This is a genomic window from Epilithonimonas arachidiradicis (genome assembly GCF_003610695.1).
GTDB lineage: Bacteria > Bacteroidota > Bacteroidia > Flavobacteriales > Weeksellaceae > Epilithonimonas > Epilithonimonas arachidiradicis.
On record NZ_RAQH01000003.1, the window covers coordinates 1 to 115,343 of the forward strand.

The 115,343-nt window shown below is 35.4% G+C and carries 113 protein-coding genes and 3 tRNA genes (1 of these 116 running past the window's edge); 58 read left to right on the plus strand and 58 right to left on the minus strand.

Going from position 1 to position 115,343, the window contains the following annotated elements; translation table 11 throughout:
- The first annotated feature begins 149 nt into the window (after positions 1–149).
- The 5 genes from BXY58_RS05820 to BXY58_RS05840 all read left to right on the plus strand — a co-directional run bounded on the left by BXY58_RS05820 (position 150) and on the right by BXY58_RS05840 (position 6,771).
- The gene (locus BXY58_RS05820; protein ID WP_120212890.1) at positions 150–950 is read left to right on the plus strand and encodes a T9SS-dependent choice-of-anchor J family protein; all 801 of its coding nucleotides are present in this window, start codon (positions 150–152) and stop codon (positions 948–950) included.
- A gap of 154 nt (positions 951–1,104) precedes the next feature.
- Positions 1,105–2,985 (plus strand): DNA topoisomerase IV subunit B, encoded by a 1,881-nt coding sequence (locus tag BXY58_RS05825; RefSeq protein ID WP_120212891.1) that lies wholly within the window; start codon positions 1,105–1,107, stop codon positions 2,983–2,985.
- A 35-nt stretch (positions 2,986–3,020) separates the two neighbouring features.
- On the plus strand, positions 3,021–3,527 hold the full coding sequence (locus BXY58_RS05830; protein ID WP_120212892.1) for a hypothetical protein: 507 nt from the start codon (positions 3,021–3,023) through the stop codon (positions 3,525–3,527).
- Positions 3,527–6,103 (plus strand): DNA gyrase/topoisomerase IV subunit A, encoded by a 2,577-nt coding sequence (locus BXY58_RS05835; RefSeq protein ID WP_120212893.1) that lies wholly within the window; start codon positions 3,527–3,529, stop codon positions 6,101–6,103. The genes BXY58_RS05830 and BXY58_RS05835 overlap by 1 nt, the downstream gene beginning before the upstream one ends.
- 26 nt (positions 6,104–6,129) lie before the next feature.
- Positions 6,130–6,771, plus strand: a complete 642-nt coding sequence (locus tag BXY58_RS05840) for a rhomboid family intramembrane serine protease (protein ID WP_120212894.1) — start codon at positions 6,130–6,132, stop codon at positions 6,769–6,771.
- A gap of 186 nt (positions 6,772–6,957) precedes the next feature.
- Here BXY58_RS05840 and BXY58_RS05845 read toward each other — a convergent pair whose 3' ends face one another.
- The 7 genes from BXY58_RS05845 to BXY58_RS05875 form a co-directional block, all read right to left on the minus strand.
- Positions 6,958–7,317, minus strand: coding sequence for a DUF4180 domain-containing protein (locus BXY58_RS05845; protein WP_120212895.1), 360 nt, complete (start codon positions 7,315–7,317; stop codon positions 6,958–6,960).
- Between the two features lie 2 nt (positions 7,318–7,319).
- Entirely contained in the window at positions 7,320–8,168 is an 849-nt protein-coding gene (gene prmC, locus BXY58_RS05850; RefSeq protein WP_120212896.1) for a peptide chain release factor N(5)-glutamine methyltransferase, read from the minus strand.
- A gap of 51 nt (positions 8,169–8,219) precedes the next feature.
- Positions 8,220–8,981, minus strand: a complete 762-nt coding sequence (yaaA, locus tag BXY58_RS05855) for a peroxide stress protein YaaA (protein WP_120212897.1) — start codon at positions 8,979–8,981, stop codon at positions 8,220–8,222.
- 78 nt (positions 8,982–9,059) lie between these two features.
- Entirely contained in the window at positions 9,060–9,671 is a 612-nt protein-coding gene (locus BXY58_RS05860; RefSeq protein WP_120212898.1) for an L-threonylcarbamoyladenylate synthase, read from the minus strand.
- 114 nt (positions 9,672–9,785) lie between these two features.
- Positions 9,786–9,861: transfer RNA gene (locus tag BXY58_RS05865), tRNA-Met, on the minus strand.
- A gap of 269 nt (positions 9,862–10,130) precedes the next feature.
- The gene (locus BXY58_RS17170; protein ID WP_229728391.1) at positions 10,131–10,277 is read right to left on the minus strand and encodes a GIY-YIG nuclease family protein; all 147 of its coding nucleotides are present in this window, start codon (positions 10,275–10,277) and stop codon (positions 10,131–10,133) included.
- A 40-nt stretch (positions 10,278–10,317) separates the two neighbouring features.
- Positions 10,318–10,390, minus strand: a tRNA-Met gene (locus BXY58_RS05875).
- 216 nt (positions 10,391–10,606) lie between these two features.
- Here BXY58_RS05875 and BXY58_RS05880 point away from each other — a divergent pair.
- From BXY58_RS05880 to BXY58_RS05890, 3 genes are read left to right on the plus strand one after another with little or no spacing between them, the layout of a single operon-like run.
- Positions 10,607–10,972, plus strand: coding sequence for a BlaI/MecI/CopY family transcriptional regulator (locus BXY58_RS05880; protein WP_120212899.1), 366 nt, complete (start codon positions 10,607–10,609; stop codon positions 10,970–10,972).
- Positions 10,972–13,047, plus strand: a complete 2,076-nt coding sequence (locus BXY58_RS05885; RefSeq protein WP_120212900.1) for a M56 family metallopeptidase — start codon at positions 10,972–10,974, stop codon at positions 13,045–13,047. The genes BXY58_RS05880 and BXY58_RS05885 overlap by 1 nt, the downstream gene beginning before the upstream one ends.
- Before the next feature lie 56 nt (positions 13,048–13,103).
- Complete coding sequence (locus tag BXY58_RS05890; RefSeq protein ID WP_120212901.1) at positions 13,104–13,943, plus strand: GLPGLI family protein; 840 nt, start codon at positions 13,104–13,106, stop codon at positions 13,941–13,943.
- Between the two features lie 41 nt (positions 13,944–13,984).
- On the opposite strand, the gene mscL is transcribed toward BXY58_RS05890, so the two are convergent.
- Positions 13,985–14,368 (minus strand): large conductance mechanosensitive channel protein MscL, encoded by a 384-nt coding sequence (gene mscL / locus BXY58_RS05895; protein ID WP_120212902.1) that lies wholly within the window; start codon positions 14,366–14,368, stop codon positions 13,985–13,987.
- Positions 14,369–14,487: 119 nt separating this feature from the next.
- Between mscL and BXY58_RS05900 the strand changes: the two genes are divergently transcribed.
- Entirely contained in the window at positions 14,488–15,975 is a 1,488-nt protein-coding gene (locus BXY58_RS05900; protein WP_120212903.1) for an NAD(P)H-hydrate dehydratase, read from the plus strand.
- On the opposite strand, the gene BXY58_RS05905 is transcribed toward BXY58_RS05900, so the two are convergent.
- Positions 15,972–16,958, minus strand: coding sequence for a DNA topoisomerase IB (locus BXY58_RS05905; protein WP_120212904.1), 987 nt, complete (start codon positions 16,956–16,958; stop codon positions 15,972–15,974). The two genes, BXY58_RS05900 and BXY58_RS05905, sit on opposite strands and share 4 nt — an antisense overlap.
- Positions 16,959–17,129: 171 nt before the next feature.
- Between BXY58_RS05905 and BXY58_RS05910 the strand changes: the two genes are divergently transcribed.
- The 7 genes from BXY58_RS05910 (at position 17,130) to BXY58_RS05940 (ending at position 22,778) form a co-directional block, all read left to right on the plus strand.
- Positions 17,130–18,029 carry a cell division protein FtsX gene (locus BXY58_RS05910; RefSeq protein ID WP_120212905.1) on the plus strand — a complete coding sequence of 300 codons (900 nt, stop codon included), beginning with the start codon at positions 17,130–17,132 and terminating at the stop codon, positions 18,027–18,029.
- Positions 18,030–18,031: 2 nt separating this feature from the next.
- Positions 18,032–18,340, plus strand: coding sequence for a DUF3098 domain-containing protein (locus BXY58_RS05915; protein ID WP_120212906.1), 309 nt, complete (start codon positions 18,032–18,034; stop codon positions 18,338–18,340).
- 74 nt (positions 18,341–18,414) lie between these two features.
- Positions 18,415–19,233: an undecaprenyl-diphosphate phosphatase gene (locus BXY58_RS05920; protein ID WP_120212907.1), complete on the plus strand. Its 819-nt coding sequence runs from the start codon at positions 18,415–18,417 to the stop codon at positions 19,231–19,233.
- Between the two features lie 157 nt (positions 19,234–19,390).
- Positions 19,391–20,089: a tRNA pseudouridine(55) synthase TruB gene (truB, locus tag BXY58_RS05925; RefSeq protein WP_120212908.1), complete on the plus strand. Its 699-nt coding sequence runs from the start codon at positions 19,391–19,393 to the stop codon at positions 20,087–20,089.
- 203 nt (positions 20,090–20,292) lie between these two features.
- On the plus strand, positions 20,293–21,186 hold the full coding sequence (locus BXY58_RS05930) for a T9SS type A sorting domain-containing protein (RefSeq protein WP_120212909.1): 894 nt from the start codon (positions 20,293–20,295) through the stop codon (positions 21,184–21,186).
- Between the two features lie 144 nt (positions 21,187–21,330).
- Entirely contained in the window at positions 21,331–22,053 is a 723-nt protein-coding gene (rluF, locus tag BXY58_RS05935; protein ID WP_120212910.1) for a 23S rRNA pseudouridine(2604) synthase RluF, read from the plus strand.
- Between the two features lie 86 nt (positions 22,054–22,139).
- The gene (locus BXY58_RS05940) at positions 22,140–22,778 is read left to right on the plus strand and encodes an outer membrane beta-barrel protein (protein ID WP_120212911.1); all 639 of its coding nucleotides are present in this window, start codon (positions 22,140–22,142) and stop codon (positions 22,776–22,778) included.
- A 106-nt stretch (positions 22,779–22,884) separates the two neighbouring features.
- Here BXY58_RS05940 and BXY58_RS05945 read toward each other — a convergent pair whose 3' ends face one another.
- The 3 genes from BXY58_RS05945 to BXY58_RS05955 form a co-directional block, all read right to left on the minus strand.
- Positions 22,885–23,391, minus strand: a complete 507-nt coding sequence (locus BXY58_RS05945) for a hypothetical protein (RefSeq protein ID WP_120212912.1) — start codon at positions 23,389–23,391, stop codon at positions 22,885–22,887.
- Between the two features lie 115 nt (positions 23,392–23,506).
- The gene (locus tag BXY58_RS05950) at positions 23,507–24,835 is read right to left on the minus strand and encodes a ComEA family DNA-binding protein (RefSeq protein WP_120212913.1); all 1,329 of its coding nucleotides are present in this window, start codon (positions 24,833–24,835) and stop codon (positions 23,507–23,509) included.
- A 212-nt stretch (positions 24,836–25,047) separates the two neighbouring features.
- On the minus strand, positions 25,048–25,380 hold the full coding sequence (locus BXY58_RS05955) for a MerR family transcriptional regulator (RefSeq protein WP_120212914.1): 333 nt from the start codon (positions 25,378–25,380) through the stop codon (positions 25,048–25,050).
- A gap of 127 nt (positions 25,381–25,507) precedes the next feature.
- On the opposite strand from BXY58_RS05955, the gene BXY58_RS05960 reads away from it, so the two are divergent.
- A complete protein-coding gene (locus tag BXY58_RS05960) occupies positions 25,508–26,350 on the plus strand; it encodes an SMP-30/gluconolactonase/LRE family protein (protein ID WP_229728390.1) in 843 nt (280 codons plus the stop codon).
- Positions 26,351–26,362: 12 nt separating this feature from the next.
- On the opposite strand, the gene BXY58_RS05965 is transcribed toward BXY58_RS05960, so the two are convergent.
- Positions 26,363–27,670 (minus strand): DEAD/DEAH box helicase, encoded by a 1,308-nt coding sequence (locus BXY58_RS05965; RefSeq protein WP_120212916.1) that lies wholly within the window; start codon positions 27,668–27,670, stop codon positions 26,363–26,365.
- Positions 27,671–28,083: 413 nt separating this feature from the next.
- Here BXY58_RS05965 and rpsA point away from each other — a divergent pair, with 413 nt between their 5' ends.
- The 3 genes from rpsA to BXY58_RS05980 all read left to right on the plus strand — a co-directional run bounded on the left by rpsA (position 28,084) and on the right by BXY58_RS05980 (position 31,823).
- Positions 28,084–29,874 (plus strand): 30S ribosomal protein S1, encoded by a 1,791-nt coding sequence (rpsA, locus tag BXY58_RS05970; RefSeq protein WP_120212917.1) that lies wholly within the window; start codon positions 28,084–28,086, stop codon positions 29,872–29,874.
- A gap of 85 nt (positions 29,875–29,959) precedes the next feature.
- Positions 29,960–30,718 (plus strand): T9SS type A sorting domain-containing protein, encoded by a 759-nt coding sequence (locus BXY58_RS05975; RefSeq protein ID WP_120212918.1) that lies wholly within the window; start codon positions 29,960–29,962, stop codon positions 30,716–30,718.
- Between the two features lie 121 nt (positions 30,719–30,839).
- The gene (locus tag BXY58_RS05980; RefSeq protein ID WP_120212919.1) at positions 30,840–31,823 is read left to right on the plus strand and encodes an EamA family transporter; all 984 of its coding nucleotides are present in this window, start codon (positions 30,840–30,842) and stop codon (positions 31,821–31,823) included.
- 41 nt (positions 31,824–31,864) lie between these two features.
- Here the strand turns inward: BXY58_RS05980 and BXY58_RS05985 are convergent, their stop codons facing one another.
- Both BXY58_RS05985 and BXY58_RS05990 read right to left on the minus strand, forming a co-directional pair.
- A complete protein-coding gene (locus tag BXY58_RS05985) occupies positions 31,865–32,101 on the minus strand; it encodes a YtxH domain-containing protein (RefSeq protein ID WP_120212920.1) in 237 nt (78 codons plus the stop codon).
- Positions 32,102–32,331: 230 nt separating this feature from the next.
- Positions 32,332–33,678 (minus strand): glycosyltransferase family protein, encoded by a 1,347-nt coding sequence (locus BXY58_RS05990; RefSeq protein ID WP_120212921.1) that lies wholly within the window; start codon positions 33,676–33,678, stop codon positions 32,332–32,334.
- Positions 33,679–33,838: 160 nt separating this feature from the next.
- Here BXY58_RS05990 and BXY58_RS05995 point away from each other — a divergent pair, with 160 nt between their 5' ends.
- From BXY58_RS05995 to ggt, 3 genes are all read left to right on the plus strand, one after another.
- Entirely contained in the window at positions 33,839–34,393 is a 555-nt protein-coding gene (locus BXY58_RS05995; RefSeq protein WP_147366811.1) for a hypothetical protein, read from the plus strand.
- A gap of 132 nt (positions 34,394–34,525) precedes the next feature.
- Positions 34,526–35,092, plus strand: a complete 567-nt coding sequence (locus BXY58_RS06000) for a pentapeptide repeat-containing protein (RefSeq protein WP_120212923.1) — start codon at positions 34,526–34,528, stop codon at positions 35,090–35,092.
- A gap of 95 nt (positions 35,093–35,187) precedes the next feature.
- Positions 35,188–36,873, plus strand: coding sequence for a gamma-glutamyltransferase (ggt, locus tag BXY58_RS06005; RefSeq protein WP_120212924.1), 1,686 nt, complete (start codon positions 35,188–35,190; stop codon positions 36,871–36,873).
- A gap of 60 nt (positions 36,874–36,933) precedes the next feature.
- Here the strand turns inward: ggt and BXY58_RS06010 are convergent, their stop codons facing one another.
- The 12 genes from BXY58_RS06010 to BXY58_RS06065 form a co-directional block, all read right to left on the minus strand.
- The gene (locus tag BXY58_RS06010; RefSeq protein ID WP_120212925.1) at positions 36,934–37,389 is read right to left on the minus strand and encodes an Hsp20/alpha crystallin family protein; all 456 of its coding nucleotides are present in this window, start codon (positions 37,387–37,389) and stop codon (positions 36,934–36,936) included.
- Between the two features lie 167 nt (positions 37,390–37,556).
- Complete coding sequence (gene rny / locus BXY58_RS06015) at positions 37,557–39,128, minus strand: ribonuclease Y (RefSeq protein ID WP_120213250.1); 1,572 nt, start codon at positions 39,126–39,128, stop codon at positions 37,557–37,559.
- A 314-nt stretch (positions 39,129–39,442) separates the two neighbouring features.
- Entirely contained in the window at positions 39,443–39,730 is a 288-nt protein-coding gene (locus tag BXY58_RS06020; protein ID WP_120212926.1) for a cell division protein ZapA, read from the minus strand.
- 2 nt (positions 39,731–39,732) lie between these two features.
- Positions 39,733–40,035, minus strand: a complete 303-nt coding sequence (locus BXY58_RS06025; protein ID WP_120212927.1) for a hypothetical protein — start codon at positions 40,033–40,035, stop codon at positions 39,733–39,735.
- Positions 40,036–40,348: 313 nt separating this feature from the next.
- Complete coding sequence (gene porT, locus BXY58_RS06030) at positions 40,349–41,161, minus strand: type IX secretion/gliding motility protein PorT/SprT (RefSeq protein WP_120212928.1); 813 nt, start codon at positions 41,159–41,161, stop codon at positions 40,349–40,351.
- 1 nt (position 41,162) lies between these two features.
- A complete protein-coding gene (ubiE, locus tag BXY58_RS06035) occupies positions 41,163–41,888 on the minus strand; it encodes a bifunctional demethylmenaquinone methyltransferase/2-methoxy-6-polyprenyl-1,4-benzoquinol methylase UbiE (RefSeq protein WP_120212929.1) in 726 nt (241 codons plus the stop codon).
- Between the two features lie 49 nt (positions 41,889–41,937).
- The gene (locus BXY58_RS06040) at positions 41,938–42,510 is read right to left on the minus strand and encodes a hypothetical protein (protein WP_120212930.1); all 573 of its coding nucleotides are present in this window, start codon (positions 42,508–42,510) and stop codon (positions 41,938–41,940) included.
- A 53-nt stretch (positions 42,511–42,563) separates the two neighbouring features.
- On the minus strand, positions 42,564–43,616 hold the full coding sequence (gene ribD, locus BXY58_RS06045) for a bifunctional diaminohydroxyphosphoribosylaminopyrimidine deaminase/5-amino-6-(5-phosphoribosylamino)uracil reductase RibD (RefSeq protein WP_120212931.1): 1,053 nt from the start codon (positions 43,614–43,616) through the stop codon (positions 42,564–42,566).
- 24 nt (positions 43,617–43,640) lie between these two features.
- Complete coding sequence (locus BXY58_RS06050; RefSeq protein ID WP_120212932.1) at positions 43,641–44,294, minus strand: hypothetical protein; 654 nt, start codon at positions 44,292–44,294, stop codon at positions 43,641–43,643.
- Positions 44,295–44,334: 40 nt separating this feature from the next.
- Positions 44,335–45,024 (minus strand): hypothetical protein, encoded by a 690-nt coding sequence (locus BXY58_RS06055; RefSeq protein ID WP_120212933.1) that lies wholly within the window; start codon positions 45,022–45,024, stop codon positions 44,335–44,337.
- Between the two features lie 36 nt (positions 45,025–45,060).
- Complete coding sequence (gene nadE, locus BXY58_RS06060; RefSeq protein WP_120212934.1) at positions 45,061–45,852, minus strand: NAD(+) synthase; 792 nt, start codon at positions 45,850–45,852, stop codon at positions 45,061–45,063.
- A 5-nt stretch (positions 45,853–45,857) separates the two neighbouring features.
- Positions 45,858–46,388: a GNAT family N-acetyltransferase gene (locus tag BXY58_RS06065; RefSeq protein WP_120212935.1), complete on the minus strand. Its 531-nt coding sequence runs from the start codon at positions 46,386–46,388 to the stop codon at positions 45,858–45,860.
- Between the two features lie 47 nt (positions 46,389–46,435).
- Here BXY58_RS06065 and gldB point away from each other — a divergent pair, with 47 nt between their 5' ends.
- The 8 genes from gldB to pheA all read left to right on the plus strand — a co-directional run bounded on the left by gldB (position 46,436) and on the right by pheA (position 53,279).
- Positions 46,436–47,419 (plus strand): gliding motility lipoprotein GldB, encoded by a 984-nt coding sequence (gene gldB, locus BXY58_RS06070; protein WP_120212936.1) that lies wholly within the window; start codon positions 46,436–46,438, stop codon positions 47,417–47,419.
- An 86-nt stretch (positions 47,420–47,505) separates the two neighbouring features.
- Positions 47,506–47,832 (plus strand): gliding motility protein GldC, encoded by a 327-nt coding sequence (gldC, locus tag BXY58_RS06075; RefSeq protein WP_120212937.1) that lies wholly within the window; start codon positions 47,506–47,508, stop codon positions 47,830–47,832.
- Positions 47,833–47,908: 76 nt separating this feature from the next.
- On the plus strand, positions 47,909–49,063 hold the full coding sequence (locus tag BXY58_RS06080; RefSeq protein ID WP_120212938.1) for a cystathionine gamma-synthase: 1,155 nt from the start codon (positions 47,909–47,911) through the stop codon (positions 49,061–49,063).
- A 72-nt stretch (positions 49,064–49,135) separates the two neighbouring features.
- Complete coding sequence (locus BXY58_RS06085) at positions 49,136–49,633, plus strand: GNAT family N-acetyltransferase (RefSeq protein ID WP_120212939.1); 498 nt, start codon at positions 49,136–49,138, stop codon at positions 49,631–49,633.
- A 5-nt stretch (positions 49,634–49,638) separates the two neighbouring features.
- A complete protein-coding gene (locus BXY58_RS06090; protein ID WP_120212940.1) occupies positions 49,639–50,709 on the plus strand; it encodes an endonuclease/exonuclease/phosphatase family protein in 1,071 nt (356 codons plus the stop codon).
- A gap of 129 nt (positions 50,710–50,838) precedes the next feature.
- The gene (locus tag BXY58_RS06095; RefSeq protein ID WP_120212941.1) at positions 50,839–51,282 is read left to right on the plus strand and encodes a SusC/RagA family TonB-linked outer membrane protein; all 444 of its coding nucleotides are present in this window, start codon (positions 50,839–50,841) and stop codon (positions 51,280–51,282) included.
- Between the two features lie 149 nt (positions 51,283–51,431).
- Complete coding sequence (locus BXY58_RS06100; protein WP_120212942.1) at positions 51,432–52,223, plus strand: DUF2490 domain-containing protein; 792 nt, start codon at positions 51,432–51,434, stop codon at positions 52,221–52,223.
- Positions 52,224–52,430: 207 nt separating this feature from the next.
- Positions 52,431–53,279: a prephenate dehydratase gene (gene pheA, locus BXY58_RS06105; protein WP_120212943.1), complete on the plus strand. Its 849-nt coding sequence runs from the start codon at positions 52,431–52,433 to the stop codon at positions 53,277–53,279.
- 61 nt (positions 53,280–53,340) lie between these two features.
- On the opposite strand, the gene BXY58_RS06110 is transcribed toward pheA, so the two are convergent.
- The 3 genes from BXY58_RS06110 to BXY58_RS06120 are packed head-to-tail and all read right to left on the minus strand — an operon-like array spanning position 53,341 to position 56,072.
- Positions 53,341–54,261, minus strand: a complete 921-nt coding sequence (locus tag BXY58_RS06110) for a hypothetical protein (protein WP_147366812.1) — start codon at positions 54,259–54,261, stop codon at positions 53,341–53,343.
- Complete coding sequence (locus BXY58_RS06115) at positions 54,251–54,649, minus strand: hypothetical protein (RefSeq protein ID WP_120212945.1); 399 nt, start codon at positions 54,647–54,649, stop codon at positions 54,251–54,253. Before BXY58_RS06115 ends, BXY58_RS06110 begins: the two co-directional genes overlap by 11 nt.
- A 37-nt stretch (positions 54,650–54,686) precedes the next feature.
- On the minus strand, positions 54,687–56,072 hold the full coding sequence (locus tag BXY58_RS06120) for an APC family permease (RefSeq protein WP_120212946.1): 1,386 nt from the start codon (positions 56,070–56,072) through the stop codon (positions 54,687–54,689).
- A gap of 78 nt (positions 56,073–56,150) precedes the next feature.
- Here BXY58_RS06120 and BXY58_RS06125 point away from each other — a divergent pair, with 78 nt between their 5' ends.
- From BXY58_RS06125 to BXY58_RS06160, 8 genes are all read left to right on the plus strand, one after another.
- Positions 56,151–57,230: a glycosyltransferase family 2 protein gene (locus BXY58_RS06125; RefSeq protein ID WP_120212947.1), complete on the plus strand. Its 1,080-nt coding sequence runs from the start codon at positions 56,151–56,153 to the stop codon at positions 57,228–57,230.
- Between the two features lie 413 nt (positions 57,231–57,643).
- On the plus strand, positions 57,644–59,026 hold the full coding sequence (locus BXY58_RS17125; protein ID WP_147366813.1) for a collagen-like domain-containing protein: 1,383 nt from the start codon (positions 57,644–57,646) through the stop codon (positions 59,024–59,026).
- A 54-nt stretch (positions 59,027–59,080) separates the two neighbouring features.
- Positions 59,081–59,560: a T9SS type A sorting domain-containing protein gene (locus BXY58_RS06135; protein WP_120212948.1), complete on the plus strand. Its 480-nt coding sequence runs from the start codon at positions 59,081–59,083 to the stop codon at positions 59,558–59,560.
- Between the two features lie 26 nt (positions 59,561–59,586).
- On the plus strand, positions 59,587–60,975 hold the full coding sequence (locus tag BXY58_RS17130; protein ID WP_147366814.1) for a collagen-like domain-containing protein: 1,389 nt from the start codon (positions 59,587–59,589) through the stop codon (positions 60,973–60,975).
- Between the two features lie 270 nt (positions 60,976–61,245).
- Positions 61,246–61,647 carry an LNS2 domain-containing protein gene (locus BXY58_RS06145; protein ID WP_120212949.1) on the plus strand — a complete coding sequence of 134 codons (402 nt, stop codon included), beginning with the start codon at positions 61,246–61,248 and terminating at the stop codon, positions 61,645–61,647.
- Positions 61,648–61,852: 205 nt separating this feature from the next.
- A complete protein-coding gene (locus BXY58_RS06150; protein WP_185140463.1) occupies positions 61,853–62,809 on the plus strand; it encodes a D-2-hydroxyacid dehydrogenase in 957 nt (318 codons plus the stop codon).
- Between the two features lie 258 nt (positions 62,810–63,067).
- Positions 63,068–64,087, plus strand: a complete 1,020-nt coding sequence (locus tag BXY58_RS06155) for an asparaginase (protein WP_120212951.1) — start codon at positions 63,068–63,070, stop codon at positions 64,085–64,087.
- 45 nt (positions 64,088–64,132) lie between these two features.
- A tRNA-Ser gene (locus BXY58_RS06160) sits at positions 64,133–64,219 on the plus strand.
- A gap of 71 nt (positions 64,220–64,290) precedes the next feature.
- Here BXY58_RS06160 and BXY58_RS06165 read toward each other — a convergent pair.
- Positions 64,291–64,836, minus strand: coding sequence for a hypothetical protein (locus BXY58_RS06165; protein ID WP_120212952.1), 546 nt, complete (start codon positions 64,834–64,836; stop codon positions 64,291–64,293).
- Between the two features lie 350 nt (positions 64,837–65,186).
- Between BXY58_RS06165 and BXY58_RS06170 the strand changes: the two genes are divergently transcribed.
- The 3 genes from BXY58_RS06170 to BXY58_RS06180 all read left to right on the plus strand — a co-directional run bounded on the left by BXY58_RS06170 (position 65,187) and on the right by BXY58_RS06180 (position 66,450).
- The gene (locus BXY58_RS06170) at positions 65,187–65,309 is read left to right on the plus strand and encodes a helix-turn-helix domain-containing protein (RefSeq protein WP_262891347.1); all 123 of its coding nucleotides are present in this window, start codon (positions 65,187–65,189) and stop codon (positions 65,307–65,309) included.
- 256 nt (positions 65,310–65,565) lie between these two features.
- Positions 65,566–65,865 (plus strand): hypothetical protein, encoded by a 300-nt coding sequence (locus BXY58_RS06175; RefSeq protein WP_120212954.1) that lies wholly within the window; start codon positions 65,566–65,568, stop codon positions 65,863–65,865.
- Between the two features lie 72 nt (positions 65,866–65,937).
- Positions 65,938–66,450 carry a CinA family protein gene (locus BXY58_RS06180; RefSeq protein ID WP_120212955.1) on the plus strand — a complete coding sequence of 171 codons (513 nt, stop codon included), beginning with the start codon at positions 65,938–65,940 and terminating at the stop codon, positions 66,448–66,450.
- Positions 66,451–66,509: 59 nt separating this feature from the next.
- Here BXY58_RS06180 and BXY58_RS06185 read toward each other — a convergent pair whose 3' ends face one another.
- The 5 genes from BXY58_RS06185 to BXY58_RS06205 all read right to left on the minus strand — a co-directional run bounded on the left by BXY58_RS06185 (position 66,510) and on the right by BXY58_RS06205 (position 72,530).
- Positions 66,510–67,961, minus strand: coding sequence for an LptF/LptG family permease (locus BXY58_RS06185; protein ID WP_120212956.1), 1,452 nt, complete (start codon positions 67,959–67,961; stop codon positions 66,510–66,512).
- 348 nt (positions 67,962–68,309) lie between these two features.
- Positions 68,310–69,935, minus strand: coding sequence for an NADP-dependent glyceraldehyde-3-phosphate dehydrogenase (locus BXY58_RS06190; RefSeq protein ID WP_120212957.1), 1,626 nt, complete (start codon positions 69,933–69,935; stop codon positions 68,310–68,312).
- 239 nt (positions 69,936–70,174) lie between these two features.
- Positions 70,175–70,564: a DoxX family protein gene (locus BXY58_RS06195; protein WP_120213251.1), complete on the minus strand. Its 390-nt coding sequence runs from the start codon at positions 70,562–70,564 to the stop codon at positions 70,175–70,177.
- Between the two features lie 139 nt (positions 70,565–70,703).
- Entirely contained in the window at positions 70,704–71,462 is a 759-nt protein-coding gene (locus BXY58_RS06200) for a Rossmann-fold NAD(P)-binding domain-containing protein (RefSeq protein WP_120212958.1), read from the minus strand.
- Positions 71,463–71,831: 369 nt separating this feature from the next.
- Positions 71,832–72,530 carry a DUF6261 family protein gene (locus tag BXY58_RS06205; protein WP_120212959.1) on the minus strand — a complete coding sequence of 233 codons (699 nt, stop codon included), beginning with the start codon at positions 72,528–72,530 and terminating at the stop codon, positions 71,832–71,834.
- A gap of 299 nt (positions 72,531–72,829) precedes the next feature.
- Between BXY58_RS06205 and BXY58_RS06210 the strand changes: the two genes are divergently transcribed.
- Positions 72,830–73,981 carry an AAA family ATPase gene (locus BXY58_RS06210; protein ID WP_120212960.1) on the plus strand — a complete coding sequence of 384 codons (1,152 nt, stop codon included), beginning with the start codon at positions 72,830–72,832 and terminating at the stop codon, positions 73,979–73,981.
- Position 73,982: 1 nt separating this feature from the next.
- Entirely contained in the window at positions 73,983–74,597 is a 615-nt protein-coding gene (locus tag BXY58_RS06215) for an HNH endonuclease (protein ID WP_120212961.1), read from the plus strand.
- A gap of 60 nt (positions 74,598–74,657) precedes the next feature.
- Here BXY58_RS06215 and BXY58_RS06220 read toward each other — a convergent pair whose 3' ends face one another.
- The gene (locus tag BXY58_RS06220; RefSeq protein ID WP_120212962.1) at positions 74,658–76,643 is read right to left on the minus strand and encodes a urocanate hydratase; all 1,986 of its coding nucleotides are present in this window, start codon (positions 76,641–76,643) and stop codon (positions 74,658–74,660) included.
- Positions 76,644–76,917: 274 nt separating this feature from the next.
- Here BXY58_RS06220 and BXY58_RS06225 point away from each other — a divergent pair, with 274 nt between their 5' ends.
- Positions 76,918–77,307: an acyl-CoA thioesterase gene (locus BXY58_RS06225; RefSeq protein ID WP_120213252.1), complete on the plus strand. Its 390-nt coding sequence runs from the start codon at positions 76,918–76,920 to the stop codon at positions 77,305–77,307.
- A gap of 38 nt (positions 77,308–77,345) precedes the next feature.
- On the opposite strand, the gene BXY58_RS06230 is transcribed toward BXY58_RS06225, so the two are convergent.
- From BXY58_RS06230 to BXY58_RS06245, 4 genes are all read right to left on the minus strand, one after another.
- The gene (locus tag BXY58_RS06230) at positions 77,346–77,645 is read right to left on the minus strand and encodes a hypothetical protein (protein WP_120212963.1); all 300 of its coding nucleotides are present in this window, start codon (positions 77,643–77,645) and stop codon (positions 77,346–77,348) included.
- A 63-nt stretch (positions 77,646–77,708) separates the two neighbouring features.
- The gene (locus BXY58_RS06235) at positions 77,709–78,686 is read right to left on the minus strand and encodes a 2-hydroxyacid dehydrogenase (RefSeq protein WP_120212964.1); all 978 of its coding nucleotides are present in this window, start codon (positions 78,684–78,686) and stop codon (positions 77,709–77,711) included.
- Positions 78,687–78,996: 310 nt separating this feature from the next.
- Positions 78,997–79,677, minus strand: a complete 681-nt coding sequence (locus BXY58_RS06240; protein ID WP_074233728.1) for a DedA family protein — start codon at positions 79,675–79,677, stop codon at positions 78,997–78,999.
- Positions 79,678–79,768: 91 nt separating this feature from the next.
- Positions 79,769–81,046, minus strand: coding sequence for a replication-associated recombination protein A (locus tag BXY58_RS06245; RefSeq protein WP_120212965.1), 1,278 nt, complete (start codon positions 81,044–81,046; stop codon positions 79,769–79,771).
- A gap of 138 nt (positions 81,047–81,184) precedes the next feature.
- Between BXY58_RS06245 and BXY58_RS06250 the strand changes: the two genes are divergently transcribed.
- Positions 81,185–81,721, plus strand: a complete 537-nt coding sequence (locus BXY58_RS06250; RefSeq protein ID WP_120212966.1) for a DUF2975 domain-containing protein — start codon at positions 81,185–81,187, stop codon at positions 81,719–81,721.
- A 3-nt stretch (positions 81,722–81,724) separates the two neighbouring features.
- Entirely contained in the window at positions 81,725–81,931 is a 207-nt protein-coding gene (locus BXY58_RS06255; protein ID WP_120212967.1) for a helix-turn-helix domain-containing protein, read from the plus strand.
- A gap of 2 nt (positions 81,932–81,933) precedes the next feature.
- Here the strand turns inward: BXY58_RS06255 and BXY58_RS06260 are convergent, their stop codons facing one another.
- The 5 genes from BXY58_RS06260 to rlmN all read right to left on the minus strand — a co-directional run bounded on the left by BXY58_RS06260 (position 81,934) and on the right by rlmN (position 86,272).
- On the minus strand, positions 81,934–82,911 hold the full coding sequence (locus BXY58_RS06260) for a polyprenyl synthetase family protein (protein WP_120212968.1): 978 nt from the start codon (positions 82,909–82,911) through the stop codon (positions 81,934–81,936).
- Between the two features lie 298 nt (positions 82,912–83,209).
- Complete coding sequence (locus tag BXY58_RS06265; protein WP_120212969.1) at positions 83,210–83,791, minus strand: LOG family protein; 582 nt, start codon at positions 83,789–83,791, stop codon at positions 83,210–83,212.
- Positions 83,792–83,830: 39 nt separating this feature from the next.
- Positions 83,831–84,709 carry a hypothetical protein gene (locus tag BXY58_RS06270; protein WP_120212970.1) on the minus strand — a complete coding sequence of 293 codons (879 nt, stop codon included), beginning with the start codon at positions 84,707–84,709 and terminating at the stop codon, positions 83,831–83,833.
- Positions 84,710–84,776: 67 nt separating this feature from the next.
- The gene (locus tag BXY58_RS06275) at positions 84,777–85,238 is read right to left on the minus strand and encodes a hypothetical protein (RefSeq protein WP_120212971.1); all 462 of its coding nucleotides are present in this window, start codon (positions 85,236–85,238) and stop codon (positions 84,777–84,779) included.
- Positions 85,238–86,272 carry a dual-specificity RNA methyltransferase RlmN gene (rlmN, locus tag BXY58_RS06280; RefSeq protein WP_120212972.1) on the minus strand — a complete coding sequence of 345 codons (1,035 nt, stop codon included), beginning with the start codon at positions 86,270–86,272 and terminating at the stop codon, positions 85,238–85,240. Before rlmN ends, BXY58_RS06275 begins: the two co-directional genes overlap by 1 nt.
- A gap of 320 nt (positions 86,273–86,592) precedes the next feature.
- Between rlmN and BXY58_RS06285 the strand changes: the two genes are divergently transcribed.
- Entirely contained in the window at positions 86,593–88,848 is a 2,256-nt protein-coding gene (locus BXY58_RS06285) for a GAF domain-containing protein (RefSeq protein WP_120212973.1), read from the plus strand.
- A 2-nt stretch (positions 88,849–88,850) separates the two neighbouring features.
- Here BXY58_RS06285 and BXY58_RS06290 read toward each other — a convergent pair whose 3' ends face one another.
- Positions 88,851–89,552, minus strand: coding sequence for a hypothetical protein (locus tag BXY58_RS06290; RefSeq protein WP_120212974.1), 702 nt, complete (start codon positions 89,550–89,552; stop codon positions 88,851–88,853).
- Between the two features lie 28 nt (positions 89,553–89,580).
- On the minus strand, positions 89,581–90,783 hold the full coding sequence (locus BXY58_RS06295) for a Pycsar system effector family protein (RefSeq protein ID WP_120212975.1): 1,203 nt from the start codon (positions 90,781–90,783) through the stop codon (positions 89,581–89,583).
- 333 nt (positions 90,784–91,116) lie between these two features.
- Between BXY58_RS06295 and BXY58_RS06300 the strand changes: the two genes are divergently transcribed.
- Both BXY58_RS06300 and BXY58_RS06305 read left to right on the plus strand, forming a co-directional pair.
- Positions 91,117–94,794: a metallophosphoesterase gene (locus BXY58_RS06300; protein ID WP_120212976.1), complete on the plus strand. Its 3,678-nt coding sequence runs from the start codon at positions 91,117–91,119 to the stop codon at positions 94,792–94,794.
- Between the two features lie 9 nt (positions 94,795–94,803).
- Complete coding sequence (locus tag BXY58_RS06305; RefSeq protein ID WP_120212977.1) at positions 94,804–95,340, plus strand: GNAT family N-acetyltransferase; 537 nt, start codon at positions 94,804–94,806, stop codon at positions 95,338–95,340.
- On the opposite strand, the gene BXY58_RS06310 is transcribed toward BXY58_RS06305, so the two are convergent.
- Complete coding sequence (locus tag BXY58_RS06310; protein WP_120212978.1) at positions 95,324–96,442, minus strand: acyltransferase family protein; 1,119 nt, start codon at positions 96,440–96,442, stop codon at positions 95,324–95,326. The two genes, BXY58_RS06305 and BXY58_RS06310, sit on opposite strands and share 17 nt — an antisense overlap.
- 187 nt (positions 96,443–96,629) lie before the next feature.
- Here BXY58_RS06310 and BXY58_RS06315 point away from each other — a divergent pair, with 187 nt between their 5' ends.
- On the plus strand, positions 96,630–97,685 hold the full coding sequence (locus tag BXY58_RS06315) for a sensor histidine kinase (protein WP_120213253.1): 1,056 nt from the start codon (positions 96,630–96,632) through the stop codon (positions 97,683–97,685).
- Positions 97,682–98,383 carry a LytR/AlgR family response regulator transcription factor gene (locus BXY58_RS06320; protein ID WP_120212979.1) on the plus strand — a complete coding sequence of 234 codons (702 nt, stop codon included), beginning with the start codon at positions 97,682–97,684 and terminating at the stop codon, positions 98,381–98,383. Before BXY58_RS06315 ends, BXY58_RS06320 begins: the two co-directional genes overlap by 4 nt.
- A 5-nt stretch (positions 98,384–98,388) precedes the next feature.
- Here BXY58_RS06320 and BXY58_RS06325 read toward each other — a convergent pair whose 3' ends face one another.
- Both BXY58_RS06325 and queA read right to left on the minus strand, forming a co-directional pair.
- Positions 98,389–99,249, minus strand: a complete 861-nt coding sequence (locus BXY58_RS06325; protein ID WP_120212980.1) for an NHL repeat-containing protein — start codon at positions 99,247–99,249, stop codon at positions 98,389–98,391.
- 160 nt (positions 99,250–99,409) lie between these two features.
- A complete protein-coding gene (queA, locus tag BXY58_RS06330; protein WP_120212981.1) occupies positions 99,410–100,459 on the minus strand; it encodes a tRNA preQ1(34) S-adenosylmethionine ribosyltransferase-isomerase QueA in 1,050 nt (349 codons plus the stop codon).
- Between the two features lie 243 nt (positions 100,460–100,702).
- Here queA and BXY58_RS06335 point away from each other — a divergent pair, with 243 nt between their 5' ends.
- Together BXY58_RS06335 and BXY58_RS06340 are read left to right on the plus strand one after the other, a co-directional pair.
- Positions 100,703–102,517, plus strand: coding sequence for a DUF349 domain-containing protein (locus tag BXY58_RS06335; protein WP_120212982.1), 1,815 nt, complete (start codon positions 100,703–100,705; stop codon positions 102,515–102,517).
- Between the two features lie 154 nt (positions 102,518–102,671).
- On the plus strand, positions 102,672–104,531 hold the full coding sequence (locus tag BXY58_RS06340; RefSeq protein ID WP_120212983.1) for an endonuclease: 1,860 nt from the start codon (positions 102,672–102,674) through the stop codon (positions 104,529–104,531).
- Between the two features lie 49 nt (positions 104,532–104,580).
- Here BXY58_RS06340 and BXY58_RS06345 read toward each other — a convergent pair whose 3' ends face one another.
- Positions 104,581–105,279 carry an SMUG2 DNA glycosylase family protein gene (locus tag BXY58_RS06345; protein ID WP_120212984.1) on the minus strand — a complete coding sequence of 233 codons (699 nt, stop codon included), beginning with the start codon at positions 105,277–105,279 and terminating at the stop codon, positions 104,581–104,583.
- Positions 105,280–105,472: 193 nt separating this feature from the next.
- On the opposite strand from BXY58_RS06345, the gene purC reads away from it, so the two are divergent.
- The 3 genes from purC (at position 105,473) to BXY58_RS06365 (ending at position 108,576) form a co-directional block, all read left to right on the plus strand.
- Positions 105,473–106,195, plus strand: coding sequence for a phosphoribosylaminoimidazolesuccinocarboxamide synthase (gene purC, locus BXY58_RS06350; RefSeq protein ID WP_120213254.1), 723 nt, complete (start codon positions 105,473–105,475; stop codon positions 106,193–106,195).
- A 21-nt stretch (positions 106,196–106,216) separates the two neighbouring features.
- Positions 106,217–107,737 carry an amidophosphoribosyltransferase gene (gene purF / locus BXY58_RS06355; protein ID WP_120212985.1) on the plus strand — a complete coding sequence of 507 codons (1,521 nt, stop codon included), beginning with the start codon at positions 106,217–106,219 and terminating at the stop codon, positions 107,735–107,737.
- A gap of 419 nt (positions 107,738–108,156) precedes the next feature.
- Complete coding sequence (locus BXY58_RS06365; RefSeq protein WP_076783823.1) at positions 108,157–108,576, plus strand: nucleoside-diphosphate kinase; 420 nt, start codon at positions 108,157–108,159, stop codon at positions 108,574–108,576.
- Positions 108,577–108,761: 185 nt separating this feature from the next.
- Here the strand turns inward: BXY58_RS06365 and rpe are convergent, their stop codons facing one another.
- The 3 genes from rpe to chrP are packed head-to-tail and all read right to left on the minus strand — an operon-like array spanning position 108,762 to position 110,958.
- Positions 108,762–109,412, minus strand: coding sequence for a ribulose-phosphate 3-epimerase (rpe, locus tag BXY58_RS06370; protein ID WP_120213255.1), 651 nt, complete (start codon positions 109,410–109,412; stop codon positions 108,762–108,764).
- Between the two features lie 10 nt (positions 109,413–109,422).
- Entirely contained in the window at positions 109,423–109,878 is a 456-nt protein-coding gene (locus tag BXY58_RS06375; protein ID WP_120212987.1) for a nuclear transport factor 2 family protein, read from the minus strand.
- Between the two features lie 3 nt (positions 109,879–109,881).
- Positions 109,882–110,958: a chryseobasin maturation metalloprotease ChrP gene (gene chrP, locus BXY58_RS06380; RefSeq protein WP_120212988.1), complete on the minus strand. Its 1,077-nt coding sequence runs from the start codon at positions 110,956–110,958 to the stop codon at positions 109,882–109,884.
- Between the two features lie 44 nt (positions 110,959–111,002).
- Between chrP and BXY58_RS06385 the strand changes: the two genes are divergently transcribed.
- The gene (locus tag BXY58_RS06385; RefSeq protein WP_371868397.1) at positions 111,003–111,722 is read left to right on the plus strand and encodes a DUF4294 domain-containing protein; all 720 of its coding nucleotides are present in this window, start codon (positions 111,003–111,005) and stop codon (positions 111,720–111,722) included.
- Between the two features lie 48 nt (positions 111,723–111,770).
- Here the strand turns inward: BXY58_RS06385 and lolA1 are convergent, their stop codons facing one another.
- The 3 genes from lolA1 to BXY58_RS06400 all read right to left on the minus strand — a co-directional run.
- Positions 111,771–112,412 carry an outer membrane lipoprotein periplasmic chaperone LolA1 gene (gene lolA1, locus BXY58_RS06390; protein WP_120212989.1) on the minus strand — a complete coding sequence of 214 codons (642 nt, stop codon included), beginning with the start codon at positions 112,410–112,412 and terminating at the stop codon, positions 111,771–111,773.
- Between the two features lie 142 nt (positions 112,413–112,554).
- A complete protein-coding gene (locus BXY58_RS06395; protein ID WP_120212990.1) occupies positions 112,555–115,143 on the minus strand; it encodes a T9SS-dependent M36 family metallopeptidase in 2,589 nt (862 codons plus the stop codon).
- Between the two features lie 138 nt (positions 115,144–115,281).
- Positions 115,282–115,343: the end of a putative quinol monooxygenase gene (locus BXY58_RS06400; protein ID WP_120212991.1), read on the minus strand. It continues 229 nt past the right edge of the window; the window shows 62 of its 291 coding nt (coding positions 230–291); its start codon lies off the right edge, out of view — the gene reads right to left on this strand; it ends in the stop codon at positions 115,282–115,284.

Here is a 115,343-nt window from a genome sequence, read left to right on the forward strand (position 1 = left end):
ACGATTAAATCTAAATGGAAAGAGCCCGGTACAGTACCGAACTCTTTTCTTTAATAATTTTGTCTAATTTTGTCTAAACTTTTGGGTGCAGTCTAATTTGTCGGGAGTTTTTTATTTGTACTTTAGCAAAAATTAAAGGATAAAAAGATATGATTAAAAAATTACTATTTGCTTCATTTGCATTATCTGGTTTGATGGGTTTTTCACAAACGTCGGTATTTAAAGAGGATTTTGAAGATGAAACGTCTGTTGCATTGTGGAAAGTTTATGATCGTGATGGCGATGAGCAAACTTGGGAAATTCTAAATGCTGAACTTAATGAACTTCCTAATTTTACAGGAAATTTAGCTGTTTCATTTTCGTGGTATCTGGAAGCATTCACTCCCGATAATCTTTTGGAAAGTCCCGCAATTACACTTCCTAATTCTAATTCGCTCTCATTGTCATTCAAAGCTGCAGCAGGAGATGGAGAGCTTTTTGAAGAGCATTATGCAGTTTATGTTATTCCGGCAAACTCTGCTTTTAGTGGGAGTGAAACTCCGGTTTTTGAAGAAACTTTTGATCAAGGATATACCGAGACTGCAAAAATAATCAACATTGATATTTCATCTTATGCTGGTCAGGAGGTTAAACTTGTTTTCAGGCACTATGATTGCGAAGATATTTTCTATATGGGAATTGATGATATCGAGATTAAAGATAATACAGGATTGGCGGTTTCTGAATCATCAGCTTTATCAATCAAAATTTTTCCGAACCCAACATCAGATTTTGTAAAAATCAATGGTGTGGAAAATATTCAAAAAATCAGAATTTTTGACATGAACGGAAAAATGGTTTTGGAGAGTCAATCTTCCGAAGCTGATGTTAGAAAGTTCCCGGTTGGACAATATATCCTGAATGTTCACACAAAATCAGAAATTATTTCTAGAAAAATTATTAAAAAATAGATCTTAAAGCCTTCAATCCGAGGGCTTTTTTTATGTTATGTTTTGAAAAAATGAACTAAAAAATTATCTAAAAACTTTCAAATTAAAATCCATTTCGTTAAATTTGTGAGTTACCGATTCTTTACCGATCCAAACTTTTTTAGAATTCAATTATATGAGTGAAATTAATCCTGTAAATTATTCCGAAGATAATATCCGTACGCTCGATTGGCAAGAGCACATTCGTCTGCGTCCGGGGATGTATATTGGGAAATTGGGTGATGGTTCTTCTGCAGATGACGGGATTTATATTCTCCTCAAGGAGATTATTGATAACTCGATTGATGAGTTTGTAATGAAAGCCGGAAAACGCATCGAAATCAAAATGGACGAAGGTAAAGTGACCATTCGGGATTACGGTCGTGGTATTCCTTTGGGAAAAGTGGTTGACGCTGTTTCTAAAATGAATACCGGAGGTAAATACGATAGTAAGGCTTTCAAAAAATCGGTGGGATTAAATGGTGTTGGTACCAAAGCTGTAAATGCCCTTTCCGGATTTTTCCGTGTCAAATCGGTAAGAGAAAATCGTGTGAAAATGGCAGAGTTTTCCAGAGGTGTTATCAAAACCGATTACCCTGAAGCTGATTCTTCTGATAGAAACGGAACAGAAATCAGTTTCATTCCGGACGAAGATATTTTCCTGAATTTCAAATTCCGAAAAGAATATGTGGAGCGCATGCTTCGTAATTATGCTTATCTTAATCCTGGTTTAACAATCATTTTCAATGGAGAAAAATTCTATTCTGAGAATGGGTTAAGAGATCTTCTGGAAGAAGAACTGGAAAGTGAAATTCTTTATCCGATTATTCATTTGAAAGATGATGATATTGAGGTTGCCATTACACATTCTGACAAATCACAGACCGAAACTTATTTTTCATTTGTGAACGGACAAAATACAACGCAGGGTGGAACGCATCTTAATGCCTTTCGGGAAGCTTTTGTAAAAACTGTGAGAGAGTTTTATAATAAGAATTTTGAAGCAGCAGATATCAGAAAATCGATTATTGCGGCAGTTTCCGTAAAAGTCATCGAGCCGGTTTTCGAATCTCAGACCAAAACGAAATTAGGGTCGAACGAGATTGAGCCGGGCGGCGTTACAGTGAGAACTTTCGTGATTGATTTTCTCAAAAATAAACTGGACAATTTCCTGCATAAAAATCCTGAGGTTGCGGAAGCGCTTCTGAGGAAAATTATGATTTCGGAACGAGAAAGAAAAGAGTTGTCCGGAATCCAAAAATTGGCTAGAGAACGTGCTAAAAAAGTATCGCTTCACAATAAAAAACTGAGAGATTGTCGCCACCATTATAATGATCAAAAGGCTGCAAGAAAATCAGAAACCATGATTTTTATTACCGAGGGAGATTCGGCTTCCGGTTCTATCACAAAATCCAGGGATGTAGAAACGCAGGCTGTTTTTTCTTTGAAAGGTAAACCTCTGAATTGTTATGGATTGACAAAAAAAGTGGTGTATGAGAATGAGGAATTCAACCTTTTGCAAGCAGCGCTCAACATCGAGGAAAGTTTGGAGGATCTGCGTTACAATCACGTAGTGATCGCTACCGACGCCGATGTAGATGGGATGCACATCAGATTATTGATGATCACATTCTTTCTTCAGTTTTTCCCGGATCTTATCAAAAACGGGCATTTGTATATTTTGCAGACACCACTTTTCCGGGTTAGAAATAAAAAGGAAACAAGATATTGTTATTCGGATGCCGAAAGATTGAAAGCTCTGGACGAGCTGGGGAAAAATCCTGAGATTACCAGATTCAAAGGTTTGGGTGAGATTTCTCCTGATGAGTTCAAGCATTTCATAGGGAAAGATATCAGATTGGAGCCTGTTGTTGTGGGTAAAGACCAGACAATTGACCAGCTTTTGGAATTTTATATGGGAAAAAATACACCGGACAGGCAATTATTTATCCTGGACAATCTGGTGGTAGAAGATGATACAAATATTGATAAGAAGAAAACAATGATGGAGGCTTAAAAAGGAAAAAACATAACCAAACAAAACACAAACAAATGAGATTAAGTAACAGAAATAATAAACCGCTTTTCAGCTTTATATATTCGCTGGTAGGCATTATTTTTATTTTGGGCGTCATTGCTTATGTTTTAGAAATCAGCAAGTTTGATGTTTTTGGAAAGAAAGCCTGGATTTTATTAGCAATTCCGTCTTTGTTATTTTTGTTGCTTTATATCCTGGGAAGACCTGTTTTTGAATATGATAGTGATGGCGAAGCGCTTAATTTCCGGAATAATCATATTTTGTACATATTGGCAAGAAAAGATGCGAAAGATGAATTTCCCAAGTATAAATTGTTAAAGTTTAATATTATTAATGTATTTGTTTTTAAAAGATTATATGTTTATATACTCAGTAAAAAAAATCACATTGTAATCCTAAAATATGATATTAACTATCTCAGTAAAAAACAAATAAAAGATTTGAAATTTTCTTTAAATAAAGTAGTAAAAGCCAATAAAGAAATTCGACACGAACACGAAGATAATACAGTTGCAGTTTAATGGAAGAAAGTACACATCACGAAGAAAGCCTGAAAAAAGTATCGGGGCTGTATAAAGATTGGTTTTTAGATTATGCGTCTTATGTAATTCTGGACAGAGCAATTCCTTCTATTTTTGATGGTTTCAAACCGGTGCAGCGTAGAATTATGCACTCTATGCGCGAGTTGGAGGATGGGCGTTATAACAAAGTCGCAAATATCGTCGGCAATACGATGAAATACCATCCGCATGGTGATGCTTCTATTACGGATGCGATGGTGCAGATTGGCCAAAAGGAATTATTGATTGATACCCAAGGGAACTGGGGAAATATCTATACAGGTGATTCAGCGGCTGCAGCTAGATATATCGAAGCCAGATTAACGCCGTTTGCGCTGGATGTGGTCTTCAATCCCAAAACCACCCATTGGACTAAATCTTACGATGGTAGAAATAATGAACCGGTTGACCTGCCAGTAAAATTTCCTTTGCTTCTGGCGCAAGGTGTTGAAGGAATTGGTGTTGGACTTTCTACGAAAATAATGCCTCATAACTTCAATGAGTTAATTAATGCTTCTGTTCTTTACCTGAAAGGAAAAAAATTCGAATTATTTCCCGATTTCCTCACTGCCGGGATGTTGGATGTTTCCAATTATAACGATGGACACAGAGGCGGAAAAATAAGAGCAAGAGCAAGAATCTCCCAAAAAGATAAACATACATTAACGATTACGGAGCTTCCTTTTTCAAAAACTACAAGTGATCTTATCGACAGTATTTTAAAGGCCAACGAAAGAGGAAAGATCAAAATCAAAAAAATCGAGGATAATACATCGGATACTGTGGAGATCAACATCCATCTTCATCCCGATGTTTCACCGGACAAAACAATTGATGCGCTGTATGCATTCACAGATTGTGAAGTTCCAATTTCACCGAATGCCTGTGTGATTGTTGGGGATAAACCGATGTTTTTGTCGGTTTCTGATATTCTGAAGCATAACACGGATCACACGGTTTCTCTTCTTAAAAAAGAATTGGAAATCGAACTTCACGAGTTGCAGGAAAGTTGGCATTTTTCATCGTTAGAAAGAATTTTTATAGAGAACAGAATCTATCACGATATTGAAGAAGTTAAATCTTGGGAAGATGTCATCAAGACGATTGATGAAGGCTTAAAACCTCATACAAAGCATCTTCTGAGAGCCGTTACAGAGGAAGATATTGTAAAACTGACAGAGATCCGAATCAAAAGGATTTCCCGTTTTGACCTGGATAAATTCAAAGAAAATATCCTGGCATTAGAAGGTAAGATAGAACAAGTAAAGCATCACCTGGAAAATCTGATCACCTATGCCATTGATTATTATACCAATATCCAGAAAAAGTACGGAAAAGGAAAAGAGAGAAAGACCGAGCTTAGGATTTTCGATACAATCGATGCAAGCAAAGTGGCAGTCGCTAACGAAAAATTCTATGTCAATAAAGAAGAAGGCTTCATTGGTACATCGCTCAAAAAAGACGAATATCTCTTCGATTGTTCCGATATAGACGATATTATTACGTTCCAAAAAGATGGAACCATGAAGGTTGTCAAAGTAGAAAGCAAAACCTTTATTGGTAAAAATATTGAACACGTTGCAGTCTGGAAAAAGAACGACAAACGTACGGTTTATAATATGATCTATCGCGAAGGGCGGGAAGGTCCTTATTATATGAAGCGTTTCTCCGTAACCGGCGTTACCAGAAATACGGATTATAAATTGGCTTCGGATAAAAAAGGATCAGAAATGCTGTATTTTTCAGCTAATCCGAATGGAGAAGCTGAGGTGGTTTCTGTTATTTTGAAGCCCAATGCGAGAGTCAGAAAGAACAAAATCGATATTGATTTTTCTGAACTGGCTATCAAAGGTCGGGACTCCAAAGGAAATTTGGTTACCAAATATGCCGTGAAAAAAGTGGATATGAAAGAAGAAGGCGTATCGACTTTGGCGCCGAGGAAAATTTGGTTTGATGATTCTGTACGTCGTCTTAATGCGGATGGAAGAGGAACTTTGTTGGGAAGTTTCAAAGGAGATGATAAGATTTTGACGATTACTTCCCAAGGCGAAGCCAAACTGGTTTCTTTCGATCTGATGAATCGATTCGATGATGATTATCTGATTTTGGAGAAGTGGAAACCGGAACAGCCAATTACTTGTATCTATTTTGATGGCGAAAAGGACAAATATTTTGTAAAACGTTTCCTTTTGGAGACTACGCCTAATGTTCAATCTTTCTTCGCCAACGAAAACCCAAAATCTTTTATCGAGTTTGTGACGACAGAAGTTGGAGCCATTGCAGAGATCGTATTCCCGAAAATCAAAGACAAGCAAAAAGAGCCTGAAACGGTTGATCTGGATGAATTCATTACAGTTAAAGGAATCAAAGCCATTGGTAATCAACTAACAAAAGATAAAGTCAAATCCATCAATATCACAATTCCTGAACCACCGGAAGTGATAGAAGAAGAACCGGAAATTGAAGAAAGGCCGGAAGCAGATCTGGATGACGAAGGCGGAACTATCGGAAGTCTTTTTGACGAAGAAGAAAATTAAGAACACAATTTAATTCAGCAAAAAAAATGAACATCGTTTTATTAATCATAATTGTAATAACCTGCATCACAAGTTATATTGGATTTCAAAAACCGGAGTTATTTCAGAAGTATAAATTTGAGGTAGGTGCCATTCAAAGACGTAAAGAATACATCAGATTATTTTCTGCGGGTTTTCTCCACGCGGATTTTATGCATTTGTTTTTCAATATGTTGACGCTGTATTTCTTTGCACCGATTGCTTTAGAAGGATTCGGTGTTAGCGGATTTTTGATTATTTATTTAGGCTCTATTATTCTAGGAAATCTATTCTGTTTGTATCATTACAGAAACGTTCCGTTTTATTCAGCCATTGGTGCGAGTGGGGGAGTTTCCGGTATTTTGTTTGCTGCTGTGGCATTAGCACCAAAAGAGATCGAAGTCAATTTTCTTCCGGGATATTTGTTTGGCGCTTTATACTTTGGATATTCTGTCTATATGATGCTGAATCCAAGAATGAACGATAACATTGGTCATGCGGCACATCTCGGTGGTGCATTTTTCGGATTGGTTTATGCTGTTGCTATTTATCCTGAGTTTGCAATGCAAAATGCAGTGTATTTGGGTGTTATGGCCTTGCCGTTGATTTATTTGGCTTATCAGATTTTTATTAATAAAAGAATTGGATAATTTTTAGGAGCAACAACATTCGGCATAGTTTCAGATATTTCTCACCCGCTGTTCGCTATATCTTTTTGTTTTGGCGCTCGGTCGGCTACGCTTCGCTCCGCCGCCTCACACCAAAACAAAAAAGGATGCCGCTGCCATCGGGGCTATGTTCGGCGTTTGTCATTCTATCACCAGTGAAAGTTTTTATTATAATGCCAATTTTTCCAATGCTTCAGAAAGAGTTTCTACAAAGTTGATATGTCTTGACTTGTTGCTTTCTAAGACAAAATCTCTCAAACTTTTACTATTGTATTTCTCAAAATGCCCAACGATAACTAACCGAATTCTGTAATTTGAAAATTTTTGTAAAATTTCTCCGGCAATTTTAGTTTTTAAATCAAAAAAATCAGAACTTATATTTTGTTCGTATAAAATTACATTTCCCAAATCTTGATAATACAAATTCCCAACTAAATTGGTTCCGTCATCAATGGATTTGATAATAATTTTGTCGGATATTACTTCAGCAATTTTCGTATTGTTAATATTGTGAATCTTTATTTCCATAATTATTTTCTCGCAAAAATCATCCTGTCGTTTCCGGAAATATCTTTTAAGAGAATAGACTCGGAGAAATTCTGAAACAATTCCAAAGTTTCTCTTCCCAGTTTCTGATTGATTTCAAGAAAAATCATTCCGTTTTCGGAAAGATGATTTTCAGAATCTTTTGCAATTTTTCTATAAAAAATCAAATCATCGGAAGTAGGAGAGAACAGTGCAATATTAGGCTCAAAACCTTTTACTGATTCTTCAATTTCAATATTTTCTTCAATTCCGATGTAAGGTGGATTGCTGATGATAATGTCATAGACTTCATTCAATCTTTCGTTTAAATAGTCTTTTTGAATAAAATTGATTTTTGTTTTATGAAACTCTGAGTTTTTCTTAGCAATTTTCAAAGCATCTTCAGAAATATCAATGGCTGAAACTTGAGTTTCCGGAAAATATTTCTTCAAAACAATTGGAATTATTCCGCTTCCGGTTCCAATATCCATTATTTTTAAACCTTCAACCTTCAACCTTAAATCTTTAATCGTTTCAATCACCAATTCCAGCAATTCCTCCGTTTCTGGTCTCGGAATCAAAACGTGCTCATTGACAAAGAATTTCATTCCATAAAACTCAGTTTCACCAAGAATCTGTTGAAAAGGCTTTCCTGTTTTCAATTCAGAAATCGCTTCTAAAAATTGCTTTGAGATAATTTCAGATAAATCTTTATCAAGATTAATTCTTAATTCAACTCTATTCAATTTCAGATAATTCTCACAAAAAACAGAGAACAATTCCTCTATTTCTGATTTTGAATAGAGTTCGGAAAGTTCGTTTTGAAAAAGGAATTTAAGATCAGAAATTGTCATATTTTAAATTTGCCTAATCAGCTAAATCCGCGAGATTTATAATTCAATAATTTACCTTGTAAAAACCAAATTAGTTTCAGTCGACAGCTTTTCATCAATCAAATAATTCTCATAATTGAAAGCTTTCAATTCCTCCAAAGTCTGAACGTTATTTTCAGCACAGAAACGAAGCATTAGTCCGCGTGCGTGTTTGGTATAAACCACAATCGTTTTCAACTTCCCGTCAGGTTGAATTTGCCTGAATTCGAAATCAATGACCTTGGATTTCAATCGTTTTCTGTCAATGACCTTAAAATATTCTGTACTCGCAAGGTTAATCAAAGGTTCGCCTTTTTTTAATTCAGAATTGATTTGCGCTGTTATTTTATCAGTCCAGAATTCATACAGGTTTTTATAAGAATCGAATTGGAAAGGTCTTCCCATTTCCAAACGATACAACATCACTTTGTCAGAAGGCTTTAAAAGTCCGTAAAGTCCGGATAAGATTCTGTAATTCTTTTCAAGATATTTTACCGCTTTTTCATCCAAAGTTTTAGCGTCCAAACCACGATAAACTTCCCCTGTAAAAGCAAACATTGCCGGCGCTGAGTTTTTAGCTGTCGGCTTTGATGACCACTTTTGGTTGCGTTCCCAATTTTCGTCTGCCAATTTTGGAGAGATTTCCATTAATTCTGCTAAGAATTTTGGAGATTTTTCTTTTAAGAAAGATTGGATAAATTCTGAATCCTTGATGAATTTTGGCGTTGTGTTTTTTAAAAATTCGGTCGAATTCTCAACGTTCATCAATTTCGCAGGCGATGTTATGAATTTCATTTTTTGTTATAAGTTGAAAGTTGTTGGTTGTCAATCTGAGGTTATGGCAGACTTTCTTTTCACTTGATTCTTGAAGTTTTACAGAATTCCTTTCCCTTGTCTGATAATTTCCGGTTCGCCGGAAGTCAAATCCACAATAGTGGAAGCGACATTGTCTCCGTAACCAGAATCAATGACCAAGTCTACCAATTTATCGTACTTCTCGGCAATCAGTTCCGGGTCTGTAGAATATTCCAAAATCTCATCATCATCGTGGATGGAAGTGGAGACGATCGGGTGTCCCAATTTCTCTACAATCATTTGGGGGATGATATGATCCGGAACTCTTATACCAACAGTTTTGTGGCCTTTGTAAGCTGTCGGAAGATTCCTGTTAGCTTCTAAAATAAATGTAAATGCACCAGGGAGATGCGTTTTCAAAAATCGGAAAGTTGAAGTTTCTATCGGCTTTGTGAATTCTGAAAGGTGACTCAGGTCATTACAAATGATTGAAAATTTTTGCTTGTCAAGTTTAATTCCTTTGATTTGAGCGAGTCTTTCCATTGCTTTGTGATTATAGATGTCACAGCCAATCGTGTAAATCGTATCCGAAGGATAAATGATAACGCCACCGTTTTGAAGCACTTTTACGGCTTCGTCTATAAAATTTTCTTGCGGATTTTGCGGATATATTTTTAAGATTTTTGCCATAACTACAAGCTTAATAAGGTTAATCCAAAAAACCCTTTCAGAGTTTCAAACTCTGAAAGGGTTAAAGTTTTTTATAATCAAAAAAAGAATTACAGATAGTAATTCTTTTCTATTTGGTTGCGAGGACACGACTCGAACGTGCGACCTCCGGGTTATGAGCCCGACGAGCTACCTACTGCTCTACCTCGCGATATTGTTCTGCAAATATACGACTTTTTTGATACAAGTCAAATTAATTTTGAATTTACTGATGAAATTATTGAAAATAAAAAGAGAACCACAATTGTGATTCTCTTGATTTGGTTGCGAGGACACGACTCGAACGTGCGTCCGCCTATGGCGGATATGAACCCTCCATTTATTTGATCAAAGATTTAATGAATAATCTTCCTTGTCCAGTTTTTAAAAATTTTTCTCTTTTTATTGCATCTTTCTTTTCGTTGAAAAATTCTACGTGAATTACACTCCAAGGTCTAAAGTTAATTGTAACCTTTTGTTTCCTAATTCGTTATGTGATTTGAATCTTTCCACAAGATTTGATGTAAAACCGGTATAAGTTTTGTCAAATTTCTCTGAATATAAAATGTAAACAACAAATTCTTCCATAAATAAAAAGAGAATCACAATTGTGATTCTCTTACTTAGGTTGCGAGGACACGACTCGAACGTGCGACCTCCGGGTTATGAGCCCGACGAGCTACCTACTGCTCTACCTCGCGATATTGGATTGCAAATATACAGCTTATTCGTCTCAAATCAAGTATTATTTTAATAAATTTTGAAATCAGTACTTTTGTTAAATTTATAATTTGAAAATCAATTAGTTATGCTTTTTAACTTCTTTTAACTAAAAAAATAGTTGTATGAATAAAAATTAATCATACATTTGTATTACTAAGTTTTTAGTGATATAAGATTGATTGTTTTTAAAGTAAATGAATATGAATAAGTTAACCAAAGCAGAAGAACAGGTGATGCAGTACCTTTGGCAGATAGAGAAAGGATTCTTGAAAGACGTTTTAGAATTGTTTCCTGAACCAAAACCGCATACCAATACGATTTCCACGATTCTTAAAATATTGATGGAGAAAGGATTTGTGAATTATAAAACCTTTGGAAGACAGCACGAATATTTTCCTTTGATAAGTAAAGAAAATTACAGTGGGAAGTCTATCAGAAGTCTGGTTAAGAATTATTTTGAAGGTTCATACACCAATGCTGTTTCATTTTTGGTAGAAGAAAACGAAATCAGTGTGAAAGATCTGGAACTTTTATTAAACGAACTTAAAAACAAGGAATAATGGAACCAATATTACTTTATTTTGGCAAGATGATTCTCTGCTCAGCAGTGATGTTTGCTTATTATCTTTTGTTTTTAAAGGACAAGACCTTTCATCATTATAACAGATTTTATCTTTTATTTTTGGTCATCATCAGTCTGGTCCTGCCTCTGGTAAAAGTTTCTTATTTTACGATAGAAACAAACAAAAATTTGTATCTGCTGTTGAGTGGATTCAATCAAAACCAACCTCAAACTACAAACTATGATATCACTATTTATTCAGTTCTTTATACAATTATTGGAGTGGTTTCAATCGCTCTTTTAATTCGATTAATACAAGGAATTTTAAAAATCAATTCGATAAAAAATCAGTTCCCGAATGAAACCATCGAAGGAATCAAATTTTATCAGACTAATTTGAATAATGCACCATTTTCATTCTTCAGAAATCTGTTCTGGAAAAAATCAATAGAGATTAATTCTCCCGTTGGTCAGCAGATACTGAAGCACGAGATGGTCCATATAGAACAAAAACACAGCTGGGATAAACTCCTGATGCAATTGGTGAAATCCATTTTCTGGTTCAATCCTGTGTTTTACTTTATCAACAAAGAAATCAATCTTATTCACGAATACTTGGCGGACAAAAAAGCGGTCAAAAAATCGGACACAAAAGCATTTGCGCAGATGCTGTTGGAGAGTCATTTCTCGGGTTCTGTTTTGCCTGTCACAAGTCCTTTTTTATCATCTAACCTCAAAAAAAGACTTACAATGATTACAAAAAATCAAACCAAGTACAGCTATGCACGCAAGTTATTTGCATTACCAATCTTATTTTTTATGGTGTTTGCCTATATGGTCAATGCTAAAAACAAAGAAATCAAAGAAACGAACAAGGCGATAGAAATCGCTGTTGAACAAATCAAGATGGATACAATCCAGCCGAAAAAATCAGAATTTGATAGTTTGGCAGACAATCACCAGAGACAGACAAAAGCTTATTCTGATGCGTTGCAGGAAGACCATTTGAAAATGTCGGCAATCAGCAAAAAAATGGCTGAAAAAAGCAAAGCATTATCAGCTTTGAAAAAAGCTAAAAAGGAAGAAACTCCAGAATACAAAGCTTTGGAAGATGAAATGCAATCGCTTGCAAACCAAATGGAGGATGTTGTAAATTCGGATAACTATAAGAGAAATATCAAAGGTTTAGAAGAGCATTCGGAAGCAATTGCGAAAATGTATGACTCACCAGAGTTCAAGAAAAGAATCGCGGATGCTGAGAAAGTTGCGAAAAAGGCTGAAGCTATGGTCAATTCTCCGGAATTCAAAAAGAGAATTGCTACCGCAGAGAAGCAGGCAAAAATTGCAGAGCGAATGATGAATTCTCCTAAGTTCCAGAAAGATTTGAAGAATGCTCAGGAACAGGCTGAAAAAATGCAAATTAAAGTCAATTCGCCTGAATTTCAGAAAATGATTCAGGATGCTCAGAAAAGAGCTCAGGAAGCGTCCGAAAAATATGGTAAACTTTCTGAAGAAGAGTTTCAGAAAATAATAAAAGACCAATATGGAAAAGATGCTTTTACCGATGGAACTGTAGCTTTTGGATTTGATGCAAGTGACTTTCCGGAGTTCAAGGATTTGACAACTAATTTTAATTTCAAGTTTTCTGATGATAAATTCTATAATGAAGCTAAATCCAAATTGTCTCCAAAAGAATTGAGAAAAATGGAGAAAAAGAGAAAACAACTTCAGGAAAAACAAAGTGAATTATTAGAAGAGCAGAAAAAGCTTCAGAAAAAGCAGCAGGAGTTAAACAAAGAGATGCGTCAGAATAATCCTTGGAGAATAAGTTTTAATTCTACTTTGGATTCTCCTAAAGCCTTGGTTTACAACAAAAATGTTACACCACCACTTAGAGTTAATAAAGAAAGCCAACTACTTGTTCTTGATAAATCGATGGATAATATAAGGGTTTATGTCAATGGGAAAGAGGTAGATAAAACTGAGCTTCAGAAGCTTGAACCAAGCACAATTTCATCAATGAATGTTTTCAAAACAAACGGAACTGGAAAAATTGAAGTTGTCACAAAATAAAACTTTATTTTCATACACTTTAGCCGGTTCGCCGGCTTTTTTAATATTTGATAACTATGAAAAAACTATTAATTAATTTATTTCTGATTTTAGGAATTTTAACAATTGCCCAGAATAAACGATTTATTTACGAATACAAGTTTATCCCGGATTCAACCAATGTTGAAGATGTCAAAACTGAAATGATGTTTCTGGACACTACAAAAGATGGTTCCAAGTATTATAGCTACACGGTTTTTAATTCAGATTCATTAATGAAAGCTGATTTGGAAAGACAGTTGAAAGCGACAGGTTCTATTAATGTCAAATCAGATATGAGAAAAGGAAATGTCAGATATTCTGTAACGAAAACCTATCCCGATTATAAAATTAATCTTCATCGCAGATTATCTATGGATGCTTATAATATTTCTGATGAACGAAAAATCAACTGGAAAATATCATCAGAAAAAGAAAAAGTAGGAGAGTGGAATGCTCAGAAAGCGGAAGCTGATTTTGCAGGAAGACATTGGACGGCTTGGTTTTCTACTGAGATTCCGATTCAGGACGGACCATATAAATTTCACGGTTTGCCGGGATTAATTGTAAAGATTGAAGACAAAACCGGTTCTCACAAGTTGGAACTAAAAGGGATAAAAAATATAACCGGAGAGCTTGATATCAATGTTTTTGAGGCTAAAGAAATTGCCGTTAATTCCAAACAATTCCAGAAGGTTGTCAAAGAGTATGAAAATGATCCGACTAAAGGAATCAAACAATTGCAGATGGGAGGAGCAACCGTTATACTGACAGGAAAAGACGGCAACTCTGCAAAAGTTGCGAAGGAACAGGAAGAGCGACTAAGAAATCAAATCAAAAAAGATAATAATAGAATTGAGCTTGATATTGTAAATTAAAAAAACTCCACTTGAAAAAGTGGAGTTTTGTATTTGATACTTTATTTTTTCTTCAATTCATCACGAATTTCCATAAGCAATTGATCTGTAGAAGAAGGCCCTGCTGGAGCAGCTTCTTTTGGTTCGTCTCTTTTTAATTTATTCGCTCCTTTAATTAATATAAAAAGGCAAAATGCAATTACGATAAAAGAAATTGCTGAAGAAAGGAAATTTCCATATTTAATAGCAGTTCCGGGAATTACAAGTTGAGAAAGGTTTTCTGCGTTTATTGCTTTTAAAGCAGGATTTAGAATTGCGGGGGTTATAATGTCATCAACCATTGATGTTACTATTTTACCAAAAGCACCACCAATGATAACACCGACTGCTAAATCAAGTACGTTTCCTTTTACAGCAAATTCTTTAAATTCTTTTACAAAGCCCATAGTTGTATTTTTATAGTTAATATAAACAAAAATATAGTTTTTTTATTTATAATGCTTTATTAATTAAAGCTTTTTAAAAGAAATTATTGCCTAATTTTGATATTTATGTAATTCTAATAATGAAAATTCTTACCGCTGATCAAATCAAAAAATGTGATTCTGCTACAATAGAAAACGGGATCTCGTCTATCAATCTGATGGAAAAAGCTGCTAATGCCTGTGTAGATTGGATTCAGGTTAATTTTAAGCAGGCTAAAAGATTTTTGATCTTCTGTGGCCAGGGAAATAATGGGGGAGATGGGTTGGCAATTGCCAGATTGCTGTATGAAAAAGGCTTTGATGTGGAGGTTTTCATTGAAAAAAATCAGATGAAATTTTCGGCTGATGCAGAAATTAATTTTAAAAGATTGAAACTCATAAAAGGAATTGATATCAATAATTTTTCAGATGTTTTAATTGTTAATAATGAAAAATCTGTCATTGTAGATGCCTTGTTTGGGTATGGATTGAATCGGGAATTGTCTAATGACTTTAAAAATTTAATTGAAAAATTAAATCAAATTCCAGTTCCAAAAATTTCTATTGATATTCCAACCGGACTTTATGCGGATAAGATTAATGAAGAAGAATCTGCAATTTTCAAGGCAGATTTTACATTGACGTTTCAGTTTTATAAAAGAAGTTTTCTTCATCCGGAAACGGGTAAATTCTGTGGAAAAATAGAGGTTTTGGATATCGATTTAAATTCAAAATTCATTGATGAGGTTAAAACAGATTATTTTGTTATCGATGGTAGTTTAATCAGGAAAATTTATAAACCAAGAGAAGATTTCAGCAACAAAGGTAGTTTCGGAAAAAGCATTTTGATTGGTGGTAGTTATGGAAAGATTGGAGCTGTTCTGATGTCGACTTTATCTGCGTTGCGGACTGGAAGCGGATTGACTTTTACGATGGCACCGGAATGTGGAAATTTGATTTTACAATCCCAGGTTCCGGAAGCGATGTTCATTGGTGTAGGAGAAAAATATGTAGATGACATTGAGGTTCAGGAAAAAGCTGTTTATGGAATTGGTCCTGGTTTGGGAAAAGAAAAGCAAACACAAAAAGCTTTATTCGATTTTTTGAAATCATATCAAAATCCTATGATTCTGGATGCCGATGCACTGAATATTTTAGCTGAAAGTCAAAATTTAAATTTAATTCCAAAAAATTCTGTGATTACGCCACATCCTTTAGAGTTCGAAAGATTATTTGGCAAAACTCAAAACTCTTTTGATCGAATTGAGTTAGCAAAGGAAAAAGCGGAAGAATTGCAAATTTTTATTGTTCTGAAAGATCACCATACAGCGGTGATCACACCTGAAAGAAAGGTCTATTACAATATCACAGGCAATTCCGGAATGGCAAAAGGTGGAAGCGGCGATGTGCTGACAGGCATTTTAACCTCATTGATTTCTCAAAAATATGACATCGAAAAAGCTTGTCTCTTCGGCGTTTGGCTTCACGGGAAAGCTGGCGATCTCGCTGCAGCAGAATTCTCTGAGGAATCAATGTTACCAACGGATCTCATCAATAAAATTGGTGAAGTTTTTCAAAATCTAAGTTAACTTAATTTTGATTTCAACATATATAGAACGCCAACTTCAGTCTCGGATAAGTTCTCATTCTTTCTTAATAGCTTTTTAATTTCTTTCTTGAAATATTGGATGGTGTGTCCGTTTTTATAATGTTCAAAAATTCTGGGATCAATGTAAGAATCTCTTGCAACAGAAGGTGTATTGCCTAGTTTTTCAGAAACGGCAACAATGGCATTCCGGATTCTTTTCTTCAATTCTTTTTGTTGTTTTTCTTCACAGATTCCCAATTCGTCCAGTATTCCGGCGGCAATCATCGTTCCTGCCCAAGTTCTGAAATCCTTGGCGGAAAATTCTTCGCCCATAATCTCTTTGATGTATTGGTTGAGATCTTGGCTTTCAACCGTAATTAGATTATTATCTTTGTCATAATATTTGAAAAGTCTGTAGCCAGGCAAATCTTCCAGATCAGCAATAACCTTTGTCAATTTAGCATTGATAATATGTTTTTCTTGAAATTTTCCTGATTTTCCTTTGTAAGAAAAAATCATTTCATCACCTTCGATAGTGAGGTGTTTTTTTCTAATGGTTGTCAATCCGTAACTTTGGTTTTGCTGGGTGTACTTTGGGCTTCCGGGACGGAAGTAAGCTGAATCTAAAAGTCTTACCATTGCTGCCAAAACTTTTTCGCGGGTCATTTTTTTCTTTCGGAGATGCTGTCCGGTCACGCGTCTCATATGTTCAAGATTCTCAGCAAAATGAAGTATCCTGTCAAATTTATCGGCATCTTTTTTCGCACGGAATTTTGGATTGTAGATGTATTGCTTTCTGCCTTTTTGATCTCGGCCGATGGCTAGAATCTTTGCCCGTTTGTTGGTTGTGATCTCCACATTGGTCCAAGCTGGGGGAATGACGAGCGATTTGATGTATTCAATTTTCTCTGGATCTTTGAGTTTTTCTTTATTTTTATCAATATAGACAAAATTTTTTCCGGACGCTTGGCGGGTAAGTTTCATAAACTGATATTTGATATTGTCCTTTACAATAAAAATGCCGATTTTGAATTTTGAGAATTGTGTTTTAAACTCACCAGAAAAGAAAAAGTTGCTCCGTGTTTTATGATTTTATTAACAGTGGCAAACAAGGCTTTTTAAGCGAAATTTTCTATTTTAGCAAAAATTTTTTTGATGCCAAAGACCGTTGACGATTTTAATAAAAGCAGATTGAGATCCAGTAATATTACTGTAGTCATCAGTATTTCACTGGTTTTATTCCTAGTAGGATTATTTGGATTAATATTAATTAATGCTCAAAAGTATTCGGATTATATCAAGGAGCAGCTTGTTGTTGAAGCTTATTTTGATGAGTATCTTGATCCAAGAGATTCCGCAAAAACGCTGAAGTTTCAGGAGGAAACGTTTGCGAAAATCAAACAGCAGAATTATGTTAAACAAGCCAAGTATATTTCGAAGCAACAGGCAAGCGTTTTAGCAAAAAAACAGTTGGGAATTGATGCGAATGCCTTATTTGAAGAAGATATTTTTCCGGCTTCTGTAGAAGTTACTTTGAAGCCTGAATTCGTAGATCCTGCAAAAATCGACGGTGTTGTAGGGCAATTAAAAGCCATCGAGGGTGTGAAAGATGTTGCCAACGATAATCAATTAACCATTGATGTTTACAATAATTTGAACAGGATATTAACCTGGATTCTGGCATTTTCGGTTTTATTCCTGATTGTTGCTATGGTGTTGATTAACAATTCTATAAGGTTGAAAATTTTCTCAAAAAGATTTATTATCAAAACCATGCAGCTGGTGGGAGCAAAAAGGAGATTCATTCTAATGCCTTTTATCAAAGAAGCTTTGGTTTTGGGATTAATTGGAGCATTCATAGGGATCTTAGCCTTGGGCGGTGTTTGGTATTATTTTACAAGCCAGATTGGGACACCTTTTGTTCAGGATACTAATCAATATGTATTTTTGGTAATAATAATTTTACTTGTCGGTATTTTAATAACCGTAGCAAGTACTATCTTTGCAACCTGGAGATTCCTACGCAGCAATGTGGATGATCTATATTACTCATAACAATGGCAAAAAAAACAAAAAATAAATATTCTGCAGATCAGTTTGGAAAATCTGAAGGAACTGTTGAAAAAAAATCGTTCTACTTTGGGAGCAAAAATTTCAAATTGATGCTGATCGGTATTGGATTGATTCTTTTGGGATTTGTATTGATGATGGGCGCTGACGCTAACACAACACCAGAGGGAAAATTCGATCCAAATTATTGGAACGAGGATATTTTCTCTTTCCGCAGAATCCGATTAGCGCCGCTTTTAGTGATTGCGGGGTTTGCAGTTCAGGTTTTTGCAATACTGAAAAGAAACAAAGATTAAACTCTAAAAAGAAATACAATAACAACTTTGTCTTGGTCAAACTGAGACAAAGTTTTTTTTAATAACAAAGCACTATGGATTTAGTAAAAGCGATTATCATCGCCATAATAGAAGGCCTTACAGAATATTTACCAATATCTTCAACGGCTCATATGGGCTTCGCAGCAAGTCTGATGGGACTGGAGGAAACTGAGTTTCTGAAGATGTTCCAGGTTTCTATCCAGTTCGGAGCGATACTCTCCGTAGTGGTAGCCTATTGGAAAAAGTTCTTTGATTTCAGTAATCTACAATTTTATTATAAATTGGCTTTTGCCGTTTTACCAGCTCTGATTATTGGTTTTTTCTTGGATGATTTAATCGAATCTGTTTTAGGAAATCAAATCGCTATTTCATCTGTTTTGGTTCTAGGTGGAGTGGTTTTGTTGTTTGCAGATGATTGGTTCAAGAATCCAATTGTTCACGATGAAAAAGAAATCACCTTCAAAAAAGCTGTGACCATTGGTTTTTGGCAATGTCTTGCAATGATGCCGGGAACGAGTAGAAGTGCTGCTTCCATTATTGGTGGGATGTCCCAGGGATTATCCAGAAAAGCGGCTGCGGAATTCTCTTTTTTCCTGGCTGTTCCTACGATGTTGGCTGTTACGCTTTATTCGGTTTTTGTAAAAACCTGGGGCAAGGAAACTGGAAATCCACAGAAAGGTTATGAGATGATTATGGCTTCACAAGACCATATTTTGATTTTTGTAATTGGAAATATCGTTGCGTTTGTTGTAGCTTGGATTGCTATCAAATCTTTTATTGCTTTACTAAACAAATATGGTTTCAAGCCTTGGGGCTGGTACCGTATTTTTGTTGGAATTGCTTTGTTGATTTATTTTTATTTCTTTAAATAGAATTATTTGGCTATTTCCGCCCTCTCAAAAATCTAAAGAAGTGGTTCAAAGAACTCAATTTTTTTTCACTCCGCTATGCTGTGTAAAAATTTCTGCTCAAATCAGATTCTACGTTAAAAAAAACACTCTATAACTCTCAAAATCTCCAACTCCAAAAGTGACAGCAGAAGAATTACAATCCGGACAAATATTTTTATTGGACAAACCTTTGGATTGGACCAGTTTTCAGGCTGTCAATAAAATGAAATATAAGCTCAAAAGAGAATTCAAAGAATTACCTAAAAAATTCAAAATTGGTCATGCAGGAACTTTGGATCCACGAGCAACAGGTCTTCTGATTGTTTGCACGGGTAAATTCACCAAGAAAATTCCGGAGATCCAAGATGCACCAAAGGAATATTGGACAGAAATTAAAATCGGAGTTCAAACCGAATCTTACGATACAGAAAAACCGGAAATCCTGCAAAACGATTATTCTCATATTACAAAAGAGGATATTCATCAATCTTTAGAAAAATTCATTGGAGAAATTGATCAGAAACCACCTGTTTTTTCAGCGATTAAAATCGATGGAAATCGTGCTTATGACTTAGCCAGAAAAGGTGAAGATGTGGAAATGAAATCCAGAAAAACCACTATACATTACATTAATAATATCGAGATCAATCTGCCTTTTATCTCCTTTACTGTTGGTTGTTCAAAAGGGACGTATATCAGAAGTCTCGCGCACGATATTGGTCAGCAATTAGGAGTTGGTGCTTATCTTACGCAGCTAAGAAGAACTAAGATTGGAGAGTATTCTGTTGAAAATGCAACCTCGGATTATCTTGAAAATGAATTTCAATTTAATAATTAAATTAATTTATTTTATCAAATTCTTAGTATATCTTCAGTTATTGTTGAAATAACATTTCTAAATACATTAAAAAATTAACTATTATGTTAATCTTAATAATAAGTTAAAATTTAAATTACTGTTTAATTCTATTGTTTATTTGGTAAGGATGTCCTATTTTCGCCTTCCTTTTTTAAAACGAATGTTTAATTTAAATAAATAATATGAAAAAAATTCTATTATCTTTTTTTGCTACATCAGCAATTTTTTATTCAGTTAATGCACAAACAAAAATCTCTTTTGAAGCTTCAGAAGGTTTCACTCTTGGAGATATTTTAGGTCAAAATGCAAATATTAATACGTTTTGGAGTGATTCTGCATCTGTGGAGGATACGGCTGAAATCACATCTGAAAAGGCTTCAGATGGTACTAATTCTGTCAAAATTATTAATTATGATGATACAGAACTGGGAGGGATTTATATAACAAATATTCCTTCGTATGGTAAGACTACTATTTCCTATGATATTTTTGTTCCGGAATTAGGTGGCTCTGACAATATGTTTATGGTCTTTACTGAAGAGGGTGGATTAATTAATGTCGATTTTGATTATGAAGGTAATGTACTTATTGGAAATTATGAAACTCAAGAATATGAAGAAATTACCACATACAACAGCAATACTTGGTACAATCTAAAAGCTGAAATCGATTTTTCTACAAGGGAAATCAAATATTATCTTAATAATAATCTAATTCATACGGGTACAGCCATTGGAACTGCAACAACTATTGAAGAGATAGATTTTGCAATTGATAACTTTGGAACTGATGCTTATTTTGATAACATTCAAGTAAAAGACACTACATTAGCGGTTTCTGAAGCTGGTAAAAAAGATATTTTCACAATTTATCCAAACCCGGCTGTAGATGTTGTGAATTTTGATGTTGCTGGAAAAATTAATTCTGTTGAAGTTTATGATGCTGCAGGTAAATTGGTTAAGTCTGTAAATGATGGTGCCAAATCTGTAAACGTTGCTGCTCTTGCAAAAGGAAGCTATGTTGTAAAAGTTAAAGTAGATAACAAAACTTATACTAAGAAAGTAATCAAGAAATAATTACCTTCTTATTGCTATCAAGCTCTACTGAAAAGTAGAGCTTTTTTGTATTCAATTTTAATAAAACATAGCTTTGTCAAATTATTTATAAATAGGTGCGACTATTTCGGCAATAAAAAATTATACTGTTTACGGAAAGTTATAATGGAAAAAATTAGAATTAACAAATATTTATCAGAAGTGGGTTACTGTTCCAGAAGGGCTGCGGATAAACTTCTGGAAGACGGCAGAATTAAGATTAATGGTAAAATTCCGGAACTAGGAACCAAGGTTTCTGATGAAGACGAAATCCTTGTTGATGGCAAATCGATAAAAAAAACACAAGATGAATTCATCTATATCGCGTTCAACAAACCTGTTGGAATTGTTTGTACGACAGATACAAAACGCGAAAAAAATAATATTATTGACTATATTAATCATCCGAAAAGAATATTCCCGATCGGAAGATTAGACAAACCAAGCGAAGGTCTTATTCTTCTGACTTCTGACGGCGATATTGTTAACAAAATTCTCAGAGCAAGTAACAATCACGAGAAAGAATATCTGGTAAGAGTCGACAAACCAATAACCGAAAAGTTTCTTGAAAAGATGAGAAATGGTGTCCCGATTTTGGATACAGTAACCAAAAAATGCGAAGTAGAAAAAATCGATACGATGAATTTCCGAATCGTTCTCACGCAAGGTCTCAATAGACAAATCCGTAGGATGTGCGAATATCTGGGCTATGAAGTAAAAAAACTGAAAAGAATCCGAATCATGAATATCAAGCTTGATTTACCAGTCGGAAAGTGGCGCGAGCTTTCTGTCTCAGAATTATCTCAACTCAACAATCTATTATCAGATTCCAGCAAAACTTTTGAATGAAATTACTGATAAATATCATTTTTTAGTTGATAAAAACCTATACAGACTTTTATATTTTTGCACCTCAATTTTTAAAACATTAAATAATGAAAAAATTAGTTATTGCAGGTGCGATCGCAGCATTTGGTCTTGTATCGGCTCAGAAAAATACATTATTAGTTGGAGGTAATATTTCTTATAATAATGAAACAAAGAAAAATTTTACAAATGCTGGAGATTTGAAATCGGATGATTTTGAATTCACTCCAATGATTGGTTATCAGTTTGCAGACCATTTTACAGCGGGTGTTAAACTAGCTGTTGGTTCTTCAAAAGCAGATTATTATCAAACGGTTATGAATGGTTGGGATATGTATGACGCAATCACTAATATTAAAACAAACAGTTTTACTTATGGTGTTTTTGGAAGATATACATTGCCGCTCAATGAAACTTTTTCTGTTTTTGGAGATTTAGACGTTTTATTTAATAATACTAAATCTACAGTAGCAGCTACAGGTCCTTATGCTTATACTACAACTACAAAATCCAATGGTTTTGGTATTGGTTTTACACCTAATCTTTTCATCAACTTCAAAAACTCTTTTGGTCTTAATTTCAATATCGGAGGAATCAGTTATCAGTCAGAAAAAATCAAAGATTCTGATATGAAGACAAATGCTTTCGGATTTGGTTTTGGAAAAGGTGTTACAGTTGGTATTTCTAAAAATTTCGGTTTGAAATAATTTTTCAATCTATATTATTATACAAATCCGCTATTTCTATAGCGGATTTTATTTTGTTTAAATTCTTAATAATTGAGTTTATTGGACTAAAATAATGTAATACTAATCAAAACTGCCATCCAGGTTGAAAATATTGATCTAAGCATTCTTTTACAGACATTCCTTCACAAGGTGCTTTGCCATCTGTAGTAAATATGTATGTACAATTATTTATTGATGTACTAATTGTTGGAAAGTTGTAATCCGTTTGATTAATGCCTCCGATTTTTACACTCATTACTTGTAGTTCCATATTATTTGAATTAAGCGTTTGGAAGTTTAAAATCGGCTGCGTTGTACTAGAAAGATTTTCGTTTGCTGGAATTGTGAAAACAGGTGAAGCATAAATTGAATTTGTGTTTTTATCAACAATTTTTGTGTATACTTCTCTAGAATAATTAGATTTATTTCTAGCTGCTACATAGCCAACATATTTGTATTTTTCATTAGAACAAGATAGTGTTGGGAAGGCAACAAATACGGCTTCTTTTATATCTTGTTCTTCATATTTTATTGTAGTATCTCTAACTTTTTTATTTTCATTTTTGCTTAGTCGAAAATCATTATTTTCCATAACAATATTATCATTTTGGCAAGAATATAATGATATTAATGATAAGATTAGAATTGTATGTCTCATAGTTTTTTTTATTAAATATATTAATTATTTATAATTTAATCACTATTATTTATTTATCAATAATATAAAGCCGCATTTTTTCTTCATATTCTGGTTTCAGTTTTAAAAATTTCCAAATCTTTTTATCATCCGGATAAGTTATTCTGTAATAGATGATTTTGTCTGCGGAATATCTGAAGTACGGATGTTTTTTCAGCCAATCTTCAGGCGCATCGGCTAAAGAATATTTCGGAACATTTGAGTTGTCAAGCTTTGATATATAGATTAGCTTTTCACCCAAGGCTCTGTCGATGTCATAGGTTTCCAGTAACTGTTGCTTAGTAATAAAACCACCTAACTTTTTTCTGAATGCTAAAATCCCGGCAGCATCTTTTTCTGTAAATCCAAATTCCTGTAGTTGTTTAAAAGTAATTTGATTAAGATCGATTTTGGAAAAATCTGTTTTCTCAGCAATCGTTGGTTTCTCTTCTTTCTGTTTTTCAGGTGCAGAAAGTTTGATCCAAGGTTTCATTTCTTCAAATTTTTCCGGCGAAATCATAAAACATTTTTGAATGTCTTCCAATGATTTGAAAGAACCTTTCAGGATCTTGTCTCGATATTTCAAAATCGAAATAGCTTGCTTTTCCGAAAATCCCAACGCTTGCCACTGTTCTTGATTCAAATCATTTGGATCAAAATATTGATTGATTTTCACCACTTCTTTCTCTTTCTTTTTCTCAAATTTGTTAGCCAGATTTTCCGGAGTTTTGTTAGGTAAAATTAAGAAAGGCGACATTTGAGAAAACTGCTCATCATTAATCATAAAGCATTCCTTCAGTTTTTCTTTACTAATGAAACTGCCTCCGAGATAACTTTTATATTTCAAAATAGCAGCAGATTGTTTCTCAGAAAAACCAAGGTTTTCCCAATCTTTTTGAGAATACAAATCAGGATTGAATTTCCCTTTGATATTCAGTTTTTTATTTTCATCAGGTTTATAAGTGGATGGATTGTTTTTAAAATCAGAATTGTTTTCAGGAAGAAGAATATAATCTTTCAGTTGTTCGTATTTTTCGACCGTTAGAGCATAACATTTTTTGAATTGTTCCTTAGATTTGAAATTTCCGCCAACAACTTCTTTATATTTCAGAATCGTTTTGATTTGCTTTTCACTGAAGCCAAGATTCTTCCATTGGTTTTCGTCCAAATCATTTGGATTAAATTCAGCCAGAATAATCTCTTCAACTTTTGGTGAGATGAAAGTGATTTGAGGTTTTTGGTAATGTTGATTTTTCTTATAAATCGAAAAAGCAATCTGTGAAAAAATAATGAGAATTCCGAAAATAATAAGGCTGAAAATTTGCCTTTTCCGGATTTGGAAAGGTAATTTTGGATTCATCTTTTGTGTTTTAACCAAAGTTAAATAAAAAATAAATCGAAAATTAATTATTAATAAAAATTATTACTAAAGTTTTTAAAAATAGGTACAAGCCACATATTACATAGAAATATAAAAGCTTACTCTTGAAAAAAGACAAAATAGTCTTGTTCTTTAATTCCTATTTTATCTTATTTCCCGTACAAATCTATGCAGTAAAAACTAGCTTCGTATTAATCGTTCAAAGAATTCTTCAGCTTCAAAAGTTCCGCTTTGATGAATTCCAACCTATCAATAATAGTAATGGTTTCCGAGATTCTGGAATTGGTTGTCAATGCAACTCTGGCGCCGTCCAGTGTGTAACCTTTTTCTTTTACGAGGTGATAAATGATCTTCAGATTTTCAATATCAGAAGGCGTGAAATAGCGGTTTCCCTTCTTGTTTTTCTTAGGTTTGATGATGGGAAATTCCTGTTCCCAATAACGGATCAAAGATGTGTTCACATCAAAAGCTTTGGCCACTTCGCCAATAGAATAATAGAGTTTATCTGGAAGATTAAGTTTCATTGATTAAATCGAATTTCCAAAGATAATTATTTTTAATTCTTTTAAGCAAATTGTAACTTGCGACTTTATAATTAATACTATGCAAAGTTTTTGGAAGTTTCGTTATGTCGCGATTTTGTTGATTCTTATGAATTGCAAAGTTCAAAATTCAAACGAAAAATTGTTTGAGGTTCCGCCCACATTACTTTCCAGTCAATTTACTTTTACAGAAGGTCCGGCTGCTGATAAAGAAGGAAATGTCTATTTTACAGATCAACCCAATGATAAAATCTATTTTTGGAATTGGAAAACCAATCAGATCGAAGTTTTTCTAAGTAAAACTGGCCGAGCGAACGGAACTCATTTTGATAGAAATGATAACCTGATTACTTGTTCAGATGATAACGGCGAAATCTGGAAAATTTCAAAGAATAAAAATGTAGAAGTTTTATCAAAAGATTTTGAAGGCAAGAGACTGAACGGACCAAATGATCTTTGGATCGATAAATCTGGCGGGATTTATTTCACAGATCCTTTGTACAAAAGAGATTATTGGAAAAATTTCAAAGTAGAAATTCCTGAAAAAAATCTCTATTACAGAGATCAAAACGGAACAATTACAATACTGGAAACCTTTGTTCAACCTAATGGAATTATCGGTTCTCAAAAATTGAAAAAACTTTATGTTTCGGATATCGATGCTGGAAAAACTTATGTTTACGACATCCTTGGTAAAGGAAAATTGTCTGAAAAGAAAGTATTCTGCGAAATGGGTTCGGATGGAATGACTCTAGACAACCAAGGCAATCTTTATCTCACAGGAAAAGGAGTGACAATTTTCAATGCTAAAGGAGAAAAAATAACTAATATTCCTATTGATGAGGATTGGACTTCTAATGTCACTTTTGGTGGGGAAAATAATTCGACTTTATTTATCACCGCTTCACACTCTGTCTATGCTTTAAAGATGAATGTTTCCGGAATCAAATAAAAAAATCGCTTATTAATAAGCGATTTCTATTTTTACTTTCTTGCCCTTCAGTTTTTCGTTGGCTAATTTTTTAAGCAGTTCGATGGTTTTTTTTCGGTTGACTGCAACATAAGAAGTCGTGTCTTTGACCTCGATTAAACCAATATCATCTTTTTCAAGCTGTCCTTTTTTAATCAGATAACCAACAATATCAACCTTGTTAACTTTATCTTTTTTTCCTGCGCTAATGTAGATTGTCTGATTCGGTGTTCTTTCCGGAACTCGATTGCTTTCTGAAACATTTTCTTCCGGCGTATTGCTTTTGATGAATGGGAAATTCTCGTCTTCCGTCATTACTAGATAAGCAAAACCTTTCGCATTCATTCTCGCAGTTCGGCCGTTTCTGTGGATAAAAGCGTCTTCTTTCGGAGGTAATTGATAATGAACGATAGATTCTACTTCCGGAACGTCTAAACCTCTTGATGCTAAATCTGTTGTGATTAATATTCTTGCCGAATCATTTCTGAATTTTAGCAAAGCGCGTTCACGTTCATCTTGTTCCATTCCGCCGTGGAAGGTTTCCCGTTGGATCCCTTTTTCTCTCAGAAGCTCAGAAATTCTGTCCACCGCATCTCTGTGATTGCAGAAAATCAACGTTCGTTTGTTTCCTATTTTACAGATTAATTGAAAAAGTGTATTCAGTTTTTCTTCAGGTGTTGTCATCACCTTTTTTAGCTGAATGTTCGGTTTTGACTCATTTTCTTTAAGGAAATTGATTTTCTTTTCGTTGTTAAGTTCCACAAATTTTGGAATGTTGTCCATCACCGTTGCAGAAGTCAAAATACGTTGTGAAAGACCTGTCAGAGAGCCGATAATATATTCCATATCATCTTGAAAACCTAATTCCAAAGCTTTGTCAAATTCATCCAGAACCAAAGTTTTAATTGAGTTTGGATCAAAGTTTTCGTTTTTTATGTGATAAGCAATTCTTCCAGGTGTTCCAATCAAAACTGCAGGCGCTTCTATCAAATTATTGATTTCAATTTTTTTATCGTGTCCGCCATAAGCAATTGTCACTTTGAAATCAGTTCCCATAGATTTGAAAACCTGCTCAATCTGCAAAGCCAATTCTCTTGCCGGAACCAGAATAATTGCTTGGATTCCTTTGAAATCCAATTTCAAATTTCTAAGAACAGGAAACAAAAATCCTAATGTTTTTCCTGAGCCAGTTGGTGATAATAAAACCACATCGGTTTCGTTTTCAGATGCTTTGTATATAGATTTCTGCATCTGATTCATGTCAGTGATCTGCAGTTTTTCGAAGATTGGTTGTAATTCCATTTTGCAAAGATAAGAGATTTGGAAGATGGTTTAAAATCCTAAATTGTCTTGTATTTTAAATAAGAATACCAAATTCATAGCCCCGATTGTAACGGCATCCTTTTTTGTTATTGCGATTGACAAATGGTCGAACATATTGCTTCACTTCATTCGCAATGACAAAAAAGATATAGTGGAAAGCGGGATAAGCTCCTAAAAATTTGTAGAATTGTGATTTGATTATCAATTACTTGTGCCGAATTTGAATTTATTTAAAATTATTGTTGGTTTCAAATATTTTGCTTACTTTTGCACCACTTTTGTGAACACACTTTAGGCGAAGTAAAACATTAACAATTAACATCTTCCATATTATTCAGGATTCACAGCGAAGCCAAAGTCTGAAATAATTAGGAATACAAATTTTTTAGAAAATGTCAAAAGAGACAAATTCAGCAGAGGTTCTTTTGAACCAAAACGTAGCACCAGAACAATTTGATTGGGAATCTTTCGAGTCAGGACTTAATGCAGAGGACAGAAACGAGAAGAAAGAACTTGAAGAAATCTACAATGGTTCTCTTAACGATCTTACAGACAATGATGTCATCACTGGTAAAGTTGTAAGATTAACTGATAAAGAAGCGATTGTTGATATCAACTTCAAATCAGAAGGTGTTATTTCTCTTAACGAATTCCGTTACAACCAAGGTCTTAAAGTAGGTGATGTTGTAGAAGTAATGGTTGACAGAAGAGAAGACAAATCAGGTCAGTTACAGTTATCTCACAAAAAAGCGAGAACGCTTAAAGCTTGGGATAAAGTAAATGAGCTTCACGAAACTGGAGAAATCGTTAACGGTTTTGTGAAATCTAGAACTAAAGGAGGTATGATCGTTGACGTACACGGAATCGAAGCATTCTTACCTGGTTCTCAAATTGACGTTAAGCCAATTAAAGATTACGATCAGTTCGTAGGTAAAACTATGGAGTTCAAAGTTGTGAAAATCAACCCTGAGTTCAAAAACGTAGTTGTATCTCACAAAGCATTGATCGAAGCAGATATCGAAGGTCAGAAAAAAGAAATCATCGCTCAGTTAGAAAAAGGACAAGTTCTTGAAGGTACTGTTAAGAATATCACTTCTTATGGTGTATTCATCGACTTAGGAGGTGTTGATGGATTGATCCACATTACAGACCTTTCTTGGTCTAGAGTGAACCACCCATCTGAAATCCTTGAGGACGGACAAACTGTAAAAGTTGTTATCCTTGACTTTGATGATGAGAAAACAAGAATCCAATTGGGTATGAAGCAATTAGAAGCTCACCCTTGGGATGCTCTTTCTGCTGACTTGAAAGTAGGTGACAAAGTAAAAGGAAAAGTAGTCGTTCTTGCTGACTATGGTGCATTCGTAGAAATCGCTCCAGGTGTAGAAGGATTGATCCACGTTTCTGAAATGTCTTGGTCTACTCACTTGAGATCTGCAGGTGACTTTGTAAAAGTAGGTGATGAAGTAGAAGCTGAAGTACTTACTTTGGATAGAGAAGATAGAAAAATCTCTCTAGGTATCAAGCAATTGAACAAAGATCCTTGGGAAAATATCGAAGCTAAATATCCGGTAGGTTCTCAACACGTTGGAACTGTAAGAAACTTCACAAACTTTGGAGTTTTCGTAGAATTGGAAGAAGGAATCGATGGTTTGATCTACATCTCTGATCTTTCTTGGACTAAGAAAATCAAGCACCCATCAGAATTCTGCAACGTAGGTGATAAACTGGATGTTGTAGTTCTTGAATTGGATACTCAGGCAAGAAGATTATCTCTAGGTCACAAGCAATTGACTGAAAATCCTTGGGATAAATTCGAAACTAAATATGCTGAAGGAACTGTACACGCTGGTAAAGCTGTAGAAGTACACGATAAAGGTGCATCTATCCAGTTCGAAGATGTAGAAGTTGAAGCGTTCTGTCCGTCAAGATTATTAGAGAAAGAAGATGGATCTAAAATCAAAAAAGGAGAAGAAGCTCAATTCAAAGTAATCGAATTCAACAAAGAATTCAAGAGAGTAGTAGTTTCTCATACAGGTATCTTCAGAGATGAAGAGAAGAAAAACGCTAAAGAAGCTTCTGCAAGAAACGTAGCATCTTCTTCTAATAACGAAGAAAGATCTACTCTTGGAGATATCGATGCATTAGCAGAATTGAAAAGAAAAATGGAAGAAGGTAAATAATCACCTCTCACCATTTTGAAATACAGAGCCACCTTTTTTAGGTGGCTTTTTTAGCCAAAAAATAATTTTATTATAAAAATAACCTATGAAAAAAATTCTATTATCTTTAAGCTTAATCACTGCAGCTTTTTCATCAGCGCAAATTAATGTAAGCGAAAGTTTTGAAACTTCTAGCACGCCAGGCTTTACTAATGTATCTTTTTACAGAAGTAGTGTTGAAACCCCTTGTGTTGGTAGTTACGGTTTGACAAGAGGCTTCTGGAGTGGCGGTGCTGGCGGCTCAACAACTTATTCATCTACATCATCTAATGGTGGAAAGTTGGATATCTCTTTCAAATATAAAACTTTTATATACAGTAACGGATCTGTTAACGGAAATCTAAAAGTTGAATACTCTGCTGATGGTGGTCAGAATTATCAGACTTTGTCAACGATTAATTTAACATCTGTGGCGCCATGTGCAAATTGGTCAGGATCTATTCCTCAAAGTTCGGTTCCGGCTGGAGCGGATTTCAAATTTAGAATCTCGGGACAATGGACTTCTGGTGATTATTGGGTGATCTTGGATGATGTCAAGATTTCTCAATCTCCATTCTTGGCAACTTCCGATATTACTAAGAAAGAAACTACAGTATATCCAAATCCTTTCAAAGAAGTCATCTATTTGGATAATGCAGACGCAGTAAAATCTGTATCAATTGCTGATATATCTGGAAGAAATATCAAAACACTAGCTGTAACTTCAAAAGAAATCAGACTTTCTGATCTCAAAAAAGGAGTCTATATTCTGACAATTGAGAACAAAGATGGGAGCAAGAAACAAACTAAGTTAATAAAAGACTAAAACAAAAAGCGTTTCGAATCCCGAAGCGCTTTTTTTTCTTTCAAAAGATTGTAAACATATTTATTTAAGTCTTAGGGAGAATAAATATTAAATCGTAAATTCGCCGGCTCTCTAAAAAATTATGGAAAAGAAAAATATTTTAAAAGGAGTTTTATTCGTTGGGATGGGTGCGAGCATCTATGGGATGTTAGCAACCTTTGTTAAAATGTCTTACAACGATGGCTTCACCACTTCAGAAGTCACAACTGCACAATTCATATTAGGACTCGTAGGATTATTAATACTCAATATAATCCAGACCAAAACCTCCAAAACAAAATTATCAGCACCAACCGCAAAAGAAGCTAAGATGCTGATGCTCGCAGGAACATCTTTGGGTTGTACCAGCTTGTTTTACTACATCGCCGTTCAGTATATCAATGTTTCTATTGCGATTGTGTTATTGATGCAGTCCGTATGGTTCAGTGTGGTGGTAGAAAGTGTGATGGCCAAAAAATTCCCGAATGCAAAAAAAGTCATTGCTACAATTATCGTTCTGCTGGGAACCGTTTTAGCGACCAATTTGATCAATATGGAAGTTGAGATCGATTGGCACGGCATATTCTGGGGTCTATTGGCGGCAGCATCTTTCACGATGACAATGTTCACCTCCAACACATTAGCCACCCATTTGCCGGTGCTTAGGAAAAGTATAACAATGCTTTGTGGCGGAACCGTTGTAGTCCTTATATTTTTGTTTTTTGCACAGATTGGACCGATGTATTTTGACGGACTTAGATCGTTTTATCTCAATTTTACAGAGAATACACAACATATCCGCCCGTTCGATTATTCAATTTTCTGGACCTACGGATTTATTTTAGCCTTATTTGGAACCATCATTCCACCTATTTTGTTCAATTTGGGTTTCCCAAATGCTGGCCTTGGATTAGGAAGTATCATCTCATCTCTGGAGCTGCCGGTTTCTGTCACAATGGCCTTTATGCTGTTGAACGAGAAGGTCATTTTGATCCAGTGGCTGGGAATCGTTTTGATATTATTCGCTATTGTCTTGATGAATTTACCTTCCAAGAATGGCCAAAACGAAATCAGAATGTCACATTAAAGCATAAAAAAACGTCTCGCAATTTGTGAGACGTTTTTATTTTATTCAGCAGACTGCTGAGCTTCGTTCTTAAAATCTTCAGCCTTACTTTTGAGCTGATCTACCGTTTGGTTCGCTTTATCCTTCAGATCGTTACCAAATTTCGTCAGATTGTCCTTCGCGTTATTGATCGTATCTTTCACTTTTTGCTGATCTTCAGGAGAAGATTTTTTGTACTTCCACCAAGCAAGTGCTCCTAGTCCTAACAAAGCCAACAGGCCATTCGTCTTGTTTCCCATGATATAATTTTTTATATTAATATTTGAATACTAAGTTAGTAGAAAAATTTATGCCACAGATTAATTTTAACGAAAATTATTTTTAGGACGTGCCCCTTTTCCAAAGCTTTCCCAAGGCCAGGGTCGCGCTGTCCACTATTATCTTTTGTCGCCGGCGCTTGTCCTTTGCCAGACAAAAGGATAGCCGTTACCATCGCTCACGTGCTGCGCAGGGTAGAACCAGTCAGCATTTAATCTAATTTTGTCAACAGTTCCGCCAATTGTTTCGTCAATTCTTTTCTGCTGAACTCATTAATATTTGCAGAATTCCGAATAGATTTTCCACTTTTCCAATCTTTATAAAGCGAATAAATAAAATCCTGAATTTCCCCATTAGCAGAATAATCAAAATGCTTCCCTGCTTTGGTCTTGTTAAGAATCGTTTCAACATCTGCATCTTTTGGTCCAAACGAAATAATCTTTTTTCCAGTCGCCAGATATTCAAACAACTTTCCGGGAATAATTCCTTTGGAACTTTCGTTTGGGAAATTAGTAATCAAAAGCAAATCTGAATTTTCCATTTCATCCACAGAATCATTGTGCGCCAAATATCCAAGATTCCTAATATTATTTTTTAAAATAGAACTCTCAATATCATTCAAAATTTTATCATCAACTCTTCCAACCAATTTCAGTTCAAAATCTTTCGCAAAATCAGGATGTTTTTCGCACAGTTCGGTTAAAGATTTCCAAAGATTGTCAGGATTTCTCAATTGTTCCAAAACACCAACATAACTCAACGTGAATTTAGGTTTGAGGGTTTGAGAGTCTGAGAATTCTAGAGTTTGAGATTTGCTCCCACTCTCAGACTCTAGAATTCTCAAACTCTCCGACTTGTCAAATCCATTTGTCACGCAAAAAGCATTTGCTCCATTTTTTCTGAAGTTCTCGGCATCGGTATAACTTGTTGCAAGTGTCAAATCAGCATTTTCAAAAACAGATGTTTCAAGCTGTCTGTGTTTTTGGTCAGAAGCTGAGGTCAATTTCAAATGTTTGTAATAAGAAATCTCAGTCCAAGGATCTCGGAAATCGGCAATCCATTTCAGATGAGGTAATTCTTTTTTCAAGCCCAAACCAATCAAATGCAAGCTGTGCGGTGGACCAGTCGTAACAATCATTTCAATTTTATTTTCAACCAAATATTGCATCAAAAACCGAATCGAAGGTTTTATCCAAAATTTTCTCGCATCCGGAATGAAAAAATTTCCTCTTATAAAAATTGAAAGTTTAGAAATGAAAGATTGGTTTTTCCCAACATCAAACTGTCCACCTTTGAATTTTTTATTACTCTTACTGAATTTTTCCGCGATCTGATAAGGTTCCCAAATGTTGCTTTTAACAATTTTTAGATTCTTAGGAACCTCCTGATTGAGTGTCTCGTCAATTAATGGATAGCTTGGATTATCAGGTGTATAAATGATTGGTTCAAAACCAAATTCAGGAAGATATTTGGCAAACTTCAGCCAGCGCTGAACGCCAGGTCCGCCAGCCGGCGGCCAGTAGTAGGTGACAATTAAAACTTTTTTCGTTTTTTCCATTTTCAAACGTTCTGTAAACTCAAAACGGTTCTGTAAATTTATCTGTTTTTAAGGCGATTTCAAAATGATTCTATACTTAAAAATGGAACCGCCGATTTCCAAACCATATTTCTTGTGGTATTATCTTTGTTGGAACCTATTTTGTTTTAAAATATGAAATATGAAAAGGTTAATGTTATTACTCGTATTGATGACTGTAGGTCTCACTGCGAATCTTCTTAGAGCACAGGTCAATGTTAATATCAATATAAACAGTCAGCCGGATTGGGGACCGAGAGGTTACAACTATGTTGAATCCTATTACCTGCCAGAATATGATATCTATTATAATGTTCCAAAACACAGATATTATTATTTTTCCGGAAACCGATGGTTATATTCATCAGTTTTGCCTGTAAGTTACCGCCATATCAATCTCTATCGGACTCACAAAGTGGTTTTGGTTGACAGATACCCATTCAAGAGACATAAAGTACATTATAAGCAATATGCCAAGTACAGAGGAAATCATGCACCAAGATTGATTGCAGGTAATAATGGATATCATTATAAATCTAAACCTTTTAAGAAAAACGTAAGGAACAAGCATTTTAATTCTCCCGTTCGTAAGTACGCAAAAATCGGACATCCGGCAAATAAGGGTTTTCATCACAAAAACTTCAACCGACCCAAGCCTAATAAACATCACAAAGGTGGTCCAAATAAACATAGATAATAAAAAAAACCTCAGTCGAAAGATTGAGGTTTTTATTTCAAAATGATGATGATTTTTTTTCAGAATTTTCCATTTTCTTATTTCTGCATCCACTAACTATTCAGTAATTTTATATGTCAAAAAGATTGCATAATGATATACGAAGCTGGGAAGAATTTTTCCTCCAAAGATTATAAAGCGCATCAAATAGAAAGAGGTGATTATGAAGAATGCGAATTTATCGGGATTGATTTTTCCGGGTATGATCTGTCGGATTATAAATTTTCCAATTGTGATTTTATAGATTGTGATCTTAGCAATTCAAAGCTCAATAACACGGCATTTAGGGATGTTAAATTCAAAAATTGTAAGATGATTGGACTCAGTTTTGAAGATTCGCATCAATTCAATATCTCTTTCCAGTTTGAAGATTGTATCCTGAATCATTCGTCATTTTATCAGTTGGATATTAGAAAAACCATTTTTAAAAATTGCAGTCTCAGTGAAGCCGATTTTACAGAAGCGAATCTTTCAAGTTCGGTTTTCAATAATTCTAGTCTTCTGAATGCCGTTTTTGACAGAACAATCTTGGACAATTCGGATTTTAGAACTGCTCATCATTTTTCTATCAATCCAAATCAAAACCAATTGAAAAAAGCAAAATTCTCAAGAGATAATCTCGCTGGATTACTTCATCAGCTCCAAATAATTATAGACTAAATTTGCACGTCAGAATTCCCCTTACTTTGGAGAGATGGATTTCAATTCATTTTTGAAATTCGAGGGGTTAATAAAATACTAATCAAATAAACAATATGAAAAAAATACTATATGCAAGTTTACTCTTATCAGTAACGGTTTCTGCACAATATAAAGACTTCAATCTCATCAAAGAAGTCAAAGTTAAAAACAAAGGTGTGGTTGTCTCTGCCCATCCGTTGGCAAGTGAAGCGGGTTCAAAGATTATGAAAGAAGGCGGAAATGCTTTTGATGCTGCCATTGCAACTCAATTGGCATTGGCTGTTGTGTATCCGCAGGCCGGTAATATCGGCGGTGGCGGATTTATGGTTGCGGTAACTTCTGATGGGAAAAAAGTAGCGTTAGATTATCGAGAAACAGCACCGTCCAAAGCAAGTTTCGATATGTATTGGGATAAAAAAGGCAATGCCAATACAGATTTGTCACAATATGGGCGACTGGCAGTTGGTGTTCCCGGAAGCATCTCCGGAATGTTTGAAACCTTGAAATATGCAAAACTTCCATTTTCAAAATTGATAGAACCGGCAATAGATCTGGCACAAAAAGGTTTTGCTATTACAGAACAGGAAGCTGATCTGCTAAATCGTCATCAAGCTGATTTCAAAAAACATAACAAAAATAAGATTGTTTTTATTAATGACAAAGGCTGGAAAGCCGGAGACCTTTTGATCCAGCCGGAGTTAGCAGAAACTTTAAAAAGAATTCAAATAGCTGGGGAAAAAGAGTTTTATGAAGGAAAAACAGCGGAACTAATTCTTGCCGAGATGAAACTCGGGAACGGAATTATCCAGGCAAAAGACCTTAAAAACTATAAAACCAAAGAAAGAAAAGCTCTGACCTTTGATTATAAAGGAAACGAAATTGTATCAATGCCAATGCCTTCTAGTGGCGGAACTTTGCTTGCACAGATGTTGAAAATGGCTTCCTATGAAGATCTTTCCAAATATCAGCAAAATTCGGCAGAAGCAGTGCAAATAATGGTAGAAGCGGAAAGAAGAGCTTATGCGGATAGAGCAGAATATATGGGTGATCCCGACTTTACTGAAGATAAAACATCAATGTTGATTTCCGATGAATATCTCAAAAGCCGTTGGAAATCTTACAATCCCAATCAGTCTACAGCAAGCAAAGATGTGGGAACAATTGTGAAACAGCCGCAAGAAAGTATGCAAACCACACACATCTCAATCTTGGATAAACTCGGGAATGCAGTTTCCATCACTACGACACTTAATGGTTATTATGGTAGCAAAACGGTGGTTTCCGGCGCCGGATTTTTTCTGAACAACGAGATGGATGATTTTTCGATTAAACCTGGTGTGCCGAATATGTTTGGTGCCGTAGGCGGCGAAGCTAATAAGATAGAGCCGGGAAAAAGGATGCTGTCATCGATGACACCAACGATAGTGTTAAAAAACGGGAAAGTAAGAATGGTAGTTGGAACGCCTGGCGGAACGACTATTCCGACATCTGTTTTTCAGGCGGTTGTAGGTGTTATTGACTTTAATCAAAATGCTAATTTCGCCATTAATACGCCGAAGTTTCACCATCAATGGCTGCCGGAGGTGGTGAAAGTAGAATACGATTTTCCGGAGACAACAATTAAAGCGCTTGAAAAAAAGAATTATAAATTCGAGAAAATCAAACAGATTGGCAAAACCGAAATCATTCTGATAGATGATCATCAGAATATCCACGCTGTAGCGGATGGAAGAGGCGACGATTCTGTAGCGGTAGAATAAATGATTACTCTTAAATAAAGACAAAAGCAAGGCTTCCAAAATTTGGAAGCCTTGCTGCTATTATTTGATTTCGATAAGTTTTGGTTCCTGCTTTTTAGCTTTCTCGGTTTTCGGGATTAAAAGTCGCAGAACGCCATTGTCATAAGTGGCTTCTATGCGTTCTTCATCCACGACATCCTTGGCTAGTTCAAAACTTCTGCTGAACGATTGGTAGCTGAACTCTTTGCGCATATACTGTGCATTGTTTTCCTCTGCCTTCGTCTTTTTCTCAGAAGAGATGGTAAGCAGATTACCTTCCAAGGTGATTTTGAAATCCTGTTTTTCCATTCCCGGCGCTGCTACTTCTACTTCAAACCGATCATCCTGCTCTTTGATATTGACGGATGGAAGTGTAGAACGGGTAGATGAAAAATTATTATTGCCCCAGTTAAAAAGTTCGCGGCTGAAAAAGTCATCGAACAGTGTTCTCGGACTGGCAGGGAACAAGTCGCCAGTGTTTCTCTTTACGATTGACATAACAAACTAGATTTAAAAGGTTTAACAATTATTTTAATGAACTCACCAATCATATTTCCAACAATATGCCAGATATAGGATGTAGAAATTTTGTCATTTCCAAAGTGAAATTTTGTCATACAAAAAAGGCTTCCAAAACTGGAAGCCTTTTTATCTATTATTCTGAATTATCTCGCAATATTCACCGCTCTGGTTTCCCGAATCACGGTGACTTTTACCTGGCCAGGGTAGGTCAGTTCGTTCTGAATTTTTTCCGAAATGTCATAAGACAATTGATACGCATTTTCATCATTCACCTTGCCGCTTTCTACCATTACTCTGAGCTCTCTACCAGCTTGAATCGCATAGGCACTTGAAACACCTTCAAAACTCAATGCTGCTGCTTCCAGATCCTTCAGTCTTTGAATATAAGATTCCAGAACTTGTCTTCTTGCGCCTGGTCTGGCTCCGGAAATCGCATCAGCCACCTGAATGATAGGTGATAGGAGAGAAGTCATTTCAATCTCATCGTGGTGAGCCCCAATCGCATTGATCACTTCTGCATTCTCGCCATATTTTTCTGCCCATTGCATTCCAAGAAGGGCGTGTGGCAATTCAGATTCCTGCTCAGGTACTTTCCCGATATCGTGTAGCAAACCAGCTCTTTTCGCCAGCTTAACATTAAGGCCTAATTCTGCAGCCATCGTTGCAGCGATGTTAGCAACCTCACGAGAGTGCTGTAACAAGTTTTGACCGTACGAAGAACGGAACTTCATCCTACCAACAATCTTAACCAATTCCGGGTGCAGGCCGTGGATACCAAGGTCAATGATTGTTCTCTTTCCGACTTCAATAATCTCTTCCTCAATTTGTTTTCTCGTTTTTTCAACTACTTCCTCGATTCTTGCCGGGTGAATTCTTCCGTCAGTTACCAATCTATGTAGGGATAGTCTCGCGATTTCTCTTCTCACAGGGTCGAAACAGGATAATAAAATGGCTTCTGGTGTGTCGTCCACTATGATTTCGACACCTGTAGCCGCTTCCAATGCACGGATGTTTCTACCTTCACGCCCAATGATTCTACCTTTGATCTCGTCTGATTCAATATTAAATACAGAAACCGAATTCTCAACCGCCTGTTCCGTTCCAATTCTCTGGATAGTCTGAATAACGATTTTTCTGGCTTCATTCTTAGCATTCAGTTGGGCTTCTTCCATTATGCTCTGAACGTGTGCCTGAGCTTTGGTTTTAGCTTCAGCCTTCAGAGATTCTACCAATTCATTTTTCGCTTCTTCTGCGGAATAGTTGGAGATTTTTTCCAGCATCTCTACTTTTTGAGCAGTAGCGACATCCAGATCGTGTTGCTTTTTCTGAATAATTTCCAGCTTTTTGTTGTAGTCATTAATCTGCTTCTCAAGATCTTTTTCCAGCTTTCCGGCTTTGCTGAGTTCGTCGTTCAGCTTGTTTTCTTTATCTTTTGTACGCTTTTCCGCCTCTTGCATTTTCTTCTCTCTCGACTGGATGTCCGCATCGTGCTGAGACTTCAGTTCCAGGAATTTTTCTTTGGCCTGAAGTTGCTTTTCTTTTTTAACGGCTTCTGCCTGTACATTCGCTTTTTCTATAATGTTTTCGGCGCTTTTCTTGGCATCTTCGATCATATATTTCGCTTTTGAATTGATAGCGCTTTTCCCGAAGAAAAGTCCACCAACAGCTCCGATAAGAAGTGCTACAACACCGATAATAATGGTAATTGTGTCCATAAATTTATATATATTGAGTTTTAATTGTCTCTTTAATTGTTGGAAGTCAGAAGTGGGAAGATGGATGTTTTTCCACTTAAATTTTCTATTTTTTACTTCCCGCATCCGTCATCAATCTTCCATCTTAAATAAAAAAACCTACAACAGTTCAGTTATAGAGTAAACTCCATAAAAACACGATTTGGACTGATTTTCATTGTCTGTAATCTGCGCAAGGCAGCACGCCATCTAATGAACTTTCGTCCGGTAATTTTTAATTGTTGAGTTTACTTCTTTGTGTTAGAACTATTGTAGGCAACTTGTAAACCGGAAAATTACTTTTCCAGCTGTTCCAAAAGCGTATTAATCTTACTAATGCGCTCGTTTGTATTTTTAATATTTTTTTCGTTGTTTAAAGAATATACTTCTGCATTGGTTCCCAGTTTCAAGGCACACATCGCAAGAGCATCCTGTTTGTCTCTTACATCGAAGCTAGCCTCGAAATCCTTGATCATACTTTCTATCTGTTTTCCTACTTTACGAAGTGTTTCTTCTTCGGCAGCAGGAACATTCAGCGGATAATTTCGCCCAGCAATATTGATTGTTATTCTTCTAAAATCCATCTTTATAAACCGCTGTTTTGTAGTTCGGAGACGCACATGTCAATTTCTTTGACCAACCTGTTGATGTGATTCTTCATCAGTCGGTTGTGTTCTGCGTTCCCGGATATTGCTGAATAGAGCTTTAATTCTTTATTTTCTTCTACTAATATCTGGTTTCTGCGTTTTTCTTCTGCATGGTCTTCTTTCAACTTTTGTAGCTCATCAGATAATTCTGCATGTTTTTCCGAAAGATTCTTATACTTCTTGTAAAGACCGAGAATCTTTTTTTCCAAAACAGAAAAATTGTTTTCTAATTCACTTAACATAACCAGAGTTAAATTCTAACTTTTACAAAAATAGGAAAAATTAATGATGAATTAACAGGATATTGTTCTTTTCTGGAAATGATGGGTTTTTTGTTTGATTTATAAGGATTTAAAATTTCTGAACGGTAGAGAATTGTTGATTTGGGTTAAGATTTTGTGTTTTTTGCGCAGCTGCGTGAGGGCGGAAGGCATTGTTGGAGCTCTCCGCCTTTGGCGGAAGCGACTGCCTGTAGACCGACCTGCTTGTCCCGATGCAATCGGGACAAAAGGGCACGCCCAAAAAAAGCTTCCTGAAGAGAAAGCTTGGTTGATTTTATTCGAATTTCAGAACGAACATAAATGCCCGCGTTTGCATTGTGGAAATGGCTGGTGTCCAATACGGCGGCGTGGTTGCTTTGTCCTGAACCAGCTCGTTATTGGTGAAGAATGTTCCCCGGATGGCTGGCGTTAGCTTGAATCTGCTGAAGTAAAACTGAATCCCAATCTCTGCTGACCAACCGAAATTATGTGTGGTAGTACGGAAAGTATTCACACTGTTGTCACCTTCGGAAGTCTCGTTGGACTGGAGGTTCATCAGATAATTGACCCCAACAGCTGCGTAAGGACGAGAGTTGTACCAGCGGTCGCCGTGGACTTCTAACAAAATGGGAACGTCAACATAAGTGGATTTTATCATTCTTTTTTGATCCACATCAGTTGGAGGATCAATATTGGGTGTTACACTTCCGTCGGGCAATATAAAACCACCCGGAAATGCTGCATTGACTTTATCAAAAGTATTGAAGGTCAAATCTCTTTGAACGAAATGCAAACCTGGTTCTATCCTGAGATCCAGATAATAATTAAGTCTCATTTTTCCAATCAATCCGGCGCCGAAGCTGTAAGTGGATTTGGATTCTACCAAATTTTTGTTGCCATCCATCCCATAAGCAGGATTGAGAACCATTTTGTAATCAAAATTGTTACCGGCCAGGTAAAATCCGTAACTGAATTTTTCCAGATCCATACCTTCTCTATTCTCCTGTCTGTCCCTGGTTCTGAACAAGTTGTTGAAAGTCTGAGCCTGAAGTTGATTTCCGATAAGGATGACGGCTGCTGATAAGATCTTGATAAATAGATGCTTCATTCTACTTTGTAGCTTTATAAATGGTGGCTATTCCTAAACTTAGTTTTTTGTATTCAACTTTTTTGAAACCTGTATTCAAAAGAATGCTTTTCATTTTTTCTCCAAAGGGAAATGCGTTTACAGAATCCGGAAGATACGTGTAAGCACGATTGTCTTTAGAAACCAAACGCCCGATTGCAGGCAAAATGTTCTTAAAATAGAACATATAAAAAGGTCCTAAAAATCCTTCGACTTTAGAAAACTCTAAGATATAAATACTTTTGTTTTCTTTCACCACTCTTCGGAGTTCTGACAATCCTTTTTCCAGATTTTCAAAGTTTCTTACTCCAAATGCAACGGTAACGCCATCAAATTTATTGTCCTCAAACGGAAGTTGTTCCGCATCGCCCTTCTGCATCGTGATCTTGCTGTCAAGATTTTGTTTCTTGATTTTCTCAATTCCAACGTTCAACATTTGTTGAGAAAGATCGAGTCCGACAACATTAGCGCCGGTTCCTTTCTGAACGGTAATTGCCAGATCTCCGGTTCCTGTTGCAACGTCCAAAACCAATTTTGGCTGGTCTTGCTTCAGCATATCTACCAACTTGTTTCTCCAAAGCACATCAATTTTCATGGATAAAACGTGATTCAAAAGATCATATTTTGGCGCAATGTTGTCAAACATATCTTCTACCTGACTTTTCTTGCTGTTTTCGGAGTTATATGGTGTTACGTTGTTGTGTTCCATTTTATAGTTGATAAATAATAATTGATAAACGATTGCTCCAACCGAATCATCAAAATTTGTAATAATTGTTATAATAATTAATGAAATCCTGCTTTCTGAAAATCTTAGATCTGCTTTCAACTTTTGCTACATTTTTGATCACGCGGTCATAATCTTCGTCCAGGTTATAGTAAAAATCTTCAGAATACAGCTTGTTCATTTTCTTAACATCGCCAAGATAAAGCTTCTTGTCAATCTCGATTCCCGGTTTTGTCGCCATCAGCGAATCTTTGTTCAAACCGTAGCCATAATATTGATTGTTGATATAATAATCTTTGTGTGTGATATTAAGAAGACCTCTTACCTTGTTTACTGTAAAGGCAGAATCGTAAAGCATTTGTTTGTTCTGATCAAAAACCTGAATCTTGTTTTTCCCTTTTTTAAGGTCAACTTTAAGATATTGTCCGGCAGACAACACTTTTTCTTCGCCATTATTGACTTTGAAATAATAAGTTTCCGGCGTAGGATTGTCCACCAAATAATAATTCGGTTTTGCCAAAAACAAAAAGTAAACAGCAAAAGCAAATCCCATTGCCAACAAAGAAAAAATCAAACCTTTTACAGATGCGCTCAGATTTTTCATAGAATGATTAAAGGTGCGAATTTACGGATTTTTTCTGACCCGTCATTCTGATATTAATCAAGGCTTTGATTAACGAAAAATAAAACTTCCGTGTCTCTCAGGTTTTCTATTTTTTGAGGATTGAAATTGAATTCCGGAGCTTTGGTTCCGTTTTTCAGATTAAGATTTGGATTTTTGAAAATCAAAGCCTCATCCCAAAGATTTTGATTGATGAATTCCTGTAACGTAAAGCTTCCGCCTTCGATAATCACAGACTGAATTTGTAATTCATATAATTTTTCTAAAATCTGATTAAGTGAATTTTCTCTTACTATTTTAATGAATTTCAGATTTTTATCTTCTAAGTCCTTAACCGAATTAAAAATAATTGTTTCTGCTTCGTCATTATAAATATTAGAATTTTCAGAGACTTCCAGATTGAAATCAATCAAAATTCTAATAGGATTTCGACCTTCGATTTCTCTTACCGTCAAGCTCGGATTGTCGTGAAGCGCAGTATTTTTTCCAACTAGGATTGCGTGTTCTTCACTTCTCATCTGATGAACCAATTGCTTGGAAAGAGAATTGCTGATTTGAATTGGTTTGAAATCTTTATCCATAAAACCATCCGCAGATTGTGCCCATTTCAAAATAATGAATGGTCGTTTTCTCTCGTGATAAGTGAAAAATCGCTTATTCAGTTGTCTGCATTCATTTTCCAAAATGCTGGAAACCACTTCGATTCCAGCTTCAGTAATGATTTTTTTTCCTTTTCCATTCACTTTATCGTGACTGTCCATTGCGCCAATGACCACTTTTTTGAAGCCTAATTCTTTGATTTTAAGAGCGCAAGGTGGCGTTTTTCCAAAATGAGCGCAAGGTTCCAGTGAAACGTAAATGGTGGATTCCGGGATCAGATGTTGGTCTTCGTCTTTAATGGAATTAATTGCGTTGATTTCTGCGTGTGGTTCGCCTGCTTTCTTGTGAAAGCCTTCGCCGATAATTCGGTCATTATAAACGATTACCGAACCAACTAAAGGATTGGGGTAGGTTTTTCCTAAAGCTTTTTCGGCTAATTCGATACATCGTTTGATGTAAAACTCATCATCATTTTTAGCTTCTGACATCTTAACTCTGACTTCTAATAAAATTTATTTCTTCGGTTCTACCGCAGTCGGTTTGTAAGTTACCATCGGAACTGCAGTCGTAATGACCGCTTCCATCAGTCGGCTTCTTTCTTTGGATAGAGTTTTGCTTGAGTATTTCAAATCGCCGGCAATTCTTTTTGAATAAGAAAAAATCACGAACGACTTTTTGCCATTGGTATCAAAATTTTTGAATCGATCAATATTATATTCTGCGTAAGATTCGCCTTCTTGTGGAACAACCGTTACGAGGTAATCTACAATGATTTCCTTGCCATCCGGACTTTCTGTTACGCTCACAAAAGAATATTTATCCTGAGTTCTTTCCTTTCTTTTCTCAACATATTCCACTTTTTGTTTTACAGCCGTTTCGATATCAATTTCTTTATCAAAGTATGAAATGTTAATGAGTTCCTTATAATTTTTGAAATCATCATCTCTTAAAATATATTGCTGCTGCGCCCATGTCGCTGAGTTTTGCTTGCTCCAAGCCAGGAAATATTCATTGCCATTAAATGTCAACGGACCCGGAATATTAAGTCTGTCAATCACTTCAACAGGAGCAGGAGCTGTAGTTTCTTCTGTTTTAGTTTCCTGAGAGTGAATAAGGGATGAAAAAGCTAAGCCGATTGAAATAGCAAGTAGGTTTCTGATTTTCATATATTTTAGATTTGTTGTTTGTATCTAATTACCTTCTAATTTATTTTTCAGAATCAATTTCCTTTAGGATTTGATTAATCTGATTTAATGCATTTTGATATTCATCTATCAAGCCTTTACTATTATAACTCAAATTAGAATAATTAGACTGCATTCTTTGACTTTTATAAAAATCGGATAAATTAAGATTACCGGGATCCGCATCTTTTATTTTCAGTTGTTCAGAATTTATAAAATTAACTCTGAATGTAAGATTAGGTAAAGTTTGTTGATAATATGCCAAAATTTGGTTCTTTAAAGAATCGTTTTCTATTGTTCCAATTTTACCACTCGATTTGAAACCTTCATATCTTCCAACATTGAAAGCAGAGCCCAAAAGATAAAAATTTGAATGAGAACCTACCAAACTGTCTGTTACAGGTATTTTTTTGTTTTTTAAAGAGAGAATAAATTTATAATCACTATCAAGACTTGACAATATTTTTTTATTTTCTTCAATCAGTTTTGCATCTGCTTCCAGATCAGTTTTCAGTTCTTTTAGAAATTTGTTAGATTCTTTTTGCTCGTGTCTGTGCTCGCTCCAGCCGTGAAGCCAGATAGAAAGTGATACTGCAAAAACAATAATAAAGATTTCGACAATGATTTCTTTAATTTTTTCGTTGACTGTATGTTTTGGATTTTTTACAGTTTTATAAATTTTTCTGGAATGTTTGCTGATTTCTTCTTGCATAAACTATTGTTTTTGTAGTTGTCAAAAAATTAAATTCTATTTTAATTCTTGCGGAATTTCACAAACAGGAATTGGATTCATCTTATGTTGAGTTGCTCTGTTGAATCTCAGATAGATTTCCATCACTTCTTTTTCTCTCCCGCTAAAATCTTCTGCATTTTTTCCTGCGATCTGCTGTTCCATTGCCCATTCCAATTCCGGATAAGTGGCGCCAATTTGATCTTCATCCGTTCTTTCAACTTCCCAAAGTCCATCTGTAGGTTTTGCTATCTGAATGCTTTCAAGAATTCCTAGTTCTTTTGCAATTTTGTAAACCTGAGTTTTATAAAGATCAGCAATAGGAGAGATGTCAACGCCACCGTCACCATATTTTGTAAAAAATCCGACTCCGAAATCTTCCACTTTATTTCCTGTTCCGGTTACCAATAATCCGTTGATTTGACCATAATAATAAAGTGTTATCATTCTCAGTCTTGATCTTGTGTTGGCTTCTGCAAGATTTTTATTCGGCGATTCGTCTTTGTAGCCTTCTGTTGTTTTTTCAAAACTTTCAAAAGTAGGCGTCAAATCAACCCGGAAACCTTCTACATTAGGATAATTAGCTTTCAGAAAATCGATGTGATCCTGAGCTCTGTCTACCTGATCAGCCTTTTGACGAATTGGCATTTCCAAAACCAAAGTTTGCAGTCCCGTTTTAGCTGCTAAAACTGAAACTACAGCGGAATCAATTCCTCCGGAAACGCCTACTACAAAACCTTTTGAGTTAGCTTTGGTTGCATAATCCTTTAACCAGTTGACGATATGATCTATTACTTTTTGTGTCTGCATTATTTTTATTTTCTTTTATTTTTTTCTAATTCGTACCAATTACAAATATCACCTTTATCAAGAAAAGTTCCTTTATTTTCAAAACCTAATTTTGTGAGAATGTAATTGGAAGATTCATTTTCAACATCAGCGTAAGCATAGATTTTATCAGCATTAAGTTGATTGAAGCCAAGATCTAATGAAGCTATTGCTGATTCGGTTGCGTAACCTTTTCCCCAGAATTTAGGAAGAAAACGATAGCCTAATTCATATACATTTTTAAAACCGTTCACTTCTTCTGTCAAAAGTTTAATTCCGCTCCAGCCGATAAACTGATTGCTTTCTTTTTCAATAACTGCTAATCTCCCTGTTCCGTTTTTTTCGTATTGATTAATGATATTCTCAACCATTTTTGCAGATTCTTGTTTGTTGATCACAGGTGGAACTCCAACATATTTCATCACTGCAGGATTGCTGTCTAGTTGAAAAATATTATCGACGTCATCTATTGTTATCTTTCTTAGCGTTAATCTTTCTGTAAATATTGGGAGCTTCATCTATTAAAATTGTATTTTTGCTTTTCGAAAATCTTAATGTAAAAATAATGAAGTTTTTCCGATATATCACGATTTCTGCAGTTTTAGTTTTTGGATTGATTTCCTGTAAAAAAGAAAATGAAAACCAATGGAATGTCGAAATCAAAAATCCGGTCAAAAAAGTCGAGGTCACAGATCTATCCGGTGAGTTTTACAATTCATCGGTGAGTTTGGACGATTTCAAAAAGAAATATCCCTGGTTTCAAGGCTCTGTTCCGGATTCTGAATATGGTGAAAGAAGAAAAGATACAATGGAAGTTCGCATTTATAAAGAAGCGATTTCCAAGATTGATAAAACTAAGTTAAATAAAGATTTAATCGATCTTTTTTCACGTATCAAAAACTATTTTCCGAATTTTATTCCACCTCATATTTACCTTTATTCATCGGTTATTGATCCTCAAAATGTAACGGATCCGATATTCCTGAGAGAAGATCAGAATATGCTTTTTGTTGATATTACAGGTTTTCTAGGAAATGGAAACAAGAACTACAAAGGTTTAGAATTATATTTTCAAAAATCGATGAATCCGGAAAATTTGGTTCCTAAAATTTCGGCATTTTTTGCAGCAAGATTAGTTCCTGTGCCTTTGGATCAACAGAAATTTCTTGATCAAATGGTTTATCAGGGAAAGATTCAGATTCTCCAAGACGCATTTTTACCTAATGTTTCAGATTATTTGAAAATTAATTATACCAAAGAACAATACGATTGGGCGGTTGCTAATGAAGCTAATATCTGGAATTATTTTGTGGAAAGCGATTTGCTTTTCAGTGCTGACCCAAATCTTTCCGAAAGATTCATCACGCCTGGACCATTTTCAAAATTCTATACGGAAGTGGATAGAGAAAGTTCCCCACAAATCGCGATCTGGACAGGCTGGCAGATTTGTAAACATTATCTGAAAGCACATCCGGAAGAAAAACTACAAGTGTTTTTGAAAAAGAATGCAACAGAAATCTTCAATGGTTCAGAATACAGACCAAAATAATTATTAGTTATGAATTATTAATTATGAGTTTCATTTTCAGAATCACTTAATTTCTAAATATTTAAAATTTTATAAGAATAAAATCAATGAAAAAAACAAAAATCGTTATAGACGTAGAGCTGGACGATAATCACGTTCCGGAAAAAATGTTTTGGAAAGCCGAAGATGGTGGAATCAAGAGACAGGAAACCAAAGCTGCGATGATTTCCGTTTGGGATAGCAAAGCTATGGAAGCACTTAGAATCGATCTTTGGACAAAAGATATGCCTGTTGACGAAATGAAAAGGTTTTTCCACCAAATCTTAATTTCCATCGGACATACTTACGAAAGAGCAACCAGTGAAGAAGATGTAGCGCAATGGATTGGAGAAATGGCTGAGGAATTTGCTGTGAAGTCGGCGATAAAAATGTAATAATTGTTGGAAGTTTGATGCTGGAAGCTTTTCATCCGTCTTCAGACTTCTATCTTCCAACTTAAAAATCAACAATATGAAATTCAATACAAAAGTTATACACGGTGGACAACACCACGAACCAGCGACTGGAGCGGTCAATGTTCCTGTTTTTTTAACATCAACATTTGCACAAAAAAGTCCGGGACAATTGCTTTCCGGCTACGAATATTCCAGAGGAGCAAACCCAACAAGACAAGCTCTGGAAGATTCTTTGGCAAGTATCGAAAACGGAGCAAGAGGTTTGGCATTCGGTTCTGGTTTGGCTGCGATAGACTGTGTTATGAAATTGCTAAGTCCTGGCGATGAAGTGATTGCTGTAGATGATCTTTACGGTGGTTCTTACAGGATGTTCACAAGATTATTTGAGAAGTATCAGCTGAAATTCACTTTTATCGGTTTTGATAATGTTGAGCAATTGGAAAGTGTTATTACTGATAAAACCAAATTAATCTGGCTAGAAACGCCAACCAATCCTTTGATGAAATTGGTAGATATTAAAATGGTTTCTGATGCTGTGAAAGGTAAAGATATTTTGGTAGCTGTTGATAATACATTTGCAACACCTTATATTCAGAAACCATTGGATTTGGGTGCAGATATTGTGATGCATTCCGCAACCAAATATTTGGGCGGACACTCTGATGTGATTGCCGGCGCTTTGATTGCAAAAGATGCGGAATTAGGAGAAAAATTACATTTCATTCAGTTTGCGAGTGGTGGAATTTTGGGACCTCACGATTCTTATTTGGTATTAAGGGGAATCAAAACTTTGGCACTCAGAATGCAAAGACATTCTGATAACGGTTTTGAAATTGCTAAGTATCTTGAGAATCATTCTTTGGTCGATAAAATTTTCTATCCGGGATTATCGTCTCATCCGCAATACGATTTGGCGACAAGACAAATGACGGAATTTGGTGGAATGGTTTCTTTCACTTTCAAGTCCGGAAAAAAAGAAGATGCGATCAAATTCTTAGAAAATATCAAAGTTTTCACTTTGGCAGAATCTTTGGGTGGAGTAGAATCATTAGCAAATCTTCCTGCGATGATGACGCACGCTTCGATTCCTGAAGATAAAAGAGCTATTTTGGGAATCACAGATGATTTGGTAAGGCTAAGTGTCGGGATCGAAGATGCAGAAGATCTGATTGCCGATTTGGAACAAGCATTTAACTCAATAAATGATTAATGATAAATGATTATTGATTGAGAATATGATAAAATCATTTATCAATCATCATTCATCAGCTATAATAAAAGTATGACTTTTCGTGATGCGACTTTAGATGACCTTCCGAAGATTGTGGAAATTTATAATTCTACTGTCGCATCACGCTTGGTCACTGCTGATTTGGAGCCTGTTTCTGTCGAGAGCAAACTCGATTGGTTTCATCAGCATAATTCAGAATTTCGTCCGCTTTGGATGGTCGAGGACTCTCAAAAAAATACCATTGGCTGGGTTAGTTTTCAGGATTTTTACGGAAGACCGGCTTATCAGAAAACAGCTGAAATCAGTATATATCTTTCTGAGCAATCTCGTGGAAAAGGCTACGGAAAGCAGATTCTGGAATCTTGTATCGAAAAAGCGCCAAATCTCGGAATCGAAAATCTTCTCGCATTTATCTTTGCTCATAATCTTCCAAGTTTGACTTTATTCGAAAAATTTGGGTTTGAATTGTGGGCGAATCTTAAAAATATTGCTGAACTCGACGGGGAAAAAAGAAGTTTAATTATTCTTGGGAAAAACATTAAGAATTAGCCTAAATGGAAAATATCGCACACTGTTTGTATTGGATTATTTCCTTTTTAGCGATTCTGTCGGTGCTGATTCCGGCTATCAGAAACACTTACTGGGCTTTTCGCGTTTTTGATTATCCACGTTTTCAGAAATTTGTTATTCTTTTAATTCTCATTTTCGCTTGGTTTTTCGCCTTCGAAAATCCAAATATTTATGAGCAGATTATTCTAGCTGTTGAGATTATTTGTGCCGGCTATTTGTTTTACATCATCCTTCCTTACACAGATTTTGGGAAGACGATGATTGATAAAACGCAACCAAATCCTAGTGAGAAAGTTCTCGATATTCTCGTTTGTAACGTTTACCAGCATAACAGAAATTATCAGAAATTAATTGATTTGGTTAAAGAACAAAATCCATCGGTCTTGTTTTTTCTGGAAACCGATGAAGAATGGCAAAATGCCTTAAAAACGGTTACAAAACATTACGAATACAAAATTGAAGTTCCTTTAGCTAACACTTACGGACTCTTATTTTACAGTCATTTTCCGGTTAAAAATTACGAAGTCAATTATTTGATTGATGATGATATTCCGTCAATTGTAGCGGATTTGGAATATAATAATCAGACAGTCAGATTATTCGGAATTCATCCGACACCGCCGGTTCCACAGGAAAATCCTGAAAGTACAGAACGCGATGCCGAGATTCTTTTGGTTGGAGAAAAAGCGAGAAATTACGGTAAACCTTCCATTGTTTTTGGAGATTTGAATGATGTCGCCTGGTCCAGAACGACTAAATTATTTTTAAAATCCAGCGGAATGCTCGACCCGCGACGCGGACGAGGAATGTTCAATACGTTTCACGTCAAATATTGGTTTCTGCGCTGGCCTCTTGACCATTTTTTCGTAAGCCCACATTTCCGATTGGTTGATATGAAAGTGATGAAATCTGTTGATTCTGATCATTTTCCGATTTGGATTTCGTTGGTTGTAAGAAACGAAGACAAAGAAGACCAATTCGGGATTTCTAATGATGAACAGGAAGAGGTTTTTGAAAAAATCGAAGAAGGCATCGAAAAGGGCGACGCTAACTAGACTTTGTTAAAATAAAATTTCACCCAGATTTCGCAAATTGAGCAGATTTTTTGATGATTTGCTAAATCTAAAAAATCTGCGAGAAATAATTTTGCTGATTCTTTAATTTTAAAATTAAATCCAATTTTTATGAAAAAGCTGATTCTTGCTTTCGCCGTTTTCTTTTGTGTTCAATTTTCTTTTGCTCAGAAATCTGAAGTGAGCCCAATTTATATTGTTGATAATGTAATTGTTTCTAATGTGTTGCTTCATAGTTTCAATCCGGAAGACATCGAAAGTGTTCAGGTTTACAAATCGCCATCTTCGCAAATCGAACAATACGACGACCTTGTGAAAAATGGTTTGATTAATATCATCATGAAAAAGCCTCTGAATCTCGAAAAAGTAACTGTTTCCGAAGCCAAGAAAAGATTGAATCTTACTTCAGAATCCAGATTTTTTCTGAATGATATCGAAGTTCATAACGAATCGATTCTGATTGCGGAAGACCTTTTGAAAAGAGCTAGAATTCTGCAACCAGATAAGAAATTCAATAATTATAAAGTTCCTGCCATTAGCATAGAAACTAATTAAATCTTAACGAAGTTAAAATTTTTGTGCCTTAAAAAATAAATTTTCATTTAAATAATTTTGTGCCTTTGCGTTAAAACTAATTGTAGCCTAACCAATTTGCTTTTCCCTTTCTGAATCGTTAGTTTTGTAGAAATCGATAAAATTTCAATATGATTTTCACTAAAGCAAAATTATTCTTTAGCGCATTATTCTTAGTTTCAATTTCAAATTCTTTTTCCGCGCAAAACCGTATCAGCAATCATAATAATATCGGATGGTACGCTTACAACGGAACGTTTAAATTAGATTCCAAATTTTCTATTCACACCGAATATCAGTGGCGAAGAAATGATTATATCACGACTTGGCAGCAGAGTCTTTTACGTTTGGGAATCAATTATCAGGTAAATCCGAACTTGCAATTGCGCTTAGGTTACGCTTGGGCAGAGACTTTTCCTTACGGTGAAATCCCTTTGAATGGAATGGGAAAAGACTTCACAGAACATAGGATTTATGAGATGGCAACTGTAACCGACAAGATTGGAAAAATCGATTTGTCACATCGTTTTATGCTGGAACAGCGTTGGGTTGGGCGATATTCTAATGCTAATCTGACTTCCGAAGACCAATATCCATTTATGAACCGAGCGCGGTATATGATTCGTTTGCAAATGCCTTTAAAAGGAAATTCAATTGCGGACAAAACACCGTATGTTGCCGTTTATGATGAGGTAATGATTGGTTTCGGAAAAAATGTTGGCGAGAATATTTTTGATCAGAATAGAATCGGAGTTTTGTTAGGCTATAAATTCAATGATTTGGTAAGAGTAGAAGGCGGTTATCTGAATCAAATTGTTCAATTGGGAAGGGAAGTGGAAGGTAAAAATGTATTCCAATACAACAATGGTTTTATCGTAAGCGCCAACTTTAATTTTGATTTCTCTAAGAAAACGGTTGATTAGGTTAACCACAAAAGTCACAAAAGTTTAAGTTGTTTAAAGGCTTCGACTCAGTTCAGCAGACACTGTTAATAATTATAGTTTAGTATTTAGAATTGTCATCCTGAGCGGAGTCGAAGGATTTTATGGTTATTTTTAGCTTAAAGAGCAACTAACTTTTCTTTTGTGTCTTTTGTGGTTCAAATAAAGAATAATCTTTAATTTCGCAAAATGAAAATAGCATTCCTAGGACCTGAAGCCTCTTTTACGCAGTTGACCGCGACTCAATTATTCCCCAATGACGAATTGATTCCAAAAGCCAATATTTTAGATTGCTTTTTGGCGGTTCAAAATAATGAAGTGGATAAAGCGGTTGTGCCGTTGGAAAACTCAATAGAAGGAACTGTTTCTATGACTTTGGATTATCTTTATCAGACGCCGGAAATCAAGATTGAAGCAGAAGCAGTAATGCCAATTGCGCATCATCTGATGATTCATCCGGGTCAAGAAAATGATACTGCAATTGAGAAGATCTATTCTCATCCGCAAGCGCTTGCGCAGAGTTTTCATTTCCTGAATGACAAATACCCCGATGTTCCAAAGCAGGATTTTGCATCAACAGCAGCAGCAGCAAAACGTGTTTCCGAAAATCCTGACCGAAAAATAGCAGCAGTCGCCAACAAATTTGCGGCAAGTCTGTACGGCTTAAAAGTTATCCACGAAAATATTCACGATGTCGAGGAAAATCATACGAGATTCATTGTTATTTCTAAAACCGAGAATTCATATAAAAATGAAATGCAAAGTATCGGAAAAAAAACAGCGCTTCTGATTACTTTACCCCAAGATCACGCCGGAGGGTTGCATCAGGTTTTATCGGTTTTTGCGTGGCGAAATATGAACCTTAGCAAAATCGAATCCCGAACTTTGAAAACCAAACTGGGGAATTATTTCTTTTTTGTAACCGTTGTCGGCGATTGGAACAATGTACTTTATATCAATTCGATTGATGAACTAAGAGCGATTGGTGCAGAGGTTAAGTTTTTGGGGAATTATAAGGAGTTTTTGTTGGAGGGATAGAATAATTTATCATAGTTTAAGAGAATAATAAAGATCAATGTTTAATAATGCAAACATTATATTAAGTTGCGTAAAATTTTGTTTTTTTAAATCTTTCTTTTTCTGGTTGTGACTGAAAAGTGAAATCAAGAAGATTACTACTAATTGATTTTCTATCTTCCAATACAAAAACATTTGTAATATCTGAATTTAAAAAGTCATCTGTAGCTTCGAGTGTTATTTGTTTCATATAAGATATAATACGAATTAAAGCGCTATTTTTATCTGAAATTTCACTTAAATATTTTATAAAATGAGGAATTGAATCTTTTAAGCCGATTATTGAAAAATATTTTACAGCAATAAACTCCATAAATTCCATTTTATTTTTTAAAATATCATAACAATATTCTGTAGCGTATTCATTTTTTTTACCTATTAATACATATGCAAGAGTATATGCTTGTGTTATATCTATTTTGTTATTACTCAATATTTTAAATAACTTAAAATATTGGTCGTCAGTGAGTTTTTCGTGCTGTATAATCGATAGATAAGCAATTGAACTTTGTTTTTGCTCTAGAGAACCTTTAGTGATATTTTCAATCGCAAAATTGATTTCTTTTTGTTTTGTTTCTTTAAGGTATAAATCTAATCTCTCATTGAAATTTAATTCTAGGTTTTTGATTTGTTCTCTAGAAGGTTTAATTCCAAAGAAATATGTTACAATTGGAACTATTAGACCAATTACAGTAAAAATAATGGTTAATATTGTGTATATGGTTCCAAAGCTTGAAATCAAACTGTTTTGATTAGAAATTGTTTCAGTTGCTTGTTCAATTCTATCTTCTAAAATATCAATTTTATCTTTTTTTGTATTTAAAATTTTTTCAGTTTTAGATGTTTGCTTTGGACTAAAATTTTTTTGACAAAATATAAATCCTGAAAAAAAATTTAAAAAGATTATAATAAATATAAATTTTCTTATAAAATTAGAAGCCATATTTTCTGAGCGTATTTGCATAACTTTTCATATTTCTTTTTTCCAATTCTAAAATTAGAATGTGAATTGGAGGCCAATTGCTTAAATAAGTTCCGGGTCCACTATACATTCCTCCTCCGGGTCCAGTATAAAGTCCACCACCAGGTCCCGTATAAAATCCGCCACCAGGACCAGTGTAAAGTCCACCACCAGGACCAGTGTAAAGTCCACCACCGGGACCGGTATAAAGTCCACCACCAGGACCAGTGTAAAGTCCACCACCGGGACCGGTATAAAGTCCACCACCAGGACCAGTGTATGCACCACCACCAGGACCAGTATAAAGTCCACCACCAGGACCAGTATAAAGTCCACCACCAGGACCAGTATATCTATTTCTTGGCCACATATTAATTTTTTATTTTAAATTAAAAAAAATTTGCTTGTTAATTTACAATTTTCTTATTAATAAAAAAATAAACCGGCAATCCAAGCAAAATCAATCCTAATCCAGGCCACGTATATTGAGGTTTATAGATGAATAACAGAATACAAAATCCGGTTCCAATCAAAAGATAAAGAATTGGCGTGAAAGGATAAAGAAATGTTTTGTAACCTCTTTCCAGTTCAGGTTTTTTGATTCTCAGATAAATCACACCAAAAACGGTAATCATATAAAACAAAACAATCACGAACGAAATCATATCCAGCAAATCGCCATATTGTCCGCTCAGACAAAGCAAACTTGCCCAAATCCCCTGCATCCAAAGTGATTTTGCAGGTACACCATTATTGTTATTTTCAACCGCAGATTTTAAGAACAATCCGTCTTTTGCCATTGTCTGGAAAACCCTTGCACCAGCGAGAACAATGCCGTTCACACAACCAAAAGTCGAAATCATCACAAGAACTGCAATGATTATTGTTCCAGCATTTCCAAACATTTTTTCAGCTGCAGCAACGGCAACACGGTCATTCGCTGCAAAAGCAATGGAATCTCTGTCGAGTGCGTTGAGATAAACAAAATTCACTAAAAGATAAAGAATCATCACGGCAGAAGTTCCCAAAATCATTGCTTTCACCACGTTCTTTTTTGGATTTTCGATTTCTCCGGAAATGAAAGTCACATTTTCCCAAGCCACAGAACTGAAAACAGAGCCAACCATTGCTGCGGCAATTCCGCCAAGAATAGTCGCTCCGGAAATACTTTTCCATTCGGTTTGTTTCAGATTTTGGAAAGCGTCCCAGCCAAAGCTCATATTAGAGTTCCAATTGGATTGAGAAATCAGGACGAAACCAAGAACAATCAAACCAAGAAGTGCGATGATTTTGGATGAAGTAAAAACGTTTTGGAGAATTTTTCCACTTTGAACACCTTTAGTATTCACAAAAGTGAGGAACAGAATGACGACAATCGCCAGAATCTGAATCCACGTGATTTTAAAGTCGCCGTTTTGGAAAATCGGAGCTGCGTCATTGAGACTCGGAATAAGATAAGCCGTAAATTTCCCAAAAGCAACAGCAACCGCGGCAATTGTTCCGGTTTGGATGACAGTGAACATTCCCCAGCCATAGAGAAAACCCATTAGTTTTCCAAAAATCTCTGTGATGTAAGTATATTGTCCGCCAGCTTTTGGAAACATTGCTGATAATTCACCGTAACTTATGGCTGCAGCAATGGTCATTAATGTTGTAATTAACCAAACAACAATTAGCCAATAGCCGGAACCAAGATTCCGAATAATGTCTGCACTCACGATAAAAATTCCGCTCCCTATCATTGATCCCATTACGATCATCACAGCGTCCCAAAGTTTGAGTTTTTTCTCCATAGTTTTTATTAATAATCAAATATAATAATAATCAAGACATTAAAACCTGTATATTTAGCCTGGAAAAATTTTTAGTCTATGAAAATCAGTCTGTGTCTCATTGTTAAAAATGAAGAAGAAGTTTTAGGAAGATGTCTGGAAAGTGCCAGGGATTTTGCGGATGAAATCATCATCGTTGATACAGGTTCTACTGATGAAACTAAGGAAATTGCCAGGCAATTCACCGATAAAGTTTATGATTTTGAATGGATTAATGATTTTTCTGCAGCACGCAATTTTGCATTCTCCAAAGCGACAATGGATTATCAGATGTGGCTGGACGCAGATGATATTGTACCTGAAAAATCCGTTCAAGAAATCAATAATTTAAAGACAGCTCTAAGTGATGATATTGAAATTGTGACGATGAAATATGTTTTGTCATTTGATCACAACAATAATCCTACTTTTCATTCAACACGTGAAAGGTTATTTAAAAGAAGTAAGAATTATCAATGGATTGATCCTGTCCACGAATGTATTCCTTTGATTGGACACCTACAATATACAGATATTGAAATCTGGCACAAGAAAACCCGACAAGAAGTTGTATCTACCAGAAATGTTGATATTTACAGGGCTTTGGAGAAGAGCGGAAAAGCGTTTTCTCCAAGACAGTTGTATTATTATGCTCGGGAACTCAAAGATCATAATGATACTGAAAATGCAATCATTTATTATGAAAAATTTTTGGCAACCGGATTGGGTTGGATAGAAGATGTAATAGCTTGCTGCCATCAATTGGCCATCGAATATAAAAAGATTGGATCTGAAGAAAAAATATTACCAACATTATTTAAAACATTTGAATATGATATTCCGAGACCGGAAATCTGTTGTGAGTTAGGTTATTACTATAAAGAAAAACAAAATTATAATCAGGCATTCAAATGGTTTGATTTGGCTACGAAGGTTGTGGTGTCTGATAATGTGGGTTTTGTGTTTTCTGATTACTCCGGCTATATTCCAAATCTGGAAGCCTGTGTGTGTCTTTCATTTTTAGGAGATTATCCAAAAGCTAATGAATATAACGAGAGGGCTTCCGTATCAAGGCCCGATTGTCCTTCTGTAAATCAGAATAGAGAGTATTTGAAGTCTATGATGGCGGATTATTTTTAAAGTTAGGAATGAATTTTAATAAATGAAATAGAATAATAATGATTGGAAAAAACTTGATCTTAGGATAAAATAGTTAAGGTACATCCTCAACAATTATTTATTAATAGAAGCAACAATATCTTGTTGCTTTTTTTATAAATATAAAGGGCGATTCTCTTGTAACATCAAGCTAATGGTTGTTTGTGTTTTTGTGAAAAATTAATATTTATTGTGAATATATTTTTTATACTTTTGTTAAAGGTGTGGTAATCTTTTAAACATAAGAAATAATTTTAATAAAATTGATAATTATTTTGTGTTTATAGCTTGATATGGTTGGTTTCTATCCAGAATAGAAGATAATAAGCTTTCAAATTATAGAAGGCTTTATAACAGGATAATAAAATATTAAACAAAAATAAAATTAATCAACTATGAAAAAGCTTTCTTTTTTGGCAGCTTCTCTTGTTTCAACTTTTGCATTCTCGCAGGTACAAGACGCCATGAGTTATCAAGCAGTCATCAGAAATTCTAGTAATGAACTGATTAAAAGTCAGAATGTAGGGATGAAATTTTCTATATTAAAAGGTTCTCCTACAGGATCCGTCGTTTATTCGGAAACGCAAATTCAGCCAACAAACATCAATGGTTTGGTCAATGTGAAAATTGGTGCCGGGACTTTAGTTAGTGGTTCTTATTCAACAATTGATTGGGGTGCTGATACTTACTTTATAAAGATAGAAACAGATCCAACAGGTTCAACAAACTATACCATAACAGGAACATCCCAATTGTTAAGTGTTCCCTACGCATTGTATGCAAAAACTTCAGGAAGTTCTCTTCCTGGTCCAACAGGAGCGACAGGTCCTCAAGGCCCACAGGGGATTCAAGGAGTTCAGGGTATTACCGGTGCAACTGGTATTGCTGGATTGACCGGAGCAACCGGACCTCAGGGGCCAGTAGGAGTAACCGGGGCAACAGGTCCTCAAGGACCACAGGGAATCCAAGGTGTTCAGGGCGTTACTGGTGCAACTGGTGTTGCTGGATTGACGGGAGCAACCGGACCGCAAGGACCGGTAGGAGTAAGCGGGGCAACGGGCCCTCAAGGACCACAAGGTATCCAAGGCATAACTGGTCCAACTGGAGTACAAGGACCTCAAGGGGTTCAAGGTATAACTGGTCCAACCGGAGTTCAAGGTCCACAAGGCATTCAGGGAGTTCAAGGCATTCAGGGGACAACTGGAAATACTGGCCCAACCGGAGCTACAGGAAATACTGGAGCAGGTTTTTCTAATGGTACAGCAGGAGCACAGTTGATTTTGACTAATTCAGTAGCGCCTTATTCACCATCAGTACCGGTCACTATGAGTGGAGACGTGTCTATATCAGCTTCAGGTGTAACAACTATTGGAGATTCTAAAGTGACGGTTTCAAAAATATCTGCAACAGGGACCAAGGATTCTTCCACATATCTTAGAGGTGATGGTACTTGGTCTACCCCAAGCGGTGGAGGCGGAGGCAGTTTATCAATGACTACTGCTCAGGGTAATATTACATTAATTAATAGTAATCAGATGGTGTACATTACAGGAGCTTATACTATCACTCTTCCAGCAAATCCAAGCACGGGATTAATGATTTATGTATCTACTGATAGCAAAACTGCTACTTTAGATCCAGGCACTAAAAAATTCCGTCAAAATGGACAAGATTATGGGGCTTCAAAAATAAGTGAATTTGGAAAAGATGCATCCACCAATGGAAACAATATTGGAATGATCCTAATTTTCAATGGTAATAAGTGGTTTGTATACTAAATTCACAGTTGAAAATCCAATCAATATAATTATCACAAATTATAAATTAAACTAATGAAATCAATAATAAAAATAGTATTTGTTGTAGGATTATCGATACAATCTTACGCTCAGTCGTCTGTTAATACGAGTGGAGACAATTCCTCAGGATCTAATGGAAATGTCGCTTTTTCTATTGGAGAAGTTTTTTACGATACAGCAACATCGTCAAGCGGGAGTGTTGCAGCGGGCGTTCAACAGGCTTATGAAATTACGGAAACATTGGGTGTTGACATCACAGAAATTAATATGAGTCTGAAAATCTACCCCAATCCGACTCCGGATATTCTTAACCTGAAAATAGGATTTAATGATTATAAAAAATACCGCTATGAACTTTATGACAATAGTGGAAAATCATTATCAGGTAAAGCTATTAATGAGTCGCAGACATCCATTAAAATGGCTTCTTATCCTGCAGCGGTTTATTATCTTAAAATCATAAAAGATGGTAAAGCAATGAAGGTATTCAAAGTTTTAAAAACGGATAAATAAACTATAATAAATAAAAATAATCAACTATGAAAAAGCTCTCTTTCTTAGCCGCTTCTTTGGCTTCTGCATTGGCATTTTCGCAAGTCCAGGATGCTATGAGTTATCAGGCAATCATAAGAAATTCAAGCAATGAACTAGTCAAGAATCAGAATGTAGGGATGAGATTTTCTATATTGAAAGGCTCTCCTTCTGGAACTGTGGTATATTCTGAAACACAAGCTCAATCAACGAATCTAAATGGTTTAGTGACAGTGAAAATTGGTGCTGGGAACCAAGTGAGTGGTTCTTATTCAACAATTGATTGGGGTGCTGATACTTACTTTATAAAGATAGAAACAGATCCAACAGGTTCAACAAACTATACCATAACAGGAACTTCCCAATTGTTAAGTGTTCCTTATGCATTGTATGCAAAAACTTCAGGAAGCTCTCTTCCTGGTCCAGTTGGAGCGACGGGCCCTCAAGGACCACAAGGGATCCAAGGTGTTCAGGGCGTTACTGGTGCAACTGGTACTGCTGGATTGACCGGTGCAACCGGACCTCAAGGGCCAGTAGGAATAACTGGGGCAACGGGTTCTCAAGGACCACAGGGGATTCAAGGAATTCAGGGTATTACCGGTGCAACTGGTGTTGCTGGATTGACAGGTGCAACCGGACCTCAGGGGCCAATAGGAGTAACCGGGGCAACAGGCCCTCAAGGACCACAGGGGATCCAAGGAGTTCAGGGTGTTACCGGTGCAACTGGTGTTGGGTTGACGGGAGCAACCGGACCTCAAGGGCCAGTAGGACCAGTCGGTGCGGCAGGACCTCAAGGACCACAGGGGGTTCAGGGTGTTACTGGGGCAACCGGTAGTACGGGTGCTGGTATTTCAAATGGTACAACCGGAGCACAGTTGATTCTCACTAGTTCGGTAGCGCCATATTCGCCAATGGCTCCTGTGACTATGACTGGAGATGCGACAATTACTTCCGCCGGGGTAATAACCGTAGGCGCTTCTAAAATCACAACTGCTAAAATTGCGGATGCAAGTGTTACTGTAGCTAAAATTTCTACAACATCAGGAACGGCAAGCTCTTCCACATATCTTAGAGGGGATGGTACTTGGTCTACACCAGGTAGTGGTAGTGGAAACGGATTTGTATTTACATCTGTAACGTCTGGTATAACATTAAATACAAATAACCAGGTTGTCAATATTGCGGGAGATTTTACTGTAAATTTACCTGCTATACCTGCTAATGGCCAGTTAGTCTATATTATTAGTCCTTTATCGGTAGGTACTATTAATGGTAATGGGAAGCAAATAATTATACAAGATGGTACAACTTTTTCTAGTTTTAAATATGCTGACTATGATAATTATAAAATAAGTTTGCTAATCTATAATGGTACAGCTTGGTATAATCCTTTTTAAAATTTCAAATATAAACAGTGTTATAAAAGGGAGGCTTGTCTCCCTTTTTATTTTGTAATAATAAAATTTTTCAAGTCTAATTTATGGTGTTGAAATGTGAGAATTGTTATTCCAGAGTTAAAAAAATACGTTCTATATAAAATTCGGATCAATCTAAACGAATAATATTCTGAAAAATATTCTTTAAAATTAAGATTTTATTAAACTTTAGCTAAGGATTTGTAGTGCTGGAGATAAAAGTGTAATTTTGCCAACTTAATTTTGAACCTCATGGAATTAGAATATGTAGAACATCTGAGCCCAATGCTGAAAGGCGATATCAAGAATTATCTGATCGATATCGATGGAACGATTACGGATGATGTACCTAATGAAGAGCCAGAAAGAATGGTAACTTGTGAACCTTTTCCGGACGCTTTGGCAACCATCAACAAGTGGTATGATGAAGGTCATCAGATTTGTTTTTTCACTTCCAGAACGGAGGATTTGAGAGAGATTACAGAAACCTGGCTGAAGAAACACGGTTTCAAATACCACAGCGTTTTGCTGGGGAAACCAAGAGGTGGAAATTACCATTGGATTGATAACCATTTGGTTAAAGCCACAAGATACAAAGGGAAATTCACAGATATGGTGGAAAAACAAGTGACCATAGAGGTTTTCCGTGACTAAAAATATTTCCAATCAAAAATTCCCGAAGTTTCTATTTTCGGGAATTTTTGATTGGATGACAAATCCCATAGCCCCGATTGTAGTGGAAATCCTTTTGCTTTTTTTTCACCTATGAAAAAGCAAAAGATTGCAACGGAAAGCGGGATTAAGCTCCTAAACCAATTAATTAATGAACAGATTCTGTTCTCAAAAAATATAAAATATAATGAAAGTACTTGCTAATGATGGACTTACACAGTCCGGAATCAATGCACTATTACAAAACGGGTTCGAGGTAATTACTGATAAAGTAGCTCAGGAAAACCTAATCACTTATATCAATGAAAATCAGGTTACAGTTTTGCTTGTGAGAAGTGCGACGAAGGTGACCAAGGAAATGGTAGATAATTGCCCGAGTTTGGAGATTATCGGCCGTGGTGGTGTCGGAATGGACAATATCGAAGTTGCCTATGCGAGAGAGAAAGGAAAACACGTGATTAATACGCCAGCAGCTTCTTCGGAATCTGTAGCGGAATTGGTTTTCGCGCATCTTTTCTCAGGAAGCAGATTTTTACAAGATTCTAACAGGCAGATGCCTATGAAAGGTAATACTGAGTTTGCAAAATTGAAGAAAGCTTACGAAAAAGGCGTTGAACTGAGAGGTAAAACTATCGGAATCGTAGGAATCGGAAGAATCGGGCAGGAGGTTGCAAGAATCGCACTTGGATTGGGAATGAAAGTAATTGCTTCTGACACCAGAATCGGGAAAGCAAGTGTACGTGTAGATTTCTACAACAGTCAATATATCAATGTGGAGATAGAAACGGAGCCGTTGGAGCAGTTGATTCAGCATTCGGATTTTATTACGCTTCACGTTCCGGCTCAGAATGGTCCAATCATCGGTAAAGCGGAACTGGATAAAATGAAAACCGGCGCAGCGATTGTGAACTGTGCCAGAGGCGGCGTGATTGATGAAGAAGCTTTGATAGAAGCTTTAGATTCTGGAAAGTTGGCTTTTGCAGGTCTTGATGTTTTCGAGAACGAACCTACACCTTCTGAGAGAATCCTGACGCACCCAAAAATCTCTTTGACACCTCACACCGGAGCGGCTACAGAGGAAGCTCAGGACAGAATCGGAACCGAGTTGGCAAATCAGATTGCTAGTATTCTTTTGGTTAAATAATTTAACTTAAATATAAAATCAATGCTCGTTTTTAGACGGGCATTTTTTATTTTTCCGATTCAGATTAAAATTTTACTTTTGCTGAGGTTTTTTATGGCAGCTTAATCCGCCTTCCGCTCCCAATTTTTTTGTTCCGCTTTGCTCCACAAAAAGGATTTCCGCTCAAATCGAGTAACGAGATTCATCGATTCAAAAAGAAAATAAAGAAAAAGGAGATAAGTCGGGCTGCAGTTTTGACCTTCGAATCAACATTAGTCTATGAAAAGAAAAGTCCTATTGATATACACCGGCGGAACCATCGGGATGGAAAAAGATTACAACACAGGAAGCCTTGTTCCATTCGATTTTTCAACTATTTTCAAAAGAATTCCGGAAATGAATCTTATTGAATGCGAAGTTTCTGTTCATCCATTCGAAAATCCGGTCGATTCGTCCGATATGGGACCTCGGGAATGGCGGATGATAGCAGAATGGATTCATAAAAATTATGATGCTTTTGATGGTTTTCTGATTCTTCACGGCACAGATACGATGTCTTACACGGCTTCTGCACTTAGTTTTATGTTGAAGAATCTTGGTAAACCTGTGATTTTGACGGGTTCTCAATTGCCAATTGGAGATTTGAGAACGGATGCAAAAGAAAATCTGTTGACGAGCTTATATTACGCCAGTCTTTATGAAAATGATGATGCTGTTATAAAAGAAGTGGCAGTTTACTTTGAGTACAAACTTCTGCGTGGAAACCGAAGTCTGAAATATTCTGCCGAATTTTTTGACGCTTATCAAAGTCCTAATTATCCTATTCTTGGACAGTCCGGCGTTCATCTTAATATCGAAAAAGATTTGCTTTGGAAACCAGAAGGCGAATTCGAACTGGACACTTATCTCAATGAAAATGTTTTGTTCTACAGAATCTTCCCCGGAATGAACTTCGAGTCTTTATTGGAACTCAAAACGCCGGAAGCAATTGTCTTACAGGTTTTTGGTTCGGGAACTATTTTTAATAGCGATAAAACCCAAAATGTACTTCAGGAATTGAGAAACCGTGGAATTGAAATTGTAGTGATCAGTCAATGTATTTCCGGCGGCATCAGCTTCGGGAAATACAGCAACAGTAATATTTTTACAAAAGTAGGAGCAATCAGCGGAAAAGATATGACGGCTGAAGCAGCAATTACCAAAGTGATGCATATTTTGAAGAATCCGAACTATCATAAACCTTTTTCGGAGACTTTTACAGAAACTATTTGCGGAGAAATTTCCGAAGACTTTCAATAAACGTTTTGAAACTTCGGATATTTCATTATATTTGCAACCTCAATTAGAGAGGTGTCCGAGTGGTTGAAGGAGCTACCCTGGAAAGGTAGTATACGGGTAACTGTATCGAGGGTTCGAATCCCTTCCTCTCTGCAGAGTTGAAAAACTTAAACAAAAAAGCCATCTAAAATTTTAGACGGCTTTTTTATTTATGCAAATCTAAGTTACTTCACCTTTTCCAAAAGGTACAGCTTCCCGCCGGAGAAAGCCAATTTAGGCATCAGATTACCTTCCAGGATCATTGTTTTGCTGTTGATGTCGATTACAGAAATATAATTGCTGGAGTTATATTCTATATAGTTTTCTTTCTCTTTGGTTAAAGGATTTTTGCCAAATTCGAAATCATATTTTTCCCAATCCACTTTTTCTGTGCTGCAATGCACAGGTTTGAATTTCGATTTTTTGGAATTGAAGATAATCTGGTCAAAACCCTCGGTGCATTCGCTCTCGAAAGAACTGTCCGGATTCTGGTCATTAGTGAAAGCCTCAAAAGAACCTTTGTAAACACCAATTACTTTCCAGGTTCCGTCGATACGGTCTTCATCAATTTTTCCGTTAGCTTTGCTGACTGCCCAGCTTACGCCTTTCACGGTTCCTTTTACCGTTTTGTAGCCGACTTTAGCAACACCTTTTACCACTTTTGCGGCCGTAGAAACAACACAGGATTGCAGGATTGCGACGGCAAAAACAGATAGAATTATTTTTCTCATAACATCAGTTTTTGATATACGAATATAGATACTTTATAATCATAATTCATAATGATTTGAAAATTAATGTTTCAAAGACATGTTTTTTTATCTAAGGCTGATAGTAATAATTAATCTTGTTTTATAATTAATTGAAACATAATTAATTATAATTATGTTTTTTTTACTAAATTTTTTTTATAATTAAAATGTATATTCATTCCGAATTATCCATTCTCCAATATTACCGGCTGACACCATTTCATCTGCTTCTATTATTGCGAAATTGCATTTTGTTTTATTTTCGTTATTGTTAATTATTTTATTTGAATTTGAATAATATTTAGTTAATTAATCAATTTATATTATTTATTAATAATAGGCAACAGATGGCGAATCTTACAGGGCTTTGTGTAGAAACCACAATCAGAACGCTTAAGGCGATGGAAAAAAAGAATCTCCTGAAAATCCGGAATAGAAAAATTCTGTATTAGAATTATTTTTGAAAGATATGATTTGGATCATAAACTGACAAATGTCATATTGTTTACCTTTGGTATACAATAACTTAAAAGTCTCTTTTTAAGAGAATGCTTTAGACTTTATATTATGCTTCTTCGTTTTTTAATGAATCAAAAATGTTGAGGTAGATAATTCACAATAGACTCTTATCAATCCATTCTTTTCGAAATTACCTCTCTTGATGAGTTTGAGAGGTAATTTCTTCTAACCTTCTAAAATATATATGATATGAACTGTGAAAAGCTACAAAAATCTCTTAAGTCCGAAAGTTTCCTGAATGTTTTGAACAATGGTAAAAAATTCGAGAAAGAAGCAGTGATCTATGCCAAGGAAATCAACCGTAATATTTTCCTTCTGTTTGTTATTTTAAAGGATTTGAAAATGGAAAAAATCCGTGCATCGATTGCTAATTTTGATTGTTTTGAAAGTATTGGTATCAAAGATCCGATCCAGCTGATGTTTCATCTTACCATTACCAAGAAGGAAGATTTCCATTATTTTGAAAAATATGTTAATGTTTCGGTTTGAAAACAAGGTCTGGCAAAGCTTTTGTTAGGCTGAGATTAATAATAATATTTAACCACATCAAAAATCAAACTTATGGATTTTCCAAAGATACTATTAGACAAAATCAGCTATTATCTGATCGACAGGAATGAGACGATTTCTATTGCAGAAAGTGTAACATCGGGATTTGTGCAGCTGGCTTTTTCTCAGATGCCCGATGCAGAAAAGTTTTACAGAGGAGGATTAACGGCTTATACTCTGGAAGAGAAAGTAAAACATCTGGGTATTGATCCTTCAGAAGCACGAGCTGTGAATTGTGTTTCCCAGGAGATCACGGAACTAATGGCGCTTAATGTTGCTGAGAAGTTTGGGACAGACTGGTCTATTGCTACTACAGGTTATGCTACGCCGGTTCCGGAGTCGGGTGAAGAGATTTTTGCTTATTACAGCATTTCTTATCTTGGGGAGATTATTCTTTCCGATAAGATAGAGCTGCATCCTTTAACGAAAGCGATAGATGCGCAAAATTATTTTACAGAATGTATCCTGAGCTGTTTGCGATGCGAAGTTAAAAAGCATCTCTTACAGCTGGCTTTTAAAAATTAAAATCTTTTCTTTCTTCTTCATAAGAAACCTCTGATAGAATGCTGTCAGAGGTTTTTATTTTATTGATAACGCTGATGTTCTTTTGGTTTGGAAAACTTCTCAATAATTGGTTTGAAGAGAGCCCGGTATTTTTCGATATCAAATAACTGGGAGTCTGTCAATGCTTTGTAAGTCAGCCATACGCTGAACGGAAACAAAACCATATTCGGGATCCAGGTGGCTAGATAAGGATTGATCGCACCTTTCCAGGAGAGATTCTCTACGGATAAATTCAAAACATAGAAGATGATGAAAATAACAATCGCGATAACAACTGGTAACCCCATTCCACCTTTTCTGATAATCGATCCCAAGCTGGCCCCAATCAAAAAGAAAATGATACAAGTGAAGGAGTAGGATATGATTCTCTGTTGGTACATTACAATCTTGTTATGTTGTTTGATTGTATCTTTTATCGAGTTTTCATTAGATTCGGCACTTGTTTTCAGGGCATCTATTTTATTGTAAGCATTCCAGAGGATCTCCAGTTTTTTATCTTTTTTGAGCGTATCAATTTTATAAGGCTCTTTGATTTTTTCTTTGGTTTTGGATTTATCAATGTACTGAACATAATTGTTCGTCTGAGAGATAATCGGCGATGCGATTGAGCTGAGTGTTACATTATTATCTTTTCTGTTTTTGGTCAGTGTTTCGTTAACTTCGCTGTAAGTCTGGAAACGATAGTCGTCTGTAATTTTTTCCTTTTCGATGGCGTTGTTGATCAACTCACTGATGTCAAAATGATTGACCAAACTATCAAATCTTACCGACTGATTGGGTTGTTTCATTCTCTCGTTATAGGATTTATTCGAGATATCATCTGTGAAAACATAACCGTTATAGAGAATCAGTTTCAGATAATTTCTGTCAACAGCAGGAGCAAATTTTCCACTTTTTGCAATAATGGTTTGTTGATCGTCGTAGGGACTTGCATTCTTGTGAAGAAAAACGCCTTCCAGTTTTTCACCTTTCTCTCCGTAGATTTTATCAAACTTCACTGAATAACCCGAGATCTGATCGATAAAAACCCCAGGTGTAAAGTTGATCGCAGGTTTGGAAGAGATGATATTGAACATCATATTCTTCGCTTTCCGCTGGAAATCGGGAATGATATTATTGGAAAAGAAGAAAAGTGCGACAGAAAGCAGGGACACCGTTACGAAAAGTGGCATCATCACCCGTACAAGCGAGATTCCCGCGGCTTTCATCGCAGCCAGCTCATACCGTTCTCCAAAATCTCCAAAAGTCATAATGGAAGAGAGTAGGATGGTAAGTGGCAACACCATGCTCACAACACTGATTCCCAGATAAAAAAGAAACTTGGTAATTTCCCAGTAAGTAAGACCTTTTCCTGTCAGCTGCGACATTTGTGTCCAGATAATGTTCACAATGAAGATGAAGAACAATACACTGAAGATAAACAGAAACGGCCCGAAAAAAGTCTTGATGATATATTGGTCTAATTTTTTCAATTCAGAAATTTAGACTTCAAAAATACTGTAAAAAAAAGCAATACTGAAATCGATTCCAGAATTTTAGCAATATTTTATAAATTTTATTTTAGGCAGCTTAATCCGCCTTCCGCTCCCAAACCTAACAGAGTGGTTCGACTTAGTCAATCTTTTCACTCCACTACGTTGCGTAAAAAGGATTTTCGCTCAAACCTAACGAAGTGGTTCATCGATTCAAATAAAAATAAATAAGAAATTGGAGATAAGTCGGGCTGCGTGCAATTCAATGATAAAAATAAAAGTCCGCAGCTGATACCAACTGCGGACAGAATTTGAAAGGTCTAAAAAACTAGAATAGATCTAGCATTTTTAAAAAATATAATCGGTACTTAGAAAATTAGAATCGTGATCTCTCACAATGGTGTTCAGTAAGTCCTTGTTGGAATCTGTGATTTTTGCCGCGACTAAAGATCGGATGGAGAACGATCTCAGCGCATCAAAAACAGACAGCGTACCTTCTGCGCTGTCTTTTCTTCCGGTGAAAGGGAAAACATCCGGTCCACGTTGCGCCTGGCAATTAATGTTCACACGACTTACCAAGTTGACAAACGGATCAATCAGTTTCGACACTTCCATCGCATCTTCACTGAAGATACTCACCTGCATCCCGTGGTCTGCATTGACCTGATAATCGATGGGTTCTTCTATCGTTTCAAATGGCACCACCGGAATCACCGGGCCAAATTGCTCTTCGTGGTACAGTTTCATTTGATCATTCACAGGGTAAACTACGGCCGGGAAAACGAAAGAAGCCTCGTTGTAACCACCATTTTCGTTCAGTACTTTTGCACCTTTTGAGATAGCATCAGCGATACATTCTTCCAAATAAGGCGGTTTGTTGACTTCCGGAAGTGGTGTGATTTTCACATCTTTTTCCCAAGGCAATCCTCCTTTCATAACCGAAACAGCTGCTGTTAATTTCTGAGTAAATTCTTCCGCAACATCTTTCTGAACGAAGATTAATTTAAGCGCTGTACAACGTTGTCCATTGAAAGATAATGAACCTAAAATAATTTCGCTGACTGCAATATCCAGATTAGCATTTTTGGTAACAATTGCAGCGTTTTTCGCATCAAGACTAAGAATTGCTCTCAATCTGTTCACTTTCGGATGAAGTTTTTTCAATCCATTCGCTACTTTACTTGATCCAATGAAAGCCAGAACATTCACTTTTCCACTTTCCATAATTGGCGTGATGATCTCTGAACCTTTTCCATATAAAGTATTCACAGTTCCTTTCGGAAATGCTTCTTGGAAAGCTTTCAATAAAGGATAATGGGCGAGAACACCGTGTTTTGGTAATTTGAATAAGATTGTATTTCCCATTATCAGGGCAGGAATCAACGTTGTGAAAATCTCATTCAATGGATAATTGAAAGGTCCCATACTGAGTACAACTCCGAGTGGCGCTCTTCTGATTTGCGCAATGGTTCCTTCTGCTTGCTGGAAACGGGAAGATTCTCTGTCGAGGTCTTTCAGTGCGTCAATTGTTTGGTTGATGTAATCTACGGTTCTGTCAAATTCTTTGGTAGAATCGGGGAGAGTTTTACCAATTTCCCACATCAGTAATTTGATAACCAGATCACGTTCTTTAATCATCAGGTAAACAAACTTTTGCATACATTGGATTCTGCCTTCTACAGACATTGTCGGCCATTCGCCGAGTCCATTGTCATAGGCTTTTACGCAAGCATCCAAAACATCAAGAGCTTCTTTTGGACCGATATTCGGGATGCTACCTAGAAGTTTTCTTTCCAATCCGTTTTCTGTTGGGATGCAAACTGGTGAATAGATTTCGGTGACATCGCCGTTCCATTGAACCAATTCTCCGTTGAGAAGATATTCTCTTTGATGGATGATGGGAACTTGATATTCTTCGGGAATTTCGTTTTCTGATTTGAATAAGTTTTTGAAATTACTTTGTGCTGAACTCATAGTTTTTGATTTAATGTGAAATTAAATTCGATTTTTCGAAGTATAAATTTAGAGATAAAGATTGATTCTTAGTGTTTGTTAACATAGATTTATTCTATGCAGAAATAAAAAAAACTCAACTGTAAATTGAGTTTTGATTCGAATCTTTTGCAGATGCTTCGACTCCGCTCAGCAGGACAATTCTAATGCAATTTGCTAGAGATGTCAGTCTGAGTAGAGTCGAAGACTTTGTAAGAGAATCATTTGCCGTCTGTAGACTTCAAAGCCCAAGCGATCAAAGCTGGTTGCATAAATAATCTGGCGAATCTTTTATTATCTGTGTTCAGTCCAAAGGCGTTTCTTCTTTCTTTGTACTGGGTGTAGTTTCCAGGGAAAACGGCGGTGAATAATCCAGCGACCGCTTTTCCAACAAGCGATTCATATTTCTTTGGTGTCGCAATCACTGCAACGCCCATTGCGATTTCAACGATTCCGGAATAGACTACGGTGTCATCTTTTTCCAATGGCACCCATTCTGGAACTTGGGCTTGGAATTCTTTTCTAGCGAATGTGAGGTGTCCGATTCCTGCCGAAATCAACATTGCGCCTAATCCGTATTTTGCGATGGTTTTGATTGTATTGGCTTCCATTTTTGAACTATTTTTTTGGATGAGGTTCAAGAATGATTCCAAAGCTTGGAATGGGATGTTAAAATATCTTTAAAGCTTTGTTTTCATAGATATGTTTTTGACAGTTTGCCAGAGTTGCTTTTTTGGTTTTGGGTCAAATCTACAAATGAAAATACCGTGGATCGGGATATTGAAACTCAAAATCCAATTCCTTAATTAATTTTTCAGGAGAGATCGTTCTGCCTTTGGTCGTACGCTCATCAGAGTAGGAGAGTCCTTTCTGTGCGTTGATGACTTCTTCTTTGTTCGGATGAATGGGTGCAACGACATTGTAAACTTTGGATTGCGATTGATTGTTCAGCATTTTCTCTACAACAGAACAAATATCCGCATAATGAATATGATTCACTAACTGATCCAGCTGAGAAATATTGTAATTCTTCAAAAGTCTCTGATCACCCATCAGTCCGGCTAATCTCAAAATGTTGGTCTGGAGGAATTGTTTTAAAATGAATGCCTCGCTTTCTACTTCAAAAGGCGATTGGTCTTCCTCAACGAAGTCTTTATCCCAAGCCGGATAAACGCCTGTGGAGCTCATGAGGAATAACTGCCCTTTGAAATCTCCTAAAAATTTGAGAAGATTTTGCTGCCTTTCCTTCATGGAAACCTGCATTCCTCTGATCCCGGAAAACGGAATGGTAACAATGACAGCATCAAGTTCAGATGCAACTTCCCATTCCTTCATTTCAGGATTGATCTCATCTGGAAAACACGCCAAAGTAGTACGAAATCCTTTAGACTCTAAGTCTTCTATTTTTGATTCTGTAGTTGTAGTTGCGAAGATTTCATATCGGTCAGATACTCTTTCTGCGATGTGGGTTCCCAGCCAGCCGCAGCCGATGATGCCTAGTTTTTTCATTGATTTATTTCGATGCTTCAAAAATATCGATTTAATGTATATTACAATGAATAAAAATTGTTTTTGTATCGTCGTCATTGCGAGAAGTGAGGCACGAACGACGAAGCAATCTGTTCGGGATGACGTAATAAGTTCAACAGATTGCTTCGTCGTGTCTCCTCGCAATGGCGCTCCATTATTTCGCCTCGTCAGTTCGAGTGTTTTTTCGAAACGAAGTGTAGAAAAAATGTATCGAGAACCCTTGAACTGACAACAAAACTATTTTTCAAAACCCAAACTTCTAGATACATTCCGCTTCGCTACGTTACTCGAGGTGACGGTGCATGCAAAACAACAAAAAAACTCAGCATTCCGCTGAGTTCTCATAATTTACACTGGTTTTTCTTCCTTCCTTTTGACATCAGAATTTTTCGCTGCCTTTACCAGCTCATTCGTATCGGTGTAGAGCAGTTCCCAACCCGGAACTTCTTTCATGACTGTCAACAGATTGAGATACGCTTTCAGGTTTTTCTCTAGGTCTTTGCGGATGGCAGAGGCGCTGGTCATCTGTCTCAGATCTGCATTAGCTTCTGCCTGATCTGCGAATATGGTTTCGAAAGCCTCGTGCTTGGTTTTCATTTCCGTAAAGGCAGGATTAAGGGAAAGAAGCGTTAATTTCTGTTGGTTTTGCGGAGTTTCCAGTTCTTCGATCAGCTTTTTCATCTGGGCGGTTTGTGAGGAATAGCTTAAACGGTCAAGATTCAGTCCAAAAGTTTTGAAAACATTGTACAAATCTTCCGCCGACTGATAATTAGGTGCTGTCTGAAGTTTTCGGTAACCGTTAAGAAATGCTTTCAGATTGGTGTAAGATACATCTCTTTCGTGGTCTGCCGTGGCCACCTCTTTACCTTTCCCGCTGTAGATCTGCTTAGTATAGACCAGATCATACGTCGAGTAGGAGGTCTGCAAAGTTGCGGTCAAAGGATGGTTGGAGATCACAGGATATTTTCCTGACTGAATGTTTGAAATAATTCTCTGAGCCAAAGTCGCAAGGTCTTTGGTGCTCAGACGTGCTAATGTAATTTTCATCAGTAAAAATGTGTTTTTGTTATTAATAATGGAACTAAATCCTTAAAACAAATATAAAAATTTAGTATTAACTCACAAACAATATTGTTGGAAACAAAATACAGTTGTATTTGATCGCAAATAACCCTGTTTTAAACTAATGTAAAGTGTATTTGATTACAAACAAGCTTGTTTTATCAAAATGTAAGTTGTATTTGGTTACAAATAGGGTAATTTGTAATAAATGTAAATACTATTAATTTTTAAACGAAGGTTAAAAGTTTATTATATTTGAATAATAAACTTTTAACCATAATAAAATGTTTTTTTTTAATAACAATGAAAATATTGAATTATTTGAAAAGTCAATATCAGATGAAGATGTTAGCATTCTAGTAGGTGTAAATGGATGCGGGAAAAGTACTTATTTAAATGATATTGCAAAACACCATTTAAATAAAGGGAAACCAGTCATATGTATTGCAAATACTATATATGATAAATTTACATTAAAGTCATATAAAGCTAAAATACTTAAAAGTTCAAAAGGAAAAAATATTGCTAAGCAGTCTATTACGCAAGTTATAAATTTACTAGATAGTTATGACTCTAAGAGCTTTTTTAATCTTTCTAACGTATTTAATTATATAGATTTTAAGCCCATTATTGAATTTAATATACATAGTTTAAATTCGGATTACAGAGAATTGATTTTAATGTCAAATATCTTTAATGATTCTGAAAAAGAAGACCTAGTAATCTCATTAAACAACTCTTTTGAATTATTTTATGAAGGTGATACTAGATTTGTATTGGATTTTAGCAATAATAATGATTATGAAAAATATAAAAACAGATTATTTTTGAGAATTTTAAAATATGAAAACAAACTAAAAAAAATTAATGTTTTAAAAAAAATAGATGTAACATTATTTAAGAATGATAATTTTTTTCTATTAAGTAATGCTAGTTCAGGGGAATTAACATTAATAGCATCTCTAATATATATAAGTGCAAATATTCAAAATGAATCTGTAATCATAATTGATGAACCCGAAAACAGCCTTCATCCAAAATGGCAGATTGAGTATGTTAAAAAATTAATTGACTTATTTTATTTCTATCAACCTAAAATAATAATTGCAACGCATTCTCCCTTAATTATTAATGGTGCAGAATTAAATATTAAAAATGTCAATATTTTTAAAGGAAAATCATTTGGTGAATTCATTAAACAACCTGAAGATTTAAAGAATGTTGAAGAAATATATGATTATTATTTTGACGTCACGACTCCGGAAAATAGATTTATTTCGCAATTTGTAATTGATAAATTCAATTTATTGACTGAACTAAAAATCTCATATTCAAATTTTGAAAACATCATTAATGGCCTAATAAATAATTCGTATGATGTTCAACAAAAAAATGCATTGTTAGGAATTTTAGATTTAGCAAAAAATTACTCTTAGAATGGTTTATACAAGTGAAGAACTACAGATTATCGAGCAAGCAAAATCTGAAGGTGGAGATATTTGGAAAAATAAAATATTAGATCCAATTAAGAGAAGGATTAAAACTCATTACAGGACAAATGATTCTGAGCAGTGTTGCTATTGTAAAAGAGATTTTCAAGATGAATTTAATATGGTGATTGATATTGAACATATTCTTCCAAAAGCTAATTCTTTATTTAAAGAATATATGTTTGATATTGAAAATTTGAACATTTCGTGTAAAAGATGTAATATGACTATCAAAAATGATAGAATCGATTTTATTGTTGATCTAAAAACAATAAAGCCTGATTATAGAATTTCAAATAAATACTTTTTTATACACCCTAATTTTGATAATTATTTTGACCATATAGACTATGAAGCTACGATTAGGAATAATAAAAAATTAATAAAATATATAAAAAAAACTGAAAAAGGAAAGTATACTTATAATTATTTTCATTTAGACAGAATAGAAATAGATACATTTGATAATGTACAAGGGGTTAAAATTCAGGGCGTTGAATTAAATCCTGATTTACCTGAAGATACAAAGTCTGCTTTTAAAGCTTTAGCAACTAAACTATAGTTTTTATTACTTAAATAAAAAAACCTGCCTCACAGCAGGTTTTTCCATATCTAAAAAGTTTTAAAACAAACTCTCATCCACAAAATTCGGCAACGTCACTTTCAAATTCGGCTCGGCTTCCATCGCTCTTTTGATGGCGAAAACAGCACCTTCATTTCTTGCCCAGCTTCGTCTTGAAATTCCGTTATTCACGTCCCAGAACAGCATCGATTTTAATCTTCTGTCGGCATCATCACTTCCATCGAGCAACATCCCGAAACCACCGTTGATCACTTCGCCCCAGCCAACGCCACCACCGTTGTGAATAGAAACCCAGGTCGCCCCACGGAAACTGTCGCCAATCACATTATGAATCGCCATATCTGCCGTAAATCTCGAGCCGTCATAAATATTGGAAGTCTCTCTATACGGCGAATCCGTGCCCGAAACATCGTGATGATCTCTTCCTAAAACTACAGCTCCAATCTCTCCGTTTTTAATCGCTTTGTTGAAAGCTTCTGCAATTTTCATTCTTCCTTCGGCATCGGCGTATAAAATTCTCGCCTGTGAACCAACAACCAATTTATTTTCCTGCGCACCTTTGATCCATTGGATGTTGTCTTTCATCTGCTGTTGGATTTCTTCGGGAGAATTTTTGATCATTTCCTCTAAAACCTGACAGGCAATTTCGTCTGTTTTCTGCAAATCTCCCGGTTTTCCGCTGGTACAAACCCAACGGAACGGTCCGAAACCATAATCGAAACACATCGGTCCCATAATATCCTGAACATAACTTGGGTATTTAAATTCTCTTCCCAACGTAGGATTTTCTGCCATTACATCGGCTCCGGCTCTTGAAGCTTCCAACAAGAAAGCATTTCCGTAATCGAAGAAATACGTTCCTTTTTCTGTATGTTTATTGATTGCTGCAGCGTGTCTTCTCAAGGTTTCCTGAACTTTTTCTTTGAATAATTCAGGATCTTCTGCCATCATCGTATTGGATTCCTCAAAGGTTTGTCCGACCGGATAATAACCTCCAGCCCAAGGATTGTGTAGCGAAGTCTGGTCTGAACCGATATCGATTCTTAAATTTTCTGCATCGAATTTCTCCCAAACCTCAACGATATTTCCAAGATAAGCCAGAGAAACTGTTTCCTGATTTTCCTGAGCTTTTTTCACTCTTGCAACCAATTCATCCAGATTTTCGTGAATTTCATTCACCCATTTCTGATCGTGACGGATTTTGGTAATCTTTGGATTCACTTCTGCAATGACAGTTACGCAACCTGCGATATTTCCAGCCTTTGGCTGAGCTCCGGACATTCCGCCCAGTCCTGAAGTTACGAATAATCCGCCTTTTGGCTCTTTATTTATTTTTCTGAAAGCATTCAAAACCGTAATCGTTGTTCCGTGAACAATTCCCTGCGGACCGATGTACATATAAGATCCTGCCGTCATTTGCCCGTACTGTGTCACACCCAAAGCGTTGAATTTCTCCCAATCATCGGGTTTAGAATAATTCGGGATCATCATTCCGTTCGTTACCACTACTCTTGGTGCATCTTTATGTGAAGGAAATAACCCCATCGGATGTCCGGAATACATCGTTAATGTTTGTTCGTCAGTCATTTCAGACAGATATTTCATTGTCAAAAGATACTGCGCCCAGTTCGAGAAAACTGCACCATTTCCACCATAAGTAATCAATTCGTGAGGATGTTGCGCCACGGCATAATCCAGGTTGTTTTGGATCATCAGCATAATCGCTTTTGCCTGCTCCGATTTTCCCGGATATTCTGCAATATCTCTCGCTTTCATCTCATAATCCGGACGGAAACGATACATATAAATCCTTCCGTATTTCTCCAGTTCTTCCTTGAATTCCGGCAACAATTCTGCGTGGAATTTTGGATTGAAATAACGTAGAGCATTTTTCAGAGCTAATTTTTTCTCTTCATCCGTTAAGATTTCTTTACGTTTCGGCGCGTGATTGATACTTTGTTCGTATGGTTTTGGCTGAGGTAGTTCGGATGGAATTCCCTGTTGTATTTGTTGTTGGAAAGTCATTGAAAGTTTATAGTTTAAGGTTCAATGTTTAAAGTTTGTTTTGTGGTTTTAAAGATATTCAATTTGAAAAACACTAACAAAATCTTTCATATAAATTGATATCACTTATATTTGCACTCATAAAAATAAAGGGTGAATCGTGTGCAAGTCACGAACTGTCGCGCAACCGTGATTCGCTGAGGCGGAAAGTCGGATCCCCAAAAACTTTCGCGATTTGAAGTAGAAATTTGATTTTCTATTCATTTCAATGTTTAATCTAAATTCTAAAAAAGAAATGAATTACGAAGCCAAAATTAAGGAGTCGGAAACCCACGTCTTCAAAGTTGTATTCCCAAATACAACCAATCATCATAATACAATGTTCGGAGGAAAAGTAATGGAAATGATGGATGAAGTGGCTTTTATGACTGCTACTCGTTTCGCCAGAAAATCCTTTGTAACAGTAAGTTGTGATAGAATAGATTTTAAAAAACCGATTCCTGCAGATACTTTGGTAGAATTGATTGGAAAAGTAAAATATGTTGGGAATACCAGCGTAAAAGTCAATATTGAAATATTCATCGAGGAGATGTATGCTGACACTCGTGAAAAAGCTGTTTCAGGAGATTTTACTCTTGTCGCTATTGATGAAAATAAAAAGCCGGCAAGAATCTTTGAAAACTAGAAATAAAAAAGCTTACTGTATTCAGTAAGCTTTTGGTTTTATTCGATGAGGTCTTCGTTTTGTTCTTCGTGGTCGTCCTCGTTGTCACTTTGGCTGTAATAATTATTTTCTTCGTCAGGCAATTGATCATTGATCTGTTCAAAATTATCATCATCTTCTGCGCCCGGAACATCTAGTCCGAATGGCATTTCGTCATTCACCTGACTTGGATCTTTTATAGGATTTCCATCGCCGTCCAAAGGAACGTGTTCTTCTCGGTTAAAGATATCTTCGCCCGGATTGTAATCCATTTCTCTTAATTTTCTTTCTTGTTCGTTGATGTTATCTTCTGGTGTCATAATATTTTGATTTTAGTTAAGACAGCTAAGACAAATATGATTCCAAGCTGAGATTTTTAAGAATTAATTATCATAAATTTCGGGATTGACACAAGTTGGCATTTTTTCGCCTTTTGCGAAAGCCACTATGTTTTCCGCCGCCAATTTTGACATTCCATTTCTGGCTTCTATGGTTGCTGATCCAATATGCGGAAGAACACAAACATTCGGAAGTTGCAGTAGGGGATTTTCTTTATCCATCGGTTCTGGATTAGTTACGTCTAAACCTGCGCCCCAAATTTTTCCCGATTTTAATGCTTCGAACAGATCTTTTTCATTGTGGAAACCACCTCGTGCTGTATTGATGAAAATCAAATTTGGTTTCATTTTCTCGAACGTTTCTTTGTTGAAAATACCAGCTTGTTCTGCTGTGTAATTGGCGTGAATACTGATGATATCTGACTCTTGAATTAATTCGTCAAAAGTGACATATTTTGCTCCGAGTTCTTTCTCAGCTTGTTCATTATGACTTCTGTTATGATATATGATGTTCATTCCAAAAGCGGCTTTGCATTTTTCTGCCATTTCGAAACCGATCCTTCCCAGTCCAAAAATGCCTAAAGTTTTGTTATATAATTCTTGACCGAGCTCTTCCAAAGCATCAAAGTCTTTCCAATTTCCGGATTTTACCTTTTCGATATTATAATTGACTTTTCTGGAAACCATTTGCATTAAAAGAAAAGCTACATCGGAGGTGGCTCTGCTGAGAACATCTGGTGTGTTTCCAATTGGAATTTTTCGTTTTGTAGCCTCTGCAATATCGACTTGGTCAAAACCTACCGAGAATAGTGCAATGGCTTTTACATTGGGGCAGTTGTCGAAGAATTCTTTGTTATATTTATTTTTTCCACCAATGTTTAGAATGATGTCTGCTTGTTTGCAGTTTTCCAGCCATTCTTCGTATGATGGATTTTCGGTTTCAGGAGTTATGATTTCCAGATTGTTTTCTTTTAAAATACCAATTCCTATTTGTGGAATTCTATTGTTGATGAATACTTTCATTTTTGAATTGATTAATATTAATTTGTTGGTTTTTAATTTAACACAAAGCTCTCAAAGTTTTTTATTTAACCTGTATGTTTTTAGGTTCACGAAAGCGCTTCTATTATAAAAGGTTTTAAACACCGAATTACAAGCAGCCCGGCCTGAGTGGAGCTCTTTTTCTTTTTACAGAAAAAGAAAAAAGCGGGAAGGGAGGACGGATAAAGCTGCCCAAACCTAAAAAAAGATTCAACATAGTCAAATTTTAAAAATGCAAAAACCGGAAATGACTTCCGGTTTCTATATTTTGTCTGATATTGATTATCAAAAATTATTCCTGTGTTGGTCTTTCTTTGTCTTTTGAGAAAAAGAATTTGATAATAATTGGCAAAGTGGTGACCAAAACGATGATTAGGATAATGATTTCCAGTTTTTTCTTGAGGTCTATTCCAAATTGATCCATAAATAATTTGTCCAGATAATGTCCTGCATAAATCATTGTGAATGACCAAAGTATAGCGCCTATAACGTTATAAAAGAAGAATTTTGGTTTGCTCATTTTTACAATTCCCGCAACGATAGGGGAAAAGGTTCTCACGATGGGTAAGAATCTGGATAAAATAACTGCTACAGCGCCGTGTTCTTCGAAGAAATCGTGGGCTTTGAACAAGTATTTTTTCTTGAAAAAGAATGAGTCTTTTCTCTCATACAACAATGGTCCGCTTTTGTAACCAAACCAATAACCAATTTCGTTCCCGATAATAGCTGCAATAGCAACTGCAGTTGCTAAAATAGTAGTATCCAGAAAATCTGAACCTGTGGAACCAAAAGTGGTATCAATGATTTGAACGGCGTAAATCCCGGAAATGAAAAGTAAACTGTCGCCCGGTAAAAAGAAACCTACAAATAGCCCGGTTTCTGCAAAAATGATGAATAAAATAAGCCAAAACCCACCTAATTTGATGTAAAATTCTGGGTTCAGTAAGTCTTTCCAACTCTCGAAGTGTTCCATAGATATATGTCTTCAGCAAATATATTAAAAGCAATCTGAAATAATTGGTTTAAAATAAATTTTTAGGATTATTTAACGTAAACCACGATGTTTAGTAATATTTGTCGCCCCATTTGTCTTTGAGTTGTTCCTTGATTTTTTTCTCTGTAGAGTTATTAGCCGGTTGATAAAATGCTGTACCTTTTATGTCATCTGGTAGAAATTCTAAATCTACAAAGTTACCTTCATAAGAATGCGCATATTGATAATCTTTACCATAATCGAGATTTTTCATCAGTTTGGTTGGTGCATTTCTGAGATGTAACGGAACGGGCAAGTCGCCGGTTTTTTTCACAAAAGCCATTGCCTCGTTGATAGCGTTATAAGTTGAATTGCTTTTTGGAGAAACGGCAAGGTAAACAGCGGTTTCACTCAGAATGATTCTTGCTTCCGGATTTCCAATTACATTGATAGCTTGGAAGCAATTGTTTGCGATTACTAATGCATTTGGATTGGCTAAACCAATGTCTTCTGCTGCAAGAATCATCATTCTTCGGGCAATGAATTTGATGTCTTCTCCGCCAACCAACATTCTGGCCAACCAATAAACTGCGCCATTGGGATCAGAACCTCGCATCGATTTGATGAAAGCTGAAATGATATCATAATGCTGCTCACCATTTTTATCATACAAAGCCATATTTTCCTGCAAAACAGAAAGTACGTCTTTGTTGGATATTTTATTTTTCTTCGCTGACTTGAATTGATTAAGAACCAACTCCACAGAGTTAATCAATTTCCTTGCATCACCTCCAGAATATTGGATGAAGGCTTGCTTTTCTTCAAGAGAAAATTTGGTATTATTTAATTCGTTGTATTTTGAAGTGCTGATGTCGGCTAATTCTTCCAGTTTTTCAAAAGTCAATGCTTTTAAAATATAGACTTGAGAACGTGACAGTAAAGCCGAAACAACTTCAAAGCTAGGATTTTCTGTTGTAGCACCAATAAGAACAATCCAACCTTTTTCAACGGCGTGAAGCAAAGAATCCTGTTGAGACTTATTAAACCTATGAATCTCATCAATGAACAAAATAGGACTTTTTCCTGAAAAAAGATTTTGCTTTTTAGCTTCATCAATCACGTCTCTTACATCTTTCACTCCAGAAGAAACAGCAGATAGTTTATAGAATTTCCTGCCGGATTTTTCAGAGATAATTTCTGCCAGTGTTGTTTTTCCAGTTCCCGGCGGTCCCCAAAAAATCAATGAATTGATGGTGTCATTTTCCAGCATTTTGCGGATCGTTCCATTTTTTCCGGTCAAATGTTCTTGCCCTAAAACATCGTCGAGAGTTTTCGGACGTAAGATTTCTGCAAGTGGAGAATTGTTCATATTTCAAAATTACGGAATTAAAAGACTTTGTTGAAATTTTAACTTTGTTAAAAAATAAATTATTTGATAAGGAGAAAATATTTATTGTTTATCAATAAATATTTATTACATTTGAATAATATTTAAAATTTAAAAAAAATGTCAAAAACAAACAATTTCATATTTTGGGGTTTATATGCCATAGCTTGGATAATATTTGTAGGCTTATCGATTGAAGCAGGAGGATTAATCGTCAATTTCGTTTTCCATCTTTATAATCCTGAGCTTATCCAGAACCTCTATCAAAAGTTAGATTTAACCCAAATGTATAAAGAAAGTAGATTTGAGTTTTTTAGCATTTACAGCTTTATTTTAATCATTTCAATTCTAAAAGCTGTTCTTTTTTATACGGTGATTACACTAATGCATAAAATGAATCTGTCAAAACCTTTCAGCACTTTTGTTGCAAAGAAAATTTCTATGATTAGTTATTATAGCCTTTCAATAGGATTATTGAGTTACATTGCAAAACAAGTTGTTGAAAATTTGAATGACCATAGTTTTGTTCCTGCCAACTTAAACCAATTTTTGGCAGATAGTGAAGGATTTATTTTTATGGGAGCTGTAATTCATATTATTGCTCAGATTTTCAAAAGAGGCGTGGAATTACAGGAAGAAAACGATTTAACAGTTTAACTTATGCCAATAATTGTAAACCTAGACGTAATGATGGCAAAACGAAAAATGTCATTGAATGAGCTGTCTGAAAAAGTAGATTTAACACTTTCCAACCTTTCGATTTTGAAAACCGGAAAAGCAAAAGCTATTCGTTTCAGTACTTTGGAGGCAATTTGTAAAGTTCTGGATTGCCAGCCTGCAGATATTTTGGAATATCGGGAAAAATAAAATTAAAGTTTTCTGCTAATCACATAATCCAGCATCAGTTTAAGAGAGGCTTTGGCCTCATTGTCTGGGAATTCAGCAAGAATGTCAAGTGCTTTTTGCTGGTAATCTTTCATTGTCTGGATAGCATAATCCATTCCGCCGGAAGACTTTACAAATTCTACCAGCTCGCGAACTTTTTTAGAATCGTTGTTATAACGCTTTATAGTTGCGAAATATTTTTTGTAATTCTCAGGGCTCGCATTTTTCAAAGTATAAATCAAAGGCAGAGTCATCTTCTGTTCCTTGATATCGATTCCTACAGGTTTTCCAATGATATTGCTTGTCTGATAATCAAAAAGGTCATCCTTGATCTGGAAAGCCATTCCCGTGTAAGTGCCGAATTCTTGCATTTTTTTCGCAGTCGCTTCATCCACGCCATTGGACAAAACACCAACTTCGCAGCAAGCCGCAATAAGAGTGGCTGTTTTCTGACGGATGATTTCGTAATAAACATCTTCTGTGATGTCCAGTTTTCTGGCTTTTTCCAACTGAAGCAATTCGCCTTCAGACATTTCTCTGATCGTTCTGGAAATCACAGCTAGCAAATCAAAATCTTTGTTATCCGTAGAAAGCAAAACCGATTTCGAAAGTAGATAATCGCCAACCAACACTGCAATTTTATTCTTCCAAAGTGCATTGATGGAAAAGAAATTCCGGCGTTTAAAACTCTCATCCACAACATCATCGTGAACCAAAGTCGCTGTATGAATCAACTCAATCATACTGGCGCCGCGGAACGTTTTTTCGTTCACATTTCCGACCAGTTTTGCGCATAGAAAAACAAACATCGGGCGCATTTGTTTCCCTTTTGTGGTAACAATGAAACGTGTGACTTTATCCAGCAGAGCAACATTACTTTTCATCGATTCATAAAACTTTTGTTCAAAAAGTTTCATTTCTTCAGAAATCGGAGCTTTGATTAGTTCTACTGTATTGGCCACTGTTTGCGTTTAGAGATTATATTTTTGGAGCAACAACATTCAACTTATTATCAACATTCTAACCCGCTTTCCGTTGCAATCTTTTTGTTTTCCGAGGGAAAACAAAAAGGATTTCCACTACAATCGGGGCTATGTTGAAGATTTGTCTATCGATTGACCAAAAACTATTCTACAAATATAAATATTATAAATCTTTCAAAGGAATAAAATAAAGACTTTGAAACGCTTTTTGATTTTTATCACAGAATAAAAATCCATTACAATGTAGAATTAATGCATTTTTAAATTAACAATAGAATCAAACACGTTCTTTATTAATCCATTTTGCAACGTCTGGCGCAACATAGTTTTTCATCATTGCGATAAGTTCATCAGTATCATCGCTTATTAAAATCATATCTCGGTTAACTTCTTTCAGAAAACCTTTGTCAACCATAGTTTGGACAAAAGTGATTAGGGAATCGTAAAAACCAGCGGTATTCAAAATGGCAATCGGTTTTTTATGAAGTCCCAATTGCGCCCAGGTCAACATTTCAAAAAACTCTTCCAAAGTTCCGAAACCGCCCGGCAAAGCAATTACGCCATCGCAAAGCTCGTTCATTTTGGTTTTTCTTTCGTGCATCGTTTCCACCAAAATAAGGTCTGTCAAATGCTCGTGAGCAATTTCTTTGGATTTTAAAAAGTTAGGCAAAACACCAATAGCTTTTCCTCCGTTCTCTAAAACGCCGTCCGCTACTGCGCCCATCAAACCTACATTAGCACCTCCGTAAACCAATTCGATTTGATGTTCTGCTAATGTTTTTCCTAATAATTTTGCCTGCGATTTGTAAACGTCATCTGTCCCAAAACTTGAACCACAGAATACCGTAATTCTTTTCATTTCTTATTGGATTTTGATTAAAGTAATATGCAAATATAATTATTGCAAATCTTCAAACGGAACAAAGTAGAGACTTTGAGGCACTTTTTTGATTTTGATACTGAATCGCTCTCCAGAGATATAAATTCCTTTTTCAGTTGCCGTAATACCTTCGATTTGACCAATTTTGAAAGCTCTTCCTAAAGAAAACTTTTTTGGTGGCTTGTTGAAAAATAGATTTCCAGAATCATCTTTTTCGAAAATCATAAGATAAACCGAAGCTTTTTTGGTGTAACCTACAACGTATAATTTATTTTCAAAAAAAGAAGCATCGGTCACAACAAATCCAGTTTTAAAAGATTCCAGTTTTTGAGCAGGCTGATTTTCTGTCAGGTTTTTGTCGATGACATAATGAGAAACCGTATTTGTAATCCATTCTTTGGTAAAAAGATGAACATTCCCATCCAAGAAAATCATCGCTTCCGCATCAAAATTATTATTGATGTTTTTTGGCGAAAAATCAATTTGTTCCGGATAAAAGAACGGAATGGTCTTGATAGAATTAACCATCAAAGAATCATTTCTGAAAGGGATTTCATACACTTTCAAATCTTTTCTTGTTCCCAGATTATTCCCGAATTCTCCAATATAAAAATTTTCACCATCATTCGTAATAGCTTCCCAATCTATGTTTTTTAATCCGGTTTGAAAAGTCTTTTCAATATTTGAACTCCCTGGTTTTATTTCAAAAATTTCGCTGGTTTTGCCGCTGTCATTGAACGAGAAAAGTCTTCCATTAATATTAGTTAAACCAGAAGATTCTTGCAAAGAATCGCTTAAAACAGCGATTTTATATTTCTTTAGATTCAGTGACTGCGCTTTCTGTGCTGAGATTTGAAATCCTGAGAGAATCAATAAGATGTAAAAAATCCTTTTCATATTTTGTAAAAATAAGAATTGATTTTTTGAACGTAAAATTTTATGGATTAAAGTACTGTTAAAGAATTTACCTAGAATTAACTTCTAAATAACCGATTGCTTTAATATTTGAAAAATAATATTTTGGATATTTTATCCAGAATTTACCTTTGCTTTTCGAATCTTCTTTTAATATTATTCTTATGTTTTTTGGAGACATTAAAAGATAATTTTCAATTTTTTTCTCGCTATGTTTTCGAGAACTAGTATTGATTTTTAATTCGGGTGAATTTTTATTGATTTCAATTTGATTCTTATTGTCATTAATAAAAATAATTTTATTAGAATTATTTATTTCTGTTTTAATTTCATTTATTACCAAATTTGATAATTCATTATCAATAAATATATTAATGACAAAAAATAATAATGTAATTAAAAAGTATTTGAAATCGGATTGTTTTCTCAGTGATTTATAAATATATATCAAAAATGAAATGACTGATATACTGAAAAAAATAAAATAAATTATTTCTAAAAAAGCAATCATTACTCCGCCGTTTTATTCGCCAATTGTCCACAAGCTGCGTCGATATCGCCACCTCGGCTTTTTCTTACAACAATAGTAATTCCGGCTTTTTCCAGTTCGCGGACATATTTTTGCTCGGCTTCAATACTTCTGTGATCAAATTTTCCTTCGCCAATCGGGTTATATTGGATTAGATTGACTTTACTTGGAACTTGTCGGCAATACTTGATCAATGCTTTGATATCTTCATCGCCGTCATTGATTCCTTTCCAAACACAATATTCAAAAGTGACCGGAGAACCTGTTTTCTGATACCAATACTGCAACGAATCCATAATATCAGTCAAAGGAAATTTATCAGAAAAAGGCATTATTTCATTACGTTTATGTTCAATTGCAGAGTGGAGAGACAGTGCCAGTTTTACTTTCAGTTCTTCATCGGCCAGCATTTTTATCATCTTCGGAATTCCGGATGTTGAAACGGTAATTCTTCTTGGCGACATTCCCAGACCGTCTGGTTTCGTGATTTTATGAATAGCTTCGACAACGTTTTTGTAATTCATCATCGGTTCGCCCATTCCCATAAATACGATGTTTGTGAGCGGTCTGTCAAAATATTCTTTACTTTGTCGGTCAATCAAAGCAACTTGGTCTACGATTTCTGCCACTTCCAGATTTCGCATTCTTTTTAGTTTGGCTGTGGCGCAGAATTCGCAGTTCAGAGAACAGCCAACTTGAGAAGAGACACAGGCCGTAGAACGCGTTTCTGTCGGAATCAGAACCGATTCTACCATTAATCCGTCGTGAAGTTTGACGCCGTTTTTAATGGTTCCGTCCGTTGATTTTTGTAATAGATCGACAGCAATCGGGTTGATGAAAAAATCGCGGGAAAGATTATCACGAAGATTTTTTGAAAGATTGGTCATCTCATCAAAAGAGTGCAGATTCTTACTCCACAGCCAATCATAGACTTGCTTGGCACGAAACGGCTTGTCACCAATTGTGCTGAAGTAATCTTTGAGCTGATCGAGGGAAAGTGTGCGGATATCTTTCAATGCTTTCTGAAAATTTTTGCAAAGATACGTTTAATGTAACAATTTAAAAATCCAATAATGAAACGATAGATACATTTGATAATCTTGAGTTTTCTTTTTTTTGAAAGATAATTTCTTAGCTAAGTTTTACATTGATAATTAATTATGACTTGGAAACGGTAATTTTAATTATTGAAATTAAAGTATTGGGAATTATAATTCGACTTTATTAATAGATTGATAATTCTTACATTTGCATTGATTTTTACCCGATGAAATTCCAAGCCTTTTACGATAGCCCATTCATACTGAATTTTTCCTTTGAAAAGCTCATTCAAATAATGGAAGCAGAAGCTTCTGATAACCCGGAATATGCGTTGTCACATCAGAGAATTCTGGATAAAGCGAAAGAGTTTCCCGAGCTTCTGGATGGCATCACGAGTCTTGACTTTTTCGAGAAAAATGAAACCTTGATGAAGGAACTGTTGCGCGACCTTTTTCCGCCAATGTTGACGGAAAATGAAATCAAGGCCATCAGTTTTCCTTTTTATAATTTCTTTTTCAACCCTACAAAAAGGTTTGAGCGCATTATCAAAAAAGCAGGTGACAATTTTGATATGATTATCAAAGATATGGATCCGCACCGCTTTTATGTGATGAGTTGCTGTATCATCCTTAATGATTTTTATGGGGTTCCGCTTAACGTTTCGATGCCATTTATATTTGATATTCCGAATGAAGATGGAGTTGTAAAGCATTACAGATTTCTCACTAATGCCGATTTTATGGATGTCCATCCATTGGAAAACTTCACAAAATTAACTGAAGAAGAGATTTCTGAATTGCTGGATAATTTCGAAGATTATGAGCTTTGGAAAGAAAAATTTCCGCCAAAAAGCTGGGAGCTGAAAGGTTTTGCTGTCGTTAATTTCTTTGACGCCACAACTGAAATTGCAGTTTCCAATCTCAAAACCAAGTTGATTAATCTTGAAGATGATGAAAATCTGAAACCGGAACTGAACAAGATTTTCCGTTCTATTTTTCAGGTTCCTGATTTGGAATTGGGCTATACATCCATCAATCACGAAGAAAACAAGTTTGTAAAAACGCCCATCAATGGTGTGATTGATAGTTTTATTCTGTCAGGATTGAATCATTCCAGAAATGAATTGCTCTGCGAAAAGAACTTCAACACATTGGTAGAATCAAGGAAATATTTCAGCATTTCTGATGTTGAAAAAGTTTACCGGGAGTTTCCGGACAGTGATTTTGCCAGACATTTCTACGAATCGGGAATCAAAAGTGCGATTTTTGCACCTATTATCAAAAACAAAAAAGTTCTCGGAATTATCGAACTCGTTTCCAGAAAAAAATTGCTCAACAGCATCAATGCTCAAAAAATGGAAATAGTAATGCCTTATCTGGAGGATACGATGGACAGACTTTATGACGGGATTGAGACAAGAATCCAAGCGATTATTCAACGGGAATATACATCGATACATCCAAGTGTTTATTGGAAATTCAGACAAGAAGCTGAACGTCATATCGGTTTCTACAGAGAGGAATTCGATTTGCCATACCGAAAAATCACTTTTGAAAATCTGACACCACTTTTTGGACAAACGGATATCAGAAACTCTTCTGTTTCCAGAAATCTGGCCATTAAAAAAGATTTAGAAATCAATCTGATGCTGATTTCTGATGTTTTCAAAAATCTGATTTCTGACAATGATTTGGAATCCATTAATTTAAAACTGATTCATTTTCAAGAATTATTGTCAAGAGATTTAAAAGCTGACACAGAAAGTCAGGTTCAGAATTTTATTCATCAGGAAGTTCATCCGTTGCTGGAATCGATTAAACTTCAGAATGTGAGTTATAATCAAATTGTTACAGATTATCACAAACAATTGGATTCTAAAACGGAATTGGTTTATCAGTTCAGGAAGAAATTTGATGATAGTTTGTCATCAGTCAATAAATTTTTGGCGGATATCCTGGACAAACGTCAGGAAGAGCAACAGCAAAGATTTCCATTTTACTACGAGCGTTTCAAGACGGACGGCGTAGAACATAATATGTATATCGGTTCATCGATTGAACCGGAGTTGACTTACGACCCAATTTTCCTTAAGAATCTCAGGTTATGGCAACTGCGTGTGATTTGCGAATCCGAATTGCATTACAAAAAATATAAAGAAACGCTGGATTATTCTCTGGATGTTTCGTCTTTGATTTTAGTTTACAGCACGCCGATCAGTATTAGGTTCAGGATGGATGAAAAACGTTTTGATGTGGACGGAAGTTATAATGCCCGCTACGAAATGATTAAAAAACGTATCGACAAATCCCTGATCAAAAATTCTGACGAACGAATCACACAACCCGGAAAAATCAGCATTATCTATTCTCAGGATAGGGAACGTGAAGAATATTTGAAATTAATCAAAATCCTTCAGGACCAAAATGTACTTTCAACTATAGAAGAATTGGAAGTTGAAGATTTACAGGGGATTAATGGCTTGCGAGCGTTGCGTGTTGCTGTGAATTATGAGGCAGAAGATGTGGATTATGAGTTTGTGGAAGGGATTTGATTTTATTCTTTTTCAGATTTTAAAGTAATGAAAATATCCCTATCAGCTGTCCAATCTCTTAAATTCCACTTCTTCTCTATAAAAATTTTTGTAAGAAGATTTTCATTCTGATCTTTTAATTCAATTATATCATTAATTAATGAACTAATATTTAAACTAATATAAGAATTCCGATCAACAGCGTGTAAAGTAATATCATTTATCTTCTTGCTATAATTTTTTTTATCAGGATAAATAAATTGAACATTTAATCCGTAAATGATTCCACTTACAATCATTTTAGTTTTGATTTCATCATTTTCAAAATAAAACCAAGAAATTGTTCCATAGAAGGGCAACTTATTTTTAACTAATGATTCATCAATTCTTTCGTCTAAATGTTGAAAAGTATTTCTAAACTTGTCTACAACTTTTATTTTATCAAGGACTTTATATTTACTTTTTGAGGGTAATTTTTTATAAATTTTGACTAATCTATGAGTCTTGTCAATTATTCCCCAAACATATCCGAATGCTTTAATTCTATCGTTTTGATAATTTACTGAGTCATCTTCAATTTCTTCTATTAATTGCTCCAATAAATCAAAATCATTTTGAATCATTTGAAGAGTAATTCTAATTGAATCAAAAATTAATAATTGATATTTATCTAATTCAATAGGTAGATAGTTTAAAATTGAATCCTCAGAAATTATTTTTGTCATATATTTATCTCACATTTAAACTAATAATCTAAACCGTCACATTCCGAAAAGCCATCACAAAAGCCACCACAGAAACAATAATTCCAATTGTGAAAACTGTGTAAGTCAGTCTCAATAATTTGTATTTTCTGTTAAGAACAACGCCCAGATAATAGAGGTCTTTTATCATTGTATCGTACAAATATTGTCGGTCGTTCATCATTTCTTTCATTGCCCAGAGATATTCTTCCATCGGCATTTTGTAGAAATTTCCGAAGAATAAAAGATTCACTTTTTTCTCCTCGATTTCCTTTCTGGTAAACGTTCCGCTGGATACTTTTGGTCTCGTAGACATAATCGCCAAAATAATACAAATCACACTGAATATGACCATCACAAAAGTCGGAATAATCAAATGCGAATTACTTGGCGCATCCAGTTTTGGAATCAAAGATGATAATGCGATTGAAATAATAATCGCGTTGACGGAAAGCAGAATATTCGCTTTGCTGTCAGCAATTTGGCTCAGTTTAGTATGGTTGTTCAATGTCACCCGGAACATTGTTTCTATACCACGTTCAGGGCTTTCCAGTTTCTCAAGCTTTTTCTTATTCAGAAGTGCTTTATCATTATCTTCAGCCGCTTTTTTCTTTTTTTCTTCTTTCAGATTCTGGATGTGAGAAAGGATTTTATCCACATTTTTCTCTTTGATTGGCTGCCAGTTTTCTTTAGCAAATTTGGTGTAAAACTGATGTTTTGAAAAGAAAACAATATTAAGCTCAGACCACTGTTGCTTGCTGAATTTCTGATGATGAACCTCTTTGATTTCCTGTCTCAGATTCTCACAAATCCTGAAATAATCATCCGAAGCCAGATGATACAAATCTGCATCTTTTATGATTTCTTCCAGATGATTTTTAGGCTTGTAAAATTTATCCGTAGCCAGGATCAGTTCTCCGATTTTGGCAATTCTATCTTCGGGAAAACCATATTGCTTTAAAAAGTTTGCAGCCTCTTTTCGGCTTTCTTCTTCGTGATTGTCAGCATCATCAATATAACCCAAATCGTGAAACCAGCCTGCCAAAAGCAGATTCTCTGTATCTTCGGGACCAATGCTTTCTTCTTTTGCAAGGATTTTTATCTTATCAACAACCTGAATCGTGTGGTCAAGATTGTGATAAGTATAAGCAGAAGATAATCTATCTTTGAATAAATTTTTAACATAATCTTCCGAAATTTTCAAAATATCCATAAAAGCAATTTGGAACAAATTTAAGAAAGTATTTATAGCTTATTAATTTTAATTTTGTTAAATATTGTTAGAGTTTGACTAATTTCGTGAATATTTGAAATCAAAATCATCAGGCCGAGCTTGTCGAAGCCTTTAACTTAAATATTTAATTTTATTTATGGCTGCTTAATCCGCCTGCAGTTTATCCTGAGCGAAGTCGAAGGGCTCCCAATCTTTTTTGCAGAAGATTTTAGATTCAATAGAATTTAAGTGTAAGCAAAAAAGGATTTCCGCTCAAGTAGGGCTGCGTGAAATTCATCGGTAATAGATTACCTTTAATATTGAAAATCATTTATGAGATACATATACCAATTATATCTTTTTATCATACTTCTGTTTGTTGCGGTTTCCTGTGTCGTTCAAAACGCTGACTACGGTAAAAATGCCAAAGACTTTGTGAAAAATCCAACGATTAAAGATAGCATCATTCATACATTTTATCTTGTTGGTGATGCTGGAAATCTAGATCAGGACGAAGCGTTCCACAATATGAATATTCTGAAAGATTCATTGTCCAAAGCTCCGGAAAATAGTACTTTGATGTTTTTGGGAGATAATATTTATCCAGTCGGGATGCCAAAAAAAGAGGACGAACATAGAGCTTTGGCGGAGAAAAAAATGGATAACCAGATTTTATTATCTCAACAGTTCAAAGGGAAAACGATTTTCATTCCCGGCAATCACGATTGGTACAACAACGGCATCAAAGGTTTGAAAAGAGAAGAAGATTATGTCACAGAAAAATTGAATGACAAATCGGCTTTCGGACCAAGAAACGGCTGTCCCATTGAAACCAGAAAAATCAACAAAAAACTGACTTTGATTTTAGTGGACACAGAATGGGTTTTGGCAAATTGGGACAAAAATCCGGGTATCAATGAAAAATGCGATCTCAAAACCCGCGAAGATTTCTATACAGAATTCGAAGACCAGCTGAATAAAAATCAGAACAAAACCATTGTTGTGGCAACACATCATCCATTGATGACGAACGGCTCACACGGCGGAAAATATTCTTGGGAAAAGCAGATTTTTCCTCTGGAAAATAAAATTCCACTCCCGGTTTTAGGTTCAATTATCAATTTGACAAGGGCAACCGGCGGAATCACACATCAGGATATCAGCAATCAGAATTATAAAAATCTGGCAGACCGACTGAAAACATTGATTAGCGGAAGAAAAAATGTCATCGTAGTTTCTGGTCACGACCACAATCTACAATACATCGAGCAAGCTGACATTCGTCAAATAGTAAGCGGAGCAGGTTCCAAAACCGAATCTGCAAAAGCCGTTGGAAGCAATGATTTTTCATTTGGAAAAAATGGATATGCAGAACTGAAAATCTCAAAATCAGGAAATGCTGAAGTGAGTTTTTACAGTCTTAATCCAAAAAAATCGGAATTGTTATTCAGAAAAACGGTTTTGGAAAACGAATCGAAAATTGCGAAAGATTACCCGAATCAATTTCCTCAAAATACAGAAGCCTCGATTTATGATTCTGCAATGACGAAGAAAAGTAAGTTCTACGAGTTTCTGTGGGGAAAGCATTACCGTGAATATTATTCGAAAAAAATCAATGTCAAAAATCTGGAATTGGACACATTATTTGGTGGCGTGAAACCCGATAGAGCAGGAGGCGGACATCAAACTAAATCCCTTCGTCTGGAAACCAAATCCGGAAATGAATACGTGATTCGTGCGCTGAAAAAAAGCGGTGTAAGATTTTTGCAGGCTGTGGCGTTCAAAAATCAATATGTAATTGATGATTTTTCGAATAGTTATGCGGACAAATTTTTGCTGGATTTTTACACGACTTCTCATCCTTACACGCCTCTGGTAATCGGTGGGATGGCAGACAAATTGGGAATTCGTCACACAACACCGGAGTTATTTTACATTCCAAAACAGAAAACTCTTAAAAACTTCAATGAGAATTTTGGTGACGAATTGTATTATCTCGAAGACCGACCAATGGAAACCGAGGAAAATCCGAACAAAGTTCTAGGAACCGATGAAGTAATCCTGAACCTTGCCAAAGACGAAAAGTACAAAATGGATGAAAAAGCGTGGATAAAAGCACGTTTATTCGATATGCTGATTGGCGATTGGGACAGGCATCACGATCAATGGAAATTCGAATCCAGGAAAGAAAATGGCAGCGTGATTTACAGCCCGATTCCGAAAGACAGAGACCAGGCTTTTTCAAAATATGACGGTTTTATCACGGGAATCCTGATGGAATTTCCTGAATTGAAGCATATGCAGACTTTTGATCATCAGATTGAAAGCGTGAAGTGGTTTAACCGTGAACCTTATCCGTTGGATTTGATTTTTGCTAAAAATTCTAATGGAAAAGACTGGCAGGGTGTAGCAGAATTTATTCAAAATCATTTGTCGGAAAATGACATTAGAGAAGCTTTTAAAAATCTGCCAAAAGAAGTTCAGGACAACGTTTCAGAAGATTTGATTCAGAAATTACTGACGAGAAAAAATGACCTTCAAAAATATGCTTCGGCTTATTTCAAATTCCTTCAGGAAAAAGTGGTATTGACCGGAACTGACAAAAAAGACAAGTTTGTAGTCACCAGATTACCGAACAACGAAACCGAAGTCAAAATCATCAGACTGAAAAAATCTGGTGAAGAATTGCAATCATCCAAGCTTTATTCTGGATTGATGACCAAAGAAATCATATTGTATGGTCTGGATGACGATGACGAATTTATTGTTGAAGGAAAACCACATTCGAGCATCAAAATCAAACTTTTGGGAGGGTTGGATAATGATAAATATTCGGTTTCCAACTCCAGAAAAGTGACGATTTACGATTATAAAAGTAAACCAAATAACTTTGAAAATAAAGGAAACGCCACCCTGAAATTGACCGACGACTATGACATCAACCAGTACAACTACAGAAACCCGAAATATAATGTTTTTACCACATTTATGAACTTCAATTTCAATCCGGATGATGCGTTGGCGATTGGTTTTAATGCAGATTATACCGTGAATGATTTTATCAAGAATCCGTTTTCTCAGAAGCACCATTTTACAGCCAATTATTTTACGGGGACCAAAGGTTATGAGTTTGCTTATCAGGCAATGTTTCCGATGTTGAAAGGCAATTGGTTTTACGGTTTGGATACGAGAGTGACGAGTTCACATTACATCAGAAATTTCTACGGAATCGGGAATGAAACGGTTAATCCAAAAGAAGAATTCGGAAATCGATTCAATAATGTGAGAGCTCGGGAATTTGGATTTTCGCCATCTGTTAACTGGAACAAAAATACATCAACATTCTCTGCAAAACTGAATTACGAAATTCTGAAAATCGACAGAACAGCCAATCGTTATATTTCTTTACCAAATGTTGTGAATGATGATGTTTTCAAATCAAAACAGTTTGGTGGAGCGGATTTATCATTCAATTATGAAAATTATGACAACAAAGCGAATCCAAAATTGGGAATGAAATTCGATATCAGAACCGTTTGGAATATGAATCTTCAAAATACGGACAGACAATATACTTCACTGGAAACAGGACTTGGTTTTCTGCATTATCTGACGCAAAATCAAAGATTGGTTTGGTCTTCTTATGCGAAGGCAAAATGGCTTTTCGGTAACGATTACGAGTTTTATCAATTGGCGACGTTGGGCGGAAACAAAGATTTGCGAGGTTTCCGTTTTAACCGTTTTTATGGGAAAAACTCTTTTTACCAAACTTCAGATTTGCGTTATGAAATAGGCAAAATCAAAAACTCGATTTTACCTTTGAGTTACGGATTTTTCGGTGGATTTGATTTAGGTCGAGTTTGGAATCCTAATGAAAATTCCAACAAATGGCACAACTCATACGGTGGTGGATTTTGGCTGAATGCAATTGACGCCATCTCTGCCAATATTTCTTATTTTACATCGTCAGACGGAGGAAGATTGGTTGTCGGGATTGGCGGGACTTTTTAAAATGTAGTGATGATTGAAACTGAACGACTGCTTCTAAAACCTTATTCGCTGGATTTTGCTGAGGAATTTTATACTAAATTTCAAAATGACAAAACTTATCTGGGAGATTACTTTTCGAGAACTTTAAGTGTTACGAAAACTCTGCAAGAAACCAAATTGTATTTCCAAAAAAAGATTGAAAGTTTTAAAAGTGAAGAAGGTCTCTATTTTGGGATTTTTCTCAAAGAATCAGATGAATTGATTGGACATATTTCAGTTACAGAAATCGATTGGTCGGTTCCGAAAGGTGAGTTGGCCTATTTTATCTTCAATGATTTTTCCGGAAACAAATATTCTTATGAAGCTTTGGAAGCGTTTCGGGATTTTTGTATGAATGAAAAAGAAATGCTTCGAATTTTTATGAAAATCGCACCGGACAATATCGCCAGCAAAAAAGTAGCGGAATTCTGCAATTTCGAGTTTGAAGGCTTGTTGAAAAACGATTACAGAAAACGACAAGAAGTTCTTACGGATATGTTGCTTTATTCATTTACGAAGACAGATTAGTATGGATTTTATTTCTCAATTTTAAACTTGGCCTCTCAATAAAATATCTGTAAAATAATCCACCAATAATACATCCGATTAAACAGGTGATCAATAACAAATTTTCCGAAATGGAAATTTTGTAATATTCTATCAGGCTTTGAATAATATGGATAATTCCCTTGTGAGAAAGATAGATTGCAAAAGATAAATTTGCTAATTGAGTTGTGAAATAGTTTTTTGATTTGTTCAGGAATGAGGATTTCGAAATCGCAGAAATTACTATAAAACCATAACTTACAGCAACGAATGTGAATCCAAATATCGATGCAAATTCAGAAGATTGGTCATTGCAAACCCATAAAGAGAAGCCAAGAAAAGCTAAACCTGACGGCAAAAACAAATTACCATTTTCATCAGTCAATTTTCTGAATCTTGAGGAATATTGAAACAGATATCCAATCAAAACACCAACTGCCAATCCGTCTAATCTTGTGTGTGTCGGGTAATAGATCTTCATATACCAGACTTTCCAAAATTCATTCGAATTGATATTGGGAAATACGTATTCGTGCCAGGAAAAATATCTCGCCAAAATCGAAAATAGTATAATGATGAAGATTATAAATTTTAGATATTTCAATGTTTTCGATTTGATGAGTAATAGAAATGAAAAAGGCAGAATCAGATAGAATTGCTCCTCGATACACAAAGACCAGGCGTGTGAAAACGTTCCTTTGTTGATGACATCTAAGCCATAATTCTGAGTGAAAGTGAGAAATTTCCATAACGGCGAAAGCGATTCTCTTTCTCTGAAAAAAGGAAAGCAGAAATATAACAGCAATGTGAAAAAATAAGGCGGAATGATTCTGAAAAAACGTTTTATGAAAAATGATTTCAAACTGAAATTCCCACGATTTTTAATTTCCTGAAATAATTGATTTGAAATCAAAAAACCGCTTAACACAAAGAACAAATCAACTCCTGTCCAGCCAAAACGTCCATAAGTGTCTATCCAATCTGGATGAATAAAAGCGCGATAATGATACATTAATACCAAAAGAATTGCAATGGCTCTTAGATGGTCTAATCCATTGAATCTTTGAGAAAAAGTTGTTTGCATTTATTTTTTTTCTGCAAGATGGTTGGATTTTTATTGCAATTTTAAAATGATATTCAGAAAATGGAGATTTTTATTTGAATTACTTATTCTGCATTTTGGATTGTAATTCTGGTTGTTTGTCATTCGATTTGTCAATTCTACATTCATAAAAAATTTTATCGGGTTATAATTTATAATTTTGAAGGTTGTGAAAATCGGAACTTGGAAAAAATATCAATCAAACATTGGCTTTCAAATTTTATTTTGGATAGCATTATTCCTTTTGATAGAAGCGAGAAATTATGGAGAATATGATAATGCTGATATTCAATTGATTTTTTACTATGATCTATGCCATTGGATTTTTCAGATTATCAGCGCCAATTTTATTTATTATGTTCTTATAAAGCATTTTTTCGACCGAAAAAAGTATCTCTCATTTTTAATTTTACTGCTTGTTTCTCTGTATGTCTTTTCTGTTATTAATCGTCTTTTTATTGTTTACATAGCCGAACCTTTCTTTTGTAATTTTCCACAGGACAGCATTTATAGTATTTTTACAGACATCAGATATTTATTGATTAGTTATACTTTTTCTATTATTACAGGAGCTTTTGCCTTTGTTTCTGTGATGTTTATGCTGCGATATAAAAGTGAAAAACAAAACACAACCAAACTTTTGAAGGAAAAAGCAGAATTAGAATTAAAGGTTCTGAAATCGCAGCTTAATCCTCATTTTTTGTTCAATACACTCAATAATATTTATTCGCTTTCCATTATTAATTCAGGTAAAACATCAGAATCTGTCAGCAGACTTTCGGAAATTTTGGACTATGTTCTTTATAAAGGTCAGAATAAAACTGTTAATATTTCGGATGAGATTTCTATTATTGATGATTATATTGAGCTTGAAAAACTGAGATATGACGAACGTCTGAAAATATTCAAAAGACAAAAACTAAATTCTGAAAACAAAATTCCGCCATTATTGTATCTTTCCCTGGTTGAAAATTCTTTCAAACACGGCGCTGGAAAATCGGTTGGAGATATTGAAATTAATATTGAAATTGAAACGGATGAAAATCAATCTGTCTTTCGAATCAAAAATACCTATTCAGAAACTTTAAAATCTGAACGTGAAAGTTTGGGATTAAATAATATAGAAGAGCAATTGAAGATATTTTATGAGAATCAATTTGAATTTAATGTTTCAGAAATCGGAAATTGGTATGAAGTAGAAATAATTACGCCCGCAACAGAATGATAAATTGTATTATAATTGATGACGAACCTCTGGCTGTAAAGCTTTTGGAAAATCATATTTCAAAGATTGATTCTCTGAAACTGGTCGCAACTGCAAAAAACGCGATTGAAGCTTATCAAATATTGCAGACAAAACCTGTTGACCTGATGTTTCTCGATATTGAAATGCCCAATCTTAACGGAATCGAATTTCTGAAATCTCTTCATCAAAAACCTAAAACAATCTTCACCACAGCTTACCGCGAATTTGCCATAGAAGGATTTGAATTAGAAGCGGTTGATTATATTCTGAAACCAATTACATTCGAGAGATTTTTCAAATCTGTAGAGCGTGTGTTGAGAAATATTTCTTATAATGAACAAGTTGAAGATTTCATTATTGTCAAATCTAATGGATTGAATAGGAAAATCATTTTATCTGATCTTCTTTATTTTGAAAGCCAAGGAAATGATGTGAAAATCATTTTAGAAAACGAAGAAAAAATCGTTACTAAAAATAAAATCACTGATTTGGAAAATTCACTTGCTGATAAGGGTTTTGTAAGGATTCACAGGTCTTTTTTAATCAATTCAAAATATGTGACTGCATTCAATAATAATGAAATTATATTGAATAAATACAACCTTCCTGTAGGTAGAAGTCATAAGAAAGAATTTGAGGATTTTGTGGCGAAGTTTTCCGCTTCAAGATTATTGTGATTGAATTATTTCAACTTCAATTGATAAAGATTTCCTGTGTGTGTTTTGTTGCCTTCATCGGTCATTAATATTGTATTTTCATCTTTGAAACACAAACCTTCTTTCTGAGTATGATGATTCAGTTCAATTTTTTCGACGTTTCCGGAGAAGAAATTATTGCCTTTCCAATTGGTGAAAATCCAAACTTTATCGGAGCTTAAAATAGCCACTTTATCTTTATTCGGGCTGATGTCTGCACTAGTCACAGCACAATGATTGAACTGTTCACAAGTCACAAAACTCCCGATTTTCTTAGCAGTTAATTTTTGAGTGGAGTTGTTATCAACTTCATATAAAACCGTGGTTCCATCAAATTTTGAACTTCTGTTTTTCGTAAAAAGAAAAAATTTGTTGTTATGGATGAAGAACGATTCAACGTCAAAAATGCGGTCTTTTTTCTTTGGAGGAAATTCGGTTTGTTCGGGATAATAGAACTGAACAATTGATTCTGCTTTAGCTTCATCTTTATTCAAATCTGAAGCACTGATCTTATAAATGGCTAAGTTTTGCCTGTCATTATCATTATTTCCAAAATCACCAATATAAATATTGCCTTCATCATCCGAAGTCAAATCTTCCCAGTCATTATTTTCAACATTGGTGATGGTGATTTTTTTGATTAATTCTCCTTTTTCATTAAACCCAAAAAGAACATTGTGATTATGGTTGTCCTCAATTGTCCAAATCAACGGCGATGCTTTTGAGATTTCACAAGCCGAAGCTTCTTTCAGCTTTTTGGGAAGACTCGCTAGTGTTGAAAAATTCTCCTGAGTCTGGGAACAGGAAAATGTAATGGATAATAATGCTAAAAAAGAAAATGCTTTCATAGGATGAAATTAATGAAAATAATGGAGATTGAAACCACAAAAGTCACAAAAGAACAAAATTGAAATAGACAGTTTATAAAAATCTTTGTGACTTTTATGGTTTAACAAAAAATGCACAACTATAAAAATTGTGCATTCTGTTTTTTGAAAAATTCAAATCTTAAAGAATCAACATTGCATCTCCGTAAGAATAGAACTTGTATTTTTCTTTAATAGCTTCCTCATAAGCTCTCATTATGAAATCTTTGTTCGCAAAAGCGGCGATCATCATAATCAGCGTGGATTTAGGTGTGTGAAAGTTGGTAATCATTGCATTGGCTACACCAAATTCGTGAGGTGGATAGATGAACTTGTTGGTCCAGCCTCTGTAAGCTGAGATTTTTTTGTTAGAAGAAACAGAAGTTTCCAAAGCTCTCATCGTCGTTGTTCCCACGGCACAAACTCTGCGTCCTTCTTCTACAGCTTTGTTGATAATCGCGGCGTTCTTCTCATCGATAATCGCTTCTTCAGATTCCATTTTGTGCTTGGATAGATCTTCAACTTCGATTGGGTTAAAAGTTCCCAAACCAACGTGAAGTGTGATCTCTGCAAAATCGATTCCTTTGATCTCTAATCTCTTCATCAAGTGCTTTGAAAAGTGAAGACCTGCAGTTGGAGCTGCTACAGCACCTTCAACTTTGGCATAGATGGTTTGATATCTTTCTGCATCTTCCGGCTCAACCTCTCTTTTGATGTATTTAGGAAGTGGTGTTTCTCCAAGTTCTGTCAGTTTTGCACGGAACTCTTCATAAGAACCATCAAACAAGAATCTCAATGTTCTTCCTCTAGAAGTTGTATTATCGATAACTTCTGCAACAAGAGACTCATCTTCTGTGAAGAATAATTTATTACCGATTCTGATTTTTCTTGCCGGGTCAACCAAAACGTCCCAAACACGAGTTTCAGCATCCAGTTCTCTCAACAAGAAAACTTCAATCTTAGCTCCTGTTTTTTCTTTGTTTCCGAATAATCTTGCAGGGAAAACTTTGGTATTATTAAAAATGAAAAGGTCTTTCTCATCAAAATAATCAATAACATCTTTGAAAAGGCGATGCTCGATAGTTTCAGTTTTTCTGTTAAGAACCATCAACCTTGCCTCATCACGGTTTTCTGACGGGTGTTCTGCCAACAACTCTGCTGGCAAATCGAAATTGAAATCAGATGTTTTCATAAAATTTACGGATTTTATTTGTTTTTACAGGACTAGCCTGTGGTTAAATTTTTGCGAGGTGCAAAGATACGACATCAAAGAGCCTTTGTCAAGTAAATATTAATTTTAAATATCAGGATTAATGATTTCAATATACAATTAATGTTTTTTTCAGAAATTTAGTATTTATATTTGGTGTTTTCTGTAAAAAACAGTTAATTTAGTGCATCTAAAAGTTGTTTTTGTCAATTAATTTGCTTTGTTATGAGTATTGAAAATGAAAATCCTGAGAATGAAAATTTGAATCCGGAAACTAATGCTGCTGAAAATCAACCAGTAGAAGAAACAGTGGCCAGTCAAAATTCAGAAACCGAAACCGAATCTGAACATCAGGAAACCGAAGTGGTTGAGGAAGATTTTTCTCATTATTCTTTAAAAGAAGCTTTGGACGAAATGGAAAAAATAGTCAACAAAGACGATGCGTCATCTTTTTCCAGACGTTTTAATACACTGCGAGAACAGGCAAATCATAAATTGTCTGATGAAATCGAAGACAAAAAACACGAGTATCTGGAACAGGGAAATCCTGAAGAACATTTTGAATATCATCATCCACAGGCTTCCAAATTGTCTGCTCTTGTCAATATTTTCAAAGAAAAACAAGATAAATTTCATAAACAACAAGAAGCTGAACATCAAGGAAATCTGCAAGAAAGATTAGCAATCATTGAGCGATTGAAAAACCTTTACACCAATTCTGAACCGGGAACTAATCTTTTCAAATCGATAAGAGAAATCAAAGAAGCCTGGGGAAATGCAGGTCAGGTTGCTAAGTCGGAATTCAAAAATCTAAATAATAATTATTTCCATCATCTTAAAATGTTCAATGAGATGCTGGATCTGAATAAAGAATATCTGGAGCAGGAATTTGCTCATAATCTTGAGAAAAGACAGCATATTATCCAAAGAGCAAAAGAACTGTTAGATGAGAAAGTGGTTCAAAAAGCACTGAATGAACTACAATATCTTCATAAACTATGGAAAGAAGAAGCGGAGCCTGTTGCAGAAGAATTCCGTGAAAAAACCTGGGAAGAGTTCAAAGAGATTTCTAATAAAATTCACGAGAGAAAATCTGAATTAATTGCAGTTATAGAAACTGAACAATTAGAGAATCTTGAAAAGAAAAATAAGATCATTGAAGAGTTGAAAACACTTTCCGCTCCTCAGAACATCAATCATACCTATTGGCAGCAAGCTATTAAAAGAGTAGAAGAGATCAGATCCGAATTCCTGAAATTAGGCGCTGTTCCAAAAAAGTTATCCAATCAAAACTGGACAGATTTCAAACAATCTCTTAGAGATTTCAATACAGCTAAAAATGATTTTTATAAGAACCTGAAGGGATCTCAGATTCAGAATCTTGAAGAAAAACAAGCCTTAATCAAAACGGCTCAGGATAATATGAATTCTGAAGATTGGGATACCGTGGTTCCGCTTTTCAAAAAACTGCAGGAAGATTGGAAGAAAATTGGTCACGTTCCTAGAAGTCAGGCGAACAAAGTTTGGGATGATTTCCGTGATGCTTGTAATACTTTTTTCAAAAATTACAGAGATAAAAATAACGCTACAGGCGACAATTGGAAAGAAAACTATAAGAACAAAAAAGCGCTTTTAGAAGAGTTGAAAGCTCTGAGTGATGAAGAAGGCGCTGTAGAAAAAATCGAAACAATCAAAAATTCCTGGAATGCTATTGGGAAAGTTCCTAAGGATAAATTGTCCATCAATACAGAGTTCAACAAAACTTTAAGAGAGAAATTGAAACTCAACAAAATCAATGAGTTTGATTTGAAAGAAGAGAATCTTACTGAAAATCAATTAACTGATAAAGCGAGAAAAATCAAAAATCAAATCACTGATTTGGAATCAGAAGTGGTACAATTGGAAAACAATTTGGCTTTCTTCAATTCTCCAACACGTGAAAATCCTTTATTGAAAGATACTTATGATAAATTGGATTCTAAAAAAGAACAATTGGAAAGTTTGAAAGTGACGCTTCATAATATTATTGCTGGAGAATAACAGAAATTAATTAATGATATTTAAATCCCCTTTTTGCAGGGGATTTTTTATTGGTATTGGTTTGTAAATAATTATTAATATTCAAATTCAAAAAAATAAATAAAGTCTTATAAAAAAATGATACTTTTATGACCCTCTATTTAAAAATATCGATATGCTGAAAAAATACTTATTCGCGATCTTTGCCTTTCCTGCCATTCTATCTGCGCAAGCTCCAGAAGGCTACTATTCTGGAACAGAAAGCCTTTCTGGTTATGCTTTGAAGAGCAAACTTCACGATATCATCTCTACCAAAACTTACAATTATCATTATGATGATTTGAAAATTTTGTATGGACAGACAGATATTGATAGATATTATGATTACGATGCGAGTAATTCGACTTATTTATTAGATATTTATTCCAATAATCCTACTGGAACGACGGCTTATCATTATACATTGAGTAATATAATCAGCAGTGCCAATGCAGAAGGCCTGGGTTGGAACCGGGAGCATATGATGCCGCAAAGTTCATTCAATAGTGCATATCCGATGTATTCTGATTTGTTTTTTGTGGTTCCTACAGATGCGAGGATCAATCAGTTAAGAAGCAATTATCCTTATGGGAAAGCGGGCTCAACAACTTACTATAATTTCACAAATGGTTCAAAGCAGGCTTCCAACGGAACGCCTAATGCCACTTATACTGGAAGAGTTTACGAACCGATTGACGAGTTCAAAGGTGATATTGCCAGAAGTTTGCTTTATTATGCTGTGCGATATGAGGGGAAATTAGGCAGTTTCAATTTTACTACCAACGCCAATGACCCTACAAAAGACCAAAATCCTTTGGACGGAACGGAAGAAAAGGCTTATGAGAACTGGTATGTTGCAATGTTGCTTTCCTGGCATCAATTAGACCCTGTTTCTCAGCGAGAGATCGATAGAAATAATGCTGTTTTTAACCTTCAGAAAAACAGAAATCCTTTTATCGATCATCCGGAATGGGTTGGTTTGATTTGGAACCAGACGCCCGATAATATTGCGCCATCAGCACCATCTCAACTTTCTTTGGAAAGAAATTCGGCTTATTTTGTTAATCTAAACTGGCAGGCCAGTCCGGAAAATGATGTTTTGGGGTATAACATTTACCAAGATGGAGTTTTAGTCGCTAAATCTAAAGCTACAACAATTTCTATCGACCATTTAACGCCGGCTACAACATATAATTTTACAGTCAAAGCTTACGACAGTTCTTATCTGGAAAGTCCTCAAAGTAATACGATGAATGTGACTACGCTTACAACAGATGTTTTTGCAAAAGATTTACAAATCATAAAATATCTGGAGGGAACCGGTGACAACAAAGCTTACGAAATTGTCAACAAGACTGGTCACAAAGTCAACCTTCAGGGCTATAAATTGTCTATACAATTCAAAGGAACTGTATATTATTTCGAAAATCCTTTTGAACTGGAAGGCGAGGTAGAAAACAATCAAAGTTTTGTTGTTATTAATCCCAATGCAAACTTTAGTTGCTTCAATAATTCCAATGCGGCTTTTGTGACAGCTGCACCTTCTTTAACTTTTTCGGGAAGTAATTATGTGGATTTATCCTATAAGTCAACCACAATTGATGCAATTGGTGTCAAAGGTCAGGATAATTCTAATGCCAACAAATCGCTTTATAGAAAGTCAGAAATCACCAATCCAACGGCTACTTTTGATATGAATGAATGGTCAAGTTATGCGTCCGATTATTGTCAAGGCTTAGGCGTTTTGGGAATTAATGATATTGCGAATAGAACTTTCGATTTCAATATTTATCCAAATCCGGTTGGTAATCAGCTTAATGTCAATGGCGAAATCAGCAAAGCAAAATCGGCGAAGATTTATGACCTTTCCGGTAAGATGGTAAAAGAAATCAGTAACCCATTTGTTAATCAGAAATCAATTGACGTTCAGTCTTTACTTCCGAACACTTACATATTGAACATCGACGGAAAATCGGTGAAGTTTATTAAGAAGTAAATTCATTTTAGAATAAATTTAAAAAAGCATTTCAAATAAGAAATGCTTTTTATTTTTCAAGATTGTTAAGAGTAAGAATGTACTTATCAATATACAATTGCTTTTCTTTCGATTTGTATTGTTGGATAAATCTCGGGTGTTCCAGTATTTTTAATTCATCAAATAATTTTGCTTCGTGATTTAATTTCTGAATAAAATCTGCATTTTTCTTTCCCAAAACAAAAACTTTCGAAGTATCGATTCCTAAGCTGATGTGCTTTTTCAGAGAATCAATCATAAAATCTTTTACCATTTCGAAGAGTGTTCTATCATCGTAATAATTGGCGTTAATCCATTTATTTTCCTTGGTTTTTCTGATGATTGCTAAAGGAAAGGGAGAATTGATGTAAAATTTTTGATAGAAAAGTTTCGCACCTCCGAAAGCTTCAATCATATCATAAATAAAGACCGACGAAATCTCGTGCGTGTAAGCCGATTTCATTTCGATTCCACAAATATCTTTCAGCCGTTTCGTGTCGGTAAAAGGAACTCCAGTTACGCCAGCGCCGTGTCTGCTTGGATTAATTCCAATGATGAATTTTCTTACTTCCGAATCATTATAATATTTGTGATAAAATTGTTGCATAACATCCAAAGTTTCTGGATTATCTAAATAAGGATTCAAAACTCGGAATCCATCCGGAAGTAAACCGGAATATTTTAAATTGAGATTAAAATCGATTACTTTTTCGCCAAAAGTTTCTTTCATAAATTAGATTTAGCACCTTCTTTTTATCAAGATTAATACCTAACAAGTGTTTGTTAATCAATAATTATTACTGGATTTATAATTTTATAAAAAAGAAATATAAAATTCGTAAATTTGTGCATAAATCTAATAGTAAAAAGTTTAAATGGAAATTGCTTCGTGGCAAATTCTGTTTAAAAAAATGAAAGTAATTATGAGTCAAAAGAAAGAAATGCTTTACGAAGGTAAAGCTAAACAGGTTTTCGCTACCGATAAACCTGACGAAGTCGTTGTACGTTACAAAGATGATGCTACGGCTTTCAATGCACAAAAACGCGGACAGTTCGATAGAAAGGGCGAACTGAACAATGCGATCTCTACACTAATATTTGGGTATCTTATCGAAAACGGAATCCCTACGCATTTCATTTCAAAATTGGATGACAGAGAGCAATTGGTAAAAAAAGTGGACATTATTCCTTTGGAAATGGTTGTTCGTAATTACGTTGCGGGAAGTATGGCCCAGAGATTAGGCGTGGAAGAAGGATTGAAATCACCTGTCACTATCTTTGACCTTTGTTACAAAAAAGATGAATTGGGTGACCCGTTGATTAACGACCATCACGCTGTTTTCCTTGGTGCTGCAACCTATGAAGAACTGAATGAAATGTACGCTTTGACAGATAAGATTAATCAATTATTGATTGCTTTATTTGACAAAGCCAATGTTATTCTTGTAGATTTCAAAATCGAATTAGGAAAAACTTCTGATGGCAAAATTGTTTTAGCAGACGAGATTTCTCCAGACACTTGCAGGCTTTGGGACAAGGATACAATGAAAAAACTTGACAAAGACAGATTCCGAAGAGATTTGGGTGAAATTACAGAAGCTTATGTCGAGATTTACAATAGATTACAAATCGCTTTAGAAAAATAAAATCCGAGATTAAAAATAAAAATGGATTTAGAATTTCAAAAATATAGCCCATTACCGAAATACGCATTTCAAAATCGCTATGAGGAATTCGAAGAGGCCAAACATCTTTCAAGAGAAGAATTAGGAACTTATCCTTTCGACAAAATGGAAGAAGAATGTGGCGTTTTCGGATTACATTCTACAGAAACACAAGATACATTTTCGCTTTCGCAGTTTGGACTTTTTGCACTGCAGCATCGTGGTCAGGAAGCTTGCGGAATTGCTGTAGGGAACAATGGGAAAATACTTTCTGTAAAAGATGAAGGTCTGGTTTTAGACGTTTTCAAAACAATAGAAGAACCGGAAAAATTTATGGGCAGTACGGTGATCGGACATACGAGATATACGACCGCAGGAGATAAGAAAAAATATAATTTTCAGCCTTTTTTTGCCAAGAACGAATATGACCAAATTATTCTTTCCATCGCTCATAACGGAAACCTGACCAATGCAAAACAACTTCGAAGAGAATTAGAATATGAAGGCGTGGTTTTTCGTGCAACTTCCGACACCGAAGTCATTTTAAGATTAATTCAAAAAAATCTTGACCTTGGACTTCGTGGCGCAATCAAAGCGACTATGGAAAAAATCGAAGGTGCTTATTCTGTGGTTGGGATTACAAGAAACAAATTTTTTGCGTTCAGAGATTTCAACGGAATTCGACCTTTGGTTCTCGGTGCAATTGACGAAAACACATTTGTTGTAGCGTCTGAAAGTTGTGCACTGGATGGAGTAGGAGCGCAGTATGTACGTGATATTTTACCTGGCGAAATTGTTTATACAAGCGATAACGAAAAAGGTTTACAATCTTATTTGGTTAAGGAGGATTGTGTCAACAAGATTTGTGCTTTCGAATATATTTATTTCGCAAGACCAGATTCTACATTAGAAGGAATTAATGTTCATGAAGTTCGTGAAAAATCTGGGATGAAAATTTGGGAACAAGCGCCTGTTGATGCGGATATTGTGATTGGAGTTCCGGACTCCGGCGTTCCCGCTGCGATTGGTTTTTCCAAGGCTTCTGGCATTCCTTTCAGGCCGGTTTTGATTAAGAACCGTTATATTGGACGCTCGTTCATCATTCCGTCTCAGGAGATGAGAGAGCATTTTGTCAACCTGAAGCTCAATCCGATTATTTCTGAGATGAAGGACAAAAGAGTTGTGATAATCGATGATTCTATAGTCCGTGGAACCACTTCCAAGCGTCTCGTGAAAATACTGAAAAATGCTGGGGTGAAAGAAATCCATTTCAGAAGTGTATCGCCGCCAATCATTGCACCTTGCTTTTTAGGAATTGATACACCAACAAAGGATGACCTGATTTCTGCCAATATGACCAAAGATGAACTTAGAAAATATCTTGATGTTGACAGTTTAGAATTTCTAAGCGTAGATAATCTGGTTAATATTCTGGGTTCGCCTAATCACTGTTTCGGGTGTTTTACAGAAAAATATCCTGTGAAAAATCCAGATGAATTGGCTTTTGTTGACCAGGGGGATTAAATTTTTTGGCAGCTTGATCCGTCTGTAGTTTATCCTGAGCTTTTGCAGACAATTCAGATTAAAAGAACTGAGTACAAGCAAAAAAAGATTTCCTCTCAAGCCGGGCTACTAAAATTCGCTGATTGGATTGCGCGTGACAAAAATCAAGTTGATATAAATCAATTATATAAAACAAGACCGCCAAACAAATTATTTGTTTGGCGGTTTTATTGTTTCAAATAATTACTAAAAACAAAAAAACCCCAACCGAAGTTGGGGTAAAAACTAATAACCATGAAAACTCAAATTAAACATGAGAATCGAATTAATTGTAACAAATACTGTGCCAAAAAATTGACTCCTTTGAAAAAGAATTTCCGTTTGCAAATTTAAGTAAAAATTATTGTAAATTTGCAACCTCTTAAACAAATAATAAAAAAATGTCAGGAAAAATCACATTTACCATGATTAAGCCAGATGCAGTTGCAGATGGACATATTGGTGCGATTCTTGGGAAAATCAGCGAAGCTGGTTTTAAAATCAAAGCGTTGAAACTAACTCAGCTTACTGTTGCTGATGCTAAAAAATTCTACGAAGTACACGCTGAAAGACCTTTCTACGGAGAGTTGGTTGACTTTATGTCTTCCGGACCAATCGTAGCTGCAGTTCTTGAGAAAGACAATGCAGTAGAAGATTTCAGAACTGTAATTGGGGCTACAAACCCTGCTGAAGCGGCTGAAGGGACTATCAGAAAACTTTTTGCAAGAAGCATCGGGGAAAATGCAGTGCACGGTTCTGACTCTGACGAGAATGCTCTTATCGAAGCTCAATTTCATTTTTCAGGAAGAGAGATTTTCTAATTTTCCTGAAAGACTAATATAAAAATAGGCTATCATAACTGATAGCCTTATTTTTTGTGATAATTTGTAAATAGCCCCGATGGGAACGGCATCCTTTTTTGTCTTTTCTGATAATTTTCTTTCGATGACAAAATGTCTAAGACAAAAAAGATATAGTGGACAGCGGGATTAAGCTCCTAAAAAAATTAAATTTTCAATAGTTCAATGGTCTTCTCCGGATTTTCTGAAGAGAAAACGGCATTTCCTGCTACCAAAACGTCTGCGCCAGCTTCGAAAAGTTTGGAAGCGTTGTCTAAATTTACGCCGCCATCTATTTGGATTAACGCTGTAGAATTGTTGCTTAAAATCAAATCTTTGGTTTCGCTGATTTTTTTGTACGTATTCTGAATGAATTTTTGCCCTCCAAAACCCGGATTAACGCTCATCAGCAAGACAAGATCTACATCTGCAATAATGTCTTCCAACATCAGAACAGGTGTTGCCGGATTGAGAACTACACCTGCTTTTGCGCCTTTGTCCTGAATCTGATGAATGGTTCTATGAAGATGTGTACAAGCTTCAAAATGTACGGAAACCAGGTCTGCACCGTAATCTATAAACTCTTCCACGTACTTTTCCGGTTCCACAATCATAAGGTGAACATCCACAAATTTTTTAGCGTGCTGCTGAACAGTTTTCATCACTGGAAATCCGAAAGAAATATTTGGGACAAAACGTCCGTCCATCACATCTACATGAACCCAGTCTGCCTGAGAGTTGTTTAGCATCTCGATATCTCTCTGTAGATTTCCAAAATCCGAAGACAACAGGGAAGGTGCTATGAGTTTGTTTTTCATTTTACAATTTTTATTTAAAATATTTTTTGCCAACTTCTTCCGAACAATCGTTTCCAGTATCTAAAATCAATTTCCATTTGCCGGCGTTGTCTTTTTTCCAGATGCTGATATAATGGGAATAACTTATTTTTGCTTTCCCTTCATCATCTACCGTTATTTTCCCAATTCCATACGTGTACCCCAGATCTCCGGATTCTGATACTTCGGCTTTTAAAGGAACCCATTCTAGAGATTTTAAGCCAGCGTAGCCATTCAGAATTTTCACTCTATCAGTCAATACATCTTTATTAAAAGGAAATGCTGTGGGATTATCGGAAAGATATTCATCAAATGCAATTCTGATCCCTTTTTCGGTAGATAATCTTGCCAAAGTTTTATCTGTTTCCAGAAGGTCGGTCTCAGTTTTAGATTGTGAGAATACTGACAAAAATGAAATCAAAGATAATGCGATCAAAAATTTTTTCATTGTTTAATGATATTTCAGTTTCATTGTTGGTTGGATTTTCAGAAGACTTTCGTAAATCAATTGGATAACATTGGCAACATCTTTTTTTGAAACCATTTCCACCGTGGTGTGCATATACCGCAATGGCAGAGAAATCAAAGCACTTGGAACGCCACCGTTGGAATGAGCAAAAGCATCGGTGTCCGTTCCTGTTGCACGGCTGGCAGCGGCTCTTTGGAAAGGGATCTCTTTTCCTTTTGCTGTATCGATAATCAATTCGCGAATAGTGTGATGAACACTTGGTGCGAAGAAAATCACCGGCCCGTCGCCGCATTTTTGGTCGCCTTCTTTTTTCTTTTCAATCATTGGTGTGGTTGTGTCGTGTGTCACATCTGTCACAATGGCGATATTTGGCTTGATGGTGTCAGCAATCATATCGGCGCCATAAAGTCCGACTTCTTCCTGAACCGAGTTAGTAATGTATAATCCGAAAGGTATTTCCTTTTTATTTTCTTTCAGAAGCCTGGCTACTTCCGCAATCATAAAACCACCAATTCTGTTATCCAATGCCCGGCAAACAAAATATCTGTCATTCAGTTCAAAAAACTCATCAGGATAAGTGATCATACAACCGACAAAAATTCCTAATTCTTCTACTTCTTTTTTGGAAGTAGCGCCACAATCGATAAATATATTTTCAATTTTAGGTGTTGGCTCATTTTGATTGGCGCTTCTTGTATGGATTGCCGGCCAGCCGAAGACGCCTTTTACAATGCCTTTTTCTCCGTGGATATTCACGACTTTGGAAGGAGCGATTGTTTGGTCGGAGCCACCGTTTCTTATGACGTAGATTAAGCCGTCATCTGTAATATAATTAACGTACCAGGAAATCTCGTCTGCGTGCGCTTCTATTACAACTTTGAATTCTGCTTCCGGGTTGATGATTCCATAAGCTGTTCCATAGTGATCAACCTCAATCTTGTCGACATATGGTTTGATGTAATCCATCCAGATTTTTTGTCCGTTATGTTCATAGCCGGTTGGTGAAGCTGTATTTAAATATTGTTCTAAGAACTTAAGTGATTTCTTTTCGAATTTCATACAGGAAAGGAATGATTTTTGATATTAAATTTTGTTAATTATTTATGAGAGTAAAAGTAATGATTTTTGGTAAATTGATTCCGATTCTTTTTCTGTTTGTTGGTGTATTTTGTTTTTCGCAACAAGATACTTTGCAGATAAAATCCTTTGATGATATCCCTCAAAGCAAGCTTCAAAAAGATGAATATGGAAATGAATATTATTATGATGAAGCCCAAAAAGCAAAAATCTATAAAATAAACGGAGAGCAGGTTATTGTGATGGATGAATTGACATTGAGAGCTAACCCACACTTTAATAATCAACTCGATAGAAATTTTTATTTCTTCCTTAATAAAAAACTGAATCGCGTCTATCCATTGTTCCTAGATGCATTAGAACAATATCGTGATATCCAAAAGGAGAGTGCTAATCTGAAAGGTTCCGAAAGAAGCCGATATATGAGACAAAGGCAAACTGAATTGGCTGCGAGTTACGAAAAACAATTGCGTGCACTTACGACTACAGAAGGTCAGGTTTTTGCAAAACTAATGAACAGAGCCACAGGAAAAACTGTATATGAAATCATCAAGGAATTGCGGGGTGGTTGGAGTGCTTTTTGGTGGAATGTTAAAGGTAATGTTGCTGATGTGAGTCTGAAAACGCCTTACGATCCTCACAAATATAGAGATGACTTATTTATAGAGTCGCTTTTGCAATCCAACTGGAATCTTGGTTATCTTAAACCCTATCCAGGAGCAAGTGAATACAAAGTCAATAAATAATAAAAAAGCATTACAAAAAGTAATGCTTTTTTTATTCTGAATAGATATTTACAATTCTGTTATAAGATAATTCTGATATTTCGATTTATCAAAACTAAAAATGGATGGTGACAGAGTTTGGTTTTCTTTATAATTGTTGATTGTAATAACAGCAAGATCATTATTGTTTGATAATTGTTCCAGTTTGATTAGCTTTTTTTGCGGTGTATTGATGTAAAGCGTGACATTTTTTAAGCCATTATTTTTGATCGGCGTCATTTTTATAACGTCTACAGGAATTCCGCTGATGTTTTTCTTACCAGAATAAGTGACATTATATTCATTTTTATAAGAATCCAGATAGCTTAACGGGGAAAAATGAGTCTGATTTTCATTAGGCTTTGAAATGGTAATTTCTTTGTCTTCATCATTGATATTATAAACTTTGTTACCGTCAAATATCTGTTCGATACCCATAATCTTAAGTTTATATTTCGTATTGTCCGAATAAAAAATTCCGGTTTGGGTTTGGGTTACTTTTGATGCGCCCGTTCCGTATGAAAATTTGAAGTAAGAATTTTTCTTGCTTTTGTAACTTTTGGTAATATCATCTAAAATGGTTTTCGATTTGGTATCGATACTTTGGGAATGAGCAATAAAACTGCTTCCCACAAATGTTAAAGTCAAAAATGCCTTTAAATAATTTTTCATTTATTAATTAGATTAAATTTTTAACAAAGTTACTTTTTCAATATTGATGCCAACGCCAAAGAAATAATAAAGTTTTGTTAAGATTGGATATAAAAAAGCTTTCTCAAAAATGAGAAAGCTTTTTATGTAAGGAGTAATTAATTTATTCTACAATTAATTTTTCTGCGTTAGATTTACCATTTTCAGTAATAACAACAAGGTATGTTCCTCTGGTTAATCCTTTTGTTGAAATGGAGTCTGAACTGTTTTTCTTTCTTTCAAGAGATTTAACCAGTTTTCCATTCAAATCAAGAATTTCGACTTTAACAGTGGTATTACCAACAGTTGGTGCTGTTTTGATGAAGAATTCACCTTTTGCAGGGTTTGGATAGATTCCGAATGCTTTGTTTTTGGCTATATCTTCTGTTGCAAGAATACAAGCTTCAGGAACATCGAAATTTTCTACTTGATCGGTAATACTGCTGGCGGTTCCCGCAGAAGCGTTAACACCAAGGCCTCTTCTTGCAAAAACATTCCAAATTAAACAGTTATCTGCGCCGCCTGCCAGTTGATCAGCTTGAAGGATTGCGTCACGACCAGATACGAAGTTAGGATTACATGGTTGTAATTTGAGACCATCCATCACTAGTTGTAATGTTTTTGCACTACCTGAGTTCGGATCAGCGGTTACATCGTAATTGTAACCGTATTTTTCAGCCATTTTCCAATGAAGATCCCATAGCATCGTTGCCCAAATCTGTCCAACAGCGTGTGGCTGCCCTCCTGTAGTGTTAGTGTCTCCATATGTAAAAGGATTAGCAGACATATCTGTGGTATAACGGTAACTTCTAATGCCTAAAGCCGTAGGCGCTGTATTTACAGAGTAAGTTGCAATTCCTCTTCCTGTAGTAGCGGTGTAACTAGGTGTGTTTGTAAGCATTAATGCAAAAAAATCAGACCACCCTTCGCCCATTTGTTCTAAGTTGGTTAAGCAACTGTAGCCTTGGCCGGTTAATCTGTTGGAGACACCATGGCCATATTCGTGTATCATTACTCCATTATCAAAACTTGAATTTTTATAACCAACCGCAAGATCTTTGAGGTTAACATTTACAGCTCTTCCTGCTGTAAGTTCCGCAGTTATGAAATCTCCTTCATCTTTTGGAATCATAATGGATGGGATAGAGACGTTAGTCACATTGGAAACGTTCATGTCAGTAACACTATTAGATGTTGTTCTATGGACAATCATTCCAATTGCGCCAGCATCTTGTACAGTCTTTGCTTTGATGTTGTAGCCGCAACCTGTTGTGTTAACCATTGCGATTTTGCCAGTAAGACTGCCCGCTGTCAAAGCAGTACAACCACTTGCAACGGAAGGTATTATAATATCTCCAGTTATTCCCGTTTCCATTAATGGTCTTCCGAAATTTGCAGCTCCGGTATTTACCGTTGGTCTGGTCGCTAATGTTGGGTCGGTATAGAATAATCTTTTTTTAACAGGAACGCTGTAATTCCACAGGTACATCTGCATTCTTGGAGCTTGAGTCGTGTAAGAACCGTTGCCGTTAAGAATTTCGTAACCAGAAGCAAAGTTTGCATTATTGTATCCACTTCCATCAAAAGCCTCTGCTCTTACTGCGTCATTACCGGCACCACCTTTTCCAAAGTTATTGCTTTGAAAGTTTCTAGTGGACTCGGTAAAACCAAATTTATACATAATATCATGAATCATGTTATTAGCATAAAAAAGATTGGTTACAGCAGAAGCGCGGTTATCATATGCACTTAATGATGCTGACTCTTCAAATGGGAAATCAAAAGTAAGGCTTCCTGTTGTTGTGCTAACAGGGGAAAATCCTGCCGTATTGCTCGCGTTATTATCTACATAAGCTAAGACATTGTTGCCATAAGTGTTGGAAAAATTAGATGTCCCATTAGAATGCCATCCTTCTGGAGAAGCAGTTAAATCCCACGGGTTAGTTACGATGGCTCTTGAACCGAAGGTTGGTGCCTCTACCGGAAAAGGAAATACGTTGTAAGAAGCATCAGTTGCTGCTTTAGTCTGATTCTTTTTTGTAACAGAAGTGTTGAAATGCGTTAAAAGATGATTAGATGTTGAATCTGTATCGCCTGCAAAATGATTGTCTTCAAATTTACATTCATCAATCATATTATTCTTTTCCAGGATTTCCCCATCCGTAAGACTTACAAGGATTCCGTAAAATTTATTTTCTTTAGTTTGATTGATAAAAAATAATTGGGCAGGAATCAAACTGTTATTTCTTTCAAAATAAAAACGGATACTTGCTACTTGGTTATCAGGAAGATTAATAAGATCACCATTCTTCTCATCTAAAAGTTCAAAACCTGTATCTTTTATATCCACAGATCTTAAGGCTGTTGATAACGCTTCTGTTTTGTCTATCTTATCAGCAATAATACTATTGTTTCCTATTTGTCGGAAGTTATTATTTAACGAAAGCACTTTACCATCCCTGATAACTGCTTTTGCCAAAGATTTATAGATTGGGGTGTTGTTATAGTATTGCTGAATATTTACAATTTCTGCGTTTAAGCTACCGGATTTATCTTCGTTCTGAATTTTAAAATCTGCACCAGACTTGTTTTTGAAGGAAACATCTGTATTAATGAAATTTCTGATAATTTTTTCATTGGACTGGGCATTTAGATTAGCGAACAAAAAGAAAACGCCAATCCCAACTGACTTAGAGAGTTGATTTATTTTCATATTAAATTTATTATTTACTTAAATTAAAAGATTAGCAAAAATATTTAAAATATTCTTATTTAGTGAATAAAATACAAATAAAATTCGAATATTTTAATTAATGACAAAAATTTAACTTAATTATTGATTATTTTTTAATTAGAAAAGCCTGTTGCCGATATAAACAATATTTGGTTTTTCTAACAGTGAAGCAATATTCT

Bases quoted from the DNA above. Each gene is read 5' to 3' on its own strand.
- BXY58_RS05820 (WP_120212890.1), top strand. From the start codon at position 150: ATGATTAAAAAATTACTATTTGCTTCATTTGCATTATCTGGTTTGATG.
- BXY58_RS05825 (WP_120212891.1), top strand. From the start codon at position 1,105: ATGAGTGAAATTAATCCTGTAAATTATTCCGAAGATAATATCCGTACG.
- BXY58_RS05830 (WP_120212892.1), top strand. From the start codon at position 3,021: ATGAGATTAAGTAACAGAAATAATAAACCGCTTTTCAGCTTTATATAT.
- BXY58_RS05835 (WP_120212893.1), top strand. From the start codon at position 3,527: ATGGAAGAAAGTACACATCACGAAGAAAGCCTGAAAAAAGTATCGGGG.
- BXY58_RS05840 (WP_120212894.1), top strand. From the start codon at position 6,130: ATGAACATCGTTTTATTAATCATAATTGTAATAACCTGCATCACAAGT.
- BXY58_RS05845 (WP_120212895.1), bottom strand. From the start codon at position 7,317: ATGGAAATAAAGATTCACAATATTAACAATACGAAAATTGCTGAAGTA.
- prmC (WP_120212896.1), bottom strand. From the start codon at position 8,168: ATGACAATTTCTGATCTTAAATTCCTTTTTCAAAACGAACTTTCCGAA.
- yaaA (WP_120212897.1), bottom strand. From the start codon at position 8,981: ATGAAATTCATAACATCGCCTGCGAAATTGATGAACGTTGAGAATTCG.
- BXY58_RS05860 (WP_120212898.1), bottom strand. From the start codon at position 9,671: ATGGCAAAAATCTTAAAAATATATCCGCAAAATCCGCAAGAAAATTTT.
- BXY58_RS17170 (WP_229728391.1), bottom strand. From the start codon at position 10,277: ATGGAAGAATTTGTTGTTTACATTTTATATTCAGAGAAATTTGACAAA.
- BXY58_RS05880 (WP_120212899.1), top strand. From the start codon at position 10,607: ATGAATATGAATAAGTTAACCAAAGCAGAAGAACAGGTGATGCAGTAC.
- BXY58_RS05885 (WP_120212900.1), top strand. From the start codon at position 10,972: ATGGAACCAATATTACTTTATTTTGGCAAGATGATTCTCTGCTCAGCA.
- BXY58_RS05890 (WP_120212901.1), top strand. From the start codon at position 13,104: ATGAAAAAACTATTAATTAATTTATTTCTGATTTTAGGAATTTTAACA.
- mscL (WP_120212902.1), bottom strand. From the start codon at position 14,368: ATGGGCTTTGTAAAAGAATTTAAAGAATTTGCTGTAAAAGGAAACGTA.
- BXY58_RS05900 (WP_120212903.1), top strand. From the start codon at position 14,488: ATGAAAATTCTTACCGCTGATCAAATCAAAAAATGTGATTCTGCTACA.
- BXY58_RS05905 (WP_120212904.1), bottom strand. From the start codon at position 16,958: ATGAAACTTACCCGCCAAGCGTCCGGAAAAAATTTTGTCTATATTGAT.
- BXY58_RS05910 (WP_120212905.1), top strand. From the start codon at position 17,130: ATGCCAAAGACCGTTGACGATTTTAATAAAAGCAGATTGAGATCCAGT.
- BXY58_RS05915 (WP_120212906.1), top strand. From the start codon at position 18,032: ATGGCAAAAAAAACAAAAAATAAATATTCTGCAGATCAGTTTGGAAAA.
- BXY58_RS05920 (WP_120212907.1), top strand. From the start codon at position 18,415: ATGGATTTAGTAAAAGCGATTATCATCGCCATAATAGAAGGCCTTACA.
- BXY58_RS05930 (WP_120212909.1), top strand. From the start codon at position 20,293: ATGAAAAAAATTCTATTATCTTTTTTTGCTACATCAGCAATTTTTTAT.
- rluF (WP_120212910.1), top strand. From the start codon at position 21,331: ATGGAAAAAATTAGAATTAACAAATATTTATCAGAAGTGGGTTACTGT.
- BXY58_RS05940 (WP_120212911.1), top strand. From the start codon at position 22,140: ATGAAAAAATTAGTTATTGCAGGTGCGATCGCAGCATTTGGTCTTGTA.
- BXY58_RS05945 (WP_120212912.1), bottom strand. From the start codon at position 23,391: ATGGAAAATAATGATTTTCGACTAAGCAAAAATGAAAATAAAAAAGTT.
- BXY58_RS05950 (WP_120212913.1), bottom strand. From the start codon at position 24,835: ATGAATCCAAAATTACCTTTCCAAATCCGGAAAAGGCAAATTTTCAGC.
- BXY58_RS05955 (WP_120212914.1), bottom strand. From the start codon at position 25,380: ATGAAACTTAATCTTCCAGATAAACTCTATTATTCTATTGGCGAAGTG.
- BXY58_RS05960 (WP_229728390.1), top strand. From the start codon at position 25,508: ATGAATTGCAAAGTTCAAAATTCAAACGAAAAATTGTTTGAGGTTCCG.
- BXY58_RS05965 (WP_120212916.1), bottom strand. From the start codon at position 27,670: ATGGAATTACAACCAATCTTCGAAAAACTGCAGATCACTGACATGAAT.
- rpsA (WP_120212917.1), top strand. From the start codon at position 28,084: ATGTCAAAAGAGACAAATTCAGCAGAGGTTCTTTTGAACCAAAACGTA.
- BXY58_RS05975 (WP_120212918.1), top strand. From the start codon at position 29,960: ATGAAAAAAATTCTATTATCTTTAAGCTTAATCACTGCAGCTTTTTCA.
- BXY58_RS05980 (WP_120212919.1), top strand. From the start codon at position 30,840: ATGGAAAAGAAAAATATTTTAAAAGGAGTTTTATTCGTTGGGATGGGT.
- BXY58_RS05985 (WP_120212920.1), bottom strand. From the start codon at position 32,101: ATGGGAAACAAGACGAATGGCCTGTTGGCTTTGTTAGGACTAGGAGCA.
- BXY58_RS05990 (WP_120212921.1), bottom strand. From the start codon at position 33,678: ATGGAAAAAACGAAAAAAGTTTTAATTGTCACCTACTACTGGCCGCCG.
- BXY58_RS05995 (WP_147366811.1), top strand. From the start codon at position 33,839: ATGAAAAGGTTAATGTTATTACTCGTATTGATGACTGTAGGTCTCACT.
- BXY58_RS06000 (WP_120212923.1), top strand. From the start codon at position 34,526: ATGATATACGAAGCTGGGAAGAATTTTTCCTCCAAAGATTATAAAGCG.
- ggt (WP_120212924.1), top strand. From the start codon at position 35,188: ATGAAAAAAATACTATATGCAAGTTTACTCTTATCAGTAACGGTTTCT.
- BXY58_RS06010 (WP_120212925.1), bottom strand. From the start codon at position 37,389: ATGTCAATCGTAAAGAGAAACACTGGCGACTTGTTCCCTGCCAGTCCG.
- rny (WP_120213250.1), bottom strand. From the start codon at position 39,128: ATGGACACAATTACCATTATTATCGGTGTTGTAGCACTTCTTATCGGA.
- BXY58_RS06020 (WP_120212926.1), bottom strand. From the start codon at position 39,730: ATGGATTTTAGAAGAATAACAATCAATATTGCTGGGCGAAATTATCCG.
- BXY58_RS06025 (WP_120212927.1), bottom strand. From the start codon at position 40,035: ATGTTAAGTGAATTAGAAAACAATTTTTCTGTTTTGGAAAAAAAGATT.
- porT (WP_120212928.1), bottom strand. From the start codon at position 41,161: ATGAAGCATCTATTTATCAAGATCTTATCAGCAGCCGTCATCCTTATC.
- ubiE (WP_120212929.1), bottom strand. From the start codon at position 41,888: ATGGAACACAACAACGTAACACCATATAACTCCGAAAACAGCAAGAAA.
- BXY58_RS06040 (WP_120212930.1), bottom strand. From the start codon at position 42,510: ATGAAAAATCTGAGCGCATCTGTAAAAGGTTTGATTTTTTCTTTGTTG.
- ribD (WP_120212931.1), bottom strand. From the start codon at position 43,616: ATGTCAGAAGCTAAAAATGATGATGAGTTTTACATCAAACGATGTATC.
- BXY58_RS06050 (WP_120212932.1), bottom strand. From the start codon at position 44,294: ATGAAAATCAGAAACCTACTTGCTATTTCAATCGGCTTAGCTTTTTCA.
- BXY58_RS06055 (WP_120212933.1), bottom strand. From the start codon at position 45,024: ATGCAAGAAGAAATCAGCAAACATTCCAGAAAAATTTATAAAACTGTA.
- nadE (WP_120212934.1), bottom strand. From the start codon at position 45,852: ATGCAGACACAAAAAGTAATAGATCATATCGTCAACTGGTTAAAGGAT.
- BXY58_RS06065 (WP_120212935.1), bottom strand. From the start codon at position 46,388: ATGAAGCTCCCAATATTTACAGAAAGATTAACGCTAAGAAAGATAACA.
- gldB (WP_120212936.1), top strand. From the start codon at position 46,436: ATGAAGTTTTTCCGATATATCACGATTTCTGCAGTTTTAGTTTTTGGA.
- gldC (WP_120212937.1), top strand. From the start codon at position 47,506: ATGAAAAAAACAAAAATCGTTATAGACGTAGAGCTGGACGATAATCAC.
- BXY58_RS06080 (WP_120212938.1), top strand. From the start codon at position 47,909: ATGAAATTCAATACAAAAGTTATACACGGTGGACAACACCACGAACCA.
- BXY58_RS06085 (WP_120212939.1), top strand. From the start codon at position 49,136: ATGACTTTTCGTGATGCGACTTTAGATGACCTTCCGAAGATTGTGGAA.
- BXY58_RS06090 (WP_120212940.1), top strand. From the start codon at position 49,639: ATGGAAAATATCGCACACTGTTTGTATTGGATTATTTCCTTTTTAGCG.
- BXY58_RS06095 (WP_120212941.1), top strand. From the start codon at position 50,839: ATGAAAAAGCTGATTCTTGCTTTCGCCGTTTTCTTTTGTGTTCAATTT.
- BXY58_RS06100 (WP_120212942.1), top strand. From the start codon at position 51,432: ATGATTTTCACTAAAGCAAAATTATTCTTTAGCGCATTATTCTTAGTT.
- pheA (WP_120212943.1), top strand. From the start codon at position 52,431: ATGAAAATAGCATTCCTAGGACCTGAAGCCTCTTTTACGCAGTTGACC.
- BXY58_RS06110 (WP_147366812.1), bottom strand. From the start codon at position 54,261: ATGGCTTCTAATTTTATAAGAAAATTTATATTTATTATAATCTTTTTA.
- BXY58_RS06115 (WP_120212945.1), bottom strand. From the start codon at position 54,649: ATGTGGCCAAGAAATAGATATACTGGTCCTGGTGGTGGACTTTATACT.
- BXY58_RS06120 (WP_120212946.1), bottom strand. From the start codon at position 56,072: ATGGAGAAAAAACTCAAACTTTGGGACGCTGTGATGATCGTAATGGGA.
- BXY58_RS06125 (WP_120212947.1), top strand. From the start codon at position 56,151: ATGAAAATCAGTCTGTGTCTCATTGTTAAAAATGAAGAAGAAGTTTTA.
- BXY58_RS17125 (WP_147366813.1), top strand. From the start codon at position 57,644: ATGAAAAAGCTTTCTTTTTTGGCAGCTTCTCTTGTTTCAACTTTTGCA.
- BXY58_RS06135 (WP_120212948.1), top strand. From the start codon at position 59,081: ATGAAATCAATAATAAAAATAGTATTTGTTGTAGGATTATCGATACAA.
- BXY58_RS17130 (WP_147366814.1), top strand. From the start codon at position 59,587: ATGAAAAAGCTCTCTTTCTTAGCCGCTTCTTTGGCTTCTGCATTGGCA.
- BXY58_RS06145 (WP_120212949.1), top strand. From the start codon at position 61,246: ATGGAATTAGAATATGTAGAACATCTGAGCCCAATGCTGAAAGGCGAT.
- BXY58_RS06150 (WP_185140463.1), top strand. From the start codon at position 61,853: ATGAAAGTACTTGCTAATGATGGACTTACACAGTCCGGAATCAATGCA.
- BXY58_RS06155 (WP_120212951.1), top strand. From the start codon at position 63,068: ATGAAAAGAAAAGTCCTATTGATATACACCGGCGGAACCATCGGGATG.
- BXY58_RS06165 (WP_120212952.1), bottom strand. From the start codon at position 64,836: ATGAGAAAAATAATTCTATCTGTTTTTGCCGTCGCAATCCTGCAATCC.
- BXY58_RS06175 (WP_120212954.1), top strand. From the start codon at position 65,566: ATGAACTGTGAAAAGCTACAAAAATCTCTTAAGTCCGAAAGTTTCCTG.
- BXY58_RS06180 (WP_120212955.1), top strand. From the start codon at position 65,938: ATGGATTTTCCAAAGATACTATTAGACAAAATCAGCTATTATCTGATC.
- BXY58_RS06190 (WP_120212957.1), bottom strand. From the start codon at position 69,935: ATGAGTTCAGCACAAAGTAATTTCAAAAACTTATTCAAATCAGAAAAC.
- BXY58_RS06195 (WP_120213251.1), bottom strand. From the start codon at position 70,564: ATGGAAGCCAATACAATCAAAACCATCGCAAAATACGGATTAGGCGCA.
- BXY58_RS06200 (WP_120212958.1), bottom strand. From the start codon at position 71,462: ATGAAAAAACTAGGCATCATCGGCTGCGGCTGGCTGGGAACCCACATC.
- BXY58_RS06205 (WP_120212959.1), bottom strand. From the start codon at position 72,530: ATGAAAATTACATTAGCACGTCTGAGCACCAAAGACCTTGCGACTTTG.
- BXY58_RS06210 (WP_120212960.1), top strand. From the start codon at position 72,830: ATGTTTTTTTTTAATAACAATGAAAATATTGAATTATTTGAAAAGTCA.
- BXY58_RS06215 (WP_120212961.1), top strand. From the start codon at position 73,983: ATGGTTTATACAAGTGAAGAACTACAGATTATCGAGCAAGCAAAATCT.
- BXY58_RS06220 (WP_120212962.1), bottom strand. From the start codon at position 76,643: ATGACTTTCCAACAACAAATACAACAGGGAATTCCATCCGAACTACCT.
- BXY58_RS06225 (WP_120213252.1), top strand. From the start codon at position 76,918: ATGAATTACGAAGCCAAAATTAAGGAGTCGGAAACCCACGTCTTCAAA.
- BXY58_RS06230 (WP_120212963.1), bottom strand. From the start codon at position 77,645: ATGACACCAGAAGATAACATCAACGAACAAGAAAGAAAATTAAGAGAA.
- BXY58_RS06235 (WP_120212964.1), bottom strand. From the start codon at position 78,686: ATGAAAGTATTCATCAACAATAGAATTCCACAAATAGGAATTGGTATT.
- BXY58_RS06240 (WP_074233728.1), bottom strand. From the start codon at position 79,677: ATGGAACACTTCGAGAGTTGGAAAGACTTACTGAACCCAGAATTTTAC.
- BXY58_RS06245 (WP_120212965.1), bottom strand. From the start codon at position 81,046: ATGAACAATTCTCCACTTGCAGAAATCTTACGTCCGAAAACTCTCGAC.
- BXY58_RS06250 (WP_120212966.1), top strand. From the start codon at position 81,185: ATGTCAAAAACAAACAATTTCATATTTTGGGGTTTATATGCCATAGCT.
- BXY58_RS06255 (WP_120212967.1), top strand. From the start codon at position 81,725: ATGCCAATAATTGTAAACCTAGACGTAATGATGGCAAAACGAAAAATG.
- BXY58_RS06265 (WP_120212969.1), bottom strand. From the start codon at position 83,791: ATGAAAAGAATTACGGTATTCTGTGGTTCAAGTTTTGGGACAGATGAC.
- BXY58_RS06270 (WP_120212970.1), bottom strand. From the start codon at position 84,709: ATGAAAAGGATTTTTTACATCTTATTGATTCTCTCAGGATTTCAAATC.
- BXY58_RS06275 (WP_120212971.1), bottom strand. From the start codon at position 85,238: ATGATTGCTTTTTTAGAAATAATTTATTTTATTTTTTTCAGTATATCA.
- BXY58_RS06285 (WP_120212973.1), top strand. From the start codon at position 86,593: ATGGAAGCAGAAGCTTCTGATAACCCGGAATATGCGTTGTCACATCAG.
- BXY58_RS06290 (WP_120212974.1), bottom strand. From the start codon at position 89,552: ATGACAAAAATAATTTCTGAGGATTCAATTTTAAACTATCTACCTATT.
- BXY58_RS06295 (WP_120212975.1), bottom strand. From the start codon at position 90,783: ATGGATATTTTGAAAATTTCGGAAGATTATGTTAAAAATTTATTCAAA.
- BXY58_RS06300 (WP_120212976.1), top strand. From the start codon at position 91,117: ATGAGATACATATACCAATTATATCTTTTTATCATACTTCTGTTTGTT.
- BXY58_RS06305 (WP_120212977.1), top strand. From the start codon at position 94,804: ATGATTGAAACTGAACGACTGCTTCTAAAACCTTATTCGCTGGATTTT.
- BXY58_RS06310 (WP_120212978.1), bottom strand. From the start codon at position 96,442: ATGCAAACAACTTTTTCTCAAAGATTCAATGGATTAGACCATCTAAGA.
- BXY58_RS06320 (WP_120212979.1), top strand. From the start codon at position 97,682: ATGATAAATTGTATTATAATTGATGACGAACCTCTGGCTGTAAAGCTT.
- BXY58_RS06325 (WP_120212980.1), bottom strand. From the start codon at position 99,249: ATGAAAGCATTTTCTTTTTTAGCATTATTATCCATTACATTTTCCTGT.
- queA (WP_120212981.1), bottom strand. From the start codon at position 100,459: ATGAAAACATCTGATTTCAATTTCGATTTGCCAGCAGAGTTGTTGGCA.
- BXY58_RS06335 (WP_120212982.1), top strand. From the start codon at position 100,703: ATGAGTATTGAAAATGAAAATCCTGAGAATGAAAATTTGAATCCGGAA.
- BXY58_RS06340 (WP_120212983.1), top strand. From the start codon at position 102,672: ATGCTGAAAAAATACTTATTCGCGATCTTTGCCTTTCCTGCCATTCTA.
- BXY58_RS06345 (WP_120212984.1), bottom strand. From the start codon at position 105,279: ATGAAAGAAACTTTTGGCGAAAAAGTAATCGATTTTAATCTCAATTTA.
- purC (WP_120213254.1), top strand. From the start codon at position 105,473: ATGAGTCAAAAGAAAGAAATGCTTTACGAAGGTAAAGCTAAACAGGTT.
- purF (WP_120212985.1), top strand. From the start codon at position 106,217: ATGGATTTAGAATTTCAAAAATATAGCCCATTACCGAAATACGCATTT.
- BXY58_RS06365 (WP_076783823.1), top strand. From the start codon at position 108,157: ATGTCAGGAAAAATCACATTTACCATGATTAAGCCAGATGCAGTTGCA.
- rpe (WP_120213255.1), bottom strand. From the start codon at position 109,412: ATGAAAAACAAACTCATAGCACCTTCCCTGTTGTCTTCGGATTTTGGA.
- BXY58_RS06375 (WP_120212987.1), bottom strand. From the start codon at position 109,878: ATGAAAAAATTTTTGATCGCATTATCTTTGATTTCATTTTTGTCAGTA.
- chrP (WP_120212988.1), bottom strand. From the start codon at position 110,958: ATGAAATTCGAAAAGAAATCACTTAAGTTCTTAGAACAATATTTAAAT.
- BXY58_RS06385 (WP_371868397.1), top strand. From the start codon at position 111,003: ATGAGAGTAAAAGTAATGATTTTTGGTAAATTGATTCCGATTCTTTTT.
- lolA1 (WP_120212989.1), bottom strand. From the start codon at position 112,412: ATGAAAAATTATTTAAAGGCATTTTTGACTTTAACATTTGTGGGAAGC.
- BXY58_RS06395 (WP_120212990.1), bottom strand. From the start codon at position 115,143: ATGAAAATAAATCAACTCTCTAAGTCAGTTGGGATTGGCGTTTTCTTT.